The following is a 110,711-nucleotide window of genomic DNA, read 5'->3' on the forward strand; positions in this document are numbered from 1 at the left end:
TACTCCCTTGGGGCTGCGTTGGGGGGGGGGGGGGGGGGGGGGCGCCCCCCCCGCGCCCCCCCCCCCGCCCCTGCACCATGCATTACAAGTCTCGGGCCAATTGCACGGCCACTGCTAACCCCTTGATGCGTCGTCCGTCGCCCGCCGCTGTCCCGGTGCTCGGGTACGACAGGGCGTGGATGCGGGTGGGCGTACACGATGCTGGGGTGTGACAGCGCCGCCGCTGTCCCGGGTGATGGCCGTGACGACCGCTTGCGGCCTTGTCCATCGCCTTCCTTGTCGAGGGCGTGCCCGACGGCCCTGTCGGCGTGGATGCGTGACGTGGACCGAGGCAGCGCGTCTGCGATGGCCTGGCACGCGGTTCCCTGATCGGCGGTGCTGGCGATCTATGTCGCTGGATGGCCCTCGTCTTCGTTCATCTCATCAATGCCCTCCGTCGATGATCGATGAATCCGGATGGACTCGATGACTCATGGCGATTGATTGCGGCGCAGGCTGCTTCGTGAGTTGTGGTGCTGTGATGATAAAGTCATTGGTGAATGGGCGACCCGTCTGGGTTCATGGTGTCCATGCTATTGAGTGATTGGCGGTGTGGGTGGTGTCGTCTGGCGCTCATGGTGACCGCTGTGCACTGGCTTGTCACAGCTCTAAGGTGTGACAGTCGGTCGCTGTCTCGGTGATGGGTTGTGACGCGTGGAATCATTCGCGTTGTTTCGTGATGACGATTTAGACTGATGGGCCCTTGGTTTCGATGAAGGATTGGAGGAATTCGTGGCGTCGGTGTGTCTGGATACCGCGAGCGCCGTGACTGGACTGACCAAGCGCACCCTGTGGCGCTATATCCAGGATGGACGCTTGAGTGCGATTCGTGAGGGACGGGGCAAGCGCACCTCGGTGCCCCTGACCGAGGTGTTGGCCCTGATCGAGCGTTCGCTCGATGCCGAGGCCCGGGCGCTGGTGCTGGCCGCCGATGGCGGCGATGCCGAGGCGCAGTGCGATCTGGCGCTGCGCCTGCTCGAACTCGATCGGCCGGTGGCGGCGCGGGAGTGGTTCACCCGCTCGGCGCGGGCCGGGTATGCCGATGCGATGTGCTGGCTGGCGCGGGATCTGCTGGTCGGGCGCTGCGGTGGTCGCGACGATGCCGCCGGGGTGCTGTGGTTGAGTCAGGCCGCCGCCGCCGGCTCGTCGCTGGCCGAGGCGATGCTGGTGGCGTTGCATGGTGAGGGGTGTCGCCGGGCGCGGGCCGAGGCCGATCTCGCCGCCGTCGATGAGCAGCTCGATGCCGTCGAGCGTCGAGTGCTGACCCAGGCGCTGCGCGAGACCGCTGCCGCGCGCGCCGAGACCGCTGCGCTCGAGGTGGTCTGAGCGGCGCCGCTCAGTCGCCGGCGGGCGGCAGCCCCTTGTCGGGGTTGAGGATGCCGGCGGGGTCGAAGACCTGCTTAATCTCGCGCATCAGTGCGAGCGCCACCGGGTCGAGTTCGCGATCGACGAAGTCGCGCTTCTCCAGCCCCACCCCGTGCTCGCCCGAGAGGGTGCCGCCGAGGCTGATCACCAGCGCGAAGACCGCGTCCAGACAGGTCGCGGCGCGGGCGACCTCGTCGGGATCGTCGGGATCGATCAGCAGGTTGACGTGGATGTTGCCGTTGCCGGCATGACCGAAGTTGACGATGGTGATGGCGTGTTCGCGCCCGAGCCGGTCGAGCCCTTCGATGAACGCGCCCATGCGCGAGACCGGCACCACCACGTCCTCGTTGATCTTCTTCGGCGCGACATGACGCAGCGCCGGCGACAGCGCCTTGCGTGTCTTCCACAGCGCAGCCACCTCGGCGGCGCCGTTGGCCCGGCGCAGCTCGATCGGCGCGCCCGCGCGCGCGGCCTCGGCCACCGCCGCGAGCGCGGCCTCGATCCCGGCCTCGGGGCCGTCGACCTCGATCATCAGCAGCGCGCCGGCACCCGCCGGCAGTTCGAGCCCGGCATAGCGGCTGACCATCTCCAGCGCGCGCGCGTCCATGAACTCCAGCGCGCAGGGGGTGATCGGCTGCGCCATGATCGCCGAGACCGCCGCCGCGGCGCCGTGGATGTCGCCATAGGTGACGCGCAGGGTGCGCTTGGTCTCGGGCAGCGGGGTGAGGCGCAGCGTCGCCTCGGTGATCAGCCCCAGGGTGCCCTCGGAGCCGATCAGCAGCCGGGTGAGGTCGTAGCCGACCACGCCCTTGGTGGTCAGCACGCCGGTGCGCAGCACCCGGCCGCGCCCGTCGACGGCGCGCAGCCCCAGGGTGTTGTCGCGTGGGGTGCCGTACTTGACCGCGCGTGGTCCGGCGGAGTTGTAGGCGAGGTTGCCGCCGATGGTGCAGGTGGCGGCGCTGGAGGGGTCCGGCGGCCAGAAGAAGCCGGACGCGGCGAGCGCCTGCTGTAGCGCGCCGTTGGTCACCCCGGGCTGGACTACCGCGAGACGGTTGTCGGGGTCGATCTGCAGGATCCGGTCCATGCGCTCGAACGACAGCACCACGCCGCCGTGATCGGGCACCGTGGCCCCGGAGGTGCCGGTGCCGCGCCCGCGTGCGGTCAGCACCGTACCGGTGTCGTGACAGCACTCGGCGAGGGCGGCGACCTGGGCCTCGTCGGTGGCGAACACCACCGCCTGGGGCAGGGCGTGGCGGCGGCTGTTGTCGTAGCCGTAGGGCCAGCAGTCGGCCGGGGCGGTGAGCAGGTTGCCGGGACCGGCGATCGCGGCGAGTCGGTCGCGCAGCGCGCGCGGCAGCTCAGCGGCTGCTGGGACGGTATTCAAAGAGCTTCACCACGCGTTTGACGCCACGCACATAGCGCGCCTTCTCGGCGGCGGCATCGGCCTCGGCGGGGTTGACCAGTCCCATGAGGTAGACCACGCCGTCCTCGCTGACGACCTTCACCCGGGTGGCGTCGAAGTCTTCGAGATCGACCTTGGTCAGCGCTAGCTTGACCCGCGAGGTCAGGTAGGCGTCCTCGGACTTGCGCGCCAGGCTCACCCGCGGGCCGATGGTGATCTCGTCGACTACCTGCTGCACCTTGGCCAGACGGCGCACCTTGTCGACTGCGCGCTGGGCGAGTTCGGGGCGCTCGGCCTGGCCGGTGAGCAGCACCCTGTAGTTGTAGCTGGTGACCGAGATGCGGGCGTGGTCCTGCAGCTCCCGATCCTGTTGGATGGCGCTGATCGCGTTCATCTCGATGTGTTGGTCGTCGATGACCACGTAATAGGGGCGGCGGTCGTAGAGCGCGGCGGCGCCGACGGTGATGCCGCCGACCACCAGTGCGCCGCAGCCGCCGAGCAGGCTGCTGGCGAGAACGAGCGCTAGGGTTGCCGCGCGCCTCGTGCGCGCGCGCTCAGGCGTCGAGCGAAAAGGCATGTTTCACCCACTGAATCTGGTCCTGGCCGCTGATGGCGACCACATCGAAGCGGCAGCATAGCATGGTCGGATGACGCTGCAGGTAGTGCGCGGCGGCTGCCGCCAGGCGGCGCTGCTTGCGCGCGTCGACGGTCGCCGCCGGGCTGCCGTAGCGCTCGCTGCGGCGATAGCGCACCTCGACGAAGACCAGGGTGTCGCCGTCGCGCATCACCAGGTCGATCTCGCCCTGGCGGCAACGGTGGTTGCGCGCCTCGGTGGTGAGCCCGTGGGCGCGCAGATAGCGCTCGGCGAGCCGCTCCTTGGCCGCGCCGAGCTTGCCCGGGAGCAGCGCCATCGGGGCCTCAGCGCGCCGCGCGCAGGGCCTCGACCTCGACCGGGCGCGGCCCGTCGACGGTGAAGTGCGCGAGGCTGAGACGACGGCGGATCTGTCCCGAGGCGTCGACCGAGAGCCCGCCGGTCTGTCCCGGGTAGAGGCTGCCGGGGTGGCGGGCGAGATCCTCCATGCGTGGCGCCAGGCGATAGGCGTCGATGCCCATGGCATAGAGCCGGGCGAGCGGGTCCGGGGTGTTGTCGAGTCCGGCCATCATCCGGTAGCGCGACAGCGGGCCTTGGCCGCCGACGCCGAGCATCCAGGGGATGTCGACGAAATAGAGCCCGACCAGGTCGCGATCGCGCACCCGCTCGAAGCCGCCGGAGTAGACGTGCGAGGTGGCGATCACCGGCAGCCGCCCGGCGCTGGCCTTGTTGATGAGCGGGTTGACCAGTCGCGCCAGATCCGGGGTGGCGATCAGGAACACCAGATCGGCGGCGGTGTTTCGGGTCAGCTCGGTGACCTGGCGGGCATAGGCCGCGTTGCTGGCATCGACGGTGCGCTCGGCGACGATGATGCCGCCGAGTCCCTGCCAGTGGTGGCTGAAGGTGCGTGCCAACCGCTCGCCCCAGCGTCCCTCGGGGCGCAGGATCAGGGCACGCCTGAGACCGGCGGCGCGCGCCTTGTGCGCGACCTCGGCGGCCTCGTCGTCGGGCGAGAGCGAGAACTGGTAGAGCCCCTCGGCATGGCCCTCGCGATGGGTGGTCTCGTTGAGCGCGAGGGTCGGTACGGTGAGTCGCCCGGCGCGCGAGAGCGCGTCGACACCGGCCTTCTGCAGCGGGCCGATGACATAGTCGGCCCCGCCCTGGGTGGCGCGGGCGTGGAGTCGGCGCACCGCCTTGGGGTCGGTGCTGCTGATGAAGCGCAGCGCCGGTCGGTGGCCGCTGTCGTCGGCCGCGCGTGCCGCCTCGATGCCGTCGCGTACTGCGGTGGCCGCCCCGGCGAAGCGCCCGCCGCGCGGCAGCAGCACGGTCAGTACCGCGTCCTTGGCATAGCCGCTGGACAGCTGGCTGGTATAGGCGCGGGCCAGTTCGGGCAGCGCCGGGTGTCTGGGGTGGGCGCCGCGCCAGGCTCGATACTCACGGGCGAGGGCGACCGGGTCATTGCCCCAACGCTGGCACAGCCGCAGCACCTCGACCCAGCCGCGCATCCGTCCCTTGCCCTCGTCGGCGAGGGTGTCGAGCCGGTCGGGATCGGCCTGCGACAGGGTCGAGAGCAGCGAGACCTGATTGACCAGTCGGGCCTGCGGTCGGTCGAGCAGGGTGTCGATCACGTCGAGTGCCCGTGCCGCGGCGACCGGGTGGTCGAGCAGCCGCTCGGCCGAGGCCAGGGTCCCGTGGTATTGCAGCTGCAGCGCATCGGGCAGGGCGTGGTGACGGACCCGTTCGAGCCGGGCGACGGCCTCGCGCGGCCGGCCCTCGAGCAGTTCCAGATCGGCCTCGGTGAGCAACAGCAGCTCGCGCTGGGCGGCGCTGAGTTCGCCCTGGCGGATCGCGGCGAGCGCCTTGCGTGCGGCGCTGGTGTCGCCGGCGGCGAGGAGGATGCGTGCGGCCTTGAGGCGCAGCTGGGCGCGGGCCGGGGGCTCGGCCTCGGCGGCCAGCGCCAGATAGCGTTCGGCGGCCTGGGCCGAGCGTCCCGAGGCGGCCAGCGCCTCGGCCTGGTCGAGTTCGGTGGCGCTGACCTCGGCGAGTGCCTGTCCTTCCTCCCAGATCGGGTCGACCGCGCAGGCGGTGAGTAGCAGGGGCAGGATCAAGAGGGTTAGGAAACCCAGGGTGGACAGCGGGGATGAAGGGGCGCGATTCTTGTTCTTTTGCATGATTCCGTTGCGCTCGGTGGCCGGCGGAGGTGGGGACGATGGAAAGCAGTCGCGGAGTACTATACGTGGTGGCCACGCCGATCGGCAATCTTGCCGATCTCTCGGAGCGGGCGCGTAACACCTTGAATACGGTCGATTTGATCGCCGCGGAGGATACCCGAGAGACGGGGAGGCTGCTCGCCCATCTGGGGATCTCGGCACGCATGGTGTCCTGTCACGAGCACAATGCCGAGGGCTGTTGCGCGCGGGTGCTCGAGGCGCTCGCCGAGGGGCGTGATGTCGCCCTGGTCTCGGATGCCGGCACCCCATTGGTGAGCGATCCGGGTTACGAGTTGGTGCGCGCGGCGCGCGCGGGCGAGTTCACCGTGGTGCCGGTGCCGGGACCGAGCGCCTTGATCTGCGCGCTCTCGGCCGCCGGGCTGCCGAGCGATCGATTCCTCTTCCTCGGTTTCCCGCCGCGCGGTCAGTCGCAGCGCGTGGAGCTGTTCGAGTCACTCGCCGCCGAGCCCGGCACCCTGATCTTCTATGAGAGCGGCAAGCGCGCGGTGGCGACGCTGCGCGACCTGGCCGCGGTGCTCGGCGATCGCCGGGCGGTGATCGGGCGCGAGCTGACCAAGCGCTTCGAGACCTTCCTCTCGGCGCCACCGGCGGCCTTGGCCGAGCGTCTGGAGGCCGATGCCGAGCAGCGGCTCGGCGAGCTGGTGATCCTGGTCGAGGGGCGGCGCGGCGATGTTGCCCCCGAGCGCGCCGAGCAGGAACGGGTGCTACGCATCCTCGCCGAGGCGCTGCCGCTGCGTCGCGCCGCCGCGCTGGCCGCGCAGGTCACCGGCGCCAAGACCAACGCCCTCTACCGTCTCGGCGTCGAGCTGGAGTTGGGCGGGAAGGGGTAGGGCGGTCGCGGTCGCCCAATGCCCGGGTGCGCGTCCATGGGCTCGTCGATGCGTCGCTGGCGCGGGCGCCGGACACGTCACCTCGTCGCTGACGCCCCCTCCTCCCCGGGGCTGCGGTCGGTACGATCCCGTCTTGCGGCTAGCGGCTGGCGTCGTCCTCGGCTACAGTCGCCGTTCGTTCCGGCGTGGTCACCGCTGGTCACGCCCGCACCGTCCCACCCCACAGGTATCACCCCATGCTGAAAGATTGGTCCGACGTCTATTCCATCGGTATCCCCGAGATCGACGAGCAGCACCGCTGCTTCTTCGCCGCCTCCCACCAGCTCTACAACGAGATCCTCGACCGTAAGGGCAAGGAGGCGGTCGAGGGGGCGGTGTCCTTCATGCGCGAGTACGCCGAGCGTCACTTCTCCACCGAGGAGGCGTTCATGACCGAGCACGGTTATCCCGAACTCAAGGAGCACCTGCAGCAGCACGCGGCCTTCTTCCGTCGGCTCGACACCCTCGAGCAGGAGCTGCAGATGTTCGGTCCCACCCAGGATCTGGCCGAGCGCGCGCTCGACATCACCCAGGACTGGTTGATCGACCACATCGCCGACGAGGACATGCTCTATTCGCTCCACATCAAGAGCGGCGACGCGGCCTGAGCCCGCTCAGCCGAGCAGCTGTTCCCACAACAGCCGCGCCGAGATCGCGATCGAGACCACCACCAGGATCGGGCGCACCAGCGCGGCGCCGTGACGCAGCACCAGATGCGCGCCGATCCAGGCGCCGACCAGCTGTCCGCCGGCCATCACCAACGCGATCTCCCAGAGCACGTGGCCACCGCTGACGAACAAGAGCAGCGCGGCGAGGTTGCTGGTGAAGTTGAGTAGCTTGGTGTGTGCCGTCGCCCGGCGTAGGTTGTAGCCGAGCAGCGAGACATAGGCGATGGCGAAGAAGGTGCCGGTACCCGGCCCGAAGACGCCGTCGTAGAAGCCGACCCCGAGACCGATGGTGAGTGCGAAGGCGCAGTGACCGATGCGCTGGTGCGAGTCGATGTCGCTGACCCGGGGCGAGAACCAGAAATAGAGCGCGAAGCCGATTAGCAGCAGCGGGATGGCGTGCTCGAGCGCGGCGGCGTCGATGTGCTGTACCAGCACCGCCCCGGTCGCGGCGCCGATGAAGGTAAAGAGCACCGCGGGTAGCGCCTCGCGCAGCGCGATGGCACCGCGACGGATGAAATGGACGGTGGCCGTGGCGCTGCCGAAGACCGCCTGGGCCTTGTTGGTGGCCAGCGCCTCGACCGGACCGAGTCCGGCCCAGAGCAGTGCCGGGAGGGTGATCAGTCCGCCGCCACCGGCGACGGCGTCGACGAGGCCGGCGGCGAGCGCCACCGGCAGCAGCCAGAGTACGGTATCGAGCATGGCGTGGGGCGAGGCAAAAACGCCCCATTATCAGCGCTCGCCGAGCGTGCGTCAGCCGTTGCCGACGCTGCCGGTTTCCAGTTGCCAGCGAACAGGGTATTTGAACCGCGAAGACACGAAGCGCGCAAAGGGAAAAGCCTTCAGCGATCAGCCTCCAGCCCGTAGGTTGGGTTGCCCATACACCACCGATCGACGAATCCTCGGGACTCCAGGACGGGCAACCCAACATCGCCACCAGGCGGCCGCCAGCGCGGTTGAACCGCGAAGACACCAAGGGCGCAAAGGGGAGAAAAGCCTTCAGCGACCAGCCTCCAGCCCGTAGGTTGGGTTGCCCATACACCACCGATCGACGAATCCTCGGGACTTCAGGACGGGCAACCCAACATCAACATCGTCACCAGGCGGCCGCCAGCGGGTTGAACCGCGAAGGCGCCAAGAGCGCGAAGATGTTGCTGAGGGTTTTTAGCCGCCAGCCGCTAGCCTCTCCAGCCGCCCGCCGTTGCGCAGGTGTCTGGCGGCGGTGTTTGAGGGGAGGCCGCCACTGGCGGCTGACCGCTGGGGGCACTTTCCTCCTTTGCGCCCTTGGTGTCTTTGCGGTTCGAATCAGCTTCCAGCGATCAGCATCCAGCCTCCAGTCGGCGAGGCTGGTGTGCATGATCGGCGATTGACGGGCAAGACGGTATCTTCGCGGTTCGGTCTCCTCGCGGCTGGCGGCGCCGCTTGCGAGCGCGCGGCCGGCGCCGCTAGAGTAGTCGGCTATCCAGATCCGCCGGCCCGGTCGTTGGCGGGCCGCTACGCGCGGGCCGTCGGTCCGCCGCTCAATCGGTCGCAATCCGTCAGACTTCCATCATGCTCGCACTCGATGTCCAGCAACTCACCAAGACCTACAAGGGTGGCTTCCAAGCGCTCAAGGGGGTCGATCTGAGGGTCGAGGAGGGGGACTTCTTCGCGCTGCTCGGCCCCAACGGGGCGGGTAAGTCGACCTTCATCGGCATCCTTTCGTCGCTGGTCAACAAGAGCAGTGGCCGGGTCAGCGTCTTCGGTCACGATCTCGATCGCGCACCCGAGCGGGTGAAGTCGTGCATCGGTCTGGTGCCGCAGGAGTTCAACTTCAATCTGTTCCTGCCGGTGTTCGAGGTGGTGGTCAACCAAGCCGGCTATTACGGTATCCCGCGGCGCGAGGCCAAGGTGCGCGCCGAGCGCTATCTGCGCCAGCTCGATCTCTGGGACCGGCGCGACACCGAGATGCGCCGACTCTCCGGTGGCCTCAAGCGCCGGCTGATGATCGCCCGCGCGTTGGTGCACCAGCCGCGGCTGCTGATCCTCGACGAGCCGACCGCCGGGGTCGATATCGAGATCCGCCGCTCGATGTGGTCCTTCTTGCGCGAACTCAACGCCGAGGGCACCACCATCATCCTCACCACCCATTATCTGGAGGAGGCCGAGAGCCTCTGTCGCAACATTGCCATCATCCAGCACGGCGAGTTGGTCGAGCGCTCGACCATGGGGGCGCTGCTCGGCAAGCTGCACACCGAGACCTTCGTGCTCAACCTCAAGGGGCAGGTCAGCGAGCTGCCCGAACTCGGCGGTTTCGTCCTCCAGCACCTCGACGACTGCACCCTGGAGGTGGAGATGAATCGCGAGCACACCATCAACGGGCTGTTCGAGGCGCTCTCGCGCAATGGCATCGAGGTGATCAGCCTACGCAACAAGCAGAATCGGCTCGAGCGGCTGTTCCTCGACATGGTCGAGCAGCGTCCCGCCGATGCCGGTGAAGGGGTTTGAACACGATGGTCGAGACACGACGTTACTGGGTCACCTTCCAGACCATCTTCACCAAGGAAATCCTGCGCTTCTCGCGCATCTGGGTGCAGACCATCCTGCCCTCGGTGATCACCATCACCTTGTATTTCGTCATCTTCGGGCGGCTGATCGGTGAGCGGATCGGCGAGATGGACGGGGTCTCGTACCTGGAGTTCATCGTCCCCGGGCTGGCGCTGATGAGCGTGATCACCAACGCCTACTCCAATGTCGTCTCCTCCTTCTACAGCAGCAAGTTCTCGCGCTATATCGAGGAGCTGCTGGTCTCGCCGGCGCCCAACTGGGTGATCCTCGCCGGTTACGTCGCCGGCGGCGCGGCGCGCGGCATGCTGGTGGGGACGGCGGTGATGGTGGTGGCGATGCTGTTCACCGACATCAGCGTGCACAGCTACGGCGTCACCCTGTTGGTGTTCCTGATGACCGCGGTGCTCTTTGCCCTCGGTGGCTTCATCAATGCCGTCTATGCCAACAGCTTCGACGACATCTCGATCGTGCCGACCTTCGTGCTCACCCCGCTGACCTATCTCGGTGGCGTCTTCTACTCGATCGAGTTGTTGCCCGAGTTCTGGCAGGGGGTGTCGATGGTCAATCCGGTGCTCTACATGGTCAATGCCTTCCGCTACGGCCTGCTCGGCATCAGCGATATCCCGCTGGGCATCGGCTTCGCGATGATCGCCGCCTTCATCGTCGCGCTCGCCGCCTACAGCCTGCACCTGCTGCGCCGCGGCATCGGGATCAAGAACTGAGTCGTCGAGAGCGACTCGGCTTGCAGCTGTCAGCAGGTTGAACCGCCAAGGCGCGAAGGGCGCGAAGAAAGCGACCAGCCTTCAGCAAGCAGCCTCCAGTATCGGTTTGCGGTCAACTGCGGCGGTACGAGGCAATCCAGCTTCCTCACCTGGAGGCTGGCAGCTGGAAGCCCTTCTTCTCTTCGCGTCCTTCGTGCCTTGGCGGTTCAATCTCTCCGGCTGGCGGCTGGCGGCTGGCGGCTGGCGGCTGGCGGCTGGCGGCGCGCAGTTGTGCGCCGCCGCCGCAAATGGGACCATAAATGACTGAATACAGCGAGACTCAGGACGGCCCGTGCCAGCGATGCCCCGATTCCAGCATGCAATCACTCAACCGAGCGCCCGCGTGATGACGCGGGGGCGGGGCTGAGCCCATGGCGACCACCCGCAAAGTACGCCGTCGGCCGCCGCGCAGGTATGGCGGCAAGGTGCTCGGTTTCCTGATCCGCGCGGGGTTGTTGCTCGCGCTCGCCATCGGGCTCGGTGCCACGCTCTATGGCATCCACCTCGATCGCATCGTGCGCGCCAAATTCGAGGGGCAACGCTGGGCGCTGCCGGCGCGCGTCTATGCCCGACCGTTGGAACTCTATGCCGGGCGCCAGCTCACCGCCGGCGAACTCGAGCAGGAGTTGCAGCGGCTCAACTATCGGCGTCTCACCGAACCCACCAGCCCCGGCAGTTATCACCGCGATGGCGAGCAGATCGTGCTGCGTACCCGGCCCTTCCGCTTCTGGGACGGGCGTGAGCCGAGCCGGGGCCTGCGAGTGTCCTTCGATGGCCACCGGGTCAGTGCCGTGGAGGCCGTCGACGGCGGCCCCGATCCGGCGTTGGTGCGGCTCGATGCCATGCTCATCGCGAGCATCTACCCGACCCACAACGAGGATCGCATCCTGGTGCGGCGCAAGGATCTGCCCGAGTTGTTGGTGCATACCCTCTACGCGGTCGAGGATCGTAGCTTCGAGCGTCATTTCGGGGTCGACCCGCGTGGTATTGCCCGTGCCGCCTATAGCAACCTGATGGCCGGTAGCGTGGTCGAGGGGGCCAGTACCCTGACCCAGCAGCTGGTGAAGAACTTCTATCTCACCGCCGATCGCACCTTCGAGCGCAAGCTCAAGGAGGCGTTCATGGCGGTGCTGCTGGAGCGTCGCTACACCAAGGGTGAGATCCTCGAGGCCTATGCCAACGAGATCTACCTCGGCCAGGACGGCAGTCGCGCGATCCACGGCTTCGGTCTGGCCAGCCGCTTCTATTTCAACAAGTCGCTGGCCGATCTCAGTGTTGCCGAGACCGCGCTGCTGGTCGGTATGGTGCAAGCGCCCTCGAGTCTGGACCCGCGCCGTCGCCCCGAGGCCGCGCTCAAGCGGCGTAACCTGGTGCTCGACATCATGGTGCGCGATGGCGTGGTCGATGCTGCAACCGCCGTCGCGGCCAAGGCCGAGTCGCTCGGGGTCGTCGATGGTGGTGGTCGTCCGGCTGGGGAGTACCCGGCCTTCATCACCCTGGTGCGGCGTCAGCTGCAGCGCGACTATCGCGATGAGGATCTGCGCTCCGAGGGACTGAATATCTTCACCACCCTCGATCCCCTGGTGCAGACCACCGTCGAGCGCTCGGTGCCGGAGCGCCTCGAGGCGATCGAGACGGCACGGGGTAAGCGCAAGGGCTCGCTGGAGGCCGCGGCGGTGGTCACCTCGGTCGCCCAGGGCGAGGTGCTGGCGCTGGTCGGTGGGCGCGACTCGACCTATGCCGGGTTCAACCGCGCGCTCGACTCGGTGCGCTCGATCGGCTCACTGGTCAAGCCGGCGGTCTATCTCACCGCGCTCACCCATCCCGATCGCTATAGCCTCTCGACCATCATCGAGGACAAGGCGGTCAGCATCCCCGATGGCACCGGGGCGCGCTGGGAACCGAGCAACTACAGCCACCGGGTCTATGGTGAGATCCCGCTCTACGAAGGGCTGGTGCGCTCGCTCAACCTCGCTACCGTCAATCTGGGCATGGATCTTGGGGTCGATGAAGTGGTCGATACCCTGTACCGGCTCGGTGCGCAGCGGCGCATCGCCAAGGTGCCGGCGATGCTGCTCGGTGCGGTCAACCTCTCGCCACTGGAGGTGGCACAGGTCTATCAGTCGATCGCCGCCGGTGGTTATCGCTCTCCGCTGCGGGCGATCCGCGAGGTGGTCGATGCCGAGGGGCGCCCGCTCAATCGCTACCCCCTGGCCGTCGAGGCGGTGATCGATCCGCGCGCGGCCTATCTCACCACCTGGGCGATGCAGCGGGTGGTCGAGCGTGGTACCGCCGGTTGGCTCGGACGCCAGTTGCCCGAGGGGCAGCGTATGGCCGGCAAGACCGGCACCACCAATGGGTTGCGCGATAGCTGGTTCGCCGGTTTCTCGGGCGACAAGGTCGCCGTGGTCTGGGTGGGTCGCGACGACTTCAAGCCGATGGGTTTGACCGGTAGTAGTGGTGCGTTGCGGGTTTGGGGGGACTTCATGCTCAAGCTCGAGAACGAGCCGTTGACCCCGTTGCTGCCTGAAGGGGTGGTGCAGGCCCAGGTCTGCGGTGGTCCGGAGATGCCCTATGTGGCCGATTACGTCCCGGACGCCGAGCGCTGTGGTGGTGATGCGGCAGGCCAGGCGCAGGAGGGCGAGGCCGTGGTCGAGGGTGAGGGGCAGCCGCCCGCGCAGTCGCCCCAGCGCCAACAGCCCGCCAGGGAACAGAATCTCTTCATGAGTGATTTCTACAATTGACGATGCGTGTCTTCATCATTCTGATCGCCGCACTGGTGCTCGGTGCCTGTGCCAGCCAACCTCGTCAGGGCGACCCCGCGCCCGTAGTCCGGGTGACGCCGCGCCCCGAGCCGGCGCCGGTCGCACAAGCGGCCGAGCCGCGCACCGAGCAGTCGGTCGCCGCCGAGCCCGAGGCCCAGGTCTATGCCTATCGCGATCCGGCGCAGCTGCCACCGCCCGAGACACCGGTCGCCCCGCCAGCCTCGGCTGGTCCAGGGGCGCCGGCGCTGGTCTCCGAGGCGCCGACGGTTACGCCATTGCCATCGCCGGCACCGGCCGAGTCGCGCCCGAGTGCACCCGCGCCGGGTATCGCGCCCGCGCCGCAGGGACCGCGCACCGCGGCCGTGATCACGCCCCAGCAGCCGGTGGTGCAACCGGCGCCGGCGCCGACCCCGGCACCGGCGGTGACCGAGCCCGATCTGCCCACCGCCGCCGCAGCGCTGGCTCGTCAGGCCGAGCGCCAGCGTCAGTCCGGTGACTATGCCGGCGCTGCCGCCTCGCTCGAGCGTTCGCTGCGCATCGCCCCGCAGCAGGCCTATCTGTGGAATCGGTTGGCGCGGGTTCGGCTCGAACAGGGCCAGACCGGACAGGCCGGCAATCTCGCCTCGCGCTCCAACAACCTCGCCGGTGGCGATGTCGCCATCCGTCGCGACAACTGGCTGATCATCGCCGATGTCCGGCGGCGCGCTGGTGATGTCGCCGGGGCGAGCGAGGCCGAGCGTCGCGCCAGCGGCGGTTGAGCGCGACGGGCACGGCGACGGCCAGGGTGGATGGTATGGAGCTTGCGCGGGTCTTCGGTGACGGCGGGCCGTTGAGCGCCCGTGTGCCGGGGTTCCGGCCGCGTCGGCCGCAGTGCGAGATGGCCGAACGGGTCGGCGAGGTGATCGGTGCCGGCGGGGTCTTGGTGTGCGAGGCCGGCACCGGCACCGGCAAGACCTTCGCCTACCTGGTCCCGGCGATCCTCTCCGGGCGCAAGGTGCTGATCTCCACCGGTACTCGCAACCTCCAGGACCAGCTCTTTCATCGCGACCTGCCGCTGATCCGCGACGCCCTCGGCCTGCCGCTGCGCGCCGCGCTGCTCAAGGGGCGGGCGAACTATCTCTGTGCCCACCGCTTGGGGCTCGCGCTCGATGAGCCGGGCCGGCACGATCGGGTATTGCGCGCGCACCTCGAACAGGTGCGTGTCTGGTCGGCCAGTACCCGCAGCGGCGACATCGCTGAACTCTCGCTCCCGGATGACAGCCCGGTCTGGCCGCTGGTGACCTCGACCACCGATAACTGCCTCGGTCAGGAGTGTCCGCAGTGGCAGTCCTGTCACCTGCTTGCCGCCCGTCGCGAGGCCCAGGCCGCCGATCTGGTGGTCGTCAACCATCATCTGTTCTGTGCCGATCTGGCGCTCAAGGACGAGGGTTTCGGCGATATCTTGCCCGGTGCCGACTGCTTCATCCTCGACGAGGCCCACCAGCTACCGGATACCGCCTCGAATTTCTTCGGCATGACCCTGAGTAGCCGCCAGTTGCTGGATCTGCTGCGCGACACCGAGCTGGAGTACCAGCGCGAGGCCGGCGACGTCCCCGAGCTGCTCGAGCACTGCGCCCGGGTGCGTCGTGTATTGCAGGACCTGCGTCTGGCGCTCGGGGGCGAACGGCGTGGCCCTTGGGAGGCGCTCAAGGAAGAGCCGGCGGTGATGCGCGTCCTTGATACCCTGGAGCAGCGTTTGGCCTCGTTCGCTACGGCGCTCGGCGCGCTCGGCGGCCGGGGCAAGGGGCTCGATGCCTGCGCCGAGCGCGCCAATGAGCTGTTGGCGCGACTGCAGACGCTGGTCGGCGACCCGGATGAACGGGTGGTGCGTTGGTTCGAGGTGCAGGGGCGGGGGTTTCGGCTGCATCAGACCCCGCTCGAGGTCTCGACGGTGTTCCGCGCCCAGTTGGGGCGCCCCGGCACCGCCTGGGTGCTGACCTCGGCGACCCTGGCGGTGGGGGATGACTTCGGCCACTTCACCCGCCGGCTCGGGCTCGATGAGGTCCAGACCGCGCGCTGGGAGAGCCCTTTCGACTATGCCTCCCAAGCGCTCTGGTTCGTCCCCCGTGGCTTATCCAGGCCCTCCGAGCCGGATTACAACCAGCAGGTGTTGGCGCTCGCGCGCGAGGTGGTCGGCTACAGCCGGGGGCGCGCCTTCCTGCTGTTCACCAGTCACCGGGCGTTGCGCGAGGTCGCCGCCGGGTTGGTCGGCCAGATCGACTACCCGTTGCTGGTCCAGGGACAGGCGCCGCGCGGCGAGCTGCTCGAACGCTTTCGCGAGCTGGGCAATGCGGTGTTGCTCGGGACCTCGAGTTTCTGGGAAGGGGTGGACGTGCGCGGCGAGGCGCTCTCCTGCGTGCTCATCGATCGACTGCCCTTCGCCTCGCCGGGTGATCCGGTGCTCGCCGCGCGCATCGAGGCGTTGCGTCAACGTGGTGGCAACCCCTTCCGCGACTATCAGCTGCCACAGGCGGTGATCGCACTCAAGCAGGGGGCGGGGCGGCTGATCCGGGGCAGCGAGGATCGCGGGGTGCTGGTGGTGTGCGACCCACGGCTGCTCTCGCGCTCCTATGGCTACGCCTTCCTCGACAGCCTGCCGCGTACCGCGCGTACCCGCGACATCGCCGATGTGCGCGACTTCTTCGCCGCTGCCGATTGATGCCCGGCGCGTCCGGGTGATCTCCACGATCGAGGAGGATGCATGGCTCGTCTGCTGGTCCTGATCGCGCTGCTGGTCCTGCTGTGGTGGGTGTGGCGTTGGTTCGTGCGCACCCCGGCGCCCGAGGTCGCGCGCGCCCTGCGTGGCTGGGTGATGTGGGGGGCGGTTGGCCTGCTGGTGCTGGCAGCGGCCACCGGGCGGCTCAATCCGCTGTTCGCCGCGCTCGGCGCCGCCGTCCCGGTGGTGTTGCGGATCGCCAATCTGGCGCAGCTGCTGCCGTTGTTGCAGCGTTTCCTGGGACGCGGACGCGCTGGTCAGGGGCCGCGGTTGCGTAGCCGTTATCTCGAACTCGAACTCGACGCCCGTGGTGGCGCGCTCGACGGCCAGGTGCTCGACGGCCCCTTCGCCGGGCGGCGCCTGAGCGCGCTCGATCGCGAGGCGCTGGCGCGGCTGCTCGAGTTCTATCGCGCGTCCGACGCGGAATCGGCGCGGCTGCTCGGGACCTATCTCTCCCGTGCTCGCGGTTGGCGCGAGGCGAGCGACGGCAGTGGTGGCGGTGGTTCGGGGCGACCGAGCCCGAGCGAGGCGCGTGCCATCCTCGGGCTCGGCGAGGACGCGGGGCCGGACGAGATCCGTGCCGCCCACCGCCGGCTGATGCAACGCCTGCACCCCGACCGCGGTGGCTCCGATTACCTGGCCGCGCGTATCAACGCTGCCAAGCAGGTACTGCTCGAGGAGTAGCGGCCAGCGACCGGAAGACTAACCGCCAAGCCGCAAAGAACGCAAAGGGGGGTCAAGTTGTCACCAACCGGCCGCCGGTGGTCGCCTGTCTTCAAGCGCTGGGCCAAGGACGTGTGCACCGGTTGATGACGGCAAACCGTGCTGTTGTCGAGGTTGCACAGCCACTGGCGACTGGAGGCTGATCGCTGGAGGCTCTGCTTTTCTTTGCGCCCTTCGCGCCTTGGCGGTTCAGTCTTCCGGTCGCTGGTCGCTGGTCGCTGGAGGCTGGAGGCTGGAGGCTGGAGGCCCAATCTTTCGTTTCCAAAGCCCCCTGATTTTGCGTACAATGATCGATTCTCCGAATCCTCGGAGATACTCCTTGCCTCACCGTCTCGGCGCCGAGTCTGCGCGGCGGGAGGCTGTCCAATCCGTAAGGAGCCAAGATGCGACACTACGAAGTGGTTTTCCTGGTGCACCCGAGCCAGAGCGAGCAGGTGCCCGGCATGGTCGAGCGTTACAAGACCAATCTCGAGAAGCGCGGTGGTCAGATCCACCGTCTCGAGGACTGGGGGCGTCGTCCGCTGGCCTACCCGATCAACAAGGTGCACAAGGCACACTATGTGCTGATGAACGTTGAGTGCGATCAGGCCACGATCGACGAACTCGAGAGCGCCTTCCGTTTCAACGACGCAGTGCTGCGCAACATGATCATCCGTCGCGATGACGCCGTCACCGAACCCTCGCCGCTGGCCAAGACCGAGGGCGATGACGAGGGCGCTTCCAACAAGCGCGACGACTGATCACTAGGCACTGGAGAACATCATGTCCCGATTCTTTCGACGCAAGCGTTACTGCCGGTTCACCGCTGAAGGCATCACCGAGATCGACTACAAGGATCTCAACATGCTGAAGGCCTATGTCAGCGAGTCCGGCAAGATCGTGCCCAGCCGTATCACCGGCACCTCGGCCAAGTACCAGCGCCAGCTCGCCCAGGCGGTCAAGCGTGCGCGTTACCTGGCCCTGCTGCCCTACACCGACGGTCATTGATCCGATGCGCTGTGGCACCGCGCGACTGAGGTCGGCGGTGGCGCAGACGCAGGTCTGATGCGATGAAGTCACTGGCGAGTTTCATCATGCGCGGCCCTTCGCAGGCCGCGCTGGTGGCCGCCACCTCGGCGCTGCTCTCGGTGATGATCCCGTTGTTCGGGGTCGTCGCCGCAGCGGCCGTGGGGCTGGTGACCTTGCGCAACGGCGCGCGTAGCGGTGCCCTGGTGGCACTGATCGCGACCCTTGGCGCGGGACTCTTCTATGGTCTCGTGTTCGGGGCCCCGCTGCTGGTGCTGGGGGTGCTGCTGCTGTTCTGGGTGCCGATCTGGGGGTTGGCGCTGGTGCTGCGTTACAGCCGTTCGCTGGCGCTCACGGTCGAGGCCGCGAGCCTGCTGGTGATGCTGGGGCTGGTGCTGGTCTATGCCGTCATCGGCGATCCCGCTGCCTTCTGGACGCGGTTGCTCGAGCTGATGCGCGAGGCGGCGCTGGCGGCACAACCCGATGGCGCGATGGCGAACGCGGCGCTGTTCGGTGAGCTGGCGCGCTGGATGACCGGGGCCTTCGCCATGGCCCTGACCTTCCAGGTCGTGCTCGCCTTGTTCCTGGCCCGCTGGTGGCAGGCGCAGCTCTACAACCCGGGCGGTTTCGGCGAGGGCTTCAGGGCCTATCGGTTGCACCGTCCCTTCGCGCTGTTGGCCTTGCTGGTGATCGCCGGCTGGTCACTGTTGCGTGGTCCAGGGTTGCTCGCCGATCTCGCGCTGGTCGCCGGCGTGGGGTTGTTGCTGCAGGGGCTGGCGGTCGTCCATCAGCTGCGCGCCCAGCGTGGTCGCGGCGCGGGCTGGCTGGTACTGCTCTATGTGCTGCTGGTGCTGTTACCCCAGCTGGCGGTGGTGATCGCCTGTCTCGGCCTGCTCGACGTCTGGGTCGATATCCGTGCCCGGGCGGCGCGCTTGCCCCCGACCCAGCGTTGAGATCGACCTGGATCGCATGCAGACGACGAACGATTTAAGAGGAAATATCACGTGGAACTCATCCTGCTGAAGAACGTTGGTGGTCTTGGCTCGCTCGGAGACAAGGTCAATGTGCGTCCGGGCTACGGTCGTAACTATCTGGTGCCGCGCGGCTTTGCGGTGGTCGCGACCGCCGAGAATCTGGAGGCCTTCGAGGAGCGTCGCGCCGAGCTCGAGCGTCTTGCCGCCGAGCAGCTCGCCGCTGCCGAGGCGCGCAAGGCCGAACTCGAGGAGATGCGCGTGACCGTCGCTCGCAAGGCTGGTGACGAGGGTCGTCTGTTCGGCTCGGTCGGTACCGCCGACATCGCCGAGGCGGTCACTGCCGCCGGTATCGCGCTCGACAAGTCCGAGGTGCGTCTGCCTAACGGCGCCTTCCGCGCCACCGGTGAGTACGAGGTCGCGGTGCACCTGCACGCCGATGTCGATACCACCATCATGGTCGACGTCGTCCCGGAAGACTGAGTCCGCCGCTCGCCCCGCCCTCACCGGGGCCTGTGCGTGGATACAGGGGCGCTTTGCGCCCCTGTGTTGTCTCTGCGCCGCTGCGCTGTCGTTTCCTGCTCGTGCCCCTTGCACTCGACGTCCGAGCATCGCGGACCACGCTTGCCAACGTCGGGTACGTGACACCACAATCAGGGCGTCCGAACCCCGCTCGAACGGCACGCCAGCGGACCCTGACCGACCACCCCGAGCGTCGCCGAGCCGGTCATCCTTTCCACCGGGGGCCTCATGTTCGACCCTGATACCGCAGAGCTTGCCGCGCTCGCCGCCGAGGGCGGCATGGATCGGGTGCGGGTGCCGCCGCACAACCTCCACGCCGAGCAGTCGCTGCTCGGTGGTCTGATGCTCGACAACACCGCCTGGGATCGCGTCGCCGACGTTGTCTCGGCGCGTGATCTGTATCGGCGCGAGCACCGGCTGATCTTCCAGTCGGTCGAGCGACTCGCCGAGTCCGACCAGCCCTTCGACGTCGTCACCCTCGCCGAGACCTTGGAGCGCTCCGAGCAACTCGATGCCGCCGGCGGGATGTCCTATCTCACCACCCTGGTCAACGAGACCCCGAGCGCGGCCAACATCAAGGCCTATGCGCAGATCGTGCGCGACACCTCGGTGCTGCGCCAGATGATCGCCGCCGGCACCGCGATCGCCGACAGCGGTTACGACAGCCAGGGCCGTCCGGTCACCGAGCTGCTCGACGACGCCGAGCGTCAGGTCTTCGAGATCGCCGAGCAGCAGTCGCGCGGCGGTGGCGGTTTCCAGCCGATCAAGTCGCTGCTCAACCTCGCCGTCGAGCGCATCGATGCCCTCTATCAGCGAGATGAGCCGATCACTGGTCTGGCCACCGGTTTCACCGACTTCGATGAGATGACCTCGGGGCTGCAGCCCTCGGACCTGGTAATCGTCGCCGGGCGTCCGTCGATGGGTAAGACCACCTTCGCGATGAACATGGCCGAGCACGTCGCCATCCAGTCGAAGCGCCCGGTGGCGGTGTTCAGCATGGAGATGCCGGGCGACTCGCTGGCGATGCGCATGATGTCCTCGCTCGGGCGCATCGATCAGCACCGGGTGCGCACCGGCAAGCTCGAGGACGACGAGTGGCCGCGGTTGACCTCGGCGGTCAACATCCTTGCCTCGGCGAAGATGTTCATCGACGACACCCCGGCGCTGTCGCCGACCGAGGTGCGCGCGCGCGCGCGTCGGCTCAAGCGCGAACAGGACGACCTGGCGCTGATCGTGATCGACTATCTGCAGCTGATGCAGGCGCCCGGGGTGGGTGAGAACCGTGCCACCGAGATCTCGGCGATCTCGCGCTCGCTCAAGGCCCTGGCCAAGGAACTCAATGTCCCGGTGATCGCGCTCTCGCAGCTCAACCGCAGCCTCGAGCAGCGCCCCAACAAGCGCCCGGTGATGTCCGACCTGCGTGAGTCGGGTGCCATCGAGCAAGACGCCGACCTCATCGTGTTCATCTATCGCGACGAGGTCTATCACGAGGACACCCCCGACAAGGGTATCGCCGAGATCATCATCGGTAAGCAGCGTAACGGCCCGATCGGCACCACCCGGCTGACCTTCCTCGGCAAGTACACCAAGTTCGAGAACTATATCGGCAGCTACTACGGCGAGGGCGACGACGGCTGACCCCTGGAGACTGAACGCGGATGGCGACCACCCCGAAGAAGCCAAAGACCAGCTATGTATGCAGCGAGTGCGGCGCGAGCCAGCCCAAGTGGGCCGGGCAGTGTCCGGACTGCGGTGCCTGGAACAGCCTCAACGAGCAGCTCGTGCCGGCGCGTCCGGCGGCGGCACGGGGTGGCGGCTATGCCGGGCTCGCCGGCGGCGCCGTGATCGAGACCCTGGCCGAGGTCGCCCCGGAGGAGCGCGCCCGCACCGCTTGTGGTATCGGTGAACTCGACCGGGTGCTCGGCGGTGGGCTGGTCAGCGGTTCGGTGATCCTGCTCGGAGGTGATCCCGGCATCGGCAAGTCGACCCTGCTGCTGCAGGCCTGCGCGGCGCTCGCCAGTAGCCGCCGGGTGCTCTATGTCAGCGGCGAGGAGTCGCCGCAACAGATCAGTCTGCGCGCGCGCCGGCTCGGGCTCGCCGGCGAGGACATCCGCCTGCTGCCCGAGACCTGTGTCGAACGCATCCTCTATCACGCCGCCGCCGAGCAGCCGCGGGTGATGGTGGTCGACTCGATCCAGACCCTGTTCACCGAGCAGCTGCAGTCGGCGCCGGGCTCGGTGTCGCAGGTGCGCGAGTCGGCCGCGCAGCTGGTGCGCTTCGCCAAGCAGCGCGACACCGTGGTCTTCCTCGTCGGTCATGTCACCAAGGAGGGCGCACTCGCCGGTCCCCGGGTGCTCGAACACATGGTCGACACCGTGCTCTATTTCGAGGGCGAGTCGGGCGGCGCCTTCCGTCTGGTGCGCTCGATCAAGAACCGCTTCGGCGCGGTCAACGAACTCGGCGTCTTCCTGATGGGCGACCAGGGGCTGCGCGAGGTCAAGAACCCCTCGGCGATCTTCCTCTCGCGTCACGACGAGCCGACCCCCGGCAGCTTGGTGATGGTCACCCGCGAGGGCACCCGGCCGTTGCTGGTCGAGGTCCAGGCGCTGGTCGACGAGAGCTCGCTGGCCAACCCGCGCCGGGTGGCGCTGGGGCTCGATCAGAACCGCCTGTCGATGCTGCTGGCGGTGCTGCATCGTCACGGCGGCATCGGCATGTTCAATCAGGACGTCTTCGTCAACGTCGTCGGCGGGGTGCGGATCGGCGAGACCGCTGCCGACCTGCCGGTGCTGATGGCGGTGCTGTCGAGCTATCGTGATCGCCCGCTGCCGCTGGAGCTGGCGGTGTTCGGCGAGGTCGGGCTCTCGGGCGAGGTGCGCCCGGTGCCCAACGGTCCCGATCGGTTGCGTGAGGCGGCCAAGCATGGGCTTCGCCGGGTCATCGCCCCGGCGGGCAATGTCCCCAAGGGGGGTGTCGAGGGCCTGGAGATCGTCGCCGTGCGCACCCTCGGCGAGGCGCTCGACGCGCTCTGATCAGGGCGCGTCGCGATGGATCGGTCGGGCGTCGAGACGGCGCTCGATGTGCTCGGCGATGCGTCGGTAGCGCGGGTCCTCGGTGTCGCCGAAACGGGCGGCGAACTCGGTCTTGTTCATCCCCTCCGGCAGCCCCGCGATGCGCGGCATGAAATCGTCCTCGACCAGCCCGGCGCGGGCCCGCTCGCGCACCCAGCGTGCTTGCGCCGGAGTGGCGGTGGCGAGCCCGGCGAAGCGGATCCCGGCGCGATTGGCGGCGAGGTCGATGAAGCTGAAGCCGCTGCCGCCGTCGCTGTCGCTGTGCTCCTTGTACCAGCCGACCAGGGTCGAGAGCAGGTCGCCGCCCTCGAGCGCGAGTGCCGCCGAGGCGGTGAAGTGCTGGGCGAGGTCCTCACGCTTGCGCAGGGTCACGGTGCGCTGTGGCAGCCGCGCGCCCTCGGGGTCGTGGAGCTGCTGGCCGTTGACATAGAGCGCGAGCAACAACAGCGCGGCGCGGTTGTCGGCGAGCGGGGCCTGGCTCGGTGCGCCGAGGAGGGTGGAGAGCAGGCCGGCAAGGTCGGTGGCCGCACCAGGCTGGGCGAGGTGGGCGCCGAGTCGACGTTGGGCAGTGAGCATGGCGGCGCGGTCGGTCTCGGCGATCAGTCCGCTGGCCAGGCGCTCGAGCCCGTCGGTCTGCCAGGTATAGATCAGGCTGATGCGCTCTGGACCGAGCCGGGTGCGCTGCACCATCTGGCTCTGTCCGAGGGCGGCGAGGGTGCGCTCGGCCAACCCCTCGACGAGTGCGGTGGGCAGCGGTACCCCGGCGATGCGGGCGCGAGCGACCTCGGGCAGCGCCCCGTCGGTCTCGACCAGGCCGAGTTCGAGATTGAGATAGCGCTCCGGGCCGCCCCAGGGTAGGGCGATCGAGCCCTGCAGGTCGAGCCGTCCGTCGCCGAGTCGTACCGCAGCGCGGCCCTCGGCGCCGACCCGGGCGATCAGGTGATTGGCCACCCGCTCGGCCTCCGCGGCGCTGAGTGCGACCCTGGTCGGCATGCCGGCGAGTCGATCGCGCGGGCGGTTACGGTGCAGCCAGTCCTCGGCCCAGGCGTGATCGGCGGTGCTGAGCGGTGCGCGCTCCGGGACCACGGCCTGGCCGTCGAGCGCGACCTTGAGTGCCAGTCCGGCGAGACCGAGTACGATCAACAGGACCAGCCAGCCGAGTCCCTTGACGATGAGATGCATGATGCGGATTCCTGTGCGGCGCATGGCCGGCAGGGTAGCGGCTGTGCGGCGTGGGGCCAAGCCCGTTGCTTGCACGAGCCGCCCGGCACGGTCATGCTCGAACCCTGTCGTTCGTCCTGTCGGGGCGATTGCCGCCACCACGATGAGGAGGTGAGGATGTGTCCGATCCGTGCGTTCGAGGGGCGTCGTCCGGAGATCGACCCGGGCGCTTGGGTCGATCCCAGCGCGGTGTTGATCGGTGCGGTACGACTCGCCGCCACGGCCTCGGTGTGGCCGGGGTGCGTGGTGCGTGGCGATGTCGAGCGCATCGAGATCGGCGCCGCCAGCAACATCCAGGACGGCTGCGTGCTGCACGTCTCGCACGACGGGCCCTTCCGCCCGGGCGGTGCGCCGCTGCTGATCGGTGAGCGGGTCACCGTCGGTCATCAGGCGTTGCTCCACGGTTGCGAGATCCGCGAGTGCTGTCTGATCGGCAGCGGTGCACGGGTGCTCGACGGCGCCCTGATCCACCCCTACACCCTGCTCGGCGCCGGCGCCCTGGTCACCCCGGGGCAGGAACTCGCCGGCGGTCAGCTGTGGCTGGGCGCGCCGGCGCGTCCGGTGCGTCTGCTGAGCGAGCGCGAGCGGGCGCAGATCGATTACTCGGCCGAGCACTATGTCGCGCTCGCCGCACGCCATCGCGCCGCCTTGATCGAGGTCGACGAATGAGCCGGCGCACACGACGTCCGGCGGCGTTGCGCGATGCGAGTACGCAGGCGGCCCTGGTCGATGCCTTCCGCGGTGGTGATCTGTCACGCGCCGCAACCCTGGCGCGACGCCTCACTGCGACCCGTCCGGGCGCGGCCTTCGGCTGGAAGGCGCTCGGCTCGGTGTTGCTCGCCGAGGGGCGTCCGCGCGCGGCGGTGGCTGCGCTGGAGCGGGCGCTGGCGCTTTCTGGGGACGATCCCGAGTGTCGCAATACCCTGGGCCGCGCGCTGCTCGACCTGGGCGAGCCCGGGCGCGCCCTCGAGGTGCTCGAGCGCGCTCGGGCGCTGCGCCCGGCAGACCCCATGGTGCTCGGTAATCTCGGCGCCGCGCTGCAGGCGCTGGGCCGGACCGAGGCGGCGCTCGTGCCACTGGGTCGGGCCGTGGCGCTGGCACCCGATTCGGCGGCGGCGCTCAACAACCAGGCCGGTGCGTTGCTCGCGCTCGGTCGCACCGCTGTCGCGCGCCCCTTGCTGGAACGGGCGCTAGCGCTCGATCCCGAGCTGGTGCAAGCGCGCGCCAACTGGGTGCGCAGTGTCGAGACGCTGCGTCCCGACGCGTCGTCCCCGGCGTTGCGCGGCCTGTTGGTACGGGCGCTGGATGAGTGTTGGTGCATGCCGCAGCGGCTGCTTGTACCCAGTTGTGCGCTGCTGCACGCCGAGCCGGTCATCGCCGCGGCGCTCGCGCGTGTCGCCGCGCACTGGCCGGGGGCGCCGACCCTGGCAGCGCTCGGCGGTGCTCCGGTGGTTGCGGCCCTGCTCGCCGACGCATTGATGATGGCGCTGCTGCCACGGGTGATCCTTGGCGATGTCGGGCTCGAGCGGTTGCTGACCCTGCTGCGCCGGGCGTTGCTCATCGAGGTCGAGCAGGGACGACTCGACGCCGCCGGGCTGGCGCTGTTGGTGGCGATCGCGCAGCAGTGCGAGCTTGCCGAGTTCGTCCACGACCAGACCGATGACGAGGCCGCGCGGGTCGCGGCGCTGCGCGCGGAGCTGGCCGAGGCGCTACGCTGGCGCGCGCCCGTCGTCGCCGAGCGGGTGGCGGCGGTGGCCGCCTATCTGCCGCTCGGCTCCATCCCCTTTGCCGAACGGTTGCTCGAGCGGGAGTGGCCGGAGGAGTTGCGTCCCCTGCTCGAGCGCCAGCTCGTCGAGCCCCTGGCCGAGCGGCGCCAGCTCGAACACATCGAGCGCTGGGCGCTGACCGAGGACGTGGTGAGCCGGCGGGTACGCGCACAGTACGAGCGCAATCCCTATCCGCGCTGGCGGGTGAGCGAGCCGGTGCTGACGCCGGCGCCCGACCTGCCGGCGCTGCTGCGCCAGCGCCTGCCCGGTGTCGAGCTGGAGGGCGTGGTCTGTCCCGAGCGTCCCGAGGTGCTGGTCGCCGGCTGCGGTACCGGCGAGCACGCGATCGCCACGGCACGCCGGTTGCGCGAGGCGCGGGTAGTGGCGGTCGATCTGTCGCTACGCAGCCTCTGCCATGCCCGCGCGCGCAGCGAGGCCCTTGGTGTCGCGGTGCGGTATGCGCAGGCCGATCTGCTGGCACTCCCGAGGCTCGGACGGCGCTTCGATCTGATCGAGGCGGTGGGGGTACTGCACCATCTCGATGATCCGGTTGCCGGCGCGCGGGCGCTCGTCGAGTGCTTGCGACCCGGTGGGGTGCTGTTGCTCGGGCTCTATAGTCAGCGCGCGCGCGAGGCGGTACGGCGGGCGCGGGTGCGGTTCGGTGATGCCGAGGCCGGTGACGGGCCGGCGCGCATCCGCTGGGCCCGTCAGCGTGTGATCGATGCCGCTGGCAGCGATGAGGTGCTGCGTCCGTTGCTCGATTCGCCGGATTTCCACTCGATGAGCGGGTGTCGCGACCTGCTGTTCCACGTCCAGGAGCATTGCTTCACGCCCGCCGGGTTGGTTGATCTGCTCGCCGCCGCCGGGTTGGAGCTGCTCGGCGTCGAGCTTGATCCTGCCCGGCGCGCGCGCTATCGCGCCCGTTTTCCAGAGGATCCGGTGGTGGCCGATCTGACGCGGCTCGATGCCTTCGAGCGGGCCGATCCGCTGATGTTCGCCGGGATGTATCGTCTCTGGGTGCGTGTGGGCGGTTGACTCAGCTCTCGCGCGGCTTGGGCGGTTGGGGTTCGGGCCGGCGGGTGAGGCGGTGCTCGAGTTGCTCGATGGCGAGCGGCGGCGCATAAAGTTCGCCCTGCGCGTGCGGGCAGCCGATGGTGAGCAGCATGTCTCGCTGTTCCTCGGTGCGTACGCCATCGGCGAGTAGCCCGATCTCGAACGATTGGGCCAGGGCGACGACCGCGTGCACCACGTCGAGATCCTCTTGGGCGCCGGGCAGATTCTCGATGAAACCTCGATGGATCTTCAGGGTGCCAACCGGCAGGCGGCGCAATAGCGAGGGCGCGATCCAACCGGCCCCGACGTCGCGTAGGGTCAGGTGCACGCCGAGCTGGTGCAGGGTGTTGAACAGGTCGACGACCTGCTCGCTGTGCTTGAGCAACAGCCCCTCGCTGAATTCGAGTTCGAGTTGTTCGCCGACGAGTCCGTGGCTGTCGAGTGCGCGGGCGATGGTGCGGGCCAGATCGAGGCGTAACAGCAGCGCCTCGGAGACGTTCAGCGCCAGGCGTCCGACCGGTAGGCCGCGATCGTGCCAGTGGCGGAACTGCTCACAGGCCCGGTTGAGTGTCCAGTGCCCGAGTTCGACCAAGAAGCCGCCGTCATCGGTCAGGGGCAGGAAGCGTTCCGGGGCGACCAGACCGAGCTGGGGTTGGTTCCAGCGCACCATCGCCTCGATGCCGAACCACTGTCCGGTCTCGATGTCGACGCGCGGTTGGTAGTGGAGTTGGAACTCGCCGCGTTCGAGGCCGGCGCGAAGCTGGCCGATGATGCGTTGGCGCTCCGCCTCGGCGGCATCGCTCTGGATTGCGAGACAGCGGTAGGCGTTGCGCCCCGCCTGCTTGATGCTGCGTAACGCCGACTCAGCCTTGGCCAGCAGCAGGTCGCGGTCGCGCCCGCTGCTGGGGTCGAAGGCGATGCCGATGCTGGCGGTGACGAAGACCTCGTGCTCGCGGATGTTGAAGGGGCTGGCGAGGGTGCGCTGTAGGCGCTGGGCGATCGACTCCGCCTCCGGGACCCCGGGGATCTCCTCGAAGATCAGACCGAACTGGTTGGCGCTGAGACGGGCGAGGGTGTCGGCCGGGCGGATCTCACTACGCAGTCGCAGCGCGACCGAGCGCAGCAGCTCGTCGCCGATCTGCGGTCCGAGATGGGTATTGATATTGGCAAAGTGGTCGAGGTCGATCAGGAACAGCGCCAGGGGGGTCTGTTTGCGTTGGCGCAGCTCGATGGCATGCTCCAGCCGGGAGTGGAACAGTAGCCGGTTGGGTAGCTTGGTGAGCTGGTCGTAGTGGGCCAGATACTCGGCACGACGTGGGGTGTCGAGGGTAGCGCTGTGCTCGGCGAAGACGCCGACATAGTTGAGCAGGTTGCCGCGGGCGTCGACGATGCGGTGGATGGCCAGTCGCTGTAGATAGATCTCGCCGTCCTTGCGGCGGTTCCAGATCTCGCCGATCCAGGAGCCGTGCTTGAGCAGGTGGCGCCACATGCCGACGAAGAAGCTGCGCGGGTGCCAGTGCGAGTTGAGCAGGTTGGGGTTGCGGCCGACGACCTCGGACTCGGTGTAGCCGGTGATACGGCTGAAGGCGGCGTTGACGGCGACGATGCAGCCCTCGGGGTCGGTGATCAGCACCCCCTCGGAGGTGGCGGCGTAGACCGCCGCCGATTGCAGCAGACGGCGCTCGGCCTCGCGTACCAGGGTGACGTCGCGGACGTTGATCACCGCGCCGACGAGACGCCCGTCGTCGTCGTGATGCGGGGTGACGCGGATCTCGAGGTCGCGCGGTTCGCCCTCGGGACCGGGGCGCCGCAGGTCCTCGATGTATTCATGACGGTCCTCGAAGCAGCACTGCAGCGCCCGCTGCAGGAGGACGCTGAGGTCGGCGTCGATGATCACTTGCACCAGCGGCTGGTCGATGACCGCGTTGTAGTCGCGCTCGATGGCGTTGAGAAAGGCGCGGTTGGCGGCGCGAACGCGCTGTTCGGTATCGACGAAGGCGAGGCGTTCGGAGGCGGCCGAGACGATCTCGCCATAGTGCGCCAGCGCCTGCTCGGCGCGGTAGCGCTCGGTGATGTCCATCACCACCCCGCAGACCTGGGGGGCCTGTGCGCTGGCGCATGGGTCGATGTGTCCGGTGCCCTCGATCCAACACTCGTTGCCATCGGGGCGCTGCACCCGAAATCTGACCTGGATCGGGGCGTGCGATTCGGCCGCCTGTTCGAGTGCCTGCTCGACCCGCGGGCGGTCGTCGGGGTGGATACGTCTGAGCGTGTCCTCGAGCATCAGCGTCTCGGTCGGGGCCAACCCCCAGATGTCGTACCAGGTGCGGGTGACCTGGACCTGTCCGGTCGCGACCTCGAGCTGCCAGTTAGCGACCCGGGCGAAGGCCTGGGCCTCTTCGACGGGGTGGTGCGAGGGCACGGTCGAGGTCTCGGTGACCATCACCAACCAGCGCGATTGCTGGTCCTGACAGGGCGAGAGGGTCAGGGCCGCGTCGAGTGGGCCGCTGGCCGTGATCAGTGCGGCGCGGAGGTGGCGTGGTGGGGCGTCGGGATCGAGTTCGGCGAGCCGGGCATGGCTGGTTGGGGCGAGTAGCTCGCCGAAGGCCGTGCCGGGGAGTGACTGGGGTGTCCGGCCGAGCAGGTCGAGCAACGGGCGATTGACTTCGATGATGCGCAGGCCCTGGTCCAACAGGAGCGCCCCCATCGGGATGGCTGAGAGCAGAGACATGGGATTCGATGTGCCGCCAAGGGGTCGGGTACGTGGGAGCAGGCAGGGCTACGCGGGCGTCCTGCTGCGTAAGTTTACGTTTCCGTAAAGATGTCATTCCCAGTCATTATAAGAGTTCGGGTCCGGATTCGTGTACATCCGTGCCGGTTTTCGCCAACGGGTTTTGGGTTCCGCCCCTCGGGTCTGCCCTCGTGTGTGGTGGTCTGTGGCCTCACCAACACTGCTCGACACTACCGCCCGTGGCGTCCTTGGCCCCGGTCTGGTTGATGCTGAGGTCGCCGCAGCGGTCTTTGTGCTGTCCGCCGCTGGTCGTCGGTGTTGCGGTCAGGGAGAAGGTGTCTCGGGTGGTGGTCAGGGCGATGGTGTAGTACCGGACGTTGCCATCCTGGGGGGCGTGCTCGAGGCTCGTCGGGAACAGGTCGGCAACCGCGCTGCCCGCCTTGTTCCGATCATAGCGATAGTTCTCGGTATAGAAGCGCTGCATCCACTGGGTACCTTCGAGTAGCACGGCACGCGCATCGGCGCGCCGTGACTTGCGGACGCTGTCCTGATAGGAGGGGTAGGCGATCGCGGCGAGGATGCCGACGATCGCCACCGCGATCAGCAGCTCGATCAGGGAGAAGCCGCTGGAGTCGGGTCTTCTGGTGCGCATCGTCGATGCCTCGGTTATCTGAGTTGACGCCAGGACTGGCGACCGCTGAACAGGTCGCCCTTCTCGCGGATCACGGCGAGGTCGCCGGTCGAACCGCCGGCGTGCTTGTACTCGATCTCGCCGGCGGAGATCACCGACGGGGTGTCGGTGATGCCGACCTCGGACCCTCGCCCGGAGACGGCGACGGTGGCCTCGGTGATCGCAAAGGCATTGCTGGCGGCGACCTCGTCGTGTTGATCGAAGTGTTCATCGCCGTTGACGTCGAATACCGATTCGTCGAGTCGGCCGCCGGTCAGCAGATCGAGTTCCATGAGCCAGCTGGTCCCGCCGGCGTCGCAGGGTCGGTCGGAGGGCACCAGGGTCGTGAAGATGGCGCGGCCGTGGCGCAGTAGCAGGCCGCTGACCACGCGTTCGCCCAGGGCGGTGTTGGTGGGGGGGAGCAGGTCCAGGCGCCAGCCCTGGTCCGGATTGTTGCTGGTCCAGTCCGGTTCGTTGTTGGAGACCACGCGCCAGGTGAGACCGTTGCGGGCGGGCTCGGCGAGGATGCGCTGTTCGAGCAGGTCGTCGCGATCGAGATCGGAGGGGCCGTGATCCCAGATCCCGTAAAGGCTCTGGACATCGAGGGTGGCGTTGTCGCCGACCTCGTGATACTGGCCGGTGCCGAACAGGATCATGAGCCCCCCGTTGGGGTGTTCTGCGATCTCGGGCGGGCTGGTGATGGGCTGCGGGGTCCCCGAGGGGCCGGTGGCCCGAAACAGGGGCTTGCCCTGCTTGAAGGCGACCGCCCAGCCCTTGGCGTTGCTGGCCGAGAGGTCGAACTTCCACAGGTTGCCTTGTTGATCACCGGCATAGGCGGTGGTGATGAGGCGGGTTTCATCGGCGAGCAGGACGGGGCCGGCGAGCCCGTTGGGGTTGGTGCTGTCGCCGACCCCGGTATCGATGTTGGCGAGCAGGGTGCCGTCGGCGATATCGATCACCAACAATTGGGCACGCTCGCCGTCACTCTCGTAACCGTTACCGGCAACGATGACCCAGTCGCCGCTGGCCAGACGGCCAATCGTCGGTTGGATGAACTGGTTGATGGGATAGCCGAGTTCGGCGCCGGTGTACTCCCAGAGGATATCGGCCTCGGTGAAGGTGTCGGGGTCGGTGATGTCGAGTGCCAGCAGGGTACGACCCCCGGCGCCGGTCGAGGCCACCAGTACGCGTCTCCAGCTGCCGTCGATGCAGACATCAGCGGCCTGGGGTGAGCCGTCCATCAGGTATCTGTGGGTGTAGCTGGGGTCGGAGAGGGCATTGAGCCTTGGCAGCAGCGACTCCGGGACCACCGCGAAGCGCTCGATCCCGGTCTCGGCCTCGAAGGCGTGCAGCATGCCGTCGTTGGCGCCGACATAGAGCATCTTGGTGCGGGCGTCGGCGGCGATGCGAAAGGGGGTATAGGTGTCGCTGCCGGTCTCGGGGTCGGGATCGCCGCAGGTGACCTGCTCATAACCGAAGTTCATGCGACCGACATAGAGCGGGTTGGAATTGATGATGTCGCCGAGGGGGGTGCTGCGCTCACGAAAAATGTCCTCGCCGCGGACCCAAGCGAGCATGTTCTCGCCGAGTCCGAAAGATACCAGCGTTTCCTGCTGGGTATTGTTCAGGCTGCTCCATTTCAGCGCTACGCGCTCGCCCGCGATCAGGCTGTAGATCGCGCGGCTCGATGGGCCGGGGATCTTGCCGCTCTCGGTGGTGCTCCACAGTGCCTCGTCCTCGAGGATGCCGTCCTGGTCGCTGTCGGTGATGGTGCCGTCCTCGGCGACCTTGTAGGCGAGCAGGCGTCCGGTCCAGTCGGTGGTGTCGAACTTAGCCTGGAAGATCAGGGTGCCGGTGTTGAGTCGGGTCGAGTTGGTGGCAATGGTTGCGGCGGTGGCCGATTCGGCGGCGGCCGCGAAGATGGTCTCCAGCGCCTCGGTGAGGCTGCCGGCGTCGGTGGCGCGATAGGCCTGGTTGGTGCCGCCGCTCTCGGCGATGGTGTCGAGGGTCTCGGGGGCGGCGCCATAGGGTAGGGCGAAGCCGACGACATAGGTCTTGATGCCGATGTCGAGCAAGGCCTCGGCGGCAGCCGCCGCCTCGGCGATGGCGGCGGCCGGATCGCTGAGGTTGGTGCCGTCGGCGGCGGTCGAGGGCAGGCCGTCGCTGACCAGGATGACGAAGTCGCGCCCGCAGGACTCGGGGAGTGGGTAGACACTGGAGGTGTAGCCTTCACTGCTGTTGTTCCAGCGGCCGGCGAAGTAGTCGTGGGCAGTGAGCAGAGTGCCCTCGATCGGGGTCAGGCCGGCGTTGCGGATGCCGCTACTGCTGCAGGGGGATGAGGCATTGGGGATGTTGCAGGCGAGCTTGGCCTTGAGGGTGTCGGCATGAGTGCGATCGAGCTTGTCGATTGGGACATGTAAATAGCCCCGCCCCGGGGAGGTGTTGGCATACCAAGTGCGGCCGACATAGGACCAGGCGAGGCGCTTGCCGAAGCTCGAAATGCCCTGTGCCAGATCGCTATCGGTGGGGTCGAGTACGGAGTCGAAGAATCTGTCGCTGTAGCCGCTTGTCGACAGGGTGTCCGGGTCATCGGCGGCAACACTATGGCCGGTCTTGCTGCGATAGCAGGTATAGCGATTGTTGCCGCCGCTGGGAAGCGTCGGGAAGCCGGCGTCGGCGTTGTAGCAGAAGGCGTTGCCCGTGTTACTGCCGGCATAGAAGGGCAGGGCGACGTTGTAATAGATGAAGTTGCCGGGGTCGGTCGGGTTGGCGATGCGAAAGCGCTTGGTGGTCGAGTCGCGGGGGCCGTCGAAGGCGTCGTCGTAGTTGCCCCAGTAGTAGCTGACGTCGTAGGGCGAGTTGTGCAGGTACCAGGCGCTGGTGCTCGACTGCTGGTAGGCCATTAGCCCCATGTTGACCGCATCGGTGTAGTTGGTGATGAGGTGTCGGATGACCTCGCGCGCGATCTCCGACTTGCTCTGTGGCGAGTCGCTGCCGATGGCCGAACCGTTCGGGGTCTCGTCCATGCTGTTGGAGTTGTCGAGCACCACCAGGATGTTGGCGTGGGCCGATAGCGCCAGGAACAGTGGATAGGAGGCGATCGCCGCCTGGACGCTGTTTGCGCCGAGCGCCAGGGTGCAGGTCAGGACGATGAGTGGCAGTCGAGGGCCGTGGGTTGGGGGGCGCATGGCCAGGACCTCCCTAGCGTTGATAGACGATTTGCAGGACCACGCGCGCATTGCTGGTGCCGCCGAGGCTGCGCGTGGTGACCCGGTAATAGCGGATGTCGGGCAATGGACCGAACTTGACGCTGGTCTCCGAGCCTGGGGCCAGTTCCTCGATGACATAGCGGGCGGGCTCGATGAGGTCGCTGATGGCGGCGCAGCCTCTGGACGCCGCGGTCCCACAGCCGTTGCTGCCGTCCCAGCAATAGTCATCGACCCAGAACCGGCCGACCTCCTGATCCGGTGAGACCGCCTGGATCAGACCCGTGGTGGAGCCATCGAACTGCGGCAGCGTGGCGGCCTGGAGAAAGCCTTCGGCCTCGCGCAGACAGGCCTCGGCACCCTGGAAGGCGAGGGTGCGCTGATGGCTGTTGCTGGCCATGGTCTCCTCCAGGCTGGTGACCCGCATCGCCGTCACTCCAGCCAGGGTCATCACCAGCAGGAAGACGAGGGAGACGATCAGGGCCACGCCCCCTTGGAAGCGTGACGGCGGTGAGCTGGAGGGCGCGGTCATGGTCATCGCGTGTGTCTCAGGGAAGGCGGTTGCGCAGCCCCAGGGTCGTCCCGAAGGCCTGGTAGAGGCGTCGATCAGCGGCGGTGAAGCCGTCTCCGATCAAGTTGGCGCGCCCGGTGTCGGCGCTGGGGAAGGCGATCCACTGTGGCTCGATATTGAGCTGGTCCTCGAGGCTGACGAACAACAGTTCGAGCCGTACGCTCAATACCTGCTCCCAGTCGGTGATTGCGCTGGCATCGACATAGTCGGGGTCGACGACACGGTCGCCGTCGGCGTCGATGCCGTAGAAGATTTGCATGTCCTCGACCCCCTCGATCAGCTCTTCGACCGCCACCGAGGTGGTCGCCGCGCTCACCTGCGAACGGATGCGGTAGAGCGAGCGTCCGGTACCCGAGGTGCTGACCCCGATGTAGAAGGCGGTGGGGACGAAGTCGACCATGCTGGAGTCCGGGCCGAAGGTGTAGGGGGTGCCGTTGGCGGTGCACTCGACCGGCGAGCCGAGCCCCTTGGTGCAGTTGCCGGGGGTCGCGGTACCGGTGTTGTGGACGATGGTGACGTTGCTGCTGTTGACGTTGGTGAGCTGCAGGATCGAGGTTTGGGTGGCGTCGCAGACCAGGACGATGCTGCCGTCGTCGAGGTCGTGGGTGGTGTTGAGCTTGAACTCGGCCGCGGTCGGGTTGTGGGTGGCCACCGTGTAGCTGTCGCCGCCGCCGTGGATGAAGGTCGCCGCGTCGGTGCCCGCGACCCGATCGCCGGTGTTGGTGCCGATGGCCCGACCGGGAAAGTGTTGGCTGCCGTCATAGCCCCTCACCGAGCCGGTGTTGAAGTCCAGCCACCAGGTGGTGCCCGCGCCATTGATGACGTTGGCGATCTCGTTGCGGATCGGGCAGCCGGTGTAGCCGGCCATGCGGATCTCGTAACCCAGGGTCTCGAGTGCGAAACGCGCATGCTCCTGGATGCGTGAGAGCGCCTCTTGATAGCGGTAGACCTGCCGGTTGGCACCGAGCAGCTGGACCATGCCGCCGATCAGGAAGAGCCCGATCAGCATGCCGATCATCAGCTCGACGAGTGAGAGACCGCGTTGTCGGGGGGGCGTGCTCATAGGCTGCTCGTCATCGTGAATTGCTGAGCGGGGTCCTCGCCACGGCTGTCGTCCCACTGCACGGTGACGGTGAAGCTGTCGTCGTTGCGCACGATGCTGCCGGTGCCACGCGGCAGGGTGCAGGCGAGCGCGGCGCGCCAGTGCTGGATGTCGCGGGTGGCCAGGTCACCACTGGCGGGGGTGGCCGTTGGGCACTGGGGGTCGGTCGCGAGGCCCTGGTCGTCGTAGGCGCCGGCCAAGGCCGCCTGACGGTTGGCGCGCATCCGATCGATGATGTCGTAGGCGAGGTTGGTTGCTTGGGTGCGCTGATAGGCGCTGCTGTTGAGCTGCATCGCCGTGCTCTGCAACTCGGCCATGCCGAGCAACCCGATGGCCAGCACCACCATGGCGACCAGGCTCTCGATCAGGCTGAAGCCGCGTTGGCGGAGGAGGGGCGTCATCAGTTGCATGAACTCGTCACCTTCTTAACGCGCGCGCGGCCGGTCTTGCTGATGACGATGGTGTTGCGCTCACCCTTGGTGCTGCAGAGGCTGAAGCTCAGGGTGCCGGCCTGGAAGCCGCCGCCGATCAGCTGGGTGGTGCCATCGGAGACGTAGGAGACATAGGTGGCTACATGGGTGTTGCCCGCTAGGGTTTCCTGGCCGGCGAAGCCGTCGTGGACGGCGATCACCGTCTCATCGGTATCGACGGTGGCGTCGTCGTCGGCGTCGACGAAGACGATCCACCCCTGCTCGAAGCCGTCGCTGGTGGTACAGCTCGCGCCGTCGGCGCTCTTGCACACCACCACCCGCTCGCCGCGCTTGATCGCCTCGCTGCGGGCGAGATGGAGGGCGGCGAGGACATCATTGGTATGGGTCGAGATCTGCATGTTGCGGATCACGCTGGTGAAGGAGGGGACGCCGAGCATCAGCACCACCGCCGAGATGGCGACGGTCATCAGCAGCTCGATGAGGGTGAAGCCGCCCGGGCGCCGGTAGGGACGCGAGCAGCGGTGCAGTCGTATGGCTGGCACGGGGGCGATGCGCATGTCAGTGGGTCGCTCATGGTTGCGGCGCGATGGCGACGGGCCGCTCGACCTGACATCGGGCGAGTGTCCCGCATCCGGCCCGTTCCAGATGCACACCCGGGGCGAAGTGCAGTCCCTGCGGTGACAATAGCGGGTCCGTGCGGGGGAGGCAGACAGGCGTCCTGTCCGTCAGGGGGAGTCTAGTTCAGTCAATGGGGGTGAACAGACCGACCTGGAAGACCCCGATAACCGGATTCGGACTCGGGATGCTGGCATGGTCACGGTTTCTCGGGGCGTGAGGGTGCCGGGGATACCCTTCATGCGGGTTGGGCGACCCCCTATACTGGCCGTCCATTCGATAACGCTTATGTACGCGGAGACGAGGACAAGTCATGCACAACAACCGCACCACTATCACCCAGTACATCATCGAGGAGCAGCGTCACGTCGCCGGGGCCACGGGCGACTTCAGCGGGCTGCTCAACGATGTGGTCACCGCCTGTAAGGTCATCAGTAACCTGGTCAACCACGGTGCGCTGGTCGGGGTGCTGGGTAGCGCCGGGCAGGAGAATGTGCAGGGCGAGACCCAGAAGAAGCTCGATGTCCTCTCCAATGACATCTTCATCCGCTCCAACGAGTGGGCCGGGCACCTCGCGGCGATGGCCTCGGAGGAGATGGAGGAGATCTATCCGATTCCGGCGCGCTATCCGCGCGGCAAGTACTTGCTCACCTTCGATCCGCTCGATGGGTCCTCCAACACCGACGTCAACGTCTCGGTCGGTACCATCTTCTCGATCCTGCGCTGCGCCGATGACGTCGTCGAGCCGACCGAGCAGGACTTCCTCCAGCCCGGCACCGAACAGGTCGCCGCTGGCTACGCCCTCTACGGTCCCTCGACGATGATGGTGTTGACCACCGGTAACGGGGTCAACGGCTTCACCCTCGACCAGAACATCGGTGAGTTCATCCTCACCCACCCCGGGATGACGATCCCCGCCGATACCCGCGAGTTCGCCATCAACGCCTCCAACATGCGCTTCTGGGAGCCGCCGGTGCGGCGCTATGTCGACGAGTGCCTGGCCGGGCGTGAGGGGGTGCGCGGCGAGGACTTCAACATGCGCTGGATCGCCTCGATGGTCGCCGAGGTGCACCGCATCCTCACCCGTGGTGGGGTGTTCATGTACCCGATGGACGAGAAGATCCGCGCCAAGGGGCAGGGCGGCAAGCTGCGTCTGCTCTACGAGGCCAACCCGATGGCCTTCATCGTCGAGCAGGCCGGCGGCGCGGCGATCACCGGACGCGAACGGATCATGTCGCTGCAGCCCGAGGCGCTGCACCAGCGGGTGCCGGTGATCCTCGGCTCACGCAACGAGATCGAGCGCATCGAGGGCTACCATCAGCGATAGCTGATAGCTGACGACGGCCCTCGCCCGATCGGGCGGGGGCCGTCGTCGCTCAGGGTCGCAGATAGACATAGCCGCGTGATTGCAACTCGGCGATCCGGGTCACTCCACCCTGCTCGACGATGCTGAAGCCCTGCACCAGATCCTCCAGTCCATAGCCGTAGCCCTCAAGGGTATTGCCGCAGATCTCCAGGGCGACGCCCTGCGCGCGCAGCCTCTCGATCGCGTCGCGGATGCGGTCGGTGGTCTCGATCTCGTCGAGGGCGCGGATCGCCGGTCCGTGGGCGACCAGCACCAGGTTGACCTGGTCGGGGCCGCCGACACCGTCGATATGGTTCTGCATGTTGTTGAGCACGAAGGCGACCTTGTCGGTCTCGGAGACGTGATAGACGACATCGAGTGGTGCCTCCTCGGCCAGCGTGCCGGTGGCGATGGACGCGGACAGCAGCGCGAAGGTGAGACGGGTGGCGTGCATGGTGGGCTCCTCCCGGTGCGGGCGTGGTGACGGCGGGCACCGGGAGGGACGGACCCGAGGGGTCCGCCCGTTGGGCTCACAATGTCTGTGAGGCGAAGTCGGCCAGGCGCGAGCGCTCGCCGCGCATCAGGGTGATGTGACCGCCATGCTCCCAGTGCTTGAAGCGATCCACCACGTAGGTCAGGCCCGAGGTGGTCTCGGTCAAGTAGGGGGTGTCGATCTGCGAGATGTTGCCGAGGCAGACCACCTTGGTGCCGGGGCCGGCGCGGGTGATCAGGGTCTTCATCTGTTTGGCGGTGAGGTTCTGCGCCTCGTCGAGGATGATGTACTTGTCGAGGAAGGTGCGCCCGCGCATGAAGTTCAGTGAGCTGATGCGGATGCGGTTGCGCAGCAGGTCGTTGGTCGCCTCGCGCCCCCAGTCGCCGCCGCCCTCGGGGCGGGTGAGTACCTCGAGGTTGTCCATCAGCGCGCCCATCCAGGGCGTCATCTTCTCCTCCTCGGTGCCGGGTAGGAAGCCGATGTCCTCGCCCACCGGCACCGTCACTCGGGTCATGATGATCTCGCGATAACGGTTCTGGTCGAGCACCTGCGCCAGCCCGGCGGCGAGCGCCAGCAGCGTCTTACCGGTGCCGGCGGTACCGAGCAGGGTGACGAAGTCGAGGTCGGGGTCGAGCAACATGTTGAGCGCGAAGTTCTGCTCGCGGTTGCGCGCGGTGATGCCCCAGACGTTGTGACGCGCCACCCGATGGTCCTCGACCAGCTCGATGACCGCCTCGGTCGCCGAGCGCTTCTCGCGCACGATTGCCTCGAAGCCGTCGTCCTGCTCGAGCGAGAGACACTGCGCCGGGTACCAGTCGGCGATGTCGGGCCCGGAGACGCGGTAGAAGGTGCGCCCCTCTTCCTGCCAGGCATCGAGCGACTTCTCGTGTCGCTCCCAGAAGTCGGCGGGCAGCTCGTCGTGACCGCTGTAGAGTAGCTCGGCGTCGTCGAGAACGCGGTCGTTGCTGTAGTCCTCGGCGGTGATACCGAGCACCGCCGCCTTGATACGCAGGTTGATGTCCTTGGAGACCACGATCACCTGGCGGTCTGGGCGCTCGCGGCTGAGCACCTGGGCGATGCCGAGGATCTGATTGTCGGCGACGGTGCCGGGGAGGGCCTCGGGCAGGTCGATCTCGAAGGCGGTGGTCTGGAAGTAGAGCCGGCCGCTGGCCGCCTCGAGCCCTCCCCCGTTGTCGGCGAGTGGGCCGATCGCCAGTCCGGCGTCGATCTCGGCCTTGTCCGCCCCGGCCATCAGCTGGTCGAGGAAGCGGCTGACCTGACGCACGTTGCGCGCGACCTCGGACATGCCCTTCTTGCCGCGGTCGAGCTCTTCGAGCACCACCATTGGCAGGAACAGGTCATGCTCCTGGAAGCGGAAGAGCGCGGTCGGATCGTGCATCAGCACGTTGGTGTCGAGGACGAACAGGCAGGTGGTGTCGTTTTCGCGTTTGATCATGACATTCTGCAGGGAGCGGTTGGGGCGGGGCCTGGCGCGCAGCGAGGCGTCGGTCGCGCCGTTGCGGACGCCCGCGTGCCGGACCCGGGGACCGGGCGCGGCCGATCGGGGACGCGCCTGGCGGTTCCCTGGAGGTCCGTCTGGCGGGGGAAAGAAAGGGGCGGGTGGTGGGCGTGAGCGGACATGATGTGCTGATACGCCCTCGTCGAGTTATTGGGCCAGGCCGCGAACGGCCTCCAGCACCTCGTCGACGTGGCCCTTGACCTTCACCTGACGCCACTCCCGCACCAGGGTGCCGGTGGCGTCGATGAGGAAGGTACTGCGCTCGATGCCGAGGCTCTCACGACCGTAGAGCGTCTTGGGCTTGATCACGTCGAAGGCACGACAGAGCTGCTCGTCGGTGTCGGCGATCAGCTCGAAGGGGAAGGATTGCTTGGTCTTGAAGTTCTGCTGGGCACGCAGCCCATCGCGCGAGACGCCGAGGATGGTGGTGTTGGCCGCGTTGAAGGCGGCCTCGGCGGCGGCAAAGTCCAGCCCCTCCTGGGTGCAGCCCGGGGTGCTCGCCTTGGGGTAGAAATAGAGCACCAGGTTGCGCCCGCAATAATCCGTCAACCGGATCTCTTGATCATTGGTGGCCGACAGTGCGAGGTCTGGGACCGGATCGCCGATGGCAATACTCATACAGCTTGCTCCCTGTTCCGATGGTACACCGGTCGATGTGTGGTCGCCGGCGTGGGATTGGAAGCGCTCGTCGCCGCGTCGGCTCAACCCTTGAGCGGCTCGAGCACGGCATCGAGGTTGAGCCCGTCGCAGTAGTCCATGAACTCGTCGCGCAATCCGGCGATATGGATGTCGGCGGGGATGCCCACGGCGATGTGCACCGAGAACATCGGGGTACCGGTATGGGCCGCGGCATAGGTGCTGGTGGCCATGTCCTCGATGTTGATCCGGCGCTCGGCGAAGAAGGCGGCGAGGTTGTTGACGATTCCCGGATGATCCATCGACACCACGTCGACCGCGTAGGGCAGCAGATTGGCCTCGGCGTTACGCTGGCCGGTGCGCTTGGAGACGATGGTCATGCCGAGCTGACGCTCGAGTTCGGGCAGCGCGTTCTCGATCTTGGCGAGGGTGTTCCACTTCCCCTCCACCAACAGCATCGCGGCGAATTCGCCGCCCAGGACGCTCATCCGGCTGTCCTCGATATTGCAGCCGTGCTCCAGCACGGTCCGGGAGATCTGATCGACGATACCGGGGTGGTCTTCGCCGAGCGCCGAGATCACGAGGTAGGTCTTCTGCCTGGTCATGTCCTTGCCGCGATGGAGGGTTGAGGAGACATCGCTGAGTGTAGCATGGCGTCTCGGCGACCCCCTATGGGTGGTGGCGCCGTCGCCAATGGCCGGCTTTGGGTGTTCAGCCATCAGCTGCCAGCCGCCAGTTGCCAGCCCTCAGCCCTCAGCGAGCAGCCGTCGGTTGTCAGCCGTCGTCAGCCGCTAGTTGCCAGCCGCTGGCGCTGGTGGACTGGCTCCTGCTGTGATCGAGCGGCTATCATCCGTGCATGTCCAGTCTGCGCGAACGCATGGCCGAGCACGGGTTCGAGTCCAACGACGACTACGAATTCGAGGTCCGTTGCTTGCTCGAGAGCAGGCCGCGGGGGCTGCGTGCGCTCAACGTCGCCGGCGACGGTGGGCGGCGCAAGAGCGCCTTCGCCAATGCCTTGGCGCGTGCCTTGGGGATCGGACAGATCGTCTATCACGACTTCACCGCCACCCAGCCGCCCCAGCCCGAGGTGATCCTGCCGCCGAGTCGCGACGAACTCGGGCGCGAGGAGCCGCCGATCGCGCCTCTGGACCTCGCCGTCAGCGAGGCCTGCGCGCAGAGCGAGGGCGAGCCGACGGTGCTCATCCTCGACCAGCTCCAGGCCGCCGACTTCCGCGAGCACATCCGCATCCACCGCCTGGTGCGCGAGTGCCGCTGGCAGGTACGCGATGCCCCCTACGACGCCAACCCACGCCACCTGCTGGTGTTCCTGGTCTCGGAGGAGGCGCTCTACCACGCCCTGCACAAGGAGAGCTACCGGGTCTGGGTCGGGCGCGACACGGCGCTGCGCGATTGGGACCCGCGCGAGTTCGGGCTCGATGCGCGCGCCCGCGCGCTATTCGCCGCCTTGGCCGCCTTGTTCCAGACCCTGGGACAGGCGCCGACGCGCAGCGAATTCGAGCACCTGGTGGAGGATCTGCGTCATCAGATCCATACGCGTGATCACCTGCGACGCGCCCTCTACGGTCGGGTCGAGGGGCTCGATCACGCCGTGCTCGCCGATCCGCGTCACGACACCGCGCTCGATCATGTGCTGACCTGCATGCAGCAGGCCCTGCGCGAGACCGAGCACATCGAGATCACCGGTGGTGTCCCCACCGACCCGCAACCCGAACCACGGGAGAGATGACCGATGAACCGACGCACCCGCATCGAGAACCGCCTCCGCGAGGCCCTCGAGCCGCTCCATTTGGACGTGGTCGACGAGAGTTACATGCATGCGGTGACGCCTGATGCCGAGTCGCACTTCAAGCTGCTGGTGGTCAGCGAGGCCTTTGCCGGACAGGCGCTCATCGAGCGTCACCGTACCATCAACACCCTACTCGCCGAGGAATTCGAGCAGGGGTTGCACGCCCTCAGCCAGCACACCTGGACCCCGGAGGAATGGCACGAGAAGGGCGGTGTCGCGCCACAATCGCCCCCCTGCCAGGGGGGCTCCGGGGCCGCCTGACCCCGGAGCACGGCCTCAGGCGCGGGCGAAGTGCTCGCGCGTCAGCCGGAACACCACCGGGCTGAGCAACAGCAGCGCCAGCAGGTTGGGCAGCGCCATCATCGCGTTGAGGGTGTCGGCCACCAGCCACACGAACTCCAGCTTGACCAGGGCGCCGACCGGGATCGCCGCGACCCACACCAGTCGGAACGGCAGGATCGCGCGGACCCCGAACAGATACTCGATGCAGCGCTCACCATAGACGCTCCAGCCGAGGATGGTGGTGAAGGCAAACAGCGCCAGACCCAGCGCCACCACATAACCGCCGACCCCGGGTAGTCCGGCGCCGAAGGCCGCTGCCGAGAGGCTGGCACCGGTCTCGCCGCTGGTCCAGGCGCCGGTGACCATGATCACCAGCCCGGTGATGGTGCAGATGATCAGGGTGTCGATGAAGGTGCCGAGCATGGCGATGGTGCCTTGCTGCACCGGGTTGTCGTTCTTCGCCGCGGCGTGTGCGATCGGCGCGCTGCCGAGCCCGGCCTCGTTGGAGAAGATGCCGCGTGCCACCCCCATCTGGATCCCCATCATCACGGTCGCGCCAGCAAATCCGCCGACCGCTGCGGTGGGTGAGAAGGCGTACTCGACGATCTGCACGATCGCGCCGGGCAGCGCCTCGGCGTTGAGCCCCAGCACCACCAACCCGCCGAGTACGTAGGCGATCGCCATGAAGGGCACCAGCTTGCCGGCGACCTGGGCGATCCAGCGGATGCCGCCGATCAGCACCAACCCGACCAGCAGCGCCATCACCCCGCCGACCCAGGCCTTGGGCAGGGCGAACTTGGAATGGAGTGCGTCGGCCACCGAGTTGGCCTGCACCATGTTGCCGATACCGAACCCGGCCATGGCGCCGAACACCGCGAAGGCCGCGCCCAGCCACAACCAGCGCCGCCCGAGACCGTTCTTGATGTAGTACATCGGTCCGCCGACATGGTTGCCCTTGGCGTCGACCTCGCGGTATTTCACCGCCAGCACGCCCTCGGCATACTTGGTCGCCATGCCCACCAGTGCGGTGCACCACATCCAGAACAGCGCCCCGGGACCGCCGATCGCGATTGCCGTGCCGACACCGGCGATGTTACCGGTACCCACGGTCGCCGATAGCGAGGTCATCAGCGCGTTGAACGGGGTGATGTCCCCCTCACCATGTCCGCGCCGCCCCGACCACAGCATGCGCAGGCCGTAGCCGAGCCGGAACCAGGGCATCAACCGCAACCCGATCAGCAAGAACAACCCGGTGCCGAGGATCACCACCAGCATCGGTGGTCCCCACACCCAGCCGTTGAGTACCCCGATCCATGTCGTTATGGACTCCATCCACACCTCCTCTCGATGCAATGCCTTCAGGACCTGCGGTGCACTATACAGCGCCGGGCCCGGGGCCTTACAACGCCGGGTCGGCCCCATTTACCACGACCGACCCTTGCCCGTATGCTCTTGATGAGGAGTCGCATGCCGCCGGGGGCGGCGAATGCCGATCGGCGTCGGGCGCCGGTCAGAGGCCAAACGAAGGACATCACCACACACCATGAAACTACTGATCGATTTCTTTCCCATCCTGCTGTTCTTCGTCGCCTACAAGCTCGCCGGCATCTATGTGGCCACCACGGTGGCGATCCTCGCCTCGGCGGCGCAGCTCGGTTGGACCTGGTGGCGCCAGCGCCGGGTCGAGACCATGCAGCTGGTCACCCTGGGGTTGCTGGTGGTGTTCGGTGGCATGACCTTGGCCCTGCGCGACCCGATCTTCGTGATGTGGAAGCCGACCATCGTCAACTGGCTGTTCGCCGCCGCCTTCCTCGCCAGCCAGTTGATCGGTCGGCGCACCCTGGTCGAACGCACCATGGGGCATGCGGTCAGCGTTGAGTCGGCGGTCTGGCGTCGACTCAACCTGATGTGGATCGCCTTCTTCCTGGTGCTGGGACTGACCAACCTGTTCGTGGTCTATGTCGCCAGTGGCTTCTTCGCCAGCCATCAGGCACTGCTCGCCAGCACCGGGTTGGCCAGCGTCGATCTCGGCAGCTGTAGCACCCTGTTCGAGGGCGAGCTGCTCGGCCTCTGCACCGAGGCCCAGGCCGGGGAGGAGGTCTGGGTCAACTTCAAGCTGTTCGGTATGATGGGCATGACCCTGGTCTTCGTGTTGTTCCAGGCGTTCTATCTCGCCCGTCACATCGAAGACGAACCTCGTCCCCAGGAGGCCGACTGACGTGTTCTATGCCATCATCGCCGTCGACACCCCGGACAGCCTCGAGCGCCGGCTCCAGGCCCGTCCGGCACACCTCGAGCGGCTGCGTTCACTGCACGACGCCGGGCGTTTGGTGCTCGCCGGGCCGCACCCGGCGATCGACGCCGCCGACCCCGGCAGCGCCGGCTTCAGTGGCTCGCTGGTGGTCGCCGAGTTCCCCGATCTCGACACTGCCCGCGCCTGGGCCGAGGCCGATCCTTATTGCGCCGCCGGCGTCTACGCCGAGGTCGAGGTGCGTCCCTTCAAGCAGGTCTTTCCCCCCACCGGCGACTGATCGGTGTGGAACCGACGCTTGCCGTCGGGGTCGCACAAGGCGCTGACAGCGGATGCATCGATCCCCATTGGGACGTCCGCGCGGCGCCCCGACGCGCCCAGGCATCAGCTCATTCACTCCAACCCCAAGGAAGCATTCACCATGAAGAGATCCACCCTCTCGCTCCTGGTCTGCGCCCTGCTTGCCGCCGGACCGGGTAGCGCGTTGGCCGAGCAGGACGCCGACACCGTCATTGCCACCGTCAATGGCGTCGAGTACCCGCTCGACCTCTTCCGGCTGTTCTATGTGGAGCGGCTGCAGCAGAACCCTGAGGCCGACACCCAGGCGGTGCAGCAGCGTGCCTTCGATGAATTCATGAACCTGGTAGTGGCCTCGCAGGAGGCCGAGCAGCGTGATCTGGAGGACAACCGCGAGGTCGCCGCAGCGCTGGAGCTGCAGCGCATGAAGGTGCTCTCGAGCGCCGCGCTCGGGGCCATGGCCGAGGAGATCGAGCCCAGCGAGAAGGCGCTCAAGGAAGCCTATGATCAGGTCGTCGAACGTGCCGCCCGCACCGAGTACAAGGCCCGTCACATCCTGGTCAAGGACGAGGCGGCGGCCAAGAAGCTGATCAAGCAGCTCGACAAGGGCGCCGACTTTGCCGAGCTGGCCAAGGAGCACTCGCTCGGCCCGACCGGCAAGAATGGAGGCGAACTCGATTGGTTCGACGCCGGCCAGATGGTCGCCCCCTTCGCCGAGGCGGTCGCTGCGATGAAGCCCGGCAGTCACTCCGAGAAACCGGTGCAGACCCAGTTCGGCTGGCACGTCATCGAGCTGCAGGAGACCCGTCAAGCCGAGCCGCCGAGCTTCGAGGACGCCAAGCCGCAACTCAGCGCCATGCTCAAGCGCCGCGAACTCGGCGAGCGCCTGACCAAGATGCGTGATGGTGCCATGGTCGAGCTCAACGAGGAGATCGTGACGGTCACCCCCAAGGAGGACTGACCCGCGCCCGCGTCCCGCCCGCGCGGGACGCGACCCTCAGTAGCGCGGCAGTGCCAGCACCTCGCGCCCGTTGCGCGGCTGTGGTGGACGGGCATTCTCCCCGATCACCGCCCGCAGCCGCTGCAACTGTCCTGCCCCGACCTCGAGTGGCTCCCGGAACACCAGCCACAGCGCCGACTCCCGGCACGGTGGTTGGGTGAGCGAGCCGTGATAGCGGAAATAGCCGCGATCGAGCGGCAACAGGAAGAGTGGGTTGACCCCGATCTGACGATGACGCGTGCGTTCACCGGGGCGTGTCGGTAGATGATCGAGGATGCGCTCGAAGATCCTGTTGTCACGCGCCGCCGTCCGCAACCCCACCGCGACGATGGCATAGCCACCCTGGCGGTCACGATGAACCAGCTGCAGCTCGGCGTCGTGAGAGCGCCCCTCGATGCGGTGTTCACCGGGGACGTGGAAGTCGATGTGCGAAAGATCGTAGGCGCTGCCGCGGATCACCAATGCACTCCCCGGCGGGGTGAGCAGCCGGATGCCGCGTCCGGTGTTGACCAGTTCGAGCAGGTGCGAGCGGTAACGGAACAGCAACGGCATATAGCCGATCCGGCGCGCCCCTCGGATGTCGATCGGCGACTGCGATCGCCCTTCGGTACAGGTGGCGAAGGCAGGGTCGAGTACCCCCCAGTGTTCCGGCCCTGTACCATCGGCATAGCCCCAAGGCGGATCGATCGTGATATCGGTCGCCTCGTCGCCCGCCGCGGCATCGCCGGACGCCAGTAACAGGGTCAGCCCGAGCGCCTGCCAGTGTCGGCCCGTCACCGGCTCAGTCCTGGCGTGATCTGAGGCTGTCGATTGGCACCACCTGTGCCGTGCCAGGCTGATCGGCGTAGGCCGGACGCTCGCCGCCGCGCCCATCCTGCTCGGCGAGTACACGTTCTCGTGCGGCGATTACGCCGAGGCAGTGACGGACCTCGTCGATGGTGGCGGTCGAGAGTGGATGACGCATCCCAGGTGGTGGGGTGAGGTCGCGCACAATCGCGGTCAGCGTCTTGCGCATGGTGATCAGGACCTGCTGCTCGGGGGACAGTTCGCTCATGATCGATCCCTGCGGTGAGGGCGGCATGCCGCCGTGAAACCCCGCGGGCGAGACCGCCAGCCCGCGCCCCAATCTTGCATCAGCCGCCGCCGCCGGGCAATGGGGGAAGGGGCGACAGCCGCCAGCCGCCAGCAAATTGAACCGCCAAGACTCAAAGGGCGCAAAGAAAGCGTTTTAAAAGCGCTTTAGCGGCCAGTTTTCATGTGGAAGCTGGTACTCGACGACAGCGGTAAAGACGATCGAGACGAGCAGGGGGAGGCTCTGCCCGCCAGTCACCAGTTGGCGGGCGGGCTTGTCTGTCGCCACTGACGCCGGTGTGCACGCCCACTGACGGCTGGCGGCCCTACCCAGCGCCGCCGATCAGCGCCTCGAGGCCGGCCTCGTCGAGCACCTCGACGCCGAGATCGCGGGCGCGGGTGAGCTTGGAGCCGGCGGCCTCGCCGGCGAGCAGATAGTCGGTCTTGCCCGAGAGGCTGCCGCTCACCCGTGCGCCCAGGGCCTCGAGTCGGGCCTTGATCTCGGGCCGGGGGCGGCTCAGGGTGCCGGTGATGACTAGGGTGCGACCGGCGAGCGGCCGCGCCTCGGGCTCGACCGGGGCATCATCCGCCGCCGCGCTCTGCTCCGGCCAGTGCACGCCGACCTCACGTAGGGCCGCGATCGCCTCGCGATTGTGCGACTGGGCGAAGAAGGCGACGAGGTGCGCCGCGACCACCGGGCCGACACCCTCGATCAGGCTCCGGGTCTCGGCGCGCAAGTCTTCGGCGTCGGCCGCGCGCAGCGCCTCGAGGGTGCCGAAGTGCTCGACCAGCGTCTCGGCGCGGGGCCGGGTCAGGCCGCGTACGCCGAGCCCGAGCAGCCAGTCGACCGGTTGCGCGTCCGGGGCGGGATCGGCAGCATCCGCCAGGGCCGCGGCCAGGGCCTCGGCGGTCACCGGACCGATCCCGCTCACCCCACGCCGCTGCACGAAGTCGCCCTCGCGCGCCGCCATCAGCGCGTCCAGCGAACCGAAGCCACGCGCCAGCGCGCGCGCCGTGCTCTCGCCGACCTCGCGGATGCCGAGTGCGTAGATGAAGCGGGCGAGATCGGTCGAGCGGGCGCGATCGAGCGCGGCGATCAGGTTCGCCGCCGACTTCTCGCCCATGCGCTCGAGTCCGGCGAGCTGCGCCTGATCGAGCCGGAAGAGATCGGCCGGTCCGTGCACCAGCTCGCGCTCGACGAGCTGATCGATCAGCTTGTCGCCCAGCCCCTCGATGTCGAGCGCGCGACGCGAGGCGAAGTGCTTGAGCGACTCCTTGCGCTGCGCCGGGCAATAGAGCCCGCCGGAGCAACGCGCTACCGCCTCGCCCTCGGGGCGGACGACGTCGGCGCCACACACCGGACAGTGCGCGGGCAGCGCCACCGCCTCGGCGTCGGCGGGACGGCGCTCGGCCAGCACCCGCACCACCTCGGGGATGACATCCCCGGCGCGCCGTACATAGACGGTGTCACCGATGCGCACGTCTTTGCGCACCACCTCGTCCATGTTGTGCAGGGTCGCGTTGGCGACCGTGACGCCGCCGACCTGGACCGGGGCGAGCCGCGCCACCGGGGTGACGGCGCCGGTGCGCCCGACCTGGAACTCGACCGCCTCGACCCGGGTGAGCGCCTCCTGCGCCGGGTACTTGAAGGCGATCGCCCAGCGCGGCGCGCGGGCGACGAAGCCGAGAGTCTCCTGGTCGGCCAGCGCGTCGACCTTGAACACCACCCCGTCGATGTCATAGGGCAGTTGCTCGCGTAGTGCGCCGATGCGGCGCTGGTAGGCATCGCAACCGTCCAGCCCGCGTACCCGTTCGAGTTGGGGTGAGAGCGGCAGTCCCCAGTCGCGCAGCGCTTGCAACATCTCATACTGGGTCGCGCACGCCGGCCCGCCCTCGACCGCGCCGAAGCCGTAGCAGACGAAGGCCAGCGGTCGGGTCGCGGTGACTGCGGGGTCGAGCTGACGGAGGCTGCCGGCGGCGGCGTTGCGCGGGTTGGCGAAGGTGCGCTGACCGCTCTCGCGCATCCGCGCGTTGAGCCGGGCGAAGCCTGCGGTCGGCAGCACGATCTCGCCGCGCACCTCAAGCAGGCGCGGCCAGTCGCTGCCGCGCAGCCGCAGCGGCACGCTGCGCACGGTCCGCACCTGGGCGGTGACGTCCTCGCCCCGGCGACCGTCGCCGCGGGTGGCGGCGCACCGCAGCACCCCGTCCTCGTAGGTGAGGTTGATCGCCAGCCCGTCGAGCTTGGGCTCGGCGACGAAGTCGACCGCCTCACGCCCGAGCGCCCTGCCCACACGCACGGCGAAGGCGGCCAGCTCCTCGGCGCTCTTGGCGTTGTCGAGCGAGAGCATCGGTACCCGGTGCTCGACCTCGGCGAAGGCCGCCAGCGGCTCGGCGCCGACACGCTGGGTCGGCGAGTCGGGGCTGACCAGCTCGGGGTATTCGGCCTCGAGCGTCTGCAGCGCGCGCAACAGACGATCGTAGGCGTCGTCCGGGATCTCCGGATCGTCTAGCACGTAATAGCGGTAATTGTGGTGGAGCAGTTCGGCGCGCAGCGCCTCGGCACGGGCGCGCGCCGAATCGGGAGGGTTCAACTCAGGGTTACTCCGGCCCACAGGCGCTCGTTCTCACGCACTGCGCGGCGCATTTGTTCTTCTTTCTTGATCGTCAAGGGCTGGCGTTGGTCGTCGTGGACCTCGCCGTCGAGCATGGTGGCGAGCTTGCGCGCGGTGGCGATCATCTCGTCGAACACCGCCATGTCCTCCGGCTCGCCCTCGAGCTGGGTGAACAGCAGCAGCCCGGGGGTGGCGAAGGATGCCATCTCGTCGAAGGGGAAGGTGCCAGGCGTGATCATGTTGGCCATGCTGAAGGCCTCGCGCGGCTCGCCGGCGAGGGTGTCGGTGTAATGGAAGATCTCCATCTCGCCGGGGTGCAGGCCGCAGGTCTCGGCCACGTCCATCAACACCTCGCCACTGAACCAGCGCTGCTTGTCCGCGGTGACCACACCGACCTGTAGCAGCAGCGGCGCCGGCGGTTCGGTCGCCTCCTGCTGGGCCGTGTCCAGCGCCTCGGCGAAGCGCTCGGGTGGGTCCTCGGGGTCGAGTCGGTGAGGCTCGCGTGGCTCGTCGCCGGCATCGACGTCGCCGAGCGGCGGCTCGCGCTTGGAGCGGGTCGCGGTGCGCGTGGGTGGTGAGTCGGCATCGTCGTCATCGAGCCCCGGATCGTCGAGCTCGTGACCTCGCTCCCAGAGATAGAGCGCGAGGATCAGGATGGCCCCTACGACCAACAGAATCAGGCGAAGCGTATCGGCGTCCATTCGGCTCTCGGTTGCTGCACGGATAACGGGATCTCGCCCCGCGCAGAAGCGCGGGATTCCAGCGGACGGCCAAGGCGCAACTCGGCCCCAGGCCCGCGTTTTCGTGCGCATGAGTATAACAATGCCGAGGCCCGGCGCTGTAGAGGGGCAGCGCCGCGCAAGCGCGACCAGTAATGGTGAACCGCCAAGACACAAAGGGCGCAAAGGATGAACAAAGTGATCAGCTACCAGCAAGCAGCCGCCAGTGGGGATTGGCGCCAGTGCTGAAGCGGTAAGCATGGACTTTTCTTTGCGTCCTTCGCGCCTTGGCGGTTCAATCCCTTGGTCGCTGGTCGCTGGTCGCTGGTCGCTGGTCGCTGGTCGCTGGTCGCTGGTCGCTGGTCGCTGGTCGCTCGCCCTTATACCGCCGCCAGGCGCACCGCCTCGTCGACGTCGACGGCGACCAGGCGCGAGACGCCGGGTTCGTGCATGGTGACGCCGATCAGGTGGTCGGCGATCTCCATGGTCACCTTGTTGTGGCTGATGAAGATGAACTGCACCCGGTCGGACATCGAGCGCACCATGTCGCAGAAGCGCCCGACGTTGGCGTCGTCGAGCGGTGCGTCGACCTCGTCGAGCATGCAGAAGGGTGCCGGGTTCAACTCGAAGATGGCGAACACCAGGGCCACCGCGGTGAGCGCCTTCTCGCCGCCGGAGAGCAGATGGATGCTGGAGTTGCGCTTACCCGGCGGGCGCGCCATCACGCTCACCCCGGTCTCCAGCAGGTCGTCGTCGGTCAGCTCCAGATAGGCGTGACCGCCGCCGAACAACCTCGGGAAGAGGGTCTGGAAGCCGCTGTTGACCTGCTCGTAGGTCGCCTTGAAGCGGGTGCGGGTCTCGCGGTCGATCTTGCGGATCGCCTGCTCCAGGGTCTCGAGCGAGTCGGAGATGTCGGCGTGCTGGGCGTCGAGATAGGTCTTGCGCTGCGACTGCTCCTTGAACTCATCGATGGCCGCGAGGTTGATCGCGCCGAGCCGCTGGATGCGGTTGCCGGTCTGGGTCAGGCGTTGCTGCCAGACCTCCTCGGTGGCCTCGGGGTCGAGACCCTCGAGCAGCGCCGGGGCGTTGGCGGCGGACTCGGCGAGCTGTTCCTCCAGGGTGCGCTGGCGTACCAACCGTTCTTGTCGCGCTAGGCGCAGCGCGTCGAGCCCCTGATGGGCGCCGGCGAGCAGCTGTTCGAGACGCTGGCGTTCCTGTTCGAGCGCGCGCTGCTCGGCCTCGAGGGTCTCGACCCGGGCGCGCGCCTCGCCCAGCCGCGCCTCGACCTCGACACGTAGTTCGAGTTGCTCCTCCAGCCGCTCGCGCTGCTCGGCCAGCGGCTCGACCCCGGATTCCAGGCTGTCGAGCAGGGTCTCGCGCCGCTCGGCGAGCTGGGCGCCGCGCTCCTCGGCGCGGTCCAGGCTGTGACGGGTGGCGGTTTGTGCGGTGCGGTTGGACTCGACCCGCACCCGCAGCGTCTGTGCCTGTTCGCGACAGCTACGCTCACGCCCGCGCCCCTCGGCGACCACCGCGCGCAGCCGCTCGCGCTCGCCGTCGAGCGCCTCGCGCCGCTCGGCCAGGGCGTCGACCTCGGCGAGCAGGTCGTGCAAGCGCTCGCGCCGGTCCTCCATCTCCAGCAGCGCCTCGGCGCGCTGCTCCTCGAGTTCGGTCCGCTCCTCGGCGAGTGCCTGCAGACGCGCCCGCTGGTGCTCGTCCCGGGTGCGCAGCCCGGCCAGCTCGGAGCGCAGCGTGGACAGCTCGCGCTGGTACTCGGCGAGGGTGGCGGCGGTCGCGGTACGCGCCTGCTCGGCCTCGGCGCGCGCGGCGCGGCGCTGTTCGTCGTTCTCGAGCAGCGCCTGCTCACGTGCCGCCAGATCATCGAGCCGCTGTTCGAGCCCGCGGATGGCCTCGGCGCGCGCCAGCACGCCGTCGTCACCGCTCGGCGGCGCGCACCACCAGTCGCGCCCGACGCGCAGCCCCTCGCGGGTGACCCAGTACGCGCCGGCGGCAAGCCCGGCGCGATCGGCGAGCGCCTGCTCCAGGTCCTCGGCGACCCATGCCCCGGCGAGCAGCGCGGTCAGCGGGCCACCGCCACGCACCCGCGCCGCCAGGGCATGGGCCGGCGCGGGCTCGGCCGCTGCCGCGGTGTCGAACAGCATCATCCCCGGCGGGATCGACTCGGGCCGCGCGAGTAGGCGCTGTGGCTGGGCGCAGCCGAGCGCGCCAAGACGCTCGCCGAGCACGCACTCGATCGCCCGCTCCCAGCCCGGCTCGACCGTCAGCCCGTCGAGCAGCCGTGACGCGTCCCCCAGTCCGGCCTCGGCGAGCCACTGCGCGCGCGCGCCGTCGGCCTCGGCCAGCGCCGCCTCCTGCAGCGCCTGCAGGGAGGCGTGACGCCCTTTGGTCTGCTGCAGCTCGGTGCGGACCTGATCGAGTTCGGCGGCGAGCGTGCGCAGCGCTCGGTCGTGCTCGGCGAGCGTCTCGCCGTGGTCGCGCTGGCGTTGCTCAAAGTCGTCGATCCGCGCCAGACAGACCTCTTCCTGTTCCTCCAGCACCTCGATGCGCTCGTGGACGTCGGCCGAGCGCAGCCGCGAGACCTCCTCCTCGATCCGGCGCAACCGTTCGCGATCGCGCTCGATCCGCTGCTCGATGGCGTTGATCTGCGCGCGCTCGACCTGTGCCTGCTCGGCCGGCTGCGCCGCCTCGCGGTTGAAGCGGTCCCACTGAGCCTCCCACACCCGCAGTTGCTCCTCGGCGGTCATCACCGAGCCGGCGACCTCGGCGAGCGCCTGCTCGGCGCGGGCCAGCTCGGGCTCGTCGGCGGCGAGTGCCTGCTCCAGCTCGACCAGACGGGCGCGATCGCGTTCGAGATGACGCGCCGCGTCGCCCTGCTCCTGGTCGAGCCGCGCCAGCTCGGACTCGGTGCGTGCGCGCGCCTGGCTGGCGAACTCGATCGCCTGCTCGGTGCGGGCGATCTCGGCGCCCACCGCGTAGAAGCGCTCCTGGACCCTGTTGAAGACCTCGCCGGCCTCGGCGCGCGCCGCGCGCCGTTGCTCGAGTTCAGACTCGACCCGGCGCTGCTCGGCGAGATGGCCCTCGGCGCCGGTCTCGGCCTCGGCGATGCGCCGGTCGTCGGTGGCGATCTCGGTGGCCAGCGCGCGCCAGCGCAGCGCCTTGAGCTCGAGTCCGAGCTGACGCTCCTCGGCCTTGAGCCGGGTGTACTTCTCGGCGGTGGCGGCCTGGCGCTCGAGGTGTTCGAGCTGCTTGCCGACCTCCTCGCGCAGGTCGTCGAGCCGCTCCAGGTTCTCGCGGGTGTGGCGCATCCGGTTCTCGGTCTCGCGGCGGCGCTCCTTGTACTTGGAGATGCCGGCGGCCTCCTCGAGGAATAGACGCAGGTCCTCGGGGCGGGCCTCGATGATCCGCGAGATCATCCCCTGCTCGATGATGGCGTAGGAGCGCGGCCCCAGGCCGGTGCCGAGGAAGAGGTCCTGGATGTCGCGCCGACGACAGCGCGCGCCGTTGAGGAAATAGGTCGACTGGCCGTCGCGGGTGACCTGACGCTTGACCGAGATCTGCGCAAAGCGCGCGTACTCGCCGCCGGCGCGACCGTCACTGTTGTCGAACACCAGCTCGATGCTCGCCGTGCCCACCGGCTTGCGCCCGGTGCTGCCGTTGAAGATGACGTCGGCCATCGATTCGCCGCGCAGCATCTTCGCCGAGCTTTCACCCATCACCCAGCGCACCGCGTCGATCACGTTGGATTTGCCACAGCCGTTGGGGCCGACCACCCCGACGAGGTTGCTGGGGAAGGCGACGCTGGTGGGGTCGACGAAGGACTTGAAGCCGGCGAGTTTGATCTTTTCGAGACGCATGCGAGAAACATACCGGAAGCCATGCAACGGGTACAGCGAAACGCGCCGAGCCCGCTGGCCATGCGGGCTGGCGCGTCATCGCGTAGACCGGGTCAGGGGGCGTGCAACAGCCGCGCGCAGGCCGCTGGCGGGGTCGGCTCGGCGGCGCGTCGCCCACTGCCCGGGCGGCGCGCCTCGGCGCTGAACCACCAGTCGAGTTCGGCGCCACAGCCTGGCCCCGCCGGGATCGGCGACTGCGGCTCGCAGGCCGGGCTGTCCTCCGGGCAGGCCAGACGCACATGCGTGTGGGCGTCGTGTCCCCACCACGGCCGTACCTTGCGCAGCCAGTCGGCGCCACCGGTGGCGTCACAGAGCGTGCGCTTGATCGCCGGGTTGACGAACAGACGGTCGACCTCGGGGCGGCGCGCCGCCCACTCGATGAGAAAGCGCGCATCCTCGCCCCAGTGCCGGTTGACCCGATCGTCGCTGACCAGGCTCGGTGGGTCGCCCTCGTCGAGCAACGCTCGCGCATCCGCCGGCGACGCCGCCAGGGTCAGCCACAGGTCGACGTCGAGCCCGTGCTGGTGGCTGCGATGACCGCCGGACATCCGCCCGCCGCGCGGCTGCGAGAGATCGCCGACCAGCACCAGCCGCTCGTCGCGCGCCTGCTGCGCCCGGCCGAGCGCCTCGATCAGCGCGAGCAGACGCGGATGGCCGTAGTAGCGACCACGCCAACGACGCACGCTGAGATACCCGGGACCGGCGCCGGGCAGCACCTCGGCGCCAGCCAGACAACCATTGGCCGGGGCGCCGATGACCCGCGCCGGGCCGATGCTCGGGCGCTCGACCCCGGGCCAGGGGTTGGCGCCGGCGCCGGCCCCCCAGCCCAGGGACAGCGACAACAGCAACAGGGGACGCAACGGGCGTGAGCACCAGGGCGACATCCGGACCTCCGGGCCAGTGACGGGACGATGCCTCGAGCTTAACTCAGGGCTGGAAGGGCCACACCAATGGCGTCAGCATGACGGTCACCAAGCCCACCAGCAGGGTCAGCGGTACGCCGATGCGGACGAAGTCGCCGAAGCGATAGCCGCCGACGTTGAACACCATCAGGTTGGTCTGATAGCCGATCGGGGTGGCGAAGCTCGCCGAGGCGGCGACCATCAGCGTCAGCACGAAGGGCTCGAGGGCCACCCCCATGGTGCGCGCGGTCTCAACCGCGATCGGGAACACCAGCACCGCAGCGACGTTGTTGGTGGCCAGCGAGGTGAGCAGCGCGGTGGCGACGAACACCAGGCCCAGCGCCGGCCACGGCTGGCCGTCGGCGAGCCCGATCAGGCCCCCGGCGAGCAGTGCCGCGGCGCCGGTCTTCTCCAGCGCCGCGCCGATGCCGAAGGAGGTGGCGATCACCACCAGTACCTGCCAGTCGGGTGCGCGCCGGGCGATGCGCCCGCTGGTGCAGCCGGTGAGGATCATGCTGCCGGCGGCCAGCAGCGCCGCCTCGAGCATGCTCAGCCAGCCGAACGCGACCACCGCGACCATCGCCAGCACGATGGCGATGGCCAGCGGTGCGCGGCGGTGCTCGAGCGGGTGGGAGTCGCCGATCTGGCTCACCAGCAGGAAGTCGCGGACATTGCGCTGGCGCTCGACGAAGTCCGGGCGGGTCTCCAGCAGCAGGGTGTCGCCGGGGGCGAGGACGATGTCGCCGATCTTGCCGTGCACCCGCCGGCCGTTGCGCGAGAGCGCGATGATCACCGCGTCGTAGCGATTGCGAAAGCGCCCGTCGCGCACGCTCAGCCCGATCAGCGGCGACTTGTCGGAGAGCACCGCCTCGACGAAGCAACGCCCGGGGCGCGGCAAGTCGAGTTTGAACACCTGGTCGGTGGCCGGGATCAGCCCGCGGGTGCGCTGCAGCTCCATCATCGAATCGATCGCCCCGACGAACACCAGCCGGTCGCCGGCCTGGAGCACCGCCTGCGGGGAGACGGCGGGCAACACCTGGGCGCCGCGCTCGATCTCGACCAGGAACAGCCCCGGGAGCTGGCGCAGCCCGGCGGCCTCGATCGAGCGCCCGACCAGCGCGCTGCCCGGCTCGACCAGCATCTCGGCGACGTACTCGCGCAGGTCGCCGTAGCCGGCCGCCGGGGGTTGGCGCCGCGGCAGCAGCCAGTCGCCGGCGAGCAACAGGAAGCCGAGGGTGATCAGGGTCACCGGCAGTCCGATCCACAACGGCTCGAACAGCCCCAGCCCGGCGCCGCCCTGGTGCTCGACATAAAGCCCGTTGACCACCAGATTGGTACTGGTGCCGATCAGGGTGCAGGTCCCGCCGACGATCCCGGCGTAGGACAGCGGGATGAGCAGTCGCGACAGTTCCAGGCGGTGCCGTCTGGCCCAGTCCTGCGCCGCGGGGATGAAGATCGCCACCACCGGGGTGTTGTTGAGCAGCGCGCTGAGCGCGGCCACCGGTGCCATCAGCCGCGCCCGCGCCGCGCGCGGCCCGCGCGGACGGCCGAGCAGGCGCGGACCGAGCCAGCCGATGGCGCCGGTCTCGGCCAGCCCGCTGACCACCACGTAGAGCACCCCGACGGTGAGCATGCCGGGGTTGGCGAAACCGGCCAGGGCCTCCTCGGCGGTGAGTACCCCGCTGACCAGCAGCAGGGTCAGCGCACCACTGGTGACGATGTCGGGGGCGACTTGGGTGCAGGCGAATAGCAGGAAGCAGAGCGCTACCAGTGCCAGGCTGAACCAGCCCTGCCAGTCGAGTTGAACCAACGCCTCCATGGCCCTGTCCCGTTCAGTCGTCCTGATGTCGTTGCAGTGCTCGATAGCGCGCCTCGAGGGCCCTCTCCCGCAGCTGTGCGGCCTCGGTCGCGGTGGCGCTCAGTGGGCCGTCACGCCAGGCACGACTGGCGTGGTCGAACACCGCGAAGCGATAACCACGCCCGACCTTGAACACCGTTGTGACCTCCTCGCTGGCGCGTGCCAGCGCCGCGAGCTTGTCGAGCCCGAGCGCCGGGGTGGTGGTCTCGCTCTCGACCGGGGTCTCGGTCGAGGGCGCGCCGAGGAGATTGAAACGGTGGTCGTGGATCTCACCATCGGGGGCAAGTACCACGGACTCGAGTTCGGGCAGGCGATCGAGCAGGTAGCCGGCCATCAGCAGCCCCAGCCGGGTGTTGCCGTCCTCGATCGCGGTGAGCAGCTTGTCGGCGACGATCCGGCAGCGCTGCTCGCGATCCGGGTGCTCGACCCAGGTGCGCCCGAGCTGCCAGCCGCGGTCCATGTCGCGATCGAGCTGGGCGAAGAACGCCGCCGCCTGTTCGAGCAGCGCCTCGGGTACCTCGAGCCGATGGGCCCGGTCATCGATGCAGACCTGCAGGATCATGTCGCCGCCTCCCTCGTGCCTCGATTAATCCGGGCGGCCCGGGGACGGGCGCCCTCCACCGAGATCCCGATTACGGAGATCCCATGTTGCAGATCATCCCCCAGCTACTCGGCCCGGCTCAACTCGACAAGGTCCACGCCACCCTGGCCGAGCTGCCGGCGGTCGCGGGCACCCGTAGCGCCGGGCGCAGCGCGGCGCGGGTCAAGCATAACCAGGAGCTGCAACCCGACCCCGAGCGGATGCAGCGACTCGCGCGCATCATCATGTCGGCGCTCGGCCATCACCCGGTGTTCCGTGCCGCCGCCCTGCCCGAACGCGTCGCCGACCCGATCTTCGCCCGCTACCGCGCGGGGATGCACTATGGCGAGCACGTCGACGAGCCGATCATGGGCGGGTCCGGGGGACGGATGCGCAGCGACCTGGCGCTGACCCTGTGGCTCAGCCCGGCGGACGATTACGACGGCGGCGAGCTGGTGATCCGTACCAGCTTCGGCGCGCAGCGGGTGCGGGGTGAGGCCGGTGACGCGGTGCTCTACCCCGCCTCCAGCCTCCACCAGGTCGCCCCGGTGACCCGGGGCGAGCGGCTGGTGGCGGTGACCTGGATCCAGAGCCTGGTGCGCGACCCCGCCCGCCGCGAGCTGCTCTACGAACTCGGCCAGGCCCGCGCGACCCTGCTCGAGCGCGCCCCCGACGACCCCGCTACCCAGTGGGTCGACCGCAGCTATGTCAACCTGCTGCGGATGTGGGCCGAGCCGGGATGAGGGAGGGGCGGTGCGGTGCTCGGGCTCGGGCGGCACCAAGGAGGTTCGGCCATCAGTCGTCACCGCTGGGCCTGAGGGCCTCGCACCTGCGGTTCAGAGGGCGGGGCGTCAGCGCTGATTAACGGCTCAATCCGGCTACCCGGCTAGCCGCCGGCGTCAGCCTTGGCGAGCAGGGCGTTGAGGCGCGCGACCTCGGCCTCGGCCTCGACCTGATTGGTGACGTCGTGCTGGATGCCGAGGTAGTAGATCAGCCGTCCCTCGCGGTCGAACAGCGGGCGGATGGTGAAGCGGTTGTAAAAGCGGCTGCCGTCCTTGCGGTAGTTGCGCAGGGTGACGGTCACCGGCCGGTTTCCGAGCATCGCCTCGCGGATCTGCGCCACTCCTGCCTGGTCGTGGTCCTCGCCTTGGAGGAAGCGGCAGTTACGACCGAGGATCTCCTCGCGCCCGTAACCGGTGATCAACTCGAAGGCGGCATTGGCATAGACGATGGGGTTGTCGTCCTGGTCGGGGTCGGAGAGGGTGATGCCGTTGACGCAGGTGTCGAGGATTTGCGAGAGCACGAAGGGGATCACCCCCGCATCTTTGTCGACGACGAATTCCATGTGGTGACCTCGCTGCAAGAGTGATGGGGGCTGCTTCGTCGGCGCTGCCTCAGCGCGGCGATATCGCCGCCGGGGCCTGTTCGAGCAACCCCCTGATGTTGCCGACGACGCGCTCGCCGCCCTCCTGGATCGCCGCGCGGATCAGCTTCTCGAAGGGGCGCATGAACAACTCGAGCCGCGCCAGCTCGAAGACGAAGGTCAGGCGGGTCCCGTGTGCGCTCGGCTCGAAGCGATAGCTGATGTAGATCGGGGCGCTGAGCCCCTGGAAATCGATGCGGCGGTCCTGCTCGAAGACACAGACCTCGAAGGTCGCCTCGGTGCGGCGACCGTGATCGACCCGCACCTGTCGGCCGCGGCTGCCCAGCCGAATCGGCCCGGGCGAGAGCGCCTCGAGCGAGACCACTTCGGGCGACCAACGGCGATAGTTGTCGAAGAAGTCGACGGCGACGAAGGCGAAGACCTGATCCGGCGGGCGGGCGATGTGCGTGCTCGCTTGTGTTCTGACCATGGGTATCGGCTGCCGTGTGGCTGGGGTCGGCGCGTCCGTGCGCGGGCGGACGCTGGACGGGCATGCGCGAGCGGGCCCGAAACGGCCCGGTGGTCTATCTGGCGGCGGGGTGGGGGGAATTCCAGGGGGGCTGTCGGGGGTACGAACCTCAAAGACGCGAAGGACGCCAAGGAAATGCTCGGTCAGCGCATTCGGATTGAGCGGCGCTCATGGCCGAGGACTGAGGGTTGACGCCGGTCCACGATCGTCTTGCTGATGCGTCCACCTTGTCTCCCCGCTGCCAAGGGGTGAGCAAGGTGGCGCTCGGAGGTCGAACGCTCGAAAAACCTTTGCGTTCTTTGCGACTTGGCGGTTCAGTCTCCTGAATGCCGTACTCGATCAACCCGCCTGCAGCAGCGCGAGGATCTCGGGCTTGTCGTTAATGCGCGCCCAGTCGGCGGCGGTCTTGCCCTCGAAGTCCTTGAGGGTGCGATCGGCGCCGTGTTGCAACAGGGTCTCGACGGCGGCGGTACGGCCCTGGTTGGTGGCCCAGATCAGTGCGGTCCACCCCCGAGTCTGCTCCTGATGATCGATCATCGCGCCGTGCTGCAGCAGCAGGTCGACGATGTCGGCGTGATTGTTGGAGGCGGCGAGCATCATCGCGGTGTAACCGCCCTTGTCCTCGGCATCGATGGTGGCGCCGGCGGCGAGCAGGCGTTCGACCACGGCGGTGTGGCCGTTGAGCGCGGCCTTCATCAACGGGGTCCAATCGCAGTTGTCGCGCACATCGGGTTGACCGGTGCGCGAGAGCAGGCCGTCGAGCGCGCCGAGGTCGCCTTGTGCGGCGAATTCGAGCAGGGCGGGGTCGCCTGCGCCTTGATCGTCGGGGCCGCCGCAGCCGGTGAGGGCGACGAGCAGCAGGGTGACGAGAAGGAGAGTACGTGCGGGTGTCATGGTCACTTCCGGGTTGAGAGGTTGGTGAGTGTCGAGAGGTCGTATCGACCCCTCGACTTGTGACGAAAAGGGGTGGCCGAGGGTTACAGCAGCCCGCGACAGCTCCCATCGTGACATTGCACCAGGATGCTGTCGGTGCCCTCGCAGGGGACCTTGTGGATTTCGCCGTCGGTGCGGGTGTCGATGAGTACTGCGCCCTCGGCGGTGAGTACGCAGCCACGCAGCCGTGCGTACTGCTCGGCATAGGCCGCCCAGGTGACGTCACGGTGCTGGGGGGTAAGGCTGAGCATCTGGGAGGGTGTCTGTAGTGGTTCGGGCGCGGCGGGTGGCTGCGGTCGCAGCATCGGGGTGGCGTCGACCACGGGTGCCGGGTCCGGCCGAGCGCGCCGGCGTTCGGTGAGCATTGGTGCGCCGGTCTGCGGTCTCGGCACCAGTGGCGGCCGGTCGGCTGACGCGGGGGCGCTGGCTGTGTCGCCGCTGGCCTCCGCTTCTGCCACGGGGGTTGGTGCGGTCGGGGCGGGCGTCGGTAGCGGCGGTGCCGCCGTAGCGAGACGGTGGTGGTGGGTCTGCCAGTTCTGCTCGAGCGCGCTGAGTGACTGGGCCAACATCGGTTGCAGCCGGGCGGTGACGTCGAGCCGCTCCGGGTCGGCTTGGTCGGGGCGAGGGCGGATCAGGCTGGCGGCCGAGGCCACCCGCACCTGGGCGCCCTCACCGATGAAGTAGCTGGCGACCTCGAGCCTGCTCCCCGTGGGCAGTTGCTCGGGGGCGAGGGCGCGGGCCAACGCCGAGTCGGGGTGGACCGGGCGTTCGAGCAACAACCGCTCGGGGTCGCTGTGGACGATCCGCCAGCCCTTGCTGCGGGCCGCGCCCATCGCCAGTGCTCGGACTTGGTCACGCTCACGCGCCGCCAGCTGGATCTGCGGCAGGCCGGAGAGGTCGTCCGGGATCAACGATTGCGGCGGCGGTTCCGGGGTGGTCGCACAGCCGCCGAGCAGCCAAGCGGTGAGCGGGATCACGAAGAGATGCGCTGCCAGACGTCGGTTCACGCCGAGTCCTCTTGTCGGTTCAGGGTCGCTGGGAGATGGGGTGTCGGCCGGGTAGGCCCCAGGGCGATGGACGGGCCGACACGACACGCGTCGATGTCGGCCCAAAGGCGAAAATCTACGCCAAGCCCGTGGTGCTGTCGAGCGGGCCTCAGGCGGTGCCGTCCTCGCCGATCAGCAGGGTGGTGTCATTGAGATAGGTGTGCTTGGGGATGACCAGGTTGGTCGGGGCCGGCACACCCTTGAAGACGCGCGCGGCGAGGTCGAAGCGCGAGCCGTGGCAGGGGCAGAAGAAGCCACCCTTCCAATCGGCGCCGAGGTCTTCGGGGGCGAACTCGGGGCGGTAGGTCGGCGAGCAGCCGAGGTGGGTGCAGATCCCGATGGCGACCAGATACTCGGGCTTGATCGAGCGGGTCGGGTTCTGGCAGTACTCGGGCTGCTGGGGCACCTCGGAGGCGGGATCGACCAGCTTGGGGTCGTTGCTCGCCAGCATCTCGAGCATCTTCGGCGTGCGGTGCACCACCCACACCGGTTTGCCGCGCCACTTGACGCGCAGCAACGCGCCGGGCTCGATCTTGCTGATATCGGCCTCGACCGGTGCGCCGGCGGCGCGTGCACGCGCGCTCGGGTTCATCGAGGCGACGAAGGGGACCAGTGCGAAGCCGGCACCGACGGCACCGACGGCACTGGTCGCGGCGACCAGCAGGCGACGTCGTGTCTTGTTGACCGCTGTAGCGCTCATGATTCAGGGCTCCTTGTCTGATGCGTATCCCTGGGGGATGTCGGGTGGCGTCCGGGGCAAACTGCAATCGCCCGGCGTCCGTTTGGGATGCGTGTCGTTGCGAAAAAGAATCTCTACGGTGAATTTCAGTGTCTCGTCTTTCTTGACTAAAACACCCTGATATTTGTCAATGCAAAACGCACATATGTGCGTTTGAATATGCTCCCAGAATCCACCCGAGACACCCCAGCGGAGGCCCTGTGCCCGGTCGACGACGTCGCGTCCGCCGGATCGGACTCGATCCCGGACGGATCTGTTTCAAGCCCTGCGGTCGCCAGGGCAGCACCCTAGAGACGGTGGTGCTGCGCGCCGACGAGATGGAGGCGTTGCGCCTGTGTGACCTCGAACGGCTCTACCAGGAAGAGAGTGCTCGGCGCATGGGTATCTCGCGGACCACGCTGTCGCGCACCCTCGCCCAAGCCCGAGCCAAGGTCACTGGCGCCTTGCTCGTCGGGCAGCGCCTGGTGATCCAGATCCCGGAACACGGGGAGGACCAACCGCATGGCGTCTCGCCTTCTGACAACGACCGACCCCGTTCAGTGCCCGAGGGCACTGAACAGAGAGATGAAAACCCATGAAAAAGATCGTGATGACCGCCAATGACGCCCTCGGTCTCGCCGGCGAGATGTCGATGCACTTCGGCCATTGCAGCCATTTCGTGGTCGCCCAGGTCGACGAGGCCAATCGGCTCGTCGGTGCCGAGGTGATCGCCAACCCCTTCGCCGAGGCCCATCAGCCGGGGCAACTGCCGGCCTATATCCGCTCGCTCGGTGCCGACGTGGTGCTCGCCGGCGGTATGGGCGCCAAGGCCATCGAGCTATTCGCGCGCAACGGTATCGAGGTCGTCACCGGTGCGCGTCCCGGGGTCGAGGAGACCCTCAACGCCTATCTCGCCGGCGAGCTGAGCGGCGTCTCCCAGTGCGCCCACGCCCACTGACAACAACACGAGGAATCGCCTCATGAAGATCGTGATCTCCGCAACCGCCCAGGGTCAGGATGCCTCGGTCGATGCCCGACTCGGACGCTGTGCCTATTTCGCCGTGGTCGATACCGAGAGCGGTGACTTCCAGGCCATGCCCAACCCCTTCCTCGAGACCAATGGCGGCGCCGGTACCCGTACCGCGCAGTGGATCGTCGGACAGCGCGCCGAGCTGCTGCTCACCGGGCGCTGTGGCCCCAAGGCGGCGATGGTGCTCGAGCGCGCCGGGGTGCGGGTCGTCGAGGGGGTCTCGGGGAGTGTCGCCGAGGCCGTCGAACGTCACGCTGGGCAGGGGAACGTACTCGCGCCGGCCGGTGCGGGTCGTGGTGCCGGGCGTGAGCCCTGTGACGGCATCGCCCGCTGTGGCGGTGGTCGGGGCCGGGGCAACGGTGCGGCCATGGGCAGTGGTCGCGGCATGGGCGTGGGCCGCGGCCTGGGCAACGGCCGCGGTCGGGGCTGAGCGATGCGGGCGCTGACCATCGCCGTGGCCAGCGGCAAGGGCGGCACCGGCAAGACCACGGTGGCGACCAACCTGGCGCTGGCGCTCGAACGGGCGCAATACGCCGACTGCGACGTCGAGGCGCCCAACGGACACCTGTTCCTGCGCCCCCACTTCGACCGGCGCGAGCCGGTTGGGGTGCGCGTCCCGCGCATCGACCCCGAGCGCTGCACCCTGTGCGGCGACTGTGTCGAGGCCTGTGCCTTCAACGCCCTGGCGCTCACACCCGACGAGCTGATGGTGTTCGACGAGCTCTGCCACGGTTGCGGTGCCTGCGACTACGTCTGCCGTGTCGAGGGCGCGCTCGGCGAGGTCGAGCGCCCGATCGGCGAGATCGCCGTCGGTCAGGCCGACACCCTGCCGGTGCTTCAGGGCGAACTCGCCATCGGCGAGCGCTCGGCGGTGCCGGTGATCAAGGCGCTCAAGCGGCGTCTGGAGCCGGGGCTGGCGACCATCTTCGACGCCCCGCCGGGCACCGCCTGCCCGATGGTCGAGACCCTCGACGGCGTCGACTTCTGTCTGCTGGTCACCGAGCCCACTCCCTCGGGCCTGCACGACCTGCGCCTCGCCGTTGCGGTGACGCGCGCGCTCGGGGTGCCCTGTGGAGTGGTGATCAACCGCTGCGACATCGGCGATCAGGGCGTGGAGGAGTACTGTCGCGCCGAATCGATCCCGGTGCTGCTCGAGATCCCCTTCACCCGCGCCCTCGCCGAGGCCTACGCGCGTGGCGAACCCTGGGTGCACACCGCGCCCGAGTGGCGCGTACGCTTCCAACGGCTCTACTCACAGATCGAGGCACTGCTGCCGGTATGACCATCCTGATCGTCCTCAACCACCACCCCTACGACAGCACCGACGTGACCTGGAACGCGCTGCGTCTGGCCGCCACCCTGCTCGACCAGGGCCAGCGGGTGCGGCTGTTCCTGATGAACGACGCGGTCGATCTGGCACGCGATGCCTGTCGCCCGCCCGAGGGCTACGACCAGGACCTCGGCGCCATGCTCAAGGCGCTGATCGCGCGCGAGGTCCCGGTGCAGGTCTGCGGCTCGTGCATGGCGCGCTGTGGGCTCTACAAGAACCAGCCCTATTTCGCCGGTGCCGAGACCTCGACCATGGCGGTGCTCGCCGACTGGGTCGCGAGCAGCGACAAGGTGCTGACCTTCTGAGGTCGGTGCGGGCGAGCATCCGCGCCGCGCCCCGGGCTGGTGCCATGGCGCGCCGTGCCCCGGGGTGAACCCCGTAACCCCTAATCCTGGAGGAGGGCGCGAGGGTCGTCGTGACCCGTCAGCGCGCCCGCGCGAGACCACATGAAGGAACTCACCATCATCAGCGGCAAGGGCGGCACCGGCAAGACCACGGTGAGCGCCGCCTTCGCCACCCTGGCTCAGCACAAGGTGGTGGCCGACTGCGATGTCGACGCCGCCGACATGCACCTGCTGCTCGACCCGCGCGAGCGCGCCGGCGGCGACTTCATCGGCGGCGCGACACCGCGGATCGACCCCGAACTGTGCGCCGAGTGCGGGGACTGCGCCGCCTGGTGCCGGTTCGAGGCGATCGAGCTCGACTTCGACGCGGGCTATCGCATCAACCCCTTCGCCTGCGAGCACTGCGGGCTGTGCGCACGGGTCTGTCCCGAGGAGGCGATCGTCCTGGAGACCCGCCCGAGCGGTCGCTGGATGGTCTCCGACAGTCGTCATGGCACCCTGGTCCACGCCCAGCTCGGCGTCGGTGAGGACAACTCCGGCAAGCTCGTCACCCTGGTGCGGCGCGAGGCGCGGCGTCAGGCCGAGGCCGAGGGCGCGGCGCTGATCCTCAACGACGGCCCGCCCGGGATCGGCTGTCCGGTGAGCGCCGCCATCACCGGTGTCGATCTGGTGCTCGCCGTCACCGAGCCGACCCTCTCCGGGCTGCACGACCTGCAGCGCGTCGCCGAACTCTGCGTCCACTTCGCCATCCCGCTGGTCGTCTGCATCAACAAGGCCGATCTCAACCCGGAGAACGGTGCGACCATCCGTGACTGGTGTGGTGCGCGCGACATCGAGGTGATCGGTGAACTGCCCTTCGACCCCGTGGTCGCCCGCGCCCTGGTCGCGCGCAAGAGCCTCGCCGAGTACGACGGCGGTGGTGCATCGAGTGCGGTGATCGAGCTGTGGGAACGGGTGAAAACGCGCCTGGGGGTGGAGTGAGACGGGCGCCTGGGGAGATGGAGCCGATGAGCGGATTCGAACCGCTGACCCACGCATTACGAATGCGTTGCTCTACCAACTGAGCTACATCGGCTACTCAAGCCCGAGAATTCTAGCCAGCTTTCCGCTCGACATCAATCCCTGGCGGAGAAAGCCATCCGCCGCCGGAAGATTGAACCGTGAAGCCGCTAAGGACGCGAAGAAAGCGATCAGCCTTCAACAAGCAGCCTCCAGTGTCGGTTTGCAGTCAACCTTGGCGGTACGAGCTAAGCCTGCGCTTCTCGCTGGAGGCTGACCGCAGGAAGCCTTTTTTCTCTTCGTGTTCTTTGCGGCTTCGCGGTTCAACCCGCTGGCGGCCGCCTGGTGGCGATGTTGGGTTGCCCGTCCTGGAGTCCCGAGGATTCGTCGATCGGTGGTGTATGGGCAACCCAACCTACGGGCTGGAGGCTGGTTGCTGAAGGCTTTTCCCTTTGCGCGCTTCGTGTCTTCGCGGTTCAACCCGCTGGCGGCCGCCTGGTGGCGATGTTGGGTTGCCCGTCCTGGGATCCCGGCGATTCGTCGATCGGTGGTGTATGGGCAACCCAACCTACGGGCTGGAGGCTGGTTGCTGAAGGCTTTTCTCCCCTTTGCGCGCTTCGTGTCTTCGCGGTTCAACCCGCTGGCGGCCGCCTGGTGGCGATGTTGGGTTGCCCGTCCTGGAGTCCCGAGGATTCGTCGATCGGTGGTGTATGGGCAACCCAACCTACGGGCTGGAGGCTGGTCGCTGAAGGCTTTTCTCCCCTTTGCGTGCTTTGTGTCTTCGCGGTTCAACCCGCTGGCGGCTGCCTGATGGCGATGTTGGGTTGCCCGTCCTGGCATCCCGAGGATTCGTCGATCGGTGGTGTATGGGCAACCCAACCTACGGGCTGGTCGCTGAAGGCTCTTCTCCCCTTTGCGTGCTTTGTGTCTTCGCGGTTCATCATCCCTGTCGGCTGATCGCCCTCGCTCAGTCCCGCGCGGCGTCGAGCGCATAGGGCGCGGCGTCGAGGATGGGGTCGCGCTCGAGCACCAGGTCGGTGAGCAGACGGGCCGAGGCCGGGCCGGTGACCAGGCCGTTACGGTAGTGGCCGGCGTTGAAATAGAGCCCGTCGATGCCGGGGTAGGCGCCGATATAGGGGATGCCGCTGGGCGAGCCGGGGCGCAGCCCGGACCAATGGTCCTCGATCGGGGTGCGCTTGAGCAGCGGGTAGAGTTCGACGGCGGCGCGATAGAGTTCTTCCTTGGCCTCGGCGGTGGTGCGCTTGACGAAGCCGGCCTGCTCCAGGGTCGAGCCGAAGAGGATGCGACCGTCGCGCCGGGGGATGATGTAGCGCTCGCGGTGCAGGGTGATGTGGTGGACCTGTCCGGGCTGGGCGTAGAAGAGGATCATCTGGCCGCGCACCGGCTGGATCTCGGGGCTGTTGCCGAGCTGTTCGAGCAGCTTGGCGGTCCAGGCGCCGGCACAGATGATGACGCGCTCGGCGCGGATCTCGCCCTTGGGGGTGCGTACCCCGACCGCGCGCCCGCCCTCGATCAGCAGCTCCAGCACCTCCTCCTGCTCGCGCAGCCGCACCTTGCGTTCGATGGTGCGGCGCAGCGCGCGGGTCAGGCGCGGGTTGCGCACCTGGCCGACGCCGGGGAGGCGCAGCGCCTGCTCGGGGCGGGGGCCGAGTTCGGGCTCGCTGGCGTGGAGCTGGCGGGCGTCGAGCACCTCGATGGCGGTGTCGTGACGTGCGGCCCAGTCGAGCGCGCGCTGGCGCTCCTCGGTGTCGAGCACCAGCATGCCGTTGACGGTGAGTTCGGGGTCGATCCCGGTCTCGTCGAGCAGTTCGGTGGTGAGCGTCGGGTAGACCGTCTGGCTCCAGGCGACCAGCCGCCCGACCGCGTCGGGATAGCGCCAGGGGTAGAGCGGCGAGAGGATACCGCCGCCGGCCCAGGACGATTGCTGGCCGGTCTTGCCCATCTCGACCAGGGTGGTGTCGACACCGGCGCGCGCCAGTTCACGCGCCGTCAATAGCCCGATGACGCCGCCACCGATGACCAGGATCTCGCTCATACCGCTCTTCTCCTCGCGACCCGGTCGGTACCGGGCCATCTCGATCAGGGATCGAGGCGGCCGCGGCCGCCTCCAACATCATCAGATGCGGTTTGGCGGGTCGAGGTACAAGCGTGGGGCGCCGTGGTCAGTCCTCGGCCGGTTCCCTGGTCAGCTCACGCGGCAGCGCGAACACCACCTGCTCGCGGATGCCGGGCTGCTCCTCGACCTCTGCCACGCCCCAGTCGCGCAGTTGGGTGATGACCCGCTCGACGAGGATCTCGGGGGCCGAGGCGCCGGCGGTCAGCCCGATCTTCGAGACCCCCTCGAGCCAGGCGCGGTCGATGTCTTCCGGGCCGTCGATCAGGTGGGCGTGGCAGCCGCGCTTCTCGGCCAGTTCGCGCAGCCGGTTGGAGTTGGAGCTGTTGGGCGAGCCGACCACCAGCAGCAGGTCGCAGCTCTCGGCCAGGCTCTTGACCGCGTCCTGACGGTTCTGGGTGGCGTAGCAGATGTCGCTCTTCTTCGGTCCCTGGATCGCCGGGAAGCGCTCGCGCAGTGCCGCGACGATGGTGGTGGTGTCGTCCATCGACAGCGTGGTCTGGGTGACATAGGCGATGTGCTCGGGATCGGCGACCTCGAGCCCGGCGACGTCCTCGGGGCGTTCGACCAGGTGTACCGCGGCGCCATCGGGGTCGCACTGGCCGAGGGTGCCGTCGACCTCGGGATGACCACGATGACCGATGAGCACCGTCTCGACACCGTTGCGGCAGTGCCGGGTGACCTCGAGGTGGACCTTGGTGACCAGCGGGCAGGTGGCGTCGAACACCCGCAGTCCGCGTGCCTCGGCCTCGCGCCGCACCGATTGCGGCACGCCGTGGGCGCTGAACACCAGGGTGGCGTCATCCGGTACCTCGTCGAGTTCCTCGACGAAGATGGCGCCGCGCGCGCGCAGCCCCTCGACCACGAAGCGGTTGTGCACCACCTCGTGACGAACGTAGATAGGAGCGCCGTAGCGTTCGAGGACGCGCTCGACGATGGCGATGGCGCGGTCGACGCCGGCGCAGAAACCGCGGGGATTGGCTAGCAGGATAGTCATGGCTCGGAACAGGATAGGCGATCGACGGGGGTTGAATACAGCGGGTGGTGTTCGGGGTTATCGCACGCGACCGGCGCACCGGTCGCGCTTGGGCTCAGGCCTCGACGGTGAGGATGGCGATGCGCAGCTGCAGCGCCCGCCCGGCGAAGGGGTGGTTGAAGTCGACCCGGACGCGCTTGCCCTCGGTCTCCAGCACCATGCCGCTGGTCTCCTGCCCGGTCGGGGTCTCGAAGGCGATCACCTTGCCCGGCTCAGGATCGAGCCCTGGCGGGAACTCGCTGCGTTCGAGCCAGAAGACGTTGTTCTCGTCATAGGCGGCGAACAGCTCGGAGCCGTCGCCGGCGAAGGTGGTCTCGCTGCCGGCGGTCAGTCCGTCGATGGCCGCCTCCAGGGCCGGGGTCAGGGTGGCGTCGCCGACGGTGCAGCGGATCGGCTCCTCCTCGAAGGTGGAGAAGGCGACGAAGCCGTCCGGGAAGCGGACCTGGAGGTGGAAGGCGATGCGCCGTCCCGCAGCGACCGCGAGCGGGGGTTCGCTGACGGTCTCGGTGGGCGTGGACAGGGTGTCGTTGGTGACCATGATGCAGTGGGTCCATTGCAACGGCGAGGGCGGGACCGGATGGCCCGCAAGGGCTCGACGTCTCCCGCCCCCGCTACGGATAGGGTGGGCGCCGCTACAACAGCTCCTGGGTCACGAAGAGGTAACCGAGCGAGGTCGCGACGACCGCGATCGCGACGTACGGGATGAGGACGCAGACGCCCGGTAGGTCGTTGCAGAGCACGCTGAACCTGCAGAGTTTGCAGTGCCTCATCTGTCTCGACCCTCCTGTTGCCATGCGCCCGGGCGCCGGCCTGTCCGTGTTCGCGCCGCGCCGCAAGCGCGCGCGGGGGGCGATCGCTGCCAGTATCGATCCCGTCTCGGAGTCCTGGCCGTATCACGTCTCTTCTCGGGTGTCCCGTCATGCCGTCGCGTTAGATGGCAAACGTCGCTATCGTTACCGATATACAGGGGACGATCAAGCACGACGCGTCGCCGCGATGACCCGCACCCGGTCTCGGCTGGGCGATAATGGCCGTCCGTCTCCAACCGTCAATCATATCAGCGAGCCTCATTTGGACATCTCATCCCCATCCGCCGCCGCCCCGACCGTGGGCTTCGTCAGTCTCGGCTGCCCCAAGGCCACGGTCGACTCCGAACTCATCCTCACCCGGCTGCGCGCCGAGGGTTATCGGGTGGTGCATGACTATGCCGATGCCGAGCTGGTGATCATCAATACCTGCGCCTTCATCGATGCCGCCGAGCGTGAGTCGCTGGAGGTGATCGGCGAGGCCCTGGAGGAGAACGATCGGGTGGTGGTCACCGGCTGTCTCGGCGCGCGCGCCGAGCGCATCCGCGCCGTCCACCCCGAGGTCCTGGCGATCACCGGCCCGCATGCGCTCGAGGAGGTGATGGCGGTGGTGCACGACGAGTTGCCCGCCCCGCACGACCCCTTCACCAGCCTGGTGCCGCCTCAGGGTATCCGGCTCACCCCGCGCCACTTCGCCTATCTCAAGATCTCCGAGGGCTGCGACCATCGCTGTACCTTCTGCATCATCCCCAGCCTGCGCGGTGACCTGGTCAGTCGTGGTATCGGTGAGGTGCTCGGCGAGGCTGAGCGGTTGGTCGAGGCCGGGGTGCGCGAGCTGCTGGTGGTTGCCCAGGACACCAGCGCCTATGGTCGCGATCTCAAGTATGCCCCGGGTTTCCACGGTGGGCGACCGTTACGCACCGACATCACCAGCCTGGCCCGCGAACTCGGTCAGCTGCCGGCGTGGACCCGGCTGCACTACGTCTATCCCTATCCGCAGGTCGACGAGCTGATCCCGTTGATGGCCGAGGGGCTGATCCTGCCCTATCTCGACATGCCGCTGCAGCACGGCAACCCTCGGGTGCTGCGCGCGATGCGCCGTCCGGCGGCCACCGAGCGGGTGCTCGAGCGTCTCGCGCGCTGGCGCGCGCAGTGTCCCGAACTGGTGCTGCGCAGCACCTTCATCGTCGGCTTCCCCGGTGAGACCGAGGCCGAGTTCGAGTCGCTGCTGGACTTCCTGCGCGAGGCCGAACTCGACCGCGTCGGCTGCTTCCCCTACTCGCCGGTGGAGGGCGCGGCGGCCAACGACCTGGCCGGCGCGGTGCCCGCCGAGGAGCGCGAGGCGCGGCGCGAGCGCTTCATGGAGGTCCAGGCCGAGATCAGCCGTGCCAAGCTCGCCGCACGGGTCGGCGAGCGCATGACGGTGCTGGTCGACGCAGTGCACGAGGACGAGGTGGTGGCGCGCAGCTATGGTGACGCACCCGAGATCGACGGCAACGTCTTGGTGCCGGGTGCCTGGGAGATCGACCCTGGCGACTTCATCGAGGTCGAGATCACCGCCTCGGGTGAGCACGACCTGTGGGCACGGCCGATCGACCCGGCATGAGCCCGTGCGGTGGGCGGCGAGGTGCCGCCCGGCGCTGGCTCAGAAGGCCGGGCCCGCGCTCTTGCCGAGCTTCTTGAGGATGGTGGCCAGCGGGCAGAAGCCGGTGAAGGCCGACTGCAGCAGGTTGGCGCCGACGAAGCCGGTGAACCACAGGAAATGGATGCTGACGGTGGCCGCGAGGATGGTCGAGAGCAGCACAAAGGCGCCGGCGACGGCGAGAACGATGCGTTCGATGGACATGGGAGCTTCCGCTTCGGTTGCGATGGGTGTCAGCGGCGGAGTATTAACCAATGCTTATACTGGATTCAACCACGCTGCTTCCCAGTGGTCGACGAACGCCCTGGAGGAGGTGTCATGGATGCCAACGCGTTTCCCCGGCTGATCGAGGCGTTGCAGCGCCCCGAGGCCTATCCCCACCCGGTCGACCGGGTCGAGCACATCGAGACCCACATCTCCCACGTGCTGCTTGCCGGTGATTTTGCCTACAAGCTCAAGAAGCCGCTCGACCTCGGCTTCATCGACTGCTCCACTCTGGCGCTGCGTCGTCACTGCTGTGAAGAGGAGATCCGGCTCAACAGCCGGCTCGCGCCGACGATCTATCTCGACGTGGTGGCGATCGGCGGTGACGCCGTGCACCCACGCATCGGTGCCGCGGGCGCGGTGCTGGAGTACGCGGTGCGGATGCGCCGTTTCGCACAGTCGGCGTTGCTCGCGCACCAGCCCCTCGACGCCCCCCTGATCGACCGGCTGGCCGAGCGCGTGGCCGATTTCCACGCCGCCATCCCGGCCGCCGCGCCCGATGCCCCCTGGGGGGCGCCCGACATGGTGCTCGCGCCGATGCTCGAGAACGTCGAGCAGATCCGTGCGCGGGTCGAGGCGCCGGCGCTGCTGACGCGGCTGCAACGCATCGAGGACTGGACCCGGGCGCGCTGGCAGGCGCTGCGTCCGGCGCTCGAACAGCGCCGTGCCGAGGGTTGGATCCGCGAGTGTCATGGTGATATGCATCGTGGCAACATCGCGTTGATCGACGGCGAGCCGCAGATCTTCGACGGCATCGATTTCTCCCCGGAGCTGCGCTGGATCGACACCGCCAGCGAACTCGCCTTCCTGGTCATGGACCTACAGGTCGCCGGTGAACCGGGGCTGGCGCAGCGCCTGCTCAACGGCTATCTGGAGCGTAGCGGCGACTACGGGTTACTGGCGCTGCTGCGTCTCTATCAGTGCTACCGGGCGATGGTGCGCGCTAAGGTTGGTGCGATCCGTGCTGAACAGGCGGGGCTGACCGCGGCCGAGCGTGCCGCCGCCTGGGGGGAGTGCGTACGCTACCTGGCGCTGGCCGAGGGCTACACCCGGGCGCGTCGGCCCCGGCTGCTGATCGCCTGCGGGCTCTCGGGTTCAGGCAAGAGCCACATGGCCAGCGCGCTCTGCGACCGCCAGCCCTTCGTCCACCTGCGCTCGGACGTCGAGCGCAAACGGCTGTTCGGGCTCGAGGCGCAGGCGCGCACCAACACCGGGGTCGACGGGGGCATCTATTTCCCCTCGGCCACCGAGTGGACCTATACACGCCTGTTACAGCTGACCGAGACCATCCTCGCCAGTGGTCACGACGTGCTGGTCGACGCCACCTTCACCGCACGCCAGCGTCGCGCCGGATTCGCCGCGCTGGCACGGCGTCTCGGCGCCGGGTTCGCCATCCTCGCGCTGGAGGCGCCGCTGGCGGTGCTGCGCGAGCGCGTCACCCGGCGTCTGGCTGCCGGCAACGACGCCTCCGAGGCGACGCTGGCGGTACTCGAGCGCCAGCATGCGCGTTGCGAGCCGCCGCAGGGCGAGGAGTGCGCCCAGCTGGTGCGTGTCGACACCAGCGCCGAGCCCGCCCTCGAACAGGTCATCGAGCAGCTCGAGACCGTGTTCGCCGGACAAACCCAGTCCTGCGATCTCGCCGCGCCGCCCCACTGAACCCGCCTCATCCCAGCAGCACCAGCGCCGCGCCGGCGAGCATCAGCACGCCGGCGGGCAGACGCGCGCGCAGCCCGCGCTCGCCGAAGCAGAGCGCGCCGTAGAGCATGCCGAAGAGCAGGCTGGTGCGCTTGAGCGCGATCATGTAGGCGACCTCGGTCGCGGCGATGGCGAGGAAGTGGGTGTAGACCATCACCGCGCTCAGCGCCGCGACCACCAGCACCGCCCAGGGGTGGCGCGCCAGCGCGAGCAGCCGGCGTGGGCGCGGCAGCGCCAGCACCAGCAGCGCGGTGACCCCGAGCAGGGCGAAGTAGAAGGCGCCGAACTGCGCCGGCGGCAGGTACTGCATCGCGCCCTTGCCGAGGGTGGCGGTGAGGGCGTAAATCGCCGCCACTGCGAGCATCAGCCGCGCGCCGCGCTGCTCGAGGATGGCGCCGAGCGGACGCAGCCAACTGCGCCAGTCGCGCGCCCGGGCATGGCCGACGTTGAGCAGCCAGGCCCCGGCCACCACCAGCACCACGCCGAGCGCGCCGCGCGCGCTCACCGTCTCGTCGAGCAGCAGCCAGGCGACCAGCAGCACGAACACCGGGGTGAAGGCGAGATAGGGCAGGGTGAGCGAGAGCGGGTGGTCGCGGATGGCGCGCATGTAGAGCAGCATCGCCGCGATCTCCAGCGGCACCAGCGCCGCCAGCCAGCCCCAGAAGGCGGGCGCGAGGGTGTCGAGTGGCGGCAGGTCGGTGAGCAGCGGGGCGAGCAGCACGCCGCTCAGGGTGAGGCGCACCAGCGCCAGCTCGGCGGCCGAGAGCGCGCCGAGCCAGGCCTTGGTGGCGGCATCGGCGCTGGCCAGGGCGAGGGCGCAGAGCAGCGACAGGCTCACCCAGTCCATGGCCGCGGCGCCGGATCAGTCGGCGGCGGCGGGTCGCATGCGCCGCGGCAGCGCCTCGGTCAGCACCTCGCAGCCGGCGCCGGGGAGATGGGCGTGCTCGCTGATCCAGCGGCGCCAGAGGCGGGCGCCGGGACGGCCCTGGAAGAGTCCGAGCAGGTGACGGCTGATCGCGGTCAGCGGCACCCCGGCGTCGAGTTCGCGCTGGATATAGGGCAGCATCCGCTCGATGACCTGGTGGCGGGTCGGCGGCGGGGTCGGGTCGGCGAAGATGCGCGCGTCGGCCGCGGCGAGGATCCAGGGGTTGTGGTAGGCCTCACGGCCGATCATCACCCCGTCGAGGGTCTCGAGCAGGGCGCAGGCCTGATCGAGGTCCTGCACCCCGCCGTTGAGGCTGATCGAGAGCGTGGGGAAGTCGCGCTTGAGCTGCAGCACCACGTCGTAGCGCAGCGGCGGGATGTCGCGGTTCTCCTTCGGACTCAGCCCGGAGAGCCACGCCTTGCGCGCGTGCACGATCAGCGCGTCGCAGCCGGCCTCGACCTGGGCACCGACGAAGTCGACCAGCTCGCCGTAGCTGTCGCGATCGTCGATGCCGATGCGGCTCTTGACCGTCACCGGGACCGCCACCGCGTCCTTCATTGCCCGCACGCAATCGGCCACCACCCCCGGCTCGGCCATCAGACAGGCGCCGAAGCGCCCGTTCTGCACCCGGTCGGAGGGGCAGCCGACGTTGATGTTGATCTCGTCGTAGCCATACTCGGCACCGAGTCGGGCGCAGCTGGCCATGTCGGCGGGATCGGAGCCGCCGAGCTGCAGCGCCACCGGGTGCTCGCTCGGATCGAAGCGCAGGAAGCGCTCGCGGTCGCCGTGGAGCAGCGCGCCGGTGGTCACCATCTCGGTGTAGAGCAGGGCGTGACGGCTGATCAGCCGGAGGAAATAACGGCAGTGGCGATCGGTCCAGTCCAACATCGGGGCGATGGACAGACGACGGTCTAGCGGTGCAGGCATGGCGCGGGTCGGGCTCGGGCTGGGGACGCCGGCAGGCGAGGGCCGGGTCGTTGATCTCGAGCGGGGATTGTCCGCGACCGGGCCGATTTTTTCCATCACCGGCGCGGTCGCGGTGGGGTCCGCCCGCCGGGCGGCGGGCGGACAGCCTCAGGCCGCGTCCTCGGGGAGCGGGTCGCCGGGGCGGCGCACCGGCTCCTTGAGGGTGACCAGCTCCTCGGCGCTGCCGGGGTGGATGGCCACAGTGTTGTCGAAGTCGGCCTTGGTCGCGCCCATCCGCACCGCTACGGCGAAGCCCTGGAGCATCTCGTCGGCGCCGTCGCCGATGACGTGGACGCCGACCACGCGCTGCTCGGGGCCGGCGCAGACCAGCTTCATCGCGGTCTTGGCGCCGTGCTCGTTGAGCGCGTAGCGCATCGGGGTGAAGCTGGTCTCGTAGACGGTGAGCACGTCACCGAGGCGCTCGCGCGCCTCCGGCTCGCTCAGCCCGACCTTGGACAGCGGCGGGTGGGCGAAGACCACGGTGGGGATGTTGTCGTAGTCGAGCTTGCGTTCGCTCTGGCCGTCGAACAGGCGCTCGGCAAGGCGGCGCCCGGCGGCGATCGCCACCGGGGTGAGCTGGTCGCGTCCGGTGATGTCGCCGAGCGCGTAGACGCCGGGGACATTGGTGTTCTGATAGGCGTCGGTGGGCACCATGCCGTTGGGCTGGACCTCGATGCCGGCGGCCTCGAGCCCGAGGTCGCGGGTGTTGGGCGCGCGCCCGACGGCCCAGATCACGCTGTCGAAGCCCTCGAGCCGGGTGCCGTCCTGGGCCACCAGGGTGGTGCCCTGGGCGTCGCGCTCGAGCGCGGCGACGGCGAACTCGAGATGGGTCTCGATGCCCTGGGCGTGCATGTTCTCGGCCAGGGTGGCGCTGAGCAGGGGGTCGAACTGGAACAGCAACCGGTCCTCGAGCGCCACCACGGTGACCTCGGAGCCGAAGCTGCGCAGCAGCCCGGCTAGCTCGATGCCGATATAGCCGGCACCGATGATGGCCACGCGCTTGGGCTGTTGTTGCAGGGCGAAGAAGCCGTCGGAGGTGATGCCGTGCTCGGCGCCGGGCAGACGCGGCACGATCGGGCGCCCGCCGGTGGCGATGACGATGTGATCGGCGCTGAGGCGCTGACCCTCGACCTCTATGGTATGGGCGTCGACGAAGCGGGCATGGCCATCGACCCGGGTGATGCCGAGGCGCTCGACATAGCCGTCCCAGAAGCTGTTGATGGCGCCGATGTAGCGGTCGCGCCCGGCCACCAGCTTGGGCCAGTCGAGTGTGCCGCCGCTGGCCTGGACGCCGAAGCCGGGGGCGTCGCGCACCGCCTCGGCGAGATGCGAGGCGTACCACATCACCTTCTTGGGCACGCAGCCGACGTTGACGCAGGTGCCGCCGAGCGCCTTGGACTCGATCAGGGCGACGCGCTTGCCGAAGGCGGCGGCCTTCTCGGCCACCGCCAGGCCGCCGCTGCCGCCGCCGATCGCGATCAGGTCGAAATGCTGGGTCATGATTCTGCTTCCTGATAATGCTGTGACCGAGGATCATACCCGTGGCCCGGATGGGGCGCAGCGGGTGGTCCGAGAGCGGTCCTGTCCATAGCAAAGGGGTCGGTAACCCATGGGTTGCCCGACCCCTCGAATCCGCCGACGCCGGCCGGCGTCGGCAGCTGTGGTCCTCCGGCGTGCCCCCGGATCAGGCGCTGGCGCGCTCCTTGATCCAGGCCTCGACCGCCTCCGAGCCACCGATCAGCTCACCGTTGACGAACACCTGCGGTACGGTGCGGGCGTTGGCCACGGCGCGCAGCGTCTGCTCGGTGTAGTCCTCGTTGAGCACCAACTCCTCGAAGTCGATGCCGGCGTTGCGCAGGGCCTCCTTGGCCTTGACGCAGAATGGGCAGCCGTCGCGGGTGAACACGCTCACGTCCATCGGCTTGGGCGCGTTCGGGGCGAGGTGGGCGAGCATGGTGTCGGCGTCGGAGACCTCGTAGGGGTCGCCCTCGACCTCGGGCTCGATGAACATCTTCTCCACCACGCCGTCGCGCACCAGCATCGAGTAGCGCCAGGAACGCTTGCCGAAGCCGAGGTCATCCTTCTCGACCAGCATCCCCATGCCCTCGGTGAACTCGCCGTTGCCGTCGGGGATGAACAGCAGGTCCTCGGCGTGCTGGGTCTTCTGCCACTCGTTCATCACGAAGGTGTCGTTGACCGAGACGCAGGCGACGGTGTCGACCCCATGCTCCTTGAACATCGGCACCAGCTGGTTGTAGCGCGGCACATGCGAGGACGAGCAGGTGGGGGTGAAGGCACCCGGCAGCGAGAACACCACCACGGTCTTGCCGGCGAAGATGTCGTCGGTGGTCAGGTCCACCCACTCGTGTCCGCGGCGGGTGTGGAAGGTGACCTGAGGAACGCGGCTTCCAGTGCGATCTTGCAGCATGTGTCGATTCTCCATGGTTGTCGCTGTGGGATTTGGGTCAAAGGTCTTGAGCGATCGTCGTGCCTCCCGGGGGATGGCGTGTCGACGGTGCTAAGATTAGAGGCTGACGGTCGATGCGTGAAATGGATAATAAAAATTGATCTGATAGTCTGAGGCGATCGTTCGGTTCGTTCTGGCACTCGCCCGAGCGCTTGTGTTCACATCACAGGTACAGACCATCCGATCTGGTTCCGGCGACGTCCGATGCGCACCTAGATGAGGCGGCCTCCCGTGCAATCCAAGGGGAGGGGCGGGCATCGACCGGGCGGGCGGCGACCGGATCCTCCTCGACGGACGCAGGAGTTTCCAAGCATGACAGGTTCCGAGGACCCGAACGTGCCCGCTCAGGATGAGCCGGAGCCAGAGCGCGATATTTATGTCCAGGCCCAGCAGGCGCTGGAGCGTGGCGACTTCAATCGACTCGGCCGATTGCTCGGACAGGGCGAGATCGACCTCGCCACCCTGACCGAGGAGCTGCGCGTCTACCAGGCCGAACTCGAGGTCCAGAACGCCGAGCTGCGCGAGGCCCAGGTGGTCTCCGAGCGCATGGCGCTGCGCTATAACACCCTGTTCTCGGCGATGCCGCTGGCACAGCTGGTCGTCGATCGCAATGGCTTGGTACTCGACGCCAACGCCTTCGCCGAGCAGTTGTTCAGTCTCGAGCATCGCTATCTGCGCCATCACTTTCTCCAGCGATTGGTGATCCCGCTCGATCGCGAGCGCTTGGCCGAAGCACTGAACCGGGCGCGCGAGACCGGTAGTCAGGTGGTTGAGGGCATCCATTTCCAGACCGACTCCGGCGAGGTCTTCGGTGGTGAGCTGCACATGGCGCGGCTCGTCGGCGACGACGACACCCAGGTGCAGTTCGTCTGCGCGGTGGTCGACCTGAGCAAGCTGCTGCGCCAGCAGGAGGCGCTGCGCCGCTCCGAGGAGAAGCTCGAGTTCCTCGCCCACCACGACACCCTCACCCATCTGCCCAACCGCACCCTGCTCAACGATCGCCTGGCGCAAGGGGTGAGTCGTGCCCATCGTCACCACGGGGTGATGGCGGTGCTGTTCGTCGACCTCGATCGCTTCAAGATCATCAACGACCGGTTCGGACACGGTGCCGGCGACGAGTTGCTGCGTGAGGTGGCCGAGCGGATGCAGGGTCAGTTGCGCGACAGCGATACCCTGGCGCGCGTCGGTGGCGACGAGTTCGTGGTATTGCTCGAGGATGCCGACTGCGCTCGCCGTGCCGGGCGGGTGGCCAATCGTCTGTTGCAAGTCTTCGGCCCCCCCTTCCAGATCGGCAAGGAGCGTCTCCAGGTCAGTGCCAGTATCGGCATCAGTCTCTATCCGGCCGATGGCACCGAGCCCGATACCCTGCTCAGGCATGCCGATATCGCCATGTACGAGGCCAAGTCGCGCGGGCGTAACGACTTCCAGTTCTTCCACGCCGAGATGGCTAGCGGCGTGGTCGAACAGCTCGAGCTGGTGCACGCGCTGCGCGGGGCGCTGCGGCGGCACGAGTTCCTGCTCTACTTCCAGCCCCAGATCGACCTCGGTAACGGCCGTCTGCTCGGGGTGGAGGCGCTGCTGCGCTGGCATCATCCGCGTCAGGGCCTGCTGGCGCCGGCGCGTTTCATCACCCTCGCCGAGGAGGTCGGGGTGCTCGGCGAGGTCGGCAGCTGGGTGCTGGAGACGGCCTGCGCGCAGCTCGCCGCTTGGCGTAACAACGGTCTCGAGGTGCCGCGGGTCGCGGTCAATCTGGTCTTGCAGCAGCTCGAGCAGGCGCACTTCGTCGACTACATCGAAGGGTTGTTGCAGCGCTATCAGCTCGCCCCGGCGGCGCTGTTGCTTGAGGTCACCGAGGCGATGCTGATGCGTCAGCCCGAGCGCGCACTGGCGCATCTGCACGGTCTGCACCGACTCGGGGTCGGGGTCTCGGTCGATGACTTCGGGACCGGCTACTCCTCGCTCGGACGCATCGCCCGTCTGCCGATCGATCAACTCAAGATCGACCGTTCCTTCGTCGACGACATCGGGCGCGACAGCGGTGACGAGACCACGGTGCGCACCATCATCGGACTGGGCAGATCGCTGGGGCTGGAGGTGATCGCCGAGGGGGTCGAGTGCAGCGATCAGGTCGAGTTCCTCACCCGCGAGGGGTGTCGGGCCGGGCAGGGGTTTCTCTACGGCCGCCCGGTCTCGGCGCGTGAGATCCTTGATACCTATCATCCCTGATACTGATGTAGTCGAATATTAGGATATATTGATTGGCGTCAATCCGGTCGGTGCGGTCGCGACATAGGCTAGGCGGTGATCGGAGGCGGGCCGCCCTGTCTCGTCCCGATCATCCCGGTCGATGCCCAGGGACGGGTGCCGCCGGGGCTTTGGGATCGCGCCATGTTCGCGATCGGGCCGCCATCTCCACGGATGGAGATGAGGCGGCGTTTTCGCCTGATTCATCTGGGAGTTGAGCGATGACGCGCATGAAACGACTGATGCTTGCAGCCGCCGTCGCGGGGGTCTCCGCGCTCGGTTCCATGTCCGCCAACGCCTTCTGGGGCTGGGGGCCGTTCGGGATGTTCCCGGGTGGCTGGGGCGGTCCCTGGGGTGGTCCCTGGTACGGTGGGGCGCCGTATTACGGCTATCACCACCCTTATGGCTATGGTTATCCCTATCACGCCCCCTACTATGGCACCTGGGGCGCGCCCTATGCCTGGGGTGCGCCGGTCTATGGCTATCCCGCCTACTACGGCCATCCCGCCGCCAACGCGTCGACGGCCAGCACCGACTGAGCGTGCTCTCGCGCCCCGCCGCACGGCGGGGCGCTGTCGTCGTCACCGACCCGACTGCTATCATCCCCGCCACCTGTCACCACGGCGCCCCGCGCGGTCGCCGATCGGTCGTCTGTGGAGGTCTGTGCCATGCGTGTGCTGGTGGGGGACATCGGTGGTACCAAGACGGCGCTCGCCAGTGTCGAGCTGACTGCTGAGGGAGCGCTGCGCCTGCATGCCCCGCAACGTTATCCGAGCGCCGACTATCCCGGGCTCGGCCCGATCGTTCAGGCCTATCTCGGGATGCATGCCACCCCCTGCGTCGGGGCCGCCTTCGCCATCGCCGGTCCGGTGGCGGGGCGCTGCAGCCAGGCCACCAACCTGGCGTGGCGGATCGATGCCGATGTCCTCGAACGCGAGTTGGGGCTGGCGCCCGTGACCTTGCTCAATGATCTCGAGGCGGTGGCCTGGGGCATCGACGCGCTCGCGCCGGAGGATGTCTGCGAACTCCAGCCGGGCGAGCCCGGAGGGCTCGGCAACCGTTGTGTGATCGCCGCAGGAACCGGCCTCGGTGAGGCCGGTCTGTGCTGGGACGGGCGGCGCCATCATCCCTTCGCCACTGAGGGAGGGCACGCCGGCTTCGCCCCGAGCGACGGTTGCGAGTGGGCGCTGCTGCAGTTCCTGCAACGGCGCTATCGGCGGGTGAGCTGGGAGCGTCTGGTCTCGGGGATGGGGATCGGCGCCATCCATGCCTTCTGCTGCGAGCGGGCCGGTGAACCGCTCCCGCAACCGTCCCCGACCCCGGCCGAGATCGCCGCCGGGGCGCAGCGTGGCGATGCCTGCTGCGCCGAGGCCATGGCGTTGTTTTTCCGGCTCTATGGGCGCGAGGCCGGCGATCTGGCGCTCAAGCAGATGGCCCTCGGCGGGGTCTATCTCGGTGGCGGTATCGCCCCGCGCAATCTCGAGGCGCTGCGGGCCAGTGCCTTCCTCGACGCCTTTCTCGACAAGGGCCGGATGCGCGGGCTGATGCAACGCATGCCGGTGCGGGTGATCTTGCAGCCGCAGGTGGCGCTGCTCGGTGCCGCGCGTGCCTGGCTCGTCGGGCGTGCGCCCGACTAGGCGATGTCGCATGACCGCTGGCGGCCGCGTATGTGCCGTGGGAGGAGAAGACCTTGGATCAGGTGCTGAAGATCACAGGAATGCGTTGCCAACACTGTGTGCGCCGCGTTCATGAGGCGCTGGGCGCGGTCGCCGGGGTCGAGGTGGTGCGTGTCGATCTCGACAGCGGTCTCGCCCGGGTGCGAGGTCGTGTCGACCCCGCCGTGCTGCTCGCCGCAGTGACCGCGCTCGGCTATCAGGCCGAGCTGTCCTGACCGCGCCTGGCGCGCGCCGCGCGCCCTGTCCGGCGCGCTTGGATACTGATTGTATGACACGCCCCCGCGCGGTCAGGCCGGCGGGGGCGTCGTTCGTCATGGAGAACCTGGAGAAGCTGTCGTATGTCGAGCCGTGAACGGATCGGTGCCTGGATCGAGTCCGGTCCCATTCAACGCACCATCATCACCCTGATCGTCCTCAACGCCATCACCCTGGGGTTACAGACCTCGCAACAGTTGGTCGCCGAGTATGGTGGGGTGTTGCGCCTGGTCGATCGGGTGGTGCTCAGCGTCTTCGTGGTCGAGATCCTACTCAAGCTCTATGCCCGTGGGCTGCGTTTCTTCACCAACGCCTGGAACCTGTTCGACTTCGCGGTGGTGGCCGTTGCCCTGGTACCAGCCAGTGGGCCGCTGGCGGTGTTGCGCGCGCTACGGGTGTTGCGGGTGCTGCGATTGATCTCGATGGCGCCACGGCTGCGTTTCGTGGTCGAGGCCTTGCTCAAGGCGCTGCCCGGGATCTCTTCGATCGCGCTGCTGATGCTGATTCTGTTCTATGTCTTCGCGGTGATGGCCACCGGGCTGTTCGGCGAGCGCTTCCCGGAGTGGTTCGGTGGGCTCGGTGCCTCCATGTACACCCTGTTCCAGGTGATGACCTTGGAGAGCTGGTCGATGGGGATCGTGCGTCCGGTGATGGCGGCCTACCCGTTGGCCTGGTTGTTCTTCATTCCCTTCATCCTGATTGCTACCTTCACCATGCTCAATCTGTTCATCGGTATCATCGTCGATACCATGCAGAACCTGCACGATGCCCAGCACCAAGGGGTACGGGATGACCTGGAGCGCTCGATGCATCGTGACAGCGCCCAGCTCGAACACGAACTGCAGGCGCTGCGCGCCGAGGTGCGTGCCCTGCGTGAGGCGTTGGGCCGTTGAGCGACTGAGGCCGAGTGGCCGGTCTGCTATGATCGGCCGCGATCGTGCGGACAGATGTCCGCTAAGTGGCTGCCTGGCGGTACGTCGGCGGGACTCTAGAAAGGGGAGAGTGGATCGTGATACAGCCAGTTCGGCAGGCCGTCGACGGCCGCGCCCCGCGTCCCGTGAGCAGCCTTCGCCCCTGGCTGGCGCTCTCGTTGCTCGGTTGCGTGCTGCCGGCGCTCGCCTTGGAGCTGAAGGTCGAGGTCAGCGGGCTCGAGGGCAAGCAGCGCGACAACGTGCTGGCGCTGCTCGATATCTATCAGGAGCAGGGCAGCGCGGGCCTGGAGCTACCGCGGGTGCGGGCCTTGCACCGCCTCGCCCCGCAGCAGATCCGTGACGCCCTGGCCCCCTTCGGTCTGTATCGGGTCGCGATCGATGCCACCCTCGAGCAGCCCGCTCCGCCCGCCGGTCCCTGGCAGGCGCGCTATCGGGTGAGCCCCGGCGAGCCAGTGCGCATCGGCGTGGTCGACTACCAGGTGCGCGGCCCCGGCGAGGACGACCCGGCCTTCCCCGAGCGCTTCCCGATGCAGCGCGGCGACGTGCTGCTGCACGCCGACTACGAGCGCGCCAAGTCGGAGCTGCGCTATACCGCCTCGGCCAACGGCTATCTCGACTACCGGCTGCCTCGTCACCGGGTGCTGGTCGACCCCGAGGCCTACAGCGCGGCGGTCCATTTTCATCTCGACACCGGTCCCCAGTACCACCTCGGCGAGGTGACCTTCAACCAGGATCTGCTCGACGATGGGCTGCTGCGGCGCTATCTGCGCTTTGCCCCGGGGGCGGTCTACGATCCCGACCTGTTGCTCGAGCTGCAGAGCCGACTGCTCGGCAGCGAATACTACAGCGAGGTCGAGATCGTGCCGCACAAGGAGGCGCTCGACGACCAGGGGCGCATCCCCATCGAGGTCATCGCTACCCGCAACAAGGCCAACAAGTACCGTCTCGGTGTCGGCTTCGCCACCGACAGCGGGCCGCGTTTCAGCGCGGATTGGCGCCGGCGCTATCTCAATCGTTGGGGGCACAAATTCCGCACCGAGCTGAGCCTCTCGCCGCGCCACTCGGAGTGGAACCTCGACTATCGCATCCCGGTCCAGGACCCGACGCGCGACTATCTCACCATCAAGCCACAGTCGGTCTACGATGACTCGGCCAGCCGCAAGGGCTGGGTGCATACGGTACAGCTCGCCCACTCGCAGCTCACCAGCGGCGGCTGGCGGCGTACCGGCGGGTTCGATTTCCGTTACGAGGACGTCGCCCTCAACGAGAGCCCGTCGCAGCGTACCAGCGAGCTGGTGCCCAACATCTCTTGGTCGAAGACGGTCTCCGACGATCCGATCAACACCAATCGCGGCTATCGCATCAAATACACCCTGCTCGGTACCCTCGGTGGGGTGCTCGCCGAGCACTCCTATCTGAGTGGCCAGATCCAGTTCAAGTGGGTGCGCCGCTTCGCCGAGCGCTACCGCCTGATCACCCGCACCGATCTCGGTGCCACCCTCGCCGAGTCGGTCGACGACCTGCCGGCGAGCCGGCGCTTCTATGCCGGTGGTGACGCCTCGGTCCGGGGCTGGGACTACGATGCCCTGGGCCCGACCGATCCGGTCAACGGGCAGACCGTCGGCGGGCGCTATCTCGCCGTCGGCAGCCTCGAACTCGAACGCGAGATCCACGGCCCCTGGAGTGCGGCGCTGTTCACCGATGTCGGCAACGCCTTCGATCCCGACTACGACCAGCAGCTCGCCTACAGCGCCGGGGTGGGGGTGCGCTGGGCCTCGCCGATCGGTCAGGTCCGGCTCGATCTCGCCTTCGCGCTCAGCAAGGACAACGACAACGGCGGCTGGCCCCCGGCGCGGCTGCACATCGTGATCGGTCCCGATCTATGAACGACGCCGCCCCGCCCGCGCCGCCCGCCGAGCCGTCCACGCCGCCCGCGCCGCGCCCTCGTCGCTGGCCGCGCCGGCTGCTGCTCGTGCTGCTGACGTTGCTGCTGGCCCTGGTGCTGCTGCTCGGCTGGCTGCTCGGCACCCAGCGCGGGTTGCACGCCCTGCTTGCGCTGGGCGAGCGCCTCGCCCCCGGGGTGGTGCAGGTCGAGCGTGCCGCGGGGCGGGTGCTCGGCTCGCTCGATCTCACCGGGCTGGCGTTGCGCCTCGAGGGCATCAGTCTCGACGTCGATCACGCCCGGCTCGATTGGGCGCCCGGCGCGCTACTGCGCGGTCGGCTGCGGGTGCGCACGCTGACCGTCGCCGGGGTCGATCTCGTGCTCGCCCCGAGCCCGGAGGAGCCCGACCCGGCGCCGCTGACCCTGCCCGATCTGAGCCTGCCGCTGGCCGTCGAGGTCGATTCGCTGACCCTCGAGCGACTGCGGCTCCGCGCCCCGGAGACAGCCCCCTGGCTGGTGCTCGAACGCGCCGAGCTGGGCGCCGCGCTGACCCGGGGAGCGCTGACGCTGGAGGTGCTGGAGGTCGAGCTGAGCGAGCCGCGCGCGGCGCTCAGTGCTGCCGGTGGGGCGACCCTGAGTGGTGACTATCCGCTCGATCTTGCCCTCGACTGGCACCTCGGGCTGGAGCCCGCGATCGCGCTCCGGGGCGAGGGCTTTGCGCGGGGCGATCTCGCCCGGCTCACCCTCGAGCAGCGTCTGAGCGGCACGGTCGAGGCGGTGCTTGCGGCCGACCTCGAGCACTTGCTGGAGGCGCCGCGCTGGTCGGCGACGCTGGAGCTGGCCGGGGTGCGTCTGGCCGACATCCAGCCCGACGCGCCGGCGGTCGAACTCACCGCCAGCCTGCGCAGTGCCGGTGACCTCGACCGCGCCACCCTTGATGGACAGCTCGACGCCCGCGCACCGGAGCTGCCCGACTTCGGTCATCTGGCGCTGCGGCTCGACGGCGACTGGCTGGCCCCGGCGCTGGAGTTGCGTGCGCTCGAGCTCACCGAGCAGGTCTCCGGGGCGCGGCTCGCCGCCAACGGCCGGGTGGTGCTCGACCCGGCGCCGCCGGCGCTGCAGCTCGAGGCCGATTGGTCGCGGCTGCGCTGGCCGCTGAGCGGCGCGGCCCTGGTGCGCGCCCCCGAGGGCTCGCTGCGTCTCGACGGCACCCTGGAGGATTTCGCCTACCGCCTTGCTGCGGCGATCGAGGGGGAGTCCTTCCCCGCGCTCGAGCTGCGGGCGTCGGGGCAGGGGAGTTCGACCCAGGTCGCGCTCGACAGTCTGCGTCTGGAGACGCTCGACGGGACGATCAGCGGCGAGGGCGAGCTGGCCTGGGTGCCGGCGCTGCGCTGGCGTCTGGCGCTCGACGGCGAGGGCCTGGACCCGGGGCAGTGGATCGACGGGCTCGACGATCGGGTCGCGCTGTCGCTGGCCAGCGCTGGTGACCTCGCGGCCTTCGACTACCTGCTGGAGGCGAGCACTCAGGGGCCCGGGCTGCCGGTGCTGGCGCTGCACGGCGAGGGCACCGGCAGTGCCGAGCGGGTCGCGCTCGAGCAGCTCACCCTCGACGGCCTCGATGGCCAGGTCAGTGGCGAGGCCGAGGTAAGGCTGGCGCCTGAGACGACCTGGCGGGGCACGGTGCGGGTTGCCGGGATCGACCCCGGGGTGCTCGCCCCGGCCTGGCGCGGCCGGCTCGACGGCGCCATCGATCTCGACGGCGGGTTGGACGCGGACGGGCTGCGCCTCGATGCCCGGCTCGATCGCATCGCCGGCACCCTGCGCGGTTACCCGGTGGCGCTCGCCGGAAGGCTCGCGCTCGCCGGTGAGGCGCTACGGATCGACGGGCTGCGGCTCGACTCCGGGCCGACCCGCGCCAGCCTCGCCGGCACTCTGGCGCGCGACCAACTGGCGCTCGATCTCGGTTTCGATTCGCCCGATCTTGGCAGCCTGCTGCCGGAGGCGCGCGGCCAGCTACGTGTCTCCGGTCGGCTCGGCGGCAGCGCCGCCGACCCACGCCTGAGGCTGCGCGCGCTGGCGCGCGATGTGCTAGTGGCGGGGCAGGGGGTGGCACGGCTCGAACTCGACGGCGCGCTCGGGCTCGACCCCGCCGCGCCGCTGGAGATCCGGCTCGACGCCCGTGACCTCAGCCTCGGTGGCGCCTGGTCGCGGTTGACGCTCACCGGGAGCGGGACTACTGCGGCGCATCGGCTCGCCGCTGAACTCGCCGGTGAGCCGCTCGATGCCCGTCTCGGCCTCGCCGGCGGTCTCGATGCCGAGGGTCGCTACGATGGGCGTCTGGCGGCGCTGCGGGTGGCCGGCGAGGCACTCGGCGACTGGTCGCTGACGCGCCCGGCGCCGCTGCGCCTGGCCCTGCCCGAGGGTGGGGTGGGGCCGTTGTGTCTGCGCGAGCGCGGCGGCTCGGGCGGCTGTCTTGACGCGGCGCTCCATGAGACCGGCTGGGAGGCTGGGATCGACGGACTGAGGCTCGATCTCGGTCTGCTCGAACAGGCCCTCGGCGGCACCCTCGATCTCGTCGGGACGCTCGCCGTCGACGGCCGGCTGCGTGCCGAGTCGACGGTACTCGATGGCGGGCTGGTGGCCCGGGTCGAGGGTGGGCGGCTGCGTACCCTGATGACCCGGGGCGAGGAGGCGCTGGTCGAGTTCTCGGGCAGCGAGCTGCGTCTCGAGGCCGGTCCCGGGGCGCTCGCCGCACGGCTCGAGCTGCCGTTGACCGGGCTCGGCACTATCGCCGGCGAGGTGCGTCTGTCGGACTGGCGACTCGACGCCCCGGCCCGTCCTGATCAATCGCTAGGTGGTGAATTGCGGGTCGATCTCGACGATTTCTCGCGTGTTCCCGACCTGTTGCCCGATATCGCTGCGATGCGTGGCACCCTGCGCGGGCGTCTCGCGCTCGCCGGCACCCTGGGCGCGCCCGGGGTGGCGGGCACGGTGCGACTGGCCGGGGTCGGCTTCGAGGTGCCGCTGGTCGGGCTCGAGGTCGACGACCTGGGGCTGACACTGGAGGCGAGTTCGCGCGATCGATTTACGCTCACCGGCACCGCTCGACTCGGTGATGGGCTGCTCGAAATCGACGGCGGGGCCGGTCTCGACGGCGCTGCGTTCGATGGCTGGATGACCCTCGCCGGCGAGCGGCTGAGGGTGGCTGACACCGCCGAGTACTTCGCCCTGGTCTCGCCCGAGCTGCGCCTCGAGGCGGGCACGAGTGGGGCGCGGCTGCGCGGTGAGATCCGCGTGCCCGAGGCGCGGATCCGCCCACGTTCGGTGCCCGCAGGTACGGTCTCGCCCTCGGGCGACGTGGTGCTCGATGGCAGCGAGGCGGGATCACCCTATCCGCTCGACATCGACCTGCGCCTGGTGCTCGGTGACGAGGTGACGCTCGATGCCTTCGGCGTCAATGGCCGCCTCGCCGGTGCGCTCGGGGTGAGCCAGCGGCCCGGTCGCGACATGCTCGGCGACGGCCAGCTGCAGATCATCGACGGGCAGTATCGTTTCTCGGCCGGTTTCGGGCTCGGCGCCGAGCTGGGGGTGCCGCTGACCATCGAGCAGGGGCGGCTGATCTATGCCAAGAGTGCGATCGCCAACCCCGGGCTGTTGCTCCAGGCGCAGCGCGAGGGCGGTGACACCTCCGCCGGGGTGCGTGTGCTCGGTACCCTGCGCGAACCGCGGCTGGCCTTCTTCTCCGATACCGATCCGGAGATGAGTCAGTCGGAGATCATCAAGTATCTGGTCACCGGCATCGCGCCGCAGGACAATGACCAGATCAATGACACCGGCCTCGCGGTCGGGACCTATGTCGCCCCCAAGGTCTACATGGAATACGAGAGCGGTCTCGGCGATGAGCCGAACAAGGTCAGATTGCGGTACGATCTCTCGCGTCGCATCGAGCTACAGACCGAGACCGGTGAGAGCCAGGGTGCGGATATCTTCTTCAAGTTCGAGAACTGATGCTTGCGCACCCCAAACATTGGCCCAGCTGGTTGTTACTGGGCCTGATCTACGCCCTCGGGCGTCTTCCCTTTCCTGTGCTCTGGGCGCTCGGTTCGCTGGCCGGGCGGCTCGGTTACGTACTCGCCCGCGAGCGGCGCGAGGTGGCCCGGCGCAACCTCGCCCTCTGTCTCGCCGATCGCACCCCGGCCGAGCGTGAGCGGGTGCTGCGTGCCCACTTCGGCTGGCTCGGCGTGGCCGCGCTCAGCCAGGGTGTCGGCTGGGGCATCTCGCGCAAACGCCTGCAGCGGCTGGTGCGTATCGAGGGGCGCGAGCGGATCGATACCGCGGTGGCCGAGGGGCGCGCGACGATCGTGCTGGTGCCGCACTTCGTCGGTCTCGAACTCGGCGGCGCGGCCTTCACCGCCCTGGTCCACCCCGGCGTCTACATGTACCAAAAGATCCGCAACCCGGTGATCGACTGGCAGGTGCGCCGCGCCCGGCGTCAGTACGGCAGCCGTTCGATCGAGCGACATGACGACCTGCGCGGCCTGATCCGTGCGCTGCGCGAGGCCATCCCCTTCTTCTATCTCCCCGACCAGGACGGTGGTCGCAACGGGGTGTTCGTCCCCTTCTGCGGCATGCCCGCCTCGACCGTGCCCATGCTCGGGCGCTTCGCGGCGATGGCCGATGCCCAGGTGGTCCCCACCTTCGCGCGCTATCTGCCCTGGGGGAGGGGGCTCGAGCTGCGCTTCGCGCCGCCGCTGGAGGACTTCCCGTCGGGAGACCGCGAGGCCGATGCCGCGCACATGAACCAGGTGATCGAGGCCGAGGTGCGGGCGAGGCCGGAGCAGTACTTCTGGGTACACCGGCGCTTCAAGACCCGTCCCCCGGGTGAACCGCCGATCTATCCGCCGAAGCGTAGACGTAAGCGCAGACGCTGATGAAATCCGTCGTGTCGTTGCGTATCGGGCGGGTGCGCGATTGGGTGATCGGGGCGCTGTTGCTGGCCGCGCTGCTGGTGACGGTCGAGTTGGCGGTGGGCTGGTCGACCCTGCTCGCGCCCTGGGCGAGCTTCCCGCCTCAGACCCTGATCTGGCTGGTCGCGCTGCTGGCATTGAGCTATGTGCTGCGCGCGATCCGCGTCTACGAGTATTATGTTAGACGCCTCGAAGGGCGTTTCGTGTTGGTGTTGCGCCTGAGCGTGCTGCACAATGTCGCGAATAATCTGTTGCCGATGCGCGCCGGTGAGCTGGTCTTCCCTTGGCTGATGCGGCGCTATTTCGGTCACGATTTCCTCGGGGCCGCCTTCTCGCTGGTGTGGATCCGCGTGCTCGACCTGCACTTTCTGGGGTTGATCGGGCTGTGGATCCTGTCACTGCGTCATCCATCCTGGATCTGGTGGGGACTGGCCGGCTGTTGGCTGGCCGCACTCGCATTGCTCGCCTGGGTGGGACGTGGTGGCGCACGCTGGGCGCCGCGCTCGCGTCCAGGCCGTGCCCTGGCGCGGGTGGCCGAGGCCGCTCCCCGCGATCTCGGCGTGATCGCGCGTGTCTATCTGTGGACCGCCGCGAGCTGGTCGCTGAAGTTCGCCGCCTTTGCCGGCGTGCTCCAGCACTTCATGGCGGTCGACTTCTGGCGCGTGCTCGCCGGGGTGATGGGGGCGGAACTCTCGAGCGTATTGCCGTTTCACGGCATTGCCGGCAGTGGTAGTTATGAGCTCGCCGCCGTGGCCGCGCTGGTACCCCTGGGCGTGGAGCCACGGCTGGCGCTGAGTGGTGCGGTGAACCTGCACCTGTTCTTGCTCGGAGCGACCTTGTTGTTCGGGGCGCTCGCGCTACTGTTGCCGAGGTCGGTTATCGACGACAACGATTGATGACGCCGAAGCGGTCCCCGACCGAGTTGCGGTGGCGGATCATGCGCAGGATGCGCGACCCGCGACGAACCCACAGGTGGAACCTCTTCACGTTTGCTGACAACTTTCCGGAACCGCGCAAACGCCGGTGGTCGAACGATCGGCGTGCACCCTGCGCATCACCAAAGGTTCGAGAATGCACATCACTAGACCTGTTTTTCTGGATCTGTGGCGGATCAAGCTGCCGATTCCAGCATTCGTCTCCATCCTGCATCGTATCAGTGGGGTGCTGATGATCCTGGCGATCCCGGTCGCCGCCTTTCTGTTCGATCGTGCGCTGTCCGGGCCCGAGGGCTTCGCCTTCGTCGCGGCGCTGTTCGATACCTGGTTCGTCAAGGTGGCGCTGGGGCTGATGATCTGGAGTCTGCTCCATCATCTCGTCGCCGGTATCCGCTTCCTGGTGCTCGACCTGGGCGTGGGACTCGACCGTCCGGTGGCGCGTGCCACTGCCTGGACCGCGCTGCTCGCCGCCCTGGCCGCGCTCGCTGCCGTGATTGCACTGGGAGGGACCTTCCGATGAGCCGACAAGCATCTGGCCTGATGGCCTGGCTGATCCAGCGTGCCACCGCCGTCTATCTCGCCCTGTTCCTGGGCTATGTCCTGGTGTTCTTCAGCTTCGCCGCGCCGACCGATCACGTCGCGCTGCGTGAGTGGATCACCAACCCCTGGGTCGCACTCGGTTGGCTGCTGTTCCTGCCGCTGTTGCTCGCCCACGCCTGGGTCGGCATCCGCGACGTGCTGATCGACTATGTCCATCACCTCGGCACCCGGATCACACTGCTGACCCTGTTCGCCTTTGTCTTCGTCGCCTCGGGCCTGTGGGCCTTCAAGGCGATCCTCACCGCCGGTCTCGGGGAGTAAGATCACGCATGAGTATCCCAACACGCCATTTCGACGCGCTGATCATCGGGGCCGGGGGCGCCGGTCTCAACGCCGCGCTGCAGCTGGCGAGCGCCGACGTGCGCGTCGCCGTGGTCTCCAAGGTCTTCCCGACCCGCTCGCACACCGTCGCCGCGCAGGGTGGCGTCAACGCCGCGCTGGCCAACGTGATGCCCGACTCCTGGCACTGGCACATGTTCGATACCGTCAAGGGGTCGGACTACCTCGGTGACCAGGATGCCATCGAGTTCATGTGTCGCGAGGCCATCCCCACCGTCTACGAGCTGGAACACGCCGGCGTGCCCTTCTCGCGGCTCGACAACGGCAAGATCTATCAGCGCCCCTTCGGTGGTCAGAGCCAGAACTTCGGTGGTGACCAGGCCGCGCGCACCTGTGCCGCGGCCGACCGCACCGGTCACGCCATCCTCCACACCCTCTATCAGCAGAACATCCGTTCGCACACCCACTTCTTCGACGAGTTCTTCGCGCTCGATCTGGTGCGCGATGCCGAGGGCGTGATCTGTGGTGCGCTGGTGCTCGAGATCGAGACCGGCGAGCCGATGCTGATCGAGGCCAAGGCGACGCTGCTCGCCACCGGCGGCTTCGGCCAGGTGTTCCGCACCACCTCCAACGCCCACATCAACACCGGTGACGGCGTGGCGATGGCGCTGCGTGCCGGCATCCCGCTGATGGACATGGAATTCTTCCAGTTCCATCCCACCGGCATCGCCGGCAAGGGGATGCTGATCACCGAGGGGGTGCGCGGCGAGGGCGGCTACCTGATCAACAAGGACGGCGAGCGCTTCATGGAGCGCTACGCCCCGCGCGCCAAGGACCTCGCCAGTCGCGACGTGGTCTCGCGCGCCATCGTCACCGAGGTCAAGGAGGGACGTGGTTGTGGTCCCAAGGGTGACCACGTGCTGCTCAAGGTCGATCATCTCGGCGAGGAGATCATCTCCAAGCGGTTGCCGAGCATCCGCGAGTCGAGCAAGATCTTCGCCGGTGCCGACCCGGTGCGCGAGCCGATCCCGGTCTTCCCCACCGCGCACTACGCCATGGGCGGTATCCCCACCGACCGCTTCGGTCGGGTGGCGGTGCCTGCCGGTCACGGTGCCGAGGAGGTCGTGCCCGGGCTCTACGCCGCCGGTGAGTGTGCCTGTGCCTCGGTGCACGGCGCCAACCGTCTCGGTGGCAACTCGCTGCTCGACATCCTGGTGTTCGGCCGCCTGGCGGGCAAGAACATCATCGACTACGTGCGCGAGAACCCCTATCAGCGCACCACCGATCCGGCCAGCCTGGAACAGGCGATGTCGCGCCTGACCCGCTGGGAGCAGAAGGGCGAGGGCATCCCGGTGTCCAAGCTGCGCGCCGAGTTCCGCAAGTGTATGGAGGACCACGCCGGGGTGTTCCGTACCGAGGAGATCATGACCGAGGGCTACGAGCGTCTCTGCGAGCTGCGTGAACGCCTGCCCGAGGTGCGTCTGCACGACCACTCCAAGGTGTTCAACACCGCGCGCATCGAGGCGCTCGAGCTCGAGAACATGATGGACGTGGGTATGGCGATCGCCGTCTCCGCGCTCAAGCGTCAGGAGAGCCGCGGCGCCCACTCGCGTCCCGACTTCCCCAAGCGTGACGACCAGAACTGGCTCAAGCACAGCCTCTACTATCGCGAGGGCGATCGTCTGGACTACAAGCCGGTGCGCACCAAGCCGCTCACCGTCGAGTCCTTCCCGCCGAAGGAACGGGTGTACTGAGCCCCGTTGCGCGAGGCCTCGGTCGCGGTCCGTCCCCGGATCGCACCGTGGCCCTGGTTGAACCCCATTCAGGCCGGGGTGGCGCGCGCGCCGCGCACCGCCCCGACCCCATCAGGTACCGAGCATGAAAATCAGCGTCTATCGCTATAATCCGGACACCGACGAACGGCCGTGGATGCAGGACTTCGAGGTCGAGCCCTTCCAGGGCATGATGCTTCGCGATGCCCTGCTGGAGATCAAGAAGCAGGACGAGAGCTTCAGCTTCCGTCACTCCTGCGGTGAGGGGGTGTGCGGATCGGATGCCGTCAACGTCAACGGTCGCAACATGTTGGCCTGCGTCACCCCGGTCGCCGAGCTGGGCAAGTCGATCAAGGTGCGTCCGCTGCCGGGTCGCCCGATCATCCGTGACCTGGTCGTCGACATGACCCAGTTCTACGAGCAGTATCGCGCGGTCAAGCCCTATCTGGTGCGCAAGGACCCGCTGCCGGAGCAGGAGATCCTGCAGTCGCCGGCCGATCGCGATAAGCTCGACGGGCTCTACGAGTGCATCCTCTGCGGCTGCTGTTCGACCGCCTGTCCCTCGTTCTGGTGGAACCCGGAGAAGTTCCACGGCCCGGCGGCGCTGTTGCAGTCCTGGCGCTTCCTCGCCGACAGTCGCGACCAGGCCACCGAGGAGCGGCTCGACGCCCTCACCGGTCCCTACAAGCTGTTCCGCTGTCACACCATCATGAACTGCGTCGAGGTCTGCCCCAAGGGCCTGAACCCGACCCGCGCCATCGGTCACATCAAGGACCTGATGCTCGATCAGGGGACCTGATCGGTGCGCGTGCGTCTGGTCCCGGTGGCGTCGTCGCCCTCGGGATCGGCGCACCCGTCCCGGATCCCCCCAGTCCACTGGAGTCCCGACCATGACCGATTCCACCCCTACGCTCGAGCGTCAGCGATTGGCCTGGCAGTGCCGCCGGGGTCTGCTGGAACTCGACGACCTCTTCGCCCGCTTTCTCGAACTCGGCTACGATGAACTCGACGCCGCCGGTCGCGCTGCCTTCCAGCGATTGCTCGGTGCGCAGGATCAGGTCCTCAACGACTGGTTCATGATGGGCGTCGAGGCGCCCGATCCGGAGATCGCCGCCCTGGTGCACCGGATCCGCGCGGTGGTCAGCGCCTATCGCGGCGCCGATCACGGCTGATCCCGATGCAGGCGTCGGCTCCGTCATCCGGAGCCCGCCGATGCCCGCCCCGTCCCCCGCTGCATCGCTCTCGATCCGGCCCCGGCGCTCGCGCCGGTTGCTCACCTGGATCCTCGTCCCCCACCTGCTCGCCGCCAGCCTGGCCCCGGCGCTCGGTCGCTGGGGCTGGGGCCTGGCCGTATTGATCCTGGTCGCGGCGCTCGTCGCGGTGCTCGATCGGGTCCATGCTCGACTGCCCTGGTCGATCGTGGTGGCGCGCTGGGACGCCGACGGTGGCTGGCGGCTGTGGTTGCGCGACGGGCGCGAATTGCACGCGCGCCTCAGTGCGGCGAGCTTCGTGGCGCCCGGCTTGGTGGTGCTGCACTGGCGCATCGGCTGGTTGCGCCGCCGTGCCCTGGTGCTGTTCGCCGACGCCCTCGATGCCGATACCCTGCGTCGTCTGCGGGTGCGGCTGCGCCAGCAGGGGCGAGCTGAGCGGGGCGGGGGAGTGCGCTAGACTGCGCCTCCTGCCCGAGAGAACTTCAGCCCTATAAGGAGATTCACGGATGCGTGTTCTGGTCACCGGCGGTGCCGGTTATATCGGCAGTCATACCTGTGTCGAGCTGCTCGAAGCCGGCATCGAGGTCGTGGTCGTCGACAACCTCAGCAACAGTCGCGAGGTCTCGCTGCAGCGTGTGGCGGAGATCACCGGCCGCGCAGTTGAGTTTCACGCCATCGATCTGCGTGATCGCGCCGCGCTCGCCGCGGTGTTCGCCGCCGCGCCGATCGAGGCGGTGATCCACTTCGCCGGGCTCAAGGCCGTCGGCGAGTCGGTCGAGCAGCCGCTGCGCTACTACGACAACAACCTCGGCGCCACCCTCACGCTCTGTGAGGTGATGGCCGAGGCCGGGGTGCGCGACCTGGTGTTCAGCTCCTCGGCCACCGTCTACGGCGACCCGGAGCGGGTGCCGATCACCGAGGACTTTCCGTGCTCGGCGACCAACCCCTATGGGCGCTCCAAGCTCTTCATCGAGCAGATGCTCGGCGACCTGCATCGTGCCGACCCGCGCTGGAACCTGGCGTTGTTGCGCTACTTCAATCCGGTCGGGGCGCACCCGAGCGGGCGTATCGGCGAGGACCCGCGCGGCATCCCCAACAACCTCATGCCCTATGTCGCCCAGGTCGCGATCGGGCGCCGCCCCCGGCTGCAGGTGTTCGGCGACGATTACCCCACCGCCGATGGCACCGGGGTGCGCGACTACATCCATGTCGTCGACCTCGCGCGCGGTCATCTCGCCGCGCTGCGCCGGTTGCGCGAGGTGCGCCCCGGGGTCGAGGCGATCAACCTCGGCACCGGACGCGGCTACAGCGTGCTGGAGATGGTCGCCGCCTTCGAGCGGGTCAGCGGGCGTGCGGTGCCCTACGAGATCGTCGCCCGCCGTCCCGGCGACATCGCCACCTGTTACGCCGACCCCGGCCGCGCCCGTGCGCTGCTCGACTGGGAGGCCGCGCTCGATATCGACGCCATGGTCGGGGATGCCTGGCGCTGGCAGTCCGACAACCCCGAGGGCTATGCCTGAGGGCGGTCAGCGCCGTGGCGGCCAGGGCCGGGGCCAGGGGCGTGGTGGCCAGGGCTGCGGCGGTGGGCGCATCGGCACCAGCACCTCAATCTGCGGCGGCGGCATGATCAACGGCGGCGGTGCCGGCTGGCGCTGGCTCGGGCGGGTGCTGTAGTGCTTGTCCTGTCGCGGCGCCGGCGCGTCCTCGATCAGCGGGTCCACCCCGGCGATCGCGCTGGGGGCGCCGAGACCGAGCGCCAGTACCACCAGGATCGGGTCAAGTCGCCTTCTCATCCTTCCCCTCCCAGGATCTCCGCCCCCAGCGCCTCCAGGCTCAGCGGGGCGCAACCCTCGGCCTTGTTGTTGACGATCACATAGACCGACTCGCCGGCGTCGAGTGCCGCGCGCGCCAGCCGGGCGATCGCGGCACGGCTGGCCGGGTCGGGATCATGCAGGCGGTCGAAGGGGGCATAGCGCCGGCGTGCGGCCTCGTAGCCGAACCCGGTGTGGAGCATCCAGCGGATCACCACCGGGCCTGGCGGTTGGTCGGCGAAGCATTGCTGTTGCGCGGCGAGGTCGGGGAGGCGCGGGTGCAGGGCATGGACCGGACGGGCGCCGCCGTGACGCAGCGCCTCGGCGAGATCGCGGGTGAGCAGGCCGCGATCGCGCACCTCGACGGCATAGCAGGGGCCCTGCGGCAGGCGGTGGAGGAAGCGGTAGAGCGCCTCGGCGAAGCGGCGTGGTTGCTCGGCGAGGGCGCGCCCGAGCGGTGGGAACTGGAACAGCAGCACCCCGGCGCGGTCGCCGAGCCCCTCGACGAAGGGGGCGACGGCCAGCTCGGTGGTGCGCGTCGGGTCGAGGAAGCCGGGGTTGGCGGCCTGGGGGACCCCGCCGCTGCCACGCTCGAAGGGGTCGGTGATCAGCGCCGGGGCCTTGACCAGGAAGCGGAAGTCGGTTGGCACCTGCTCGGCATAGCCTGCCAGTCGCGTACTCGGCAGTGGCGCGTGATAGCCGCTGTCGACGCCGACGGTGCGATGCCAGGGGTGGGCGGCATAGGCGCCGAGCCCGTGGCGCGAGAGCCGGCTGCTGGTGTGGGTGCCGGCATAGACCAGTCCGTCCCAGCCGGGGAAGGACCAGGACGAGGTGCCGAGGCGCAACCCCGCCGGCAGTGGCCGCGCGGGTCGGGGCCGGGCGGCCGGGGCGACGCTCTCGGCCGCGTTCGGGGCGCCGAACAGGTCGAGCTGCTCGGTCATGGTCTCAGCGCCGTGACAGGCGCACCAGCTCGTCGCCGCGTTGCAGGCCGAGGCTGTAGAGCCCGCCGGCACGGCGTAGCGCTCGCGCCAGGGTGCGCAGTCCGTCGATGCGCACGCCGTTGGCGTTGAGGATGCGATCGCCCTCGCGCAGCCCCGCCGCCCAGGCCGGCGAGTCGGGCTCGACCCTGCCCACCGGCAGCCCGGGGACGCCGCCGCTGCGATCGAAGGCACCGATCAGTGCGCCGGCGAGGGCCTCGTCGATGCGCGCGCCGGGGAGGTAGTCGCGGTAGGGGTCGGCGATCAGCCCGCTCAGGCGCAGCGCGTGGCCGTCGCGGACGATGTCGAGCGCGACCCGGCTGCCGACTCGCAGTACGCCGAAGCGGTTGCGGACGTCGCTGGCGTTGGCGATCGGCTCGTCGTTGACGCCGAGGATGACGTCGCCGACCTGCAGCCCGGCCGCGGCGGCGGCCGAATCGGGCTCGATGCGGGTGACCACGGCGCCGGCACGGCGCTCGAGTCCGAGCGCGGCGGCCAGGGCGTGATCGAGGTTCTGCACCGCCGCGCCGAATTGGCCGCGGCGCATCTCGCCGTGCTCGACGAGCTGGGTCATGATCGCGCGCGCCATGTCCACCGGGATGGCGAAGCCGATGCCGATGTTGCCGCCGCCGGGGGCGAGGATGGCGGTGTTGATGCCGATCAGCTCGCCACGCAGGTTGACCAGGGGGCCGCCGGAGTTGCCGGGGTTGATCGAGGCATCGGTCTGGATGAAGTTCTCGTAGCCCTCGATGCCGAGCCCGGAGCGCCCCAGCCCGCTGACGATCCCCGAGGTCACCGTCTGGCGCAGCCCGAAGGGGTTGCCGATGGCGACCACGAAGTCGCCGACGGCGAGGGCGTCGGCGGCGGCGAAGGGCAGGGCGCTGAGCCCCTCGGCGGGGATCTCCAGCACCGCGATGTCGGTCTCGGGGTCGGTGCCGATCAGGCTGGCCTCGAGCGCGCGCCCGTCCTGCAGGGTGACGCGGATCTGGTCGGCCTTGTCGATGACGTGGTGGTTGGTCAGTACCAGCCCGCGGCGGGCGTCGACGATCACCCCCGAGCCGAGGCTGTTGCTCTCGCGCTTGCGCTCGCGCGGCAGGTCGAAGAAGCGACGGAAGAAGGGGTCGCGCAGCAGCGGGTGGTCGGCGGTCTCGATCTCGGTGACGGTGGAGATGTTGACCACCGCCGGCAGCACCCGCTCGAGCATCGGCGCCAGGCTCGGCAGCGGCTGGCCGTCAATGGCCAGCGGTAGTGCGGCCTGGGGGAGTGGCGCGGCGCAGAGCAGCGCGAGCGCGAGCGCGACACGGGGGAATACGGAGGAACGCCTCATCGGTTGCCTCGAAGTCCTCGGGATACGCGAAGCGGGGGACACACCCGGCCGGGCGCGCCTTGGAGAAACGGCACGGACCGGGCGTGTGCCCGGTCCGTGGTCCGGCTCATGGCCCGGGCGGGCCATCACCGGTGTCAGGCGGCCTCGACCTTATCGGCCCCCTGGTCGGCGAGATAGCGCTCGCCCTCGGCGCCACGGATGGCGATCCTGCGCGGCTTCATCGCCTCGGGGATCTCACGGCGCAGCTCGATGTGGAGCAGGCCGTTCTCCAGTCGTGCATCCAGCACCCGCACGTACTCGGCGAGCTGGAACTTGCGCTCGAAGCTGCGGTTGGCGATCCCGCGATAGAGGTACTCGCCGGGCTCTTCGGCCTGCTCCGGGCGCGATCCCGAGACGGTGAGGATGTTCTCCTTGACCTCGAGCCCGAGGTCCTGCTCGGAGAAGCCGGCCACCGCCATGGTGATGCGGTAGTCGTTTTCGCCGCGCCGTTCGATGTTGTAGGGGGGATAGCCGCCGGGCTCCGAGTGATAGGCGTTCTCGAGCGCGGAGGTCATGCGATCGAAGCCGATCATGGAACGCAGCAGCGGGGAGAAGTCGATGGTCGTCATGTGCATATCCTCTTGGTTGAGCAATATGGGATCGGGCGTTCTGTGGAACCGCCCGGTTCTGGCGTTGCAGACCTCTGATGAGCGCCTGCGTTATGTAAAGTAGGATCAGGTCGTCGGGATGTCAAGAGGGGATGAGTGATTTTTTATGTCAACTCGTCCTCGCTGTCCAGTGACCGGTGCGACGATCATTTGGGGGCCGTTGCCTATTGTTCCAATAGGGCGGGATTCATCCGTCCTGGCGGTCATGGAGACCGTCGACTATGGCGGAGATGGTGTTCGGCCTGGGCACGCTGTCGTGGGGTGTTGATGTTGAGAACCGGCCAGCTGGCGGCATTGTAGACAGCGTGTGCGATCCGGTGTCTGGCCAGCCAGGTGGTGAGTCGCCGTTCACCGCTGTCGAGGTATGCCTCCAGGTCCGTCGCCAGGGCCACTGGTAGGAGTGCGTGCAGCGGTTGCAGGCGGCTCCCGTCGTTGGCGCAGGCGAGCGTGGCGTGCTGTGTCTCCAGCGCCATACGCAGTCGTGCATGTAGGTCGGGCGGCGGTGCCGGGTCGTCGCAGGGCAGGGTGAGGATCCAGTCGGTCGAGACCGCGCGCATCGCCCCGAGGATGCCGGCAAGCGGTCCTGGATAATCGGGGAGGGGGTCGCGGATCACCGGGTGACCATAATCGGCATAGCGCTCGATGTTGCGATTGGCGCAGATCAGCAATCGGTCGACCTGGGGGCGCAGCGCCGTGATCGCCCAGGCGATCAGCGGCCGGCCGGCGACCTCGAGCAGGCCCTTGTCCTGTCCGCCGAGGCGCCGCGCGCGTCCGCCAGCGAGGATGACCCCGGTGACCTCGGGGTGAGTGTGGGGCATGGCTGCTGTCCTTGGATGGAGTCTATGCCGCAACCGGGTGCGCGACCGGCCCGATCGACAACGACGAGGTGTCCATGAGCGCCAGCCGGTCAGCCGCGGGTGGTGCGCCGGTCGCTGGTGGCGGTACGGTGCTGCTGTTGTTGGTGCTGCTGATGGCCGGCCCGGTGTCGGTCGTCGCCGAACCGGTGAGGCTGCAACTGAAGTGGCGCCACCAGTTCCAGTTCGCCGGCTATTACATGGCCGAGCATCTCGGATTCTATCGAGACCGTGGTCTCGAGGTGCAGTTCCTCGAGGGCGGTCCCGCAGTCGACACGATCGCCGCCGTGGTCTCCGGTGGCGCGCACTTCGGGGTCGCGGCCAGTGACCTGCTGCTGGCGCGCCAGCAGGCGCCGGTGGTGGCGCTGGCGCCGATCTTCCAGCACTCCCCCTATGTGTTGCTGACCCTGGACGAGGTCTCATCGCCGGCACGGCTGGCGCGCGCGTCGGTGATGCTCGATACCGGTGCCGCCGAGATCCGCGCGCTCTTCCAGCGCCTCGGGATCGCCGCCACCGCGCTCGAGGTCCGTGATTATCACGATGCCGTCGCCGCCCTCCTCGCCGGCGAGGTCGAGGCCATCGCGGCCTATTCCACCACCGAGCCCTATTGGTTGCGCCGGGCCGGGGTGGAGCCGCGCATGCTCTCGGCGCGCGATCACGGGATCGATCTCTATGGTGACATGCTCTTCACCAGCGCCGCGCTGGTGCGTGACCGGCCGCAGCTGGTACGGGATTTCGTCGCCGCCAGTCTCGCTGGCTGGGAGGCGGCGCTGCGCGACCCGGAGCAGGCGATCGCGCTGATCCTCGCCGAGTACAACACCCAGGGCTTCGATGCCGATTTCTATCGCTTCGAGGCGCGCGAGACCCGGCGCCTGATCCAGCCCGAGGTGATCGAGCTTGGTCACGTCAACCCCAGTCGCTGGCAGCATATCGCCGGTGTCTACGCGGCCTTGGGGATGCTGCCCGAGGACGTTTCGCTCGACGGCTTCGTCTATGCCCCCGAGATCCGCAATATCGACCCCCGCGTGGTGCTGGCGCTGACCGGGGCGCTCCTGGTCGCCGCCCTGCTGGCGCTGTTGAGCTGGCGGGTGCACAGCCTCAACCGGCAGCTGCGCAGCGAGATCGCGCAACGCAAGGCCGATCATCGGCGCCTGGCCGAGAGCGAGGCGCTGCATCGGCTACTCACCGAGAACAGCGGCGATGTGATCTGGATGCTCGACCTCGAGCGCTGGCGCTTCGACTATGTCAGCCCCTCGGTGCAACGCTTGCGTGGCTTCACCCCGGAGGAGGTGATGGCCCAGCCGATCGATGCCTCGCTCACCGCGACCTCGGCGGCGCGATTGCGGCGGCGGTTGGAGGAAGGGGTGCAGCGCCTTGCCGACGGCGACAGCGAGGGGCTGTTTGCCCTCACCGAGATCGAGCAGCCGTGCAAGGACGGCACGACCGTGCGCACCGAGGTGGTGACCTCGTTGCTGCTCGACGCCAGTGGGCGTCCCGCCAAGGTGCTCGGTATCACCCGTGATATCACCGCGCGCAAGACCCTGGAGGCGCGGTTGCGGAGCCGCGCCGTGGCGATCGAGGCCGCCGCCGATGCGGTCGTGATCACCGACCCCGAGGGCTATCTGCTCTACGCCAACCCGGCCTTCACCCGTCAGACCGGCTATCGTCTGGAGCGCGGTGAGCGGTTGCATATGCGGGTACTCAAGAGCGGTCAGCACGACCGGGCCTTCTACGATGCGATGTGGCAGACCATTCGCGCCGGGCGGGTGTGGCGGGGTGAGCTGGTCAACCGACGTCGCGATGGCGAGTGCTACGAGGAGGAGATGACCATCTCGCCGGTGCTCAACGAGCACGATGAGATCGAGCGGTTCATCGCCATCAAGCGCGATATCAGCACCCAGCGGGCGATGGAGCGGGCGTTGCGTGCGGCCAATCAGCGCCTGCGCGAGAACCTCGAGAAGATCGGTGCGCTGCAACGCGAGCTGGCCGAACAGGCGATGCGTGATCCGCTCACCGGGCTCTACAACCGTCGCTATCTCGACGATGCCCTGGGGCGCGAGTTGGCGCGGATGGATCGCGAGTGCGCCACGCTCGTGGTGCTGATGGTCGATATCGATCACTTCAAACGCATCAACGACGGCTGGGGGCATCCGGCCGGGGATCGGGTGCTGAGCGCGCTGGCCGAGATCCTGCGCGAGTGCTTTCGCGAGTTCGACCTGATCTGTCGCTATGGTGGGGAGGAGTTCTTGATCGTGCTGCCCAACACCGATCTCGAGCAGGGCCGGGTGCGCGCCGAGACCTTACGGCGTCGGGTCGGTGCCCAGTCATTCGATCTCGACGAGGGCGGCTCGTCGATCACCCTCTCGATCGGGGTGGCGGCCTTTCCGCGACTGGCCGCCGATCAGGAGACCTTGATCGCCCAGGCCGATGCCGCGCTCTATCGGGCCAAGCACGGGGGTCGCGATCGGGTCGAGGTCGCCGTCCCCGCGTCCGATCACCTGGCCGGCTGAGCGCCGCCGTCGCTCAGCCGCCGCTGTGATTCATGTGGCGCAGGATCCGTGGTGGCTCGACCAGGGAGAAGGCGTGCCCTCGCGGCTTGAGCGCCATCGCCGCGACGATCGCGCGCCTGACCGGTTGGTCGTCGTCGGGGTGCGCGCGCAGCACCCGGCGCAGGTCGACCGAGTGCGTCTGACCGAGGCAGAGCAGCAGCCGGCCGGCGGTGGTCACCCGCACCCGGTTGCACTCGGCGCAGAAGTCGTGGCTGTGGGGCGAGATGAAACCGACCCGGCTGGCGGTGCCGGCGATCAGGAAGTAACGGGCCGGTCCGCCCTCGTGCGCGGTACTGGGGAGCAGGCGGTGATGGCGCTCCAGCGCATTGCGGATCGTCTCGCTCGGGCAGTGTCGCGGGGCGCGCTCGCGCCCCGCGAGTACGCCGAGGGGCATCTCCTCGATGAAGCGGATGTCGATGCCGCGATCGATGGCGAAGGCCACCAGGTCGCAGACCTCGTCGTGGTTGTAGCCGGTGAGGATCACGCTGTTGAGGCTCACCCGCTGGAAACCGGCGGCAAGTGCCGCATCGATACCGGCGAGCGTGGTGTCGAGTCGGCCGCCGCGAGTGAGGTGGTGAAAGCGCGCCGGTCGCAGGGTGTCGAGGCTGATGTTGACGCGTCGCACCCCGGCGCGGACCAGTGCCGGGGCGAGGGGGGCGAGCCGGGTGGCGTTGGTGGTGAGGGTGAGGTCGCGTATCCCCGCTAGCTCGCCGAGACGTTCGAACAACCACAGCGCGTTGCGGCGTACCAAGGGCTCACCCCCGGTGACCCGCACCCGGGTCACGCCCAGCTCGCTGAAGCAGCGCCCCAGTCGGGCGATCTCCTCGAGCGTGAGCAATTGCGCGCGCGGCAGGAATCGCTGGCGCTCGGGCATGCAGTAGAGGCAGCGCAGGTTACAGCGGTCGGTGATCGAGAGCCGGACGTAGTCGATGCGCCGCCCGAAGGGATCGATGAGCATGGCGCGTTCGGTGGTCTCGGGCGGGTGCGATCGGTTCATGCGGCCCTCCTCGTGGATCCGACACCCCTCATAGCGGGGCGGGGCTACTGTTGCAGCTCACGGCGTGTACGGCAACCCAGCCATTTGGGGGATTGATGTGTGCTGCCGAGGGTGCTTCTCGGCGATCGGCGCGCGCCGTCGTGCCCGGGTCTCGCTCGTGTGCCTTTGACGAGTGGATCGGTGCCTTGCCTCGGCAAGGCGTCGGGATGGTCTGCGGTTTGCAGACGGCGTGGCCGCACGCGTTGACGGTTGCGCCAGCCTTACTCTAGCCTCGATCGGTTTGTGTGCCCCGCACGGGGCGATCCAGTCACGCGAGTGGCGCGCGTGGAACGCAGCAGAGCAGGTGACTCACTCTATGTCAGATTCCTTCAAGTCGGCGATGCAGGAGGCCGCGCGTCTTACCCAGGCCGGACGAGTGGCCGAGGCGACCGTATTGGTTCAGCGCGCCATGGGGTTGGTCGGGGACGATGCGCCACGGGTGATCGAGGCCGAGTCTCAGCGGGTCGAACGCACGCCCACCACAGCGGTGGCAGGGCGCTGGATCGAGAACACCTTCGCCAATGCCGCCGGCGCGCGCCGCTATCGACTCTACCTGCCCGAGTGCGCCGATGGCCTGGTGGTGATGTTGCACGGTTGCGGCCAGGGCCCGGAGGACTTCGCCGCCGGCACCCGGATGCATCAGTATGCCGCCGCCGAGGGGCTGGCGACGCTCTATCCGGCGCAGAGCGTGGAGGCCAATGGTGCCAGTTGCTGGAACTGGTACGAGCCGGCCGATCAGGGACGCGACCGCGGCGAGTGCGCCATCCTCGCGGGGATGACCGAGGCGGTGATGATGGCCCACGGACTCGATGACCGCCGGACCTATGTCGCTGGACTCTCGGCCGGGGGGGCGATGGCCGCGACCCTGGCGGCGGCCTACCCGGAGCGCTATGTCGCGCTCGGGGTGCACTCGGGACTGCCCGCCGGCTGTGCCCATGACCTGATCTCGGCGATGACGGTGATGCGCCAAGGGGCCTCGCCGCCGGTGCACGGGCCGGTATCGGCCTGCCCGAGTATCATCTTCCATGGCGATCGCGATACCCGTGTCAGTCCAGCCAATGCCCTGGCGCTGATCGCCCAGGCCCGCGCCGGGGTGATGACGGGCTCGGTCGAGATCGAGCGCGGTCGCGCCGCGGCCGGGCTGGCCTTCAGCCGGACCCGCTATCCGGCGACGGGGGAGCGCGCCGAGGCCGAGCTGTGGTTGGTGCACGGCGCCGGTCATGGCTGGTCGGGAGGTGTCGCTGGGGCCAGTTACACCGAGCCGCGTGGCCCCGATGCCAGTGTCGAGATGCTCCGCTTCTTCCTCGCGCACGCGCGCTGAGTACCGCCGACGACCGCAGCGGTTGGTGGTGCGTGGTCTCGTGCCGCGAGGCGTGCCAAAATTTCGGCTGCCGAGCCCCATCCTCGGTGGGCCGTCGGCAGTCCCAGCCAGGTCGGCGCCGGTTCGTCTCCGGCGTCCACCCCCGCAAATCGCAAGAGGATTCCAACCTTGACTCAATCATCCGACTTCCAGCGCTATGGCCTGGTCGCCCAGGCCTTTCACTGGGCCATCGCCATCCTGCTGCTTGGCCTCTTCCTCAGCAACGCCATGCGTGAGATCACCCCGCGCGAGTCCGAGCTGCGGATGATGTGGCTGAACCTGCACATGTCGCTCGGCATCCTGGTCTTCGGCCTGACCCTGGCGCGCATCGCCTGGCGCCGCCTGGTGCCGCCGCCGGCGTTGCTCGACGCCCCGGCCTGGAGCCGCGCCGCGGCCACCCTGGGCCACCTGCTGCTCAACCTCGCCACCCTGCTGGTGCCGATCTCGGGCTATCTGCGCATCGCCTCCAAGGATCTGCCGGCCGATTTCTTCGGTACCGCCGTTCCCTCGCTGATCGGTGAGATGCCGGCGGTGCACGACTTTGCCAAGGTGTGGGGTCATGGCGAGCTGATGGAGCTGTGCTTCTATGCACTCATCGCCCTGCACGTGCTCGCCGCGCTCTGGCACCAGTACATCCGGCGCGATAACGGGCTGCATCGCATGCTGCCCTGGTAAGGGGCGGACTCGTCTCGGGGTGTCTCAGTGGCTCGCGCGCAGCAGCACGTCGAGCGCGGCGAGGCGCTCCGGGGTGCCGATGTCGAACCAGCGGCCGCGATGGTGCAGTCCGCCGACCCGATCGGCGGCCATCGCCGCGCGCAGTAGGGGGGCGAGGCGGAAGGCGCCCTCGGGCTGGTCGGCGAACAGCGCCGGGTGATAGAGCCCGATCCCGGCGAAGGTCAGGCGCGGTGCGCCGGTCGTACGCACCCGTCCATGATCGAGTACGAAGTCGCCCTCGGGATGGTGCAGCGGGTTGTCGACCAGTGCGAGCTGTGCCAGGTCACCCGGGGTGAGGCGCAGCGCGCCTGGTTCGAGATCGCACCAGACATCGCCGTTGACCACCAGGAAGGGGTCGTCGCCGAGCAATGGCAGGGCGCGGCGGATGCCGCCGCCGGTCTCCAAGGCCGTCTCCTCGGGCGAATAGCGGATTTCCACCCCGAAGCGATGGCCGTCGCCGAGTGCCTGCTCGATCTGCTCGCCGAGATGGGCGTGGTTGATCACCAGCTTGCGGACGCCGGCGGTGGCCAGGCGCTCGATGTGGTGGACGATCAGCGGTCGATCGTCTGCCACGAGCAGCGGCTTGGGGGTGTGGTCGGTCAGTGGGCGCATGCGGGTGCCGCGCCCGGCGGCGAGGATCATCGCCTTCATCGTTGGTGACACTCCTGGAAGATACGTTGCTCGCAGTTGGCGCAGACGCGCTTGTCGAGCTTCTGGTAGATGGCGTGGATGGCCGCGGTCTTGGACTGGAAGACGTTGCGTGCCTCGGTGTCGTCGAAGCAGCCGTAGCGCTCGAGCGCATCCCACAGCCCTTGTTTGACGTGGATCAGATACATGCCGCCGCCGTTGGCGCGCCGCCGCCGTGCCTCCAGCAACAGCGCCTGTCCTCCCTGGTAATCGACGAAGTTGATGCCGGTGCAGACCAGCGCCAGATGTTTGCGCTCCGGGTGCTGGTGGCGCAGCTGCTCGAAGGCCTGTTCGACATGCGCCACCGAGCCAAAGAACAGCGACCCATCGACGCGCATGATGTGCAGCTGCGGGCAGCGCGGCAGCTCCGGATCGCTGGAGAAGGCGCGGTGGGCCAGGCGCGGGTCGGGAACACGGGTATGGATCAGCGGTTTGGAGGTGCGATCGAGATAGAGCACCAGCGACAGCAGCACCCCGGCGAAGATCGCGAACTCCAATTCGAGCAGGATCGCCGAGAAGAAGGTGACGGCGAGCACTGCGGTCTCGCGCCTGGAGGCGTGGAGGATATGACGGATCTCGGCGCGATCGATCAGTCCCCAGGCGACCAGGAACAACACCCCGGCCATCGCCGCCTTGGGTAGATAGCTCGCCAGCGGCGCCACCAGCACCACGATCACCATCAGCAGCACGCCGGCGAGGATCGCCGCCAGCGGGGTGCGCGCGCCGGCCTCGTAGTTGACCGCGCTGCGGTTGAACGAGCCGGTGGCGACATAGCCGGAGAAGAAGGAGCCGGCGATGTTCGACAACCCCTGGCCGATGAACTCCTGGTTGCCGTCGATGCGATAGCCGCCGCGCGCGGCCAGCGCCCGCCCGATCGATACCGCCTCGGTGAGCGCGAACAGGGTCACCGCCAGCGCCACCGGCGCCAGTTCGCGGATGTGGTCGAGGGTCAGCGAAGGCGCCGAGAGCGGCGGCAAGGTCGAGGGTAGGGCGCCGACGGTGACGATGCCGGTGCGCGCTGCGCCGAACAGCTGATCGAGCCCCAACGCTACCAGGCTGCCGCCGAGCATGGCCGCGATCATGAAAGGAATGCGTGGTAGCCAGCGGCGGCAGGCCAGCCCGAGCAGCACGGTGGCGAGACCGACGATGGTGGCAGCGGGGTTGATCTCGGGCAGATGGCGGGCGAACTCGAAGAGGATCTCGTGGAGGTGACCGCTGCTGTCCATTTCGATGCCGAAGAAGTGCTTGAGCTGCTTGGCAGCGATCAGCACCGCGGCGGCGGCGGTGAAGCCGATCACCACCGAGTGCGAGATGAAGTTGACCAGCGCACCCATGCGCGCGAGTCCGAGCGCCAGCTCCAGCACCCCGACCATCAAGGTCAGGGTCAGCGCCAGGGCGACATAGTCCGGCGTGCCCGGCACCGCCATCACCGAGAGCGAGGAGAACACCACCACCGAGGCGGCGGTGGTCGGCCCCGAGACTAGGTGGCGCGAGGAGCCGAACAGCGCGGCGATGATTGCCGGCACCATGCCGGCGTAGAGCCCGTACTCCGGCGGCATCCCGGCGATGGTGGCGAAGGCCACGCCCTGGGGGAGCACCACGATAGCGCCGGTGAGCGCGGCGACGAGATCGGCGCGCAGTTCGGCCGGGCTGACGCCGGGGAGCCAAGCCATGAAGGGCGCCAACCAGGACCAGCGAGAGGGCGGGGATGGGGGCATCGGCGGGACCTCGGGTGACGGTTGGCGGGGCGGGGCGCTCGGGGGTGAACGCCCCGGTGGCGGGCTCGTGCTGCATTCTAAGTGAGTGCCGTGGCGATGAAAAATTGCCCCCGGCGCGGTCGGCCTCTGGCGGGTGTTTGGGTGTGAGCGCTGCCCGTGCTAGCCTCGTCATTCCTGTCACCGTCGTTCAGCGAGAGTCCCCGCCCCCATGTCCGATGCCGTCGTCGCCCTGCCGCCTGAGCAGGTCCTGGCCCGTCTGTTGCCGTTGCTCGAACGGCTCTATCGCGACACCGCCGACTATCGCGCGCGCTGCGACGAGGCCCAGTGCTGGTACGACCGTGGCTATGCCGACGGGATGCGGGCGGCACTCGGCGCGCTCGGTCACGGCGCGGCGCTCGCCGCACGTCCGTTGCCCGAGGTCGAGCCGCTGGCGCCGACCGAGCGGGTGACGCCCTGGGGTCGAGCCCATGCCCACGGGGTCGAGGTCGGCGGGCGCGAGACCCGCGACGTGCTGGGAGGTGCCTGAGATGTTCAAGATCGTCTCCTTCAACATCAATGGTATCCGCGCCCGTCAGCACCAGCTCGAGGCGCTCAGAGACGCGCATGACCCCGACATCGTCGGGGTGCAGGAGTGCAAGGTCGCCGACGAGCAGTTCCCGCGCGCGGCGGTCGAGGGGTTGGGGTATCACGCCCGCTTCCACGGCCAGAAGGGACACTATGGCGTCGCCCTGCTCAGCAAGGCCGAGCCGCTGGCGGTGGTCAAGGGGCTGCCGGGCGACGCCCCGGACGCCCAGCGGCGGCTGATCACCGGACGCTACGCGCTGTCTGACGGCACCCCGATCACGGTCATCAACGGCTACTTCCCGCAGGGCGAGTCGCGCGATCACCCGCTGAAGTTTCCGGCCAAGCAGCGCTTCTATGCCGGGCTGCTCGACTATCTGCGCGGCCAGTTCTCGCCGGCTGACCTGGTGGTGGTGCTCGGCGACATGAACGTCGCCCCCTCGGACCTCGACATCGGCATCGGCGCCGACAACGCCAAGCGCTGGCTGCGCAGCGGTAAGTGCAGCTTCCTGCCCGAGGAGCGCGAGTGGCACCGTGCCCTTACCGACTGGGGGCTCCACGACGCCCACCGCGTGCTCCATCCTGCCAGTGCCGATACCTTCAGTTGGTTCGACTATCGCTCGCGCGGCTTCGAGCGCGACCCCAGGCGCGGACTGCGTATCGACCAGCTGCTGGTGACCGCGCCCTTGCGCGAACGCCTGATCGAGACCGGCATCGACTACCAGATCCGCGCCATGGAGAAGCCCTCCGACCACTGCCCGGTCTGGGCGAGCTTCGAGGGCTAGAGGCGGTCGGTCGCTTTCAGCCGCCAGGAATTTGAACCGCGAAGGCGCGAAGGGCGCAAAGTGAGCGCTGTGTGATGTCGGCGTGAGGCCATGGACGGCGCGAGTCTGCACCCACTGGTGGCTGATCGCTGACGGCTGACGGCTGACGGCTGACGGCTGACGGCTGACGGCTTATTCCCCTTTGCGCCTTCGCGGTTCAATCTTGGCCGCTGGCCGCCCCTGCGCGGTTCAATCCCCTGGCGGTCGGCGCCGCAACCGATTGTCAGGCCGTCGGGCGCGGCCTAAACTCGTGCGGGTCTCGACCAACTCTTCGCTTCCTCAGGCCACTCCAGGATGATCCGACAGCAACCGATCGGCGTATTCGACTCCGGCGTCGGCGGGCTGTCGGTGCTGCGCGAGATCCGGCGCGAGCTGCCCGGGGAGGACCTACTCTATGTCGCCGACTCCGCCCACGCCCCCTATGGCGACAAGCCGACCGAGACGATCGAGGCCCGCTCGCTGGCGGTCGCCGAGTTCCTGATCGGGCAGGGGGCGAAGGCGATCGTGATCGCCTGCAACACTGCCACCGGGGTGGCGGCGCGGGTGCTGCGGGCGCGTCATGCGCTGCCGGTGGTGGCGATGGAGCCGGCGGTCAAACCCGCCGCCGCGCGCACCCGCAGTGGTCGTGTCGGCGTGCTCGCCACCCGTCAGACTCTGGCCAGCGCTAACTTCGCACGGCTGCGTGCCCGTGTCGCTGAGCAGGCCGAGGTCCTCCCCCAACCCTGTCCCGGGCTGGTCGAGCGCATCGAGCAGGGGGATCTCGACGGTCCGCTGACCCGTGCCCTGCTCGAGGGCTACTTGGCGCCGTTGCTCGAGCGAGGTGTCGATACCCTGGTGCTCGGCTGCACCCACTATCCGCACCTGCGCCCGCTGATCGAACGCCTCGCCGGGTCGGAGGTCGCGGTACTCGACTCCGGGGCCGGTGTGGCGCGTCAGGTACGCCGCCGGCTCGCCGAGGCCGCTCTGCTTGCCCCGCCCGGTCGGGTCGGCGGCGAGCGCTTCTGGACCAGTGGCGAGCTGGCGCGGGTCGCTCCCCTGGTCGCGCGTCTGTGGCCGGGTGCGCCGCCGTTGGCGTCGTTGCCGGAGCCGATCGAATCGGGTGTCGCGCTGCTGCGCGAGGGGGCTTGAGCGCGACCAATCACCCAACCCCTGGTTTCAGTTGGGGTTGTTTCGGGCTCCTCCTTTCTGGAGTTGAATCCTGCGCTTCGGGTCCTTCAGGTCGGGCCGTGGTCGATGGCGCGATGGATCGTCTCCAACACGACGTCGGTCTCGTTCAGGGCCTGACGGCTGTCGAATCGCAGCACGGTCAGACCGATATCGGCCAGCGCCTGATCGCGTCTCGCATCCTTGGCCCTGTGCTCGGGGACTTGGTGCTGACCGCCGTCGATCTCGATCACCAGTGCGGCCTTGGGGCAGTAGAAATCGACGATGAAGCCGAGCAGCGGTTTTTGTCGGTAGAACTGCAGACCGTGGACCTGTTTGCGACGCAGCCGCTGCCAGAGCGCCTGTTCGGCCTCGGTCATGTTGCTGCGGAGGTGACGGGAGAAGGGCTTGAGCGACTTGTTGTAGGGTTGCAAGCTCGACCTTCCTGCCCCTTAGCTGAATAAGGCGTCAGTTCATGGCCTGTGGAGAAGGTGGTTGCTCGTCGCGTGAAATCCAGTTTTGTGTTGATGCTCGGAGGTTGAGGGGATGGTCGGGGGTATCCTTACTTTTTTGATGGGAAATCCCCCCTAA

103 protein-coding genes and 1 tRNA gene are annotated in these 110,711 nt (G+C 68.4%); 54 read left to right on the plus strand and 50 right to left on the minus strand.

The annotated features are described in order from the left end of the window. Positions 1–804 precede the first annotated feature (804 nt). Entirely contained in the window at positions 805–1,365 is a 561-nt protein-coding gene (locus HF203_RS10370) for a tetratricopeptide repeat protein (RefSeq protein ID WP_168669371.1), read from the plus strand. 10 nt (positions 1,366–1,375) lie between these two features. Here HF203_RS10370 and HF203_RS10375 read toward each other — a convergent pair whose 3' ends face one another. Genes HF203_RS10375 through HF203_RS10390 form a run of 4 tightly spaced genes read right to left on the minus strand, consistent with a single transcriptional unit; the run spans position 1,376 to position 5,569 of the window. Next, positions 1,376–2,788, minus strand: a complete 1,413-nt coding sequence (locus HF203_RS10375) for an FAD-binding oxidoreductase (RefSeq protein ID WP_246221741.1) — start codon at positions 2,786–2,788, stop codon at positions 1,376–1,378. After that, positions 2,763–3,383 carry a BON domain-containing protein gene (locus HF203_RS10380; protein WP_168669373.1) on the minus strand — a complete coding sequence of 207 codons (621 nt, stop codon included), beginning with the start codon at positions 3,381–3,383 and terminating at the stop codon, positions 2,763–2,765. Before HF203_RS10380 ends, HF203_RS10375 begins: the two co-directional genes overlap by 26 nt. Then, positions 3,361–3,717: a YraN family protein gene (locus HF203_RS10385; RefSeq protein WP_168669375.1), complete on the minus strand. Its 357-nt coding sequence runs from the start codon at positions 3,715–3,717 to the stop codon at positions 3,361–3,363. The genes HF203_RS10380 and HF203_RS10385 overlap by 23 nt, the downstream gene beginning before the upstream one ends. 7 nt (positions 3,718–3,724) lie before the next feature. After that, positions 3,725–5,569, minus strand: coding sequence for a penicillin-binding protein activator (locus HF203_RS10390; protein WP_168669377.1), 1,845 nt, complete (start codon positions 5,567–5,569; stop codon positions 3,725–3,727). Between the two features lie 38 nt (positions 5,570–5,607). Here HF203_RS10390 and rsmI point away from each other — a divergent pair, with 38 nt between their 5' ends. Continuing rightward, a complete protein-coding gene (gene rsmI, locus HF203_RS10395; protein WP_168669379.1) occupies positions 5,608–6,459 on the plus strand; it encodes a 16S rRNA (cytidine(1402)-2'-O)-methyltransferase in 852 nt (283 codons plus the stop codon). A 236-nt stretch (positions 6,460–6,695) separates the two neighbouring features. Further along, positions 6,696–7,106 carry a bacteriohemerythrin gene (locus HF203_RS10400; RefSeq protein WP_168669381.1) on the plus strand — a complete coding sequence of 137 codons (411 nt, stop codon included), beginning with the start codon at positions 6,696–6,698 and terminating at the stop codon, positions 7,104–7,106. 6 nt (positions 7,107–7,112) lie between these two features. Here the strand turns inward: HF203_RS10400 and HF203_RS10405 are convergent, their stop codons facing one another. Further along, the gene (locus tag HF203_RS10405) at positions 7,113–7,865 is read right to left on the minus strand and encodes a TSUP family transporter (RefSeq protein WP_168669383.1); all 753 of its coding nucleotides are present in this window, start codon (positions 7,863–7,865) and stop codon (positions 7,113–7,115) included. An 849-nt stretch (positions 7,866–8,714) separates the two neighbouring features. Between HF203_RS10405 and HF203_RS10410 the strand changes: the two genes are divergently transcribed. The 12 genes from HF203_RS10410 to radA all read left to right on the plus strand — a co-directional run bounded on the left by HF203_RS10410 (position 8,715) and on the right by radA (position 22,244). Then, positions 8,715–9,650: an ABC transporter ATP-binding protein gene (locus tag HF203_RS10410; RefSeq protein ID WP_168669385.1), complete on the plus strand. Its 936-nt coding sequence runs from the start codon at positions 8,715–8,717 to the stop codon at positions 9,648–9,650. Positions 9,651–9,655: 5 nt separating this feature from the next. Continuing rightward, a complete protein-coding gene (locus HF203_RS10415; RefSeq protein WP_168669567.1) occupies positions 9,656–10,432 on the plus strand; it encodes an ABC transporter permease in 777 nt (258 codons plus the stop codon). A 410-nt stretch (positions 10,433–10,842) separates the two neighbouring features. Further along, positions 10,843–13,215 (plus strand): penicillin-binding protein 1B, encoded by a 2,373-nt coding sequence (gene mrcB, locus HF203_RS10420; protein WP_168669387.1) that lies wholly within the window; start codon positions 10,843–10,845, stop codon positions 13,213–13,215. 2 nt (positions 13,216–13,217) lie between these two features. Then, positions 13,218–13,994, plus strand: a complete 777-nt coding sequence (locus HF203_RS10425; protein ID WP_168669389.1) for a tetratricopeptide repeat protein — start codon at positions 13,218–13,220, stop codon at positions 13,992–13,994. Positions 13,995–14,029: 35 nt separating this feature from the next. Next, positions 14,030–15,934, plus strand: a complete 1,905-nt coding sequence (gene yoaA, locus HF203_RS10430; protein ID WP_168669391.1) for a DNA repair helicase YoaA — start codon at positions 14,030–14,032, stop codon at positions 15,932–15,934. Between the two features lie 42 nt (positions 15,935–15,976). After that, entirely contained in the window at positions 15,977–16,675 is a 699-nt protein-coding gene (locus HF203_RS10435; protein ID WP_168669393.1) for a J domain-containing protein, read from the plus strand. A 422-nt stretch (positions 16,676–17,097) separates the two neighbouring features. Further along, positions 17,098–17,454: a 30S ribosomal protein S6 gene (gene rpsF / locus HF203_RS10440; RefSeq protein ID WP_168669395.1), complete on the plus strand. Its 357-nt coding sequence runs from the start codon at positions 17,098–17,100 to the stop codon at positions 17,452–17,454. A gap of 22 nt (positions 17,455–17,476) precedes the next feature. After that, entirely contained in the window at positions 17,477–17,701 is a 225-nt protein-coding gene (gene rpsR, locus HF203_RS10445; RefSeq protein ID WP_168669397.1) for a 30S ribosomal protein S18, read from the plus strand. 62 nt (positions 17,702–17,763) lie between these two features. Continuing rightward, positions 17,764–18,672 carry a DUF2232 domain-containing protein gene (locus HF203_RS10450; RefSeq protein ID WP_168669399.1) on the plus strand — a complete coding sequence of 303 codons (909 nt, stop codon included), beginning with the start codon at positions 17,764–17,766 and terminating at the stop codon, positions 18,670–18,672. A gap of 51 nt (positions 18,673–18,723) precedes the next feature. Then, on the plus strand, positions 18,724–19,173 hold the full coding sequence (gene rplI / locus HF203_RS10455; RefSeq protein WP_168669402.1) for a 50S ribosomal protein L9: 450 nt from the start codon (positions 18,724–18,726) through the stop codon (positions 19,171–19,173). Between the two features lie 267 nt (positions 19,174–19,440). Next, the gene (gene dnaB / locus HF203_RS10460; RefSeq protein WP_168669404.1) at positions 19,441–20,850 is read left to right on the plus strand and encodes a replicative DNA helicase; all 1,410 of its coding nucleotides are present in this window, start codon (positions 19,441–19,443) and stop codon (positions 20,848–20,850) included. Between the two features lie 20 nt (positions 20,851–20,870). Then, the gene (gene radA / locus HF203_RS10465) at positions 20,871–22,244 is read left to right on the plus strand and encodes a DNA repair protein RadA (RefSeq protein WP_168669406.1); all 1,374 of its coding nucleotides are present in this window, start codon (positions 20,871–20,873) and stop codon (positions 22,242–22,244) included. Here the strand turns inward: radA and HF203_RS10470 are convergent, their stop codons facing one another. Further along, on the minus strand, positions 22,245–23,465 hold the full coding sequence (locus tag HF203_RS10470) for a YfiM family lipoprotein (protein ID WP_168669408.1): 1,221 nt from the start codon (positions 23,463–23,465) through the stop codon (positions 22,245–22,247). A gap of 156 nt (positions 23,466–23,621) precedes the next feature. Here HF203_RS10470 and HF203_RS10475 point away from each other — a divergent pair, with 156 nt between their 5' ends. Both HF203_RS10475 and HF203_RS10480 read left to right on the plus strand, forming a co-directional pair. Next, positions 23,622–24,173: a gamma carbonic anhydrase family protein gene (locus tag HF203_RS10475; protein WP_168669410.1), complete on the plus strand. Its 552-nt coding sequence runs from the start codon at positions 23,622–23,624 to the stop codon at positions 24,171–24,173. Then, the gene (locus HF203_RS10480) at positions 24,170–26,305 is read left to right on the plus strand and encodes a methyltransferase domain-containing protein (RefSeq protein ID WP_168669412.1); all 2,136 of its coding nucleotides are present in this window, start codon (positions 24,170–24,172) and stop codon (positions 26,303–26,305) included. Before HF203_RS10475 ends, HF203_RS10480 begins: the two co-directional genes overlap by 4 nt. Position 26,306: 1 nt before the next feature. Here HF203_RS10480 and HF203_RS10485 read toward each other — a convergent pair whose 3' ends face one another. The 7 genes from HF203_RS10485 to HF203_RS10515 form a co-directional block, all read right to left on the minus strand. Further along, positions 26,307–29,054, minus strand: a complete 2,748-nt coding sequence (locus HF203_RS10485) for an EAL domain-containing protein (protein WP_168669414.1) — start codon at positions 29,052–29,054, stop codon at positions 26,307–26,309. Positions 29,055–29,265: 211 nt separating this feature from the next. Further along, positions 29,266–29,706 carry a type IV pilin protein gene (locus tag HF203_RS10490; protein WP_168669416.1) on the minus strand — a complete coding sequence of 147 codons (441 nt, stop codon included), beginning with the start codon at positions 29,704–29,706 and terminating at the stop codon, positions 29,266–29,268. A gap of 14 nt (positions 29,707–29,720) precedes the next feature. After that, positions 29,721–32,912: a pilus assembly protein gene (locus HF203_RS10495; protein WP_168669418.1), complete on the minus strand. Its 3,192-nt coding sequence runs from the start codon at positions 32,910–32,912 to the stop codon at positions 29,721–29,723. 13 nt (positions 32,913–32,925) lie between these two features. Then, positions 32,926–33,468, minus strand: a complete 543-nt coding sequence (locus tag HF203_RS10500; protein WP_168669420.1) for a pilus assembly PilX family protein — start codon at positions 33,466–33,468, stop codon at positions 32,926–32,928. A 10-nt stretch (positions 33,469–33,478) separates the two neighbouring features. Continuing rightward, entirely contained in the window at positions 33,479–34,564 is a 1,086-nt protein-coding gene (locus HF203_RS10505) for a PilW family protein (RefSeq protein WP_168669569.1), read from the minus strand. Beyond that, positions 34,561–35,004, minus strand: coding sequence for a type IV pilus modification protein PilV (pilV, locus tag HF203_RS10510; protein ID WP_210424733.1), 444 nt, complete (start codon positions 35,002–35,004; stop codon positions 34,561–34,563). The genes HF203_RS10505 and pilV overlap by 4 nt, the downstream gene beginning before the upstream one ends. Continuing rightward, complete coding sequence (locus HF203_RS10515) at positions 35,004–35,591, minus strand: GspH/FimT family pseudopilin (protein ID WP_168669424.1); 588 nt, start codon at positions 35,589–35,591, stop codon at positions 35,004–35,006. Before HF203_RS10515 ends, pilV begins: the two co-directional genes overlap by 1 nt. Positions 35,592–35,962: 371 nt before the next feature. On the opposite strand from HF203_RS10515, the gene HF203_RS10520 reads away from it, so the two are divergent. Beyond that, a complete protein-coding gene (locus tag HF203_RS10520) occupies positions 35,963–36,976 on the plus strand; it encodes a class 1 fructose-bisphosphatase (RefSeq protein ID WP_168669426.1) in 1,014 nt (337 codons plus the stop codon). A gap of 49 nt (positions 36,977–37,025) precedes the next feature. On the opposite strand, the gene HF203_RS10525 is transcribed toward HF203_RS10520, so the two are convergent. From HF203_RS10525 to HF203_RS10540, 4 genes are all read right to left on the minus strand, one after another. After that, positions 37,026–37,448 carry a DsrE family protein gene (locus HF203_RS10525; protein ID WP_168669428.1) on the minus strand — a complete coding sequence of 141 codons (423 nt, stop codon included), beginning with the start codon at positions 37,446–37,448 and terminating at the stop codon, positions 37,026–37,028. Positions 37,449–37,524: 76 nt separating this feature from the next. Continuing rightward, positions 37,525–38,943, minus strand: coding sequence for a PhoH family protein (locus HF203_RS10530; protein ID WP_168669430.1), 1,419 nt, complete (start codon positions 38,941–38,943; stop codon positions 37,525–37,527). Between the two features lie 210 nt (positions 38,944–39,153). After that, positions 39,154–39,624 carry a peroxiredoxin gene (locus HF203_RS10535; RefSeq protein ID WP_168669432.1) on the minus strand — a complete coding sequence of 157 codons (471 nt, stop codon included), beginning with the start codon at positions 39,622–39,624 and terminating at the stop codon, positions 39,154–39,156. Positions 39,625–39,707: 83 nt separating this feature from the next. After that, positions 39,708–40,247, minus strand: a complete 540-nt coding sequence (locus tag HF203_RS10540) for a glycine cleavage system transcriptional repressor (RefSeq protein WP_168669434.1) — start codon at positions 40,245–40,247, stop codon at positions 39,708–39,710. A gap of 251 nt (positions 40,248–40,498) precedes the next feature. Here HF203_RS10540 and HF203_RS10545 point away from each other — a divergent pair, with 251 nt between their 5' ends. Together HF203_RS10545 and HF203_RS10550 are read left to right on the plus strand one after the other, a co-directional pair. Continuing rightward, complete coding sequence (locus tag HF203_RS10545) at positions 40,499–41,389, plus strand: hypothetical protein (protein ID WP_168669436.1); 891 nt, start codon at positions 40,499–40,501, stop codon at positions 41,387–41,389. A 3-nt stretch (positions 41,390–41,392) separates the two neighbouring features. Beyond that, positions 41,393–41,710: a BolA family protein gene (locus HF203_RS10550; RefSeq protein ID WP_168669438.1), complete on the plus strand. Its 318-nt coding sequence runs from the start codon at positions 41,393–41,395 to the stop codon at positions 41,708–41,710. A 15-nt stretch (positions 41,711–41,725) separates the two neighbouring features. On the opposite strand, the gene HF203_RS10555 is transcribed toward HF203_RS10550, so the two are convergent. After that, positions 41,726–43,063, minus strand: coding sequence for an alanine/glycine:cation symporter family protein (locus HF203_RS10555; RefSeq protein WP_168669440.1), 1,338 nt, complete (start codon positions 43,061–43,063; stop codon positions 41,726–41,728). Between the two features lie 211 nt (positions 43,064–43,274). Here HF203_RS10555 and HF203_RS10560 point away from each other — a divergent pair, with 211 nt between their 5' ends. From HF203_RS10560 to HF203_RS10570, 3 genes are all read left to right on the plus strand, one after another. After that, complete coding sequence (locus HF203_RS10560) at positions 43,275–43,949, plus strand: inner membrane-spanning protein YciB (RefSeq protein ID WP_168669442.1); 675 nt, start codon at positions 43,275–43,277, stop codon at positions 43,947–43,949. Position 43,950: 1 nt separating this feature from the next. Then, entirely contained in the window at positions 43,951–44,262 is a 312-nt protein-coding gene (locus HF203_RS10565) for a YciI family protein (RefSeq protein ID WP_168669444.1), read from the plus strand. A 141-nt stretch (positions 44,263–44,403) separates the two neighbouring features. Further along, positions 44,404–45,240, plus strand: a complete 837-nt coding sequence (locus HF203_RS10570; RefSeq protein ID WP_168669446.1) for a peptidylprolyl isomerase — start codon at positions 44,404–44,406, stop codon at positions 45,238–45,240. 36 nt (positions 45,241–45,276) lie between these two features. On the opposite strand, the gene HF203_RS10575 is transcribed toward HF203_RS10570, so the two are convergent. From HF203_RS10575 to HF203_RS10610, 8 genes are all read right to left on the minus strand, one after another. Then, entirely contained in the window at positions 45,277–46,056 is a 780-nt protein-coding gene (locus HF203_RS10575) for a carbonic anhydrase family protein (RefSeq protein WP_168669448.1), read from the minus strand. 4 nt (positions 46,057–46,060) lie between these two features. Beyond that, a complete protein-coding gene (locus HF203_RS10580; RefSeq protein WP_168669450.1) occupies positions 46,061–46,333 on the minus strand; it encodes a segregation and condensation protein A in 273 nt (90 codons plus the stop codon). A 343-nt stretch (positions 46,334–46,676) separates the two neighbouring features. Further along, positions 46,677–48,941 carry an NAD-dependent DNA ligase LigA gene (gene ligA / locus HF203_RS10585; RefSeq protein WP_168669452.1) on the minus strand — a complete coding sequence of 755 codons (2,265 nt, stop codon included), beginning with the start codon at positions 48,939–48,941 and terminating at the stop codon, positions 46,677–46,679. Next, entirely contained in the window at positions 48,938–49,663 is a 726-nt protein-coding gene (locus HF203_RS10590) for a cell division protein ZipA (protein ID WP_168669454.1), read from the minus strand. The genes ligA and HF203_RS10590 overlap by 4 nt, the downstream gene beginning before the upstream one ends. Before the next feature lie 398 nt (positions 49,664–50,061). Then, positions 50,062–53,553, minus strand: coding sequence for a chromosome segregation protein SMC (gene smc / locus HF203_RS10595; protein WP_168669456.1), 3,492 nt, complete (start codon positions 53,551–53,553; stop codon positions 50,062–50,064). A 92-nt stretch (positions 53,554–53,645) separates the two neighbouring features. Then, positions 53,646–54,476, minus strand: coding sequence for a penicillin-insensitive murein endopeptidase (gene mepA / locus HF203_RS10600; protein WP_168669458.1), 831 nt, complete (start codon positions 54,474–54,476; stop codon positions 53,646–53,648). A 43-nt stretch (positions 54,477–54,519) separates the two neighbouring features. Beyond that, on the minus strand, positions 54,520–56,313 hold the full coding sequence (locus tag HF203_RS10605; protein ID WP_168669460.1) for an SLC13 family permease: 1,794 nt from the start codon (positions 56,311–56,313) through the stop codon (positions 54,520–54,522). 13 nt (positions 56,314–56,326) lie between these two features. Continuing rightward, positions 56,327–56,914, minus strand: a complete 588-nt coding sequence (locus HF203_RS10610) for a hypothetical protein (protein WP_168669462.1) — start codon at positions 56,912–56,914, stop codon at positions 56,327–56,329. 83 nt (positions 56,915–56,997) lie between these two features. Here HF203_RS10610 and HF203_RS10615 point away from each other — a divergent pair, with 83 nt between their 5' ends. Continuing rightward, positions 56,998–57,675, plus strand: coding sequence for a Fe2+-dependent dioxygenase (locus tag HF203_RS10615; protein WP_168669464.1), 678 nt, complete (start codon positions 56,998–57,000; stop codon positions 57,673–57,675). A gap of 143 nt (positions 57,676–57,818) precedes the next feature. Here the strand turns inward: HF203_RS10615 and HF203_RS10620 are convergent, their stop codons facing one another. The 5 genes from HF203_RS10620 to petA all read right to left on the minus strand — a co-directional run bounded on the left by HF203_RS10620 (position 57,819) and on the right by petA (position 61,503). Continuing rightward, complete coding sequence (locus HF203_RS10620) at positions 57,819–58,277, minus strand: PAS domain-containing protein (protein WP_168669466.1); 459 nt, start codon at positions 58,275–58,277, stop codon at positions 57,819–57,821. A gap of 49 nt (positions 58,278–58,326) precedes the next feature. Continuing rightward, positions 58,327–58,785, minus strand: coding sequence for an SRPBCC family protein (locus HF203_RS10625; protein ID WP_168669468.1), 459 nt, complete (start codon positions 58,783–58,785; stop codon positions 58,327–58,329). A 378-nt stretch (positions 58,786–59,163) separates the two neighbouring features. Next, positions 59,164–59,718, minus strand: coding sequence for an ankyrin repeat domain-containing protein (locus HF203_RS10630; RefSeq protein WP_168669469.1), 555 nt, complete (start codon positions 59,716–59,718; stop codon positions 59,164–59,166). 83 nt (positions 59,719–59,801) lie between these two features. Next, a complete protein-coding gene (locus tag HF203_RS10635) occupies positions 59,802–60,764 on the minus strand; it encodes a hypothetical protein (protein WP_168669471.1) in 963 nt (320 codons plus the stop codon). Positions 60,765–60,912: 148 nt separating this feature from the next. Further along, positions 60,913–61,503, minus strand: coding sequence for a ubiquinol-cytochrome c reductase iron-sulfur subunit (gene petA, locus HF203_RS10640; protein WP_168669473.1), 591 nt, complete (start codon positions 61,501–61,503; stop codon positions 60,913–60,915). A gap of 239 nt (positions 61,504–61,742) precedes the next feature. Between petA and HF203_RS10645 the strand changes: the two genes are divergently transcribed. The 6 genes from HF203_RS10645 (at position 61,743) to HF203_RS10670 (ending at position 65,206) form a co-directional block, all read left to right on the plus strand. After that, on the plus strand, positions 61,743–62,120 hold the full coding sequence (locus tag HF203_RS10645) for a DUF134 domain-containing protein (protein WP_168669476.1): 378 nt from the start codon (positions 61,743–61,745) through the stop codon (positions 62,118–62,120). Beyond that, a complete protein-coding gene (locus HF203_RS10650) occupies positions 62,117–62,479 on the plus strand; it encodes a NifB/NifX family molybdenum-iron cluster-binding protein (RefSeq protein ID WP_168669478.1) in 363 nt (120 codons plus the stop codon). Before HF203_RS10645 ends, HF203_RS10650 begins: the two co-directional genes overlap by 4 nt. 22 nt (positions 62,480–62,501) lie before the next feature. After that, entirely contained in the window at positions 62,502–62,981 is a 480-nt protein-coding gene (locus tag HF203_RS10655) for a NifB/NifX family molybdenum-iron cluster-binding protein (protein ID WP_168669480.1), read from the plus strand. A gap of 3 nt (positions 62,982–62,984) precedes the next feature. Further along, positions 62,985–63,833 (plus strand): ATP-binding protein, encoded by an 849-nt coding sequence (locus tag HF203_RS10660; RefSeq protein ID WP_168669482.1) that lies wholly within the window; start codon positions 62,985–62,987, stop codon positions 63,831–63,833. After that, positions 63,830–64,186, plus strand: coding sequence for a DsrE/DsrF/TusD sulfur relay family protein (locus HF203_RS10665; protein WP_168669484.1), 357 nt, complete (start codon positions 63,830–63,832; stop codon positions 64,184–64,186). Before HF203_RS10660 ends, HF203_RS10665 begins: the two co-directional genes overlap by 4 nt. Positions 64,187–64,327: 141 nt before the next feature. Then, positions 64,328–65,206: an ATP-binding protein gene (locus HF203_RS10670; protein ID WP_168669486.1), complete on the plus strand. Its 879-nt coding sequence runs from the start codon at positions 64,328–64,330 to the stop codon at positions 65,204–65,206. An 18-nt stretch (positions 65,207–65,224) separates the two neighbouring features. Here HF203_RS10670 and HF203_RS10675 read toward each other — a convergent pair. The 5 genes from HF203_RS10675 to HF203_RS10695 form a co-directional block, all read right to left on the minus strand. After that, positions 65,225–65,300: transfer RNA gene (locus HF203_RS10675), tRNA-Thr, on the minus strand. 891 nt (positions 65,301–66,191) lie between these two features. Then, positions 66,192–67,280 (minus strand): glycine oxidase ThiO, encoded by a 1,089-nt coding sequence (gene thiO, locus HF203_RS10680; RefSeq protein WP_168669488.1) that lies wholly within the window; start codon positions 67,278–67,280, stop codon positions 66,192–66,194. A 127-nt stretch (positions 67,281–67,407) separates the two neighbouring features. Beyond that, the gene (gene ispH / locus HF203_RS10685) at positions 67,408–68,355 is read right to left on the minus strand and encodes a 4-hydroxy-3-methylbut-2-enyl diphosphate reductase (RefSeq protein WP_168669490.1); all 948 of its coding nucleotides are present in this window, start codon (positions 68,353–68,355) and stop codon (positions 67,408–67,410) included. 94 nt (positions 68,356–68,449) lie between these two features. Continuing rightward, on the minus strand, positions 68,450–68,932 hold the full coding sequence (locus HF203_RS10690; RefSeq protein WP_168669492.1) for an FKBP-type peptidyl-prolyl cis-trans isomerase: 483 nt from the start codon (positions 68,930–68,932) through the stop codon (positions 68,450–68,452). A 94-nt stretch (positions 68,933–69,026) separates the two neighbouring features. Beyond that, the gene (locus tag HF203_RS10695) at positions 69,027–69,164 is read right to left on the minus strand and encodes a hypothetical protein (protein WP_168669494.1); all 138 of its coding nucleotides are present in this window, start codon (positions 69,162–69,164) and stop codon (positions 69,027–69,029) included. 301 nt (positions 69,165–69,465) lie between these two features. Between HF203_RS10695 and rimO the strand changes: the two genes are divergently transcribed. Then, positions 69,466–70,806: a 30S ribosomal protein S12 methylthiotransferase RimO gene (gene rimO, locus HF203_RS10700; protein ID WP_168669496.1), complete on the plus strand. Its 1,341-nt coding sequence runs from the start codon at positions 69,466–69,468 to the stop codon at positions 70,804–70,806. A gap of 39 nt (positions 70,807–70,845) precedes the next feature. On the opposite strand, the gene HF203_RS10705 is transcribed toward rimO, so the two are convergent. Continuing rightward, positions 70,846–71,046, minus strand: a complete 201-nt coding sequence (locus HF203_RS10705; protein ID WP_168669498.1) for a YgaP family membrane protein — start codon at positions 71,044–71,046, stop codon at positions 70,846–70,848. Positions 71,047–71,160: 114 nt separating this feature from the next. Here HF203_RS10705 and HF203_RS10710 point away from each other — a divergent pair, with 114 nt between their 5' ends. Beyond that, a complete protein-coding gene (locus HF203_RS10710) occupies positions 71,161–72,762 on the plus strand; it encodes a bifunctional aminoglycoside phosphotransferase/ATP-binding protein (protein WP_168669500.1) in 1,602 nt (533 codons plus the stop codon). A 7-nt stretch (positions 72,763–72,769) separates the two neighbouring features. Here the strand turns inward: HF203_RS10710 and HF203_RS10715 are convergent, their stop codons facing one another. The 4 genes from HF203_RS10715 to HF203_RS10730 all read right to left on the minus strand — a co-directional run bounded on the left by HF203_RS10715 (position 72,770) and on the right by HF203_RS10730 (position 77,120). Further along, entirely contained in the window at positions 72,770–73,648 is an 879-nt protein-coding gene (locus tag HF203_RS10715; RefSeq protein ID WP_168669502.1) for a DMT family transporter, read from the minus strand. A 15-nt stretch (positions 73,649–73,663) separates the two neighbouring features. Then, positions 73,664–74,653: a tRNA dihydrouridine(20/20a) synthase DusA gene (dusA, locus tag HF203_RS10720; RefSeq protein WP_168669504.1), complete on the minus strand. Its 990-nt coding sequence runs from the start codon at positions 74,651–74,653 to the stop codon at positions 73,664–73,666. 147 nt (positions 74,654–74,800) lie between these two features. Continuing rightward, the gene (gene gorA, locus HF203_RS10725) at positions 74,801–76,192 is read right to left on the minus strand and encodes a glutathione-disulfide reductase (RefSeq protein ID WP_168669506.1); all 1,392 of its coding nucleotides are present in this window, start codon (positions 76,190–76,192) and stop codon (positions 74,801–74,803) included. 184 nt (positions 76,193–76,376) lie between these two features. Then, on the minus strand, positions 76,377–77,120 hold the full coding sequence (locus tag HF203_RS10730) for a glutathione peroxidase (RefSeq protein ID WP_168669508.1): 744 nt from the start codon (positions 77,118–77,120) through the stop codon (positions 76,377–76,379). Between the two features lie 351 nt (positions 77,121–77,471). On the opposite strand from HF203_RS10730, the gene HF203_RS10735 reads away from it, so the two are divergent. The 16 genes from HF203_RS10735 (at position 77,472) to galE (ending at position 95,432) form a co-directional block, all read left to right on the plus strand. After that, positions 77,472–79,385: a putative bifunctional diguanylate cyclase/phosphodiesterase gene (locus HF203_RS10735; protein ID WP_168669510.1), complete on the plus strand. Its 1,914-nt coding sequence runs from the start codon at positions 77,472–77,474 to the stop codon at positions 79,383–79,385. A 239-nt stretch (positions 79,386–79,624) separates the two neighbouring features. After that, positions 79,625–79,942 carry a sulfur globule protein CV3 gene (locus tag HF203_RS10740; protein ID WP_168669512.1) on the plus strand — a complete coding sequence of 106 codons (318 nt, stop codon included), beginning with the start codon at positions 79,625–79,627 and terminating at the stop codon, positions 79,940–79,942. 129 nt (positions 79,943–80,071) lie between these two features. Then, positions 80,072–81,040 (plus strand): glucokinase, encoded by a 969-nt coding sequence (gene glk, locus HF203_RS10745; protein WP_168669514.1) that lies wholly within the window; start codon positions 80,072–80,074, stop codon positions 81,038–81,040. Between the two features lie 62 nt (positions 81,041–81,102). Then, complete coding sequence (locus tag HF203_RS10750) at positions 81,103–81,294, plus strand: heavy-metal-associated domain-containing protein (RefSeq protein WP_343043910.1); 192 nt, start codon at positions 81,103–81,105, stop codon at positions 81,292–81,294. A 123-nt stretch (positions 81,295–81,417) separates the two neighbouring features. Continuing rightward, the gene (locus tag HF203_RS10755) at positions 81,418–82,227 is read left to right on the plus strand and encodes an ion transporter (RefSeq protein ID WP_168669516.1); all 810 of its coding nucleotides are present in this window, start codon (positions 81,418–81,420) and stop codon (positions 82,225–82,227) included. A 164-nt stretch (positions 82,228–82,391) separates the two neighbouring features. Continuing rightward, positions 82,392–84,152, plus strand: a complete 1,761-nt coding sequence (locus HF203_RS10760) for an autotransporter assembly complex protein TamA (protein WP_343043908.1) — start codon at positions 82,392–82,394, stop codon at positions 84,150–84,152. Beyond that, positions 84,149–88,156 carry a translocation/assembly module TamB domain-containing protein gene (locus HF203_RS10765; protein WP_168669518.1) on the plus strand — a complete coding sequence of 1,336 codons (4,008 nt, stop codon included), beginning with the start codon at positions 84,149–84,151 and terminating at the stop codon, positions 88,154–88,156. The genes HF203_RS10760 and HF203_RS10765 overlap by 4 nt, the downstream gene beginning before the upstream one ends. Continuing rightward, positions 88,156–89,079, plus strand: coding sequence for a lysophospholipid acyltransferase family protein (locus tag HF203_RS10770; protein ID WP_168669520.1), 924 nt, complete (start codon positions 88,156–88,158; stop codon positions 89,077–89,079). The genes HF203_RS10765 and HF203_RS10770 overlap by 1 nt, the downstream gene beginning before the upstream one ends. Next, positions 89,079–90,011, plus strand: coding sequence for a lysylphosphatidylglycerol synthase transmembrane domain-containing protein (locus HF203_RS10775; protein WP_168669522.1), 933 nt, complete (start codon positions 89,079–89,081; stop codon positions 90,009–90,011). The genes HF203_RS10770 and HF203_RS10775 overlap by 1 nt, the downstream gene beginning before the upstream one ends. A 175-nt stretch (positions 90,012–90,186) precedes the next feature. Beyond that, positions 90,187–90,570, plus strand: coding sequence for a succinate dehydrogenase, cytochrome b556 subunit (sdhC, locus tag HF203_RS10780; RefSeq protein WP_168669524.1), 384 nt, complete (start codon positions 90,187–90,189; stop codon positions 90,568–90,570). Next, positions 90,567–90,911, plus strand: a complete 345-nt coding sequence (sdhD, locus tag HF203_RS10785; protein ID WP_168669526.1) for a succinate dehydrogenase, hydrophobic membrane anchor protein — start codon at positions 90,567–90,569, stop codon at positions 90,909–90,911. Before sdhC ends, sdhD begins: the two co-directional genes overlap by 4 nt. 8 nt (positions 90,912–90,919) lie before the next feature. Then, entirely contained in the window at positions 90,920–92,683 is a 1,764-nt protein-coding gene (sdhA, locus tag HF203_RS10790) for a succinate dehydrogenase flavoprotein subunit (RefSeq protein ID WP_168669528.1), read from the plus strand. Between the two features lie 124 nt (positions 92,684–92,807). Continuing rightward, on the plus strand, positions 92,808–93,500 hold the full coding sequence (locus HF203_RS10795; RefSeq protein WP_168669530.1) for a succinate dehydrogenase iron-sulfur subunit: 693 nt from the start codon (positions 92,808–92,810) through the stop codon (positions 93,498–93,500). Positions 93,501–93,591: 91 nt separating this feature from the next. After that, positions 93,592–93,873: an FAD assembly factor SdhE gene (locus HF203_RS10800; RefSeq protein WP_168669532.1), complete on the plus strand. Its 282-nt coding sequence runs from the start codon at positions 93,592–93,594 to the stop codon at positions 93,871–93,873. A 40-nt stretch (positions 93,874–93,913) separates the two neighbouring features. Next, entirely contained in the window at positions 93,914–94,369 is a 456-nt protein-coding gene (locus tag HF203_RS10805; RefSeq protein ID WP_168669534.1) for a protein YgfX, read from the plus strand. Positions 94,370–94,418: 49 nt separating this feature from the next. Continuing rightward, positions 94,419–95,432 carry a UDP-glucose 4-epimerase GalE gene (galE, locus tag HF203_RS10810; RefSeq protein ID WP_168669536.1) on the plus strand — a complete coding sequence of 338 codons (1,014 nt, stop codon included), beginning with the start codon at positions 94,419–94,421 and terminating at the stop codon, positions 95,430–95,432. Between the two features lie 6 nt (positions 95,433–95,438). Here galE and HF203_RS10815 read toward each other — a convergent pair whose 3' ends face one another. From HF203_RS10815 to mobA, 5 genes are all read right to left on the minus strand, one after another. Next, complete coding sequence (locus HF203_RS10815) at positions 95,439–95,705, minus strand: hypothetical protein (RefSeq protein ID WP_168669538.1); 267 nt, start codon at positions 95,703–95,705, stop codon at positions 95,439–95,441. Beyond that, on the minus strand, positions 95,702–96,664 hold the full coding sequence (locus HF203_RS10820; protein ID WP_168669540.1) for a DUF72 domain-containing protein: 963 nt from the start codon (positions 96,662–96,664) through the stop codon (positions 95,702–95,704). Before HF203_RS10820 ends, HF203_RS10815 begins: the two co-directional genes overlap by 4 nt. 4 nt (positions 96,665–96,668) lie before the next feature. Then, positions 96,669–98,027, minus strand: coding sequence for a Do family serine endopeptidase (locus tag HF203_RS10825; protein WP_168669543.1), 1,359 nt, complete (start codon positions 98,025–98,027; stop codon positions 96,669–96,671). Between the two features lie 134 nt (positions 98,028–98,161). Beyond that, entirely contained in the window at positions 98,162–98,635 is a 474-nt protein-coding gene (locus tag HF203_RS10830) for an Hsp20 family protein (RefSeq protein ID WP_168669545.1), read from the minus strand. 242 nt (positions 98,636–98,877) lie between these two features. Beyond that, positions 98,878–99,492: a molybdenum cofactor guanylyltransferase MobA gene (mobA, locus tag HF203_RS10835; protein ID WP_168669547.1), complete on the minus strand. Its 615-nt coding sequence runs from the start codon at positions 99,490–99,492 to the stop codon at positions 98,878–98,880. Positions 99,493–99,566: 74 nt separating this feature from the next. Here mobA and HF203_RS10840 point away from each other — a divergent pair, with 74 nt between their 5' ends. Beyond that, the gene (locus tag HF203_RS10840) at positions 99,567–102,038 is read left to right on the plus strand and encodes a diguanylate cyclase (RefSeq protein WP_246221742.1); all 2,472 of its coding nucleotides are present in this window, start codon (positions 99,567–99,569) and stop codon (positions 102,036–102,038) included. Positions 102,039–102,051: 13 nt separating this feature from the next. On the opposite strand, the gene moaA is transcribed toward HF203_RS10840, so the two are convergent. Then, positions 102,052–103,074 (minus strand): GTP 3',8-cyclase MoaA, encoded by a 1,023-nt coding sequence (moaA, locus tag HF203_RS10845; RefSeq protein WP_168669549.1) that lies wholly within the window; start codon positions 103,072–103,074, stop codon positions 102,052–102,054. A gap of 355 nt (positions 103,075–103,429) precedes the next feature. Between moaA and HF203_RS10850 the strand changes: the two genes are divergently transcribed. Both HF203_RS10850 and HF203_RS10855 read left to right on the plus strand, forming a co-directional pair. Beyond that, entirely contained in the window at positions 103,430–104,434 is a 1,005-nt protein-coding gene (locus tag HF203_RS10850) for an extracellular catalytic domain type 1 short-chain-length polyhydroxyalkanoate depolymerase (protein WP_168669551.1), read from the plus strand. Positions 104,435–104,602: 168 nt separating this feature from the next. Then, complete coding sequence (locus HF203_RS10855) at positions 104,603–105,148, plus strand: cytochrome b (RefSeq protein WP_168669553.1); 546 nt, start codon at positions 104,603–104,605, stop codon at positions 105,146–105,148. Positions 105,149–105,172: 24 nt separating this feature from the next. On the opposite strand, the gene murU is transcribed toward HF203_RS10855, so the two are convergent. After that, the gene (gene murU, locus HF203_RS10860; RefSeq protein WP_168669555.1) at positions 105,173–105,838 is read right to left on the minus strand and encodes an N-acetylmuramate alpha-1-phosphate uridylyltransferase MurU; all 666 of its coding nucleotides are present in this window, start codon (positions 105,836–105,838) and stop codon (positions 105,173–105,175) included. Beyond that, a complete protein-coding gene (locus HF203_RS10865; protein WP_168669557.1) occupies positions 105,835–107,592 on the minus strand; it encodes a SulP family inorganic anion transporter in 1,758 nt (585 codons plus the stop codon). The genes murU and HF203_RS10865 overlap by 4 nt, the downstream gene beginning before the upstream one ends. 208 nt (positions 107,593–107,800) lie before the next feature. Between HF203_RS10865 and HF203_RS10870 the strand changes: the two genes are divergently transcribed. From HF203_RS10870 to murI, 3 genes are all read left to right on the plus strand, one after another. After that, positions 107,801–108,118 (plus strand): hypothetical protein, encoded by a 318-nt coding sequence (locus tag HF203_RS10870; protein WP_168669559.1) that lies wholly within the window; start codon positions 107,801–107,803, stop codon positions 108,116–108,118. 1 nt (position 108,119) lies between these two features. Continuing rightward, a complete protein-coding gene (xthA, locus tag HF203_RS10875) occupies positions 108,120–108,938 on the plus strand; it encodes an exodeoxyribonuclease III (RefSeq protein ID WP_168669561.1) in 819 nt (272 codons plus the stop codon). 333 nt (positions 108,939–109,271) lie between these two features. Then, the gene (gene murI / locus HF203_RS10880) at positions 109,272–110,105 is read left to right on the plus strand and encodes a glutamate racemase (protein WP_168669563.1); all 834 of its coding nucleotides are present in this window, start codon (positions 109,272–109,274) and stop codon (positions 110,103–110,105) included. Between the two features lie 86 nt (positions 110,106–110,191). Here the strand turns inward: murI and HF203_RS10885 are convergent, their stop codons facing one another. Continuing rightward, positions 110,192–110,554, minus strand: a complete 363-nt coding sequence (locus HF203_RS10885) for an endonuclease domain-containing protein (RefSeq protein ID WP_062275670.1) — start codon at positions 110,552–110,554, stop codon at positions 110,192–110,194. Positions 110,555–110,711 lie beyond the last annotated feature (157 nt).

This window comes from Marichromatium bheemlicum (genome assembly GCF_012276755.1).
GTDB lineage: Bacteria > Pseudomonadota > Gammaproteobacteria > Chromatiales > Chromatiaceae > Marichromatium > Marichromatium bheemlicum.

Bases quoted from the DNA above. Each gene is read 5' to 3' on its own strand.
- HF203_RS10655 (WP_168669480.1), top strand. From the start codon at position 62,502: ATGAAGATCGTGATCTCCGCAACCGCCCAGGGTCAGGATGCCTCGGTC.
- HF203_RS10665 (WP_168669484.1), top strand. From the start codon at position 63,830: ATGACCATCCTGATCGTCCTCAACCACCACCCCTACGACAGCACCGAC.
- HF203_RS10870 (WP_168669559.1), top strand. From the start codon at position 107,801: ATGTCCGATGCCGTCGTCGCCCTGCCGCCTGAGCAGGTCCTGGCCCGT.
- HF203_RS10850 (WP_168669551.1), top strand. From the start codon at position 103,430: ATGTCAGATTCCTTCAAGTCGGCGATGCAGGAGGCCGCGCGTCTTACC.
- HF203_RS10545 (WP_168669436.1), top strand. From the start codon at position 40,499: ATGTCCAGTCTGCGCGAACGCATGGCCGAGCACGGGTTCGAGTCCAAC.
- moaA (WP_168669549.1), bottom strand. From the start codon at position 103,074: ATGAACCGATCGCACCCGCCCGAGACCACCGAACGCGCCATGCTCATC.
- HF203_RS10715 (WP_168669502.1), bottom strand. From the start codon at position 73,648: ATGGACTGGGTGAGCCTGTCGCTGCTCTGCGCCCTCGCCCTGGCCAGC.
- HF203_RS10795 (WP_168669530.1), top strand. From the start codon at position 92,808: ATGAAAATCAGCGTCTATCGCTATAATCCGGACACCGACGAACGGCCG.
- HF203_RS10590 (WP_168669454.1), bottom strand. From the start codon at position 49,663: ATGGACGCCGATACGCTTCGCCTGATTCTGTTGGTCGTAGGGGCCATC.
- HF203_RS10470 (WP_168669408.1), bottom strand. From the start codon at position 23,465: ATGCATCTCATCGTCAAGGGACTCGGCTGGCTGGTCCTGTTGATCGTA.
- HF203_RS10390 (WP_168669377.1), bottom strand. From the start codon at position 5,569: ATGCAAAAGAACAAGAATCGCGCCCCTTCATCCCCGCTGTCCACCCTG.
- HF203_RS10560 (WP_168669442.1), top strand. From the start codon at position 43,275: ATGAAACTACTGATCGATTTCTTTCCCATCCTGCTGTTCTTCGTCGCC.
- HF203_RS10765 (WP_168669518.1), top strand. From the start codon at position 84,149: ATGAACGACGCCGCCCCGCCCGCGCCGCCCGCCGAGCCGTCCACGCCG.
- mepA (WP_168669458.1), bottom strand. From the start codon at position 54,476: ATGTCGCCCTGGTGCTCACGCCCGTTGCGTCCCCTGTTGCTGTTGTCG.
- HF203_RS10400 (WP_168669381.1), top strand. From the start codon at position 6,696: ATGCTGAAAGATTGGTCCGACGTCTATTCCATCGGTATCCCCGAGATC.
- dusA (WP_168669504.1), bottom strand. From the start codon at position 74,653: ATGCCTGCACCGCTAGACCGTCGTCTGTCCATCGCCCCGATGTTGGAC.
- HF203_RS10695 (WP_168669494.1), bottom strand. From the start codon at position 69,164: ATGAGGCACTGCAAACTCTGCAGGTTCAGCGTGCTCTGCAACGACCTA.
- HF203_RS10770 (WP_168669520.1), top strand. From the start codon at position 88,156: ATGCTTGCGCACCCCAAACATTGGCCCAGCTGGTTGTTACTGGGCCTG.
- HF203_RS10530 (WP_168669430.1), bottom strand. From the start codon at position 38,943: ATGATCAAACGCGAAAACGACACCACCTGCCTGTTCGTCCTCGACACC.
- HF203_RS10385 (WP_168669375.1), bottom strand. From the start codon at position 3,717: ATGGCGCTGCTCCCGGGCAAGCTCGGCGCGGCCAAGGAGCGGCTCGCC.
- HF203_RS10830 (WP_168669545.1), bottom strand. From the start codon at position 98,635: ATGACGACCATCGACTTCTCCCCGCTGCTGCGTTCCATGATCGGCTTC.
- HF203_RS10480 (WP_168669412.1), top strand. From the start codon at position 24,170: ATGAGCCGGCGCACACGACGTCCGGCGGCGTTGCGCGATGCGAGTACG.
- smc (WP_168669456.1), bottom strand. From the start codon at position 53,553: ATGCGTCTCGAAAAGATCAAACTCGCCGGCTTCAAGTCCTTCGTCGAC.
- HF203_RS10525 (WP_168669428.1), bottom strand. From the start codon at position 37,448: ATGCACGCCACCCGTCTCACCTTCGCGCTGCTGTCCGCGTCCATCGCC.
- HF203_RS10840 (WP_246221742.1), top strand. From the start codon at position 99,567: ATGAGCGCCAGCCGGTCAGCCGCGGGTGGTGCGCCGGTCGCTGGTGGC.
- HF203_RS10450 (WP_168669399.1), top strand. From the start codon at position 17,764: ATGAAGTCACTGGCGAGTTTCATCATGCGCGGCCCTTCGCAGGCCGCG.
- HF203_RS10580 (WP_168669450.1), bottom strand. From the start codon at position 46,333: ATGAGCGAACTGTCCCCCGAGCAGCAGGTCCTGATCACCATGCGCAAG.
- HF203_RS10615 (WP_168669464.1), top strand. From the start codon at position 56,998: ATGTTGCAGATCATCCCCCAGCTACTCGGCCCGGCTCAACTCGACAAG.
- galE (WP_168669536.1), top strand. From the start codon at position 94,419: ATGCGTGTTCTGGTCACCGGCGGTGCCGGTTATATCGGCAGTCATACC.
- HF203_RS10605 (WP_168669460.1), bottom strand. From the start codon at position 56,313: ATGGAGGCGTTGGTTCAACTCGACTGGCAGGGCTGGTTCAGCCTGGCA.
- gorA (WP_168669506.1), bottom strand. From the start codon at position 76,192: ATGACCCAGCATTTCGACCTGATCGCGATCGGCGGCGGCAGCGGCGGC.
- HF203_RS10425 (WP_168669389.1), top strand. From the start codon at position 13,218: ATGCGTGTCTTCATCATTCTGATCGCCGCACTGGTGCTCGGTGCCTGT.
- HF203_RS10475 (WP_168669410.1), top strand. From the start codon at position 23,622: ATGTGTCCGATCCGTGCGTTCGAGGGGCGTCGTCCGGAGATCGACCCG.
- HF203_RS10625 (WP_168669468.1), bottom strand. From the start codon at position 58,785: ATGGTCAGAACACAAGCGAGCACGCACATCGCCCGCCCGCCGGATCAG.
- sdhC (WP_168669524.1), top strand. From the start codon at position 90,187: ATGCACATCACTAGACCTGTTTTTCTGGATCTGTGGCGGATCAAGCTG.
- sdhA (WP_168669528.1), top strand. From the start codon at position 90,920: ATGAGTATCCCAACACGCCATTTCGACGCGCTGATCATCGGGGCCGGG.
- HF203_RS10805 (WP_168669534.1), top strand. From the start codon at position 93,914: ATGCCCGCCCCGTCCCCCGCTGCATCGCTCTCGATCCGGCCCCGGCGC.
- HF203_RS10540 (WP_168669434.1), bottom strand. From the start codon at position 40,247: ATGACCAGGCAGAAGACCTACCTCGTGATCTCGGCGCTCGGCGAAGAC.
- pilV (WP_210424733.1), bottom strand. From the start codon at position 35,004: ATGACGCCCCTCCTCCGCCAACGCGGCTTCAGCCTGATCGAGAGCCTG.
- HF203_RS10740 (WP_168669512.1), top strand. From the start codon at position 79,625: ATGACGCGCATGAAACGACTGATGCTTGCAGCCGCCGTCGCGGGGGTC.
- HF203_RS10710 (WP_168669500.1), top strand. From the start codon at position 71,161: ATGGATGCCAACGCGTTTCCCCGGCTGATCGAGGCGTTGCAGCGCCCC.
- HF203_RS10610 (WP_168669462.1), bottom strand. From the start codon at position 56,914: ATGATCCTGCAGGTCTGCATCGATGACCGGGCCCATCGGCTCGAGGTA.
- HF203_RS10650 (WP_168669478.1), top strand. From the start codon at position 62,117: ATGAAAAAGATCGTGATGACCGCCAATGACGCCCTCGGTCTCGCCGGC.
- HF203_RS10670 (WP_168669486.1), top strand. From the start codon at position 64,328: ATGAAGGAACTCACCATCATCAGCGGCAAGGGCGGCACCGGCAAGACC.
- HF203_RS10515 (WP_168669424.1), bottom strand. From the start codon at position 35,591: ATGCGCATCGCCCCCGTGCCAGCCATACGACTGCACCGCTGCTCGCGT.
- HF203_RS10630 (WP_168669469.1), bottom strand. From the start codon at position 59,718: ATGACACCCGCACGTACTCTCCTTCTCGTCACCCTGCTGCTCGTCGCC.
- dnaB (WP_168669404.1), top strand. From the start codon at position 19,441: ATGTTCGACCCTGATACCGCAGAGCTTGCCGCGCTCGCCGCCGAGGGC.
- ispH (WP_168669490.1), bottom strand. From the start codon at position 68,355: ATGACTATCCTGCTAGCCAATCCCCGCGGTTTCTGCGCCGGCGTCGAC.
- radA (WP_168669406.1), top strand. From the start codon at position 20,871: ATGGCGACCACCCCGAAGAAGCCAAAGACCAGCTATGTATGCAGCGAG.
- HF203_RS10435 (WP_168669393.1), top strand. From the start codon at position 15,977: ATGGCTCGTCTGCTGGTCCTGATCGCGCTGCTGGTCCTGCTGTGGTGG.
- HF203_RS10660 (WP_168669482.1), top strand. From the start codon at position 62,985: ATGCGGGCGCTGACCATCGCCGTGGCCAGCGGCAAGGGCGGCACCGGC.
- HF203_RS10690 (WP_168669492.1), bottom strand. From the start codon at position 68,932: ATGGTCACCAACGACACCCTGTCCACGCCCACCGAGACCGTCAGCGAA.
- HF203_RS10815 (WP_168669538.1), bottom strand. From the start codon at position 95,705: ATGAGAAGGCGACTTGACCCGATCCTGGTGGTACTGGCGCTCGGTCTC.
- petA (WP_168669473.1), bottom strand. From the start codon at position 61,503: ATGAGCGCTACAGCGGTCAACAAGACACGACGTCGCCTGCTGGTCGCC.
- HF203_RS10775 (WP_168669522.1), top strand. From the start codon at position 89,079: ATGAAATCCGTCGTGTCGTTGCGTATCGGGCGGGTGCGCGATTGGGTG.
- HF203_RS10485 (WP_168669414.1), bottom strand. From the start codon at position 29,054: ATGTCTCTGCTCTCAGCCATCCCGATGGGGGCGCTCCTGTTGGACCAG.
- HF203_RS10520 (WP_168669426.1), top strand. From the start codon at position 35,963: ATGCACAACAACCGCACCACTATCACCCAGTACATCATCGAGGAGCAG.
- HF203_RS10490 (WP_168669416.1), bottom strand. From the start codon at position 29,706: ATGCGCACCAGAAGACCCGACTCCAGCGGCTTCTCCCTGATCGAGCTG.
- HF203_RS10820 (WP_168669540.1), bottom strand. From the start codon at position 96,664: ATGACCGAGCAGCTCGACCTGTTCGGCGCCCCGAACGCGGCCGAGAGC.
- HF203_RS10405 (WP_168669383.1), bottom strand. From the start codon at position 7,865: ATGCTCGATACCGTACTCTGGCTGCTGCCGGTGGCGCTCGCCGCCGGC.
- thiO (WP_168669488.1), bottom strand. From the start codon at position 67,280: ATGAGCGAGATCCTGGTCATCGGTGGCGGCGTCATCGGGCTATTGACG.
- sdhD (WP_168669526.1), top strand. From the start codon at position 90,567: ATGAGCCGACAAGCATCTGGCCTGATGGCCTGGCTGATCCAGCGTGCC.
- HF203_RS10495 (WP_168669418.1), bottom strand. From the start codon at position 32,912: ATGCGCCCCCCAACCCACGGCCCTCGACTGCCACTCATCGTCCTGACC.
- HF203_RS10620 (WP_168669466.1), bottom strand. From the start codon at position 58,277: ATGGAATTCGTCGTCGACAAAGATGCGGGGGTGATCCCCTTCGTGCTC.
- HF203_RS10505 (WP_168669569.1), bottom strand. From the start codon at position 34,564: ATGAGCACGCCCCCCCGACAACGCGGTCTCTCACTCGTCGAGCTGATG.
- HF203_RS10825 (WP_168669543.1), bottom strand. From the start codon at position 98,027: ATGAGGCGTTCCTCCGTATTCCCCCGTGTCGCGCTCGCGCTCGCGCTG.
- murI (WP_168669563.1), top strand. From the start codon at position 109,272: ATGATCCGACAGCAACCGATCGGCGTATTCGACTCCGGCGTCGGCGGG.
- mrcB (WP_168669387.1), top strand. From the start codon at position 10,843: ATGGCGACCACCCGCAAAGTACGCCGTCGGCCGCCGCGCAGGTATGGC.
- HF203_RS10730 (WP_168669508.1), bottom strand. From the start codon at position 77,120: ATGCTGCAAGATCGCACTGGAAGCCGCGTTCCTCAGGTCACCTTCCAC.
- HF203_RS10755 (WP_168669516.1), top strand. From the start codon at position 81,418: ATGTCGAGCCGTGAACGGATCGGTGCCTGGATCGAGTCCGGTCCCATT.
- HF203_RS10500 (WP_168669420.1), bottom strand. From the start codon at position 33,468: ATGACCATGACCGCGCCCTCCAGCTCACCGCCGTCACGCTTCCAAGGG.
- rsmI (WP_168669379.1), top strand. From the start codon at position 5,608: ATGGAAAGCAGTCGCGGAGTACTATACGTGGTGGCCACGCCGATCGGC.
- mobA (WP_168669547.1), bottom strand. From the start codon at position 99,492: ATGCCCCACACTCACCCCGAGGTCACCGGGGTCATCCTCGCTGGCGGA.
- murU (WP_168669555.1), bottom strand. From the start codon at position 105,838: ATGAAGGCGATGATCCTCGCCGCCGGGCGCGGCACCCGCATGCGCCCA.
- rpsF (WP_168669395.1), top strand. From the start codon at position 17,098: ATGCGACACTACGAAGTGGTTTTCCTGGTGCACCCGAGCCAGAGCGAG.
- HF203_RS10535 (WP_168669432.1), bottom strand. From the start codon at position 39,624: ATGAGTATTGCCATCGGCGATCCGGTCCCAGACCTCGCACTGTCGGCC.
- xthA (WP_168669561.1), top strand. From the start codon at position 108,120: ATGTTCAAGATCGTCTCCTTCAACATCAATGGTATCCGCGCCCGTCAG.
- HF203_RS10415 (WP_168669567.1), top strand. From the start codon at position 9,656: ATGGTCGAGACACGACGTTACTGGGTCACCTTCCAGACCATCTTCACC.
- HF203_RS10410 (WP_168669385.1), top strand. From the start codon at position 8,715: ATGCTCGCACTCGATGTCCAGCAACTCACCAAGACCTACAAGGGTGGC.
- HF203_RS10865 (WP_168669557.1), bottom strand. From the start codon at position 107,592: ATGCCCCCATCCCCGCCCTCTCGCTGGTCCTGGTTGGCGCCCTTCATG.
- yoaA (WP_168669391.1), top strand. From the start codon at position 14,030: ATGGAGCTTGCGCGGGTCTTCGGTGACGGCGGGCCGTTGAGCGCCCGT.
- glk (WP_168669514.1), top strand. From the start codon at position 80,072: ATGCGTGTGCTGGTGGGGGACATCGGTGGTACCAAGACGGCGCTCGCC.
- HF203_RS10570 (WP_168669446.1), top strand. From the start codon at position 44,404: ATGAAGAGATCCACCCTCTCGCTCCTGGTCTGCGCCCTGCTTGCCGCC.
- HF203_RS10800 (WP_168669532.1), top strand. From the start codon at position 93,592: ATGACCGATTCCACCCCTACGCTCGAGCGTCAGCGATTGGCCTGGCAG.
- HF203_RS10550 (WP_168669438.1), top strand. From the start codon at position 41,393: ATGAACCGACGCACCCGCATCGAGAACCGCCTCCGCGAGGCCCTCGAG.
- HF203_RS10555 (WP_168669440.1), bottom strand. From the start codon at position 43,063: ATGGAGTCCATAACGACATGGATCGGGGTACTCAACGGCTGGGTGTGG.
- HF203_RS10735 (WP_168669510.1), top strand. From the start codon at position 77,472: ATGACAGGTTCCGAGGACCCGAACGTGCCCGCTCAGGATGAGCCGGAG.
- HF203_RS10380 (WP_168669373.1), bottom strand. From the start codon at position 3,383: ATGCCTTTTCGCTCGACGCCTGAGCGCGCGCGCACGAGGCGCGCGGCA.
- rpsR (WP_168669397.1), top strand. From the start codon at position 17,477: ATGTCCCGATTCTTTCGACGCAAGCGTTACTGCCGGTTCACCGCTGAA.
- HF203_RS10705 (WP_168669498.1), bottom strand. From the start codon at position 71,046: ATGTCCATCGAACGCATCGTTCTCGCCGTCGCCGGCGCCTTTGTGCTG.